Source organism: Burkholderia sp. 572, assembly GCF_040545135.1.
Lineage (GTDB): Bacteria > Pseudomonadota > Gammaproteobacteria > Burkholderiales > Burkholderiaceae > Burkholderia > Burkholderia cepacia.
The window spans coordinates 56,516-145,039 of the sequence record NZ_JBEPLH010000018.1 but is presented as its reverse complement, the minus strand read 5'-3'; the positions used below and the strand labels follow the sequence as shown (position 1 = coordinate 145,039).

Below are 88,524 nucleotides of genomic sequence, written 5' to 3'. Positions count from 1 at the left end.
TTGCCGGGGGCGGCGGCCCCTGGGGCGCCCCCCCCCCCTCTTTTTTTTACAAACCCGGCCCCCCGGCCGGGGCGGCCCCCTGCGGGCCGAAGGCACGTTCGCAAGCCCGTTATTAGCGTGAACAGCCCCTTGAACACTGCCGCGTCTCGCGCGGCAGTGTGAAGAGTGCGGATCAGGGCGAGATCATGCCCAGACGCTTCTTCAACGACTGTGGTTTGCCCTCGAAGAGCGCCGCGTAATAAACGGTGTTCGACAGCACGTTCTTCACGTAGTCGCGCGTTTCGTTGAACGGAATCGTTTCTGCGAAGATCGCGCCTTCGACCGGCTGCGTCAACACCTGGCGCCACTGGCGCGGCCGGCCCGGGCCCGCGTTGTAGCCGGCCGTGGCGAGCACCGGCGAGCTGTCGAAGTTGTTGTAGATGTCCGCCAGATACCAGGTGCCGAGCTGGATGTTGGTATCGATGTCGTGCATCTGCGTGCGCGAGATCGTGCCGAGGCCGAGCTTCTTCGCGACCATCTGCGCGGTGGCCGGCATCAGCTGCATCAGGCCGCCCGCGCCCACCGACGAACGCGCGCTCGTGATGAAGCGCGACTCCTGGCGGATCAGCCCGTACGCCCATTCGGTGTCGAGGCCCGTCGACTGCGCGTAGCGCTCGACGATGTTGCGGTACGGCGACGGGTAGCGCAGCGTGAAATCGTGCTCGGCTTTCGTGCGGTCGGCCGTGTTGACCGTGCGGTCGAGCAGGTCGACGCGCTTGCCGTACTCGGCGGCCGCGAGCAGCTGGCGATCGGTCATCCCGCGCAGCGGCCAGTTCCATTCGCGGTTGCCCTCGAGGCGCAGGTTCAGCGCGTAGAAACGCTGCGCGAGCGCGAAGCCCGGAATCTTGCCCATCGCGTCGATCTCGGCGTCGCTCACCTTCGTGCGCGGCGGGATCGTCGTGCGCTGGCCGAGCTCTTCACCGGCGAGCTGCCCGTAGAAGTTGTACTGCCCGGCGACCTGCTCGAATTCCTGGTTCGCCTGCAGCGTGTCGCCGCTCTGCTTGAGCGCGCGCGCATGCCAGTAGATCCAGGCCGGATCGTCGCGCAGCGACGGCGGCATCTGCTCGATCGACCAGCGCACCATCGGCCAGTTGCCGGCGAGCAGCGCGGCGCGCGTGCGCCATTCGTAGCCCGGGTTCGACAGCGGCGCATTCGCGGATTTCGCATACCAGACCGACGCGAGCGGCGAGCGCTTGATCGCGCCCTGGTAGCCGATCGCGCCCCACGCGATCGCCTGCTCCTGTTTGGTCAGCGAAGGCGCGACCGTCGTGAGCATGCCGGCGGCCGCGTCCGGATCGTTGCGCGCCATGCGGCCGAGCGCGATCAGCGCAAGCTGGTGCGACGTCGCGTCGGGGCCGACGCCGCGCGCGAGGTACAGCGGCGGCGCGCTCGTCGCCTGGTCGAAGCCGACCGGACGCGCGCCGAGCGCGTCGACGATCTTGCCGCCGAGCGTCGTGTAGTTCTGCTCGTACGCGAGGCGCGCCTGCTGCCATACGTCGTCGCTCGTGAACTGCTGGTTGACCGTGAGCGCGGTGATCAGGTCGACGCATGCGTCGCCGTAATTCTTCGGCTCGACGAGCAGCGCGCGTGCCGCATCGGCGACGTTCTCGCCGCGCGCCGCGCGCGATTCGAGCGCATAACACTTGACCTGCGTGTCGTCGTCGAGCACGAAGCGCTTGTATTGATCGTCGAAGTTGCGCCAGTCGTGGCGCGCGCCGAGCACGAGCAGGTAGTCGTTGCGCAGGCGGTCGGCGATCGCCTGGCCGTCGTAGCGCTGCAGGAACGACTGCACGGGCGCGTCCGGCGCATCCACGCGCGCGCGGCCCGTCGAATCGAACAGCTGCGGCTTGATCTGGAAATACTCGACGTAGGACGGTACCGGATAGTTCGGAATCATCGACGCGAGCTGCGCGGCTTTCGCGGCGTCGTTGCGGCGCGCGGCTTCACGAAGCTGCACGAAGGTCTGGTCGTCCCCGGAGACCGTATCGTCGTTCGGTGCGGCGCACGCGGCCGTGCCCGCGACGAGCGCGGTGGCCGAAAGCGTCAGCGCGACCGCGCGATATACTCGGAAAAGGCTGTTCGACATCGTTTTGAATGGAGCACGAAGTGAGCGAAAGCATAGCACGCAACCCTGTGCCGAACCCGAAGGTTGCGCTACGCAAAACGCTGTCCGGCGCGCGTCGCGACGCCGCGTCGCAACCCGCCGCGAACGCCGCGCTCGACGCGCGGCTGCGCACGCTGCTCGAGCGGCTCGCGCCGCGCACGGTCGGGTTCTACTGGCCGCTGCCGGGCGAATTCGATGCGCGCGATGCGGTGCTCGCCTGGTGCGCGGCCGGTGCCGGCCGGCGCGCCGCGCTGCCCGTGATCGGCGAGCGGCACACGCCGCTCGAGTTCCATGCATGGGACACGCACACGCCGATGCGCGAAGGCCATCACCGGATTCCGGAACCGGCGTCGGGAATCGTCGTCGTGCCCGACCTGTTGCTGATTCCCTGTGTGGGATTCGATCCGCAGCGCTACCGGCTCGGCTACGGCGGCGGCTATTACGACCGCACGCTCGCCGCGTGGCCGGGCAGCCAGCCGCCCGTGACGGTCGGCATCGCCTATGAAGCGTGCCGCGTCGACGCACTGCCGGCCGAAGCGCACGATCTCGCGCTGCGCTGGATCGTGACCGACGGCGCGCTCTACCCGGCCGCCCGATGATGCAGCGGGCGGCGCGGCGTCCGTCGTCGCACGCCCGTCAGCGCATTGCCGCGCGCCACCGCCGGCCCGACCCCGGCCCGACCGTTTACAGCGACGCCGCCGCGCGCGCGGCCGTGTCGTACAGCCCCGATGCGTTGCGCAGCAACTGCGCCGCGTCGCCGATCTGCTCGTTGGTGAGCCCGCTGTCCTTCAGCGTCTCGATCAGGCAGTGCTCGCGCACCTCGCGGTACTTCAGGCACAGGTCGCGGCCTGCGTCGGTCGCGAAGAAGAACACTTCCTTGCCGTTCTTCTCGCTCTTCACATAGCCGCGGGCGATCAGTTTTTTCAGCGCATAGGTCGCGACGTGCGTATCCTCGATATTGAGCACGAAGCAGATGTCGGCGAGCTTCTTCTTGCGTTCACGGTGGCTGACGTGATGCAGCAGCGACACCTCGACCGCCGTCATGTCCTTCGCGCCGGCCGCCGACATGCAGCGCACCATCCACCGGTTGAACGCGTTGCCTGCCATGATGAGCCCGTATTCGAGCTCCGACAGCTCCGCGCTCGAATCGGAAACGAGGTGTTCGGATGACACGATCTTGGTCGCAGGACGCTTCATGTAAAGACGGAGCAAGCCGGATGACAGGGTGTGCCGAGTGTACGCCAGAAGCCCGGACATCCGGGCTAGGCGAAAACGCTTATTGGGAAGTTGTCGATATTTTATTGACAATGTGCGCTAACATTGCCGTCCGAACCGTGCCAGTCCGATGACGCAACCCCGCATTTATCCGCTCGGCGATGCCGCCCTCGTCTGCGAGGTGCCGCCGCCCGCCACGCTCGATTGCCAGCGCCGCGTCTGGGCCGTTGCCGAGGTCGCGCGCGCGTGGCCCGACGTGGTCGACGTCGTGCCCGGCATGAACAACCTGACGATCGTGTTCGACGCGCTCGCCACGACGGCCGAATCGCTCACGCCGGCGCTGCGCGACGCGTGGGAGACGGCCGACGTCGAGCATGCGGACGGTCGCGAGGTCGAAATCCCGGTCGAGTACGGCGGCGCCGCCGGCCCCGACCTGGCGGCCGTCGCCGCCCATACCGGCCTGTCGGCCGACGAGGTCGTCGCGCGCCACGCAGCCGGCGCCTACGTCGTATTCTTCGTCGGCTTCCAGCCGGGCTTCGCGTATCTCGGCGGGCTCGATGCCGCGCTGCACACGCCGCGCCGCGCGGCGCCGCGCCTCGAGGTGCCGGCCGGCTCGGTCGGCATCGGCGGCGCGCAGACAGGCATCTACCCGGCCACGTCTCCCGGCGGCTGGCAACTGATCGGCCGCACGTCGCACGTGCTGTTCGATCCGGCGCGGCCGCAGCCGACGCTGCTGCTGCCCGGCGACCGCGTGCGCTTCACCATTGCGGGAGTCGACGCGCGATGACCCAGAGCAACGCACCGGGCACCATCGAGGTGGTGCGGGCCGGCCCGCTGTCCACCGTGCAGGATCTCGGCCGCCGCGGCACGCGCCATCTCGGCGTCGCGCAGGGCGGCGCGCTCGACAGCCTCGCGCTCGAGGTCGGCAACCGGCTGGTCGGCAACCGTCCCGACGCGGCGGCCGTCGAAATCACGATCGGCCCGGCCGCCTTCCGCTTCACGCGCGCGACCCGCATCGCGATCACCGGCACCGAGTTCGGCGCCACGCTCGACGGCCGGCGCGTATATTCGTGGTGGAGCCTGCCGGTCGAGGCCGGGCAGACGCTCGTGCTGCCGGCCGCGAAACGCGGGATGCGCGGCTACCTGTGCATCGCCGGCGGCATCGACGTGCTGCCGATGCTCGGCTCGCGCAGCACCGATCTCGCGTCGCGCTTCGGCGGCCTCGGCGGCCGCGCGCTGCGCGACGGCGATCGCCTCCCGGTCGGCGTGCTTCCGGCCGGGATGGGCTGCCTCGCGGCCGATGCGCCCGAATTCGGGGTAAAGGCGCCGGCGTGGTGCGCGTTCGCGCGCGTCGACGAGCCGCCGCGCCGCCACCGCCCCGCGCATGCGCCGTGGGCGATGCCCGTGCGCGTGCTGCCGGGCCCCGACTACGCGTCGTTCGCCGCCGATGCGCAGCAGGCGTTCTGGGACGAGGAATGGCTCGTCACGGCGAACAGCAACCGCATGGGCTATCGGCTTGCGGGCGTCGAACTCGTGCGCGAGCGGCCGGCCGAGCTGCTGTCGCATGCGGTGCTGCCCGGCACGATCCAGGTGCCGCCGAACGGCCAGCCGATCGTGCTGATGCACGACGCGCAGACCACCGGCGGCTACCCGAAGATCGGCACGGTGATCCGTGCGGACCTGTGGAAACTCGCGCAGGCGCGGCTCAACCTGCCGGTCCGCTTCGTGCGCACGACACCCGACGCCGCGCGCGCCGCCCTGGCCGCAGAACGTGCCTATCTGCGGCAGATCGACGTGGCGATCGACCTGCGCGAGGAAGCGCGCCGCCGCGCCCAGTCGCGCGCGGCATGACAATGGCGGTAGCAGTACCGAAGGCAGTAGCAGCAAGGACGGGCCACGCAATCAGTGGACGAGGAACACCATGGAAATCGATCTGAATGCCGATCTCGGCGAAGGCTGCGGTTCGGACGAGGCGCTGCTCGACCTCGTCACGTCCGCGAACATCGCATGCGGGTGGCATGCGGGCGGCGCGAACGCGATGCGCGACTGCGTGCGCTGGGCCGTGCAGAAAGGCGTGGCGATCGGCGCGCATCCGAGCTTTCACGATCCGGAGAATTTCGGCCGCAAGGAAATGCAGCTGCCGGCCGGCGACATCTACGCGGGCGTGCTGTACCAGCTCGGCGCGCTGTCGGCGATCGCGCAGGCCGAGGGCGGGCGCATCGCGCACGTGAAACCGCACGGCGCGCTGTACAACCAGGCCGCACGCGACCCGATGATCGCCGATGCTGTGGTGTCCGCGATCCGCGATTTCGATCCGTCGCTCGCGGTCTTCGGGCTCGCGAACAGCGTGTTCGTCGCCGCCGCGCGGCACGCGGGGCTCGCCGCGGTGGAGGAAGTGTTCGCCGATCGCGGCTACCGCGCGGACGGCTCGCTCGTGCCGCGCAACCAGCCCGGCGCGCTGATCGACGACGAAGACACGATGATCGCGCGCACGCTCGACATGGTGCGCAGCCGTCAGGTGCGTGCGATCGGAGGCGAGTGGGTGATGCTCAATGCGCAGACCGTCTGCCTGCACGGCGACGGGCCGCATGCGCTGGTATTCGCGAAACGGATTCGCGCCGCGCTCGAGGCGGTGGGCGTCGACGTCGTCGCGCCCGGCATGCTGCAGGCCGACGAACGCACGTGACCCGGCCGGCTGCCTGATCCGTCGCACAAAAGAAAAAAGCGCCCTCGTGGCGCTTTTCCGTTGGCGCAATCGCTGCGGCTTCGCCGTCTGTCGATTCGCCCCCCGAAACCGTCTTTCGACGGTGACCGGAAAAATCTTCCGGATTAAAAAACGTCCGCCGCGGCCCGATCACTGCATTCCCCGGTCAGACGACGGAACGTTGCTTTATCTGCAAGTCGGCCTGCATGCATGTTTTGTACGACGATGATTGGCCCCGCCGTGCATGCAGACACTCCGCGGCCGGCACGTGCTTCACGTGCCGGCAACGCTAACCCCGCGCTTATTTCTGCTACCCCGTAGAACTTATCTATTCTTTTCATTTTTTCAACTTGTGGGGTGAAGAATAGATATTGGCAGAACGGGATGTCAATCGTTTTAAACGCTATTTTCCGACGATTCAAGGGTTTTCCTTATCGATTGCCGCCCACGCGCACGCGTTTCGCCGCGGGTGCGCGAGGCCAATCAAACAGGGGAAGATCGGTGCGGGCCGTCGGGCGCGATCAGTTCGCGTCGACCCGGTATCCTTGCTGGCGCAACAATTCGAGCACGCCGCGCGGGCCGCCCAGATGCAGCGCGCCGATCGCGACGAACAGCGGCCGGTTCGGTGCGGCGATTGCCGTCATCCGTGCAACGAAGCGGCGGTTGCGCTCGTACACGATCTTGTTGTCGATCGACGCCGACAACACCTTCGAACGCGCGAGCCGTTCGCTCTTCGCGACGGCCCACGCCGAGATCGCATCGGCGTCGCCAATTCGCCACAGTCGGTGCAGCGCCTTGATGTCGTCGGCGTTCTGTGCGGGCGTCTGCACCATGTCCTGCGCGAGCATCTCGCGCTGCTCGGCGAGCGTCAGCCCGGTGAACGCGCGCATCTGTTCGGCGAGCGTCTCGAGCCCGATCACGCGGCCGCCCTTCTTCTTCAGGAACACGTTCTGCAACTGCGCCTCGGTGCCGTACTCGGTCTGCAGGCCGGCCGACAGCGAATCGTAGGTCTCGACGACGAGCGCCGCGAGCCACGGCCGCATCTTGCGGATCTCGGCGAGCGCGGCCGGGTTGCCGCGCAGGCGCGCCGCGAGCCGCTGCCACAGCGGATCCGGCAGCAGGCGCTGCAGGCACGGGTAGCGGCATACGCCGTACTTCGACACGTCGTCCTGGGATTCGAGCAGGTCGTCGGGCGACAGCTCGAGCGCGAGCGTCGGCGACGCGGCGAGCGCCGCGAGGATGCGCGGCCGGAACGGCTGCGCGCTCGGGTAATCGGACGGATCGCCCGTGTGCAGCGTGCCGAGCACGTAGAGCGTGACACGCCCCTTGGTCGCGACGTAGAACGGCATGCGCGCGGGCTGCACGCGCACCGCGCCGCTCGCGACCGTGCCGTTCGACACGGCGGGTGCGTGAAAGCCCGGCAGGCTCATGCCGGGCGGCGGGACTTGCGACGGATGGATCGGTGAGGTGGCCGGCGCGCGCCCTTCGGCGCGCGCGGATTCGACGGGAACCACGAGGCTGGCCGCCACGCACGCGCCGGCCAGCGCGGCGCCCGTGACGGTACGCACGCCCCAGCGCCGCGCGTAGCGGTACGCGCGCATCACGCGCGCGCCGCCTGCCCCCGCACGGCGCACGCCGGACGCGCGCGCCGCCAACGCTTCAGGCATTCGCCTCCCCTACCTCCTCGGCCCGATGGCAGGCCACGCGCCGGCCGTCGACCTCGCGCAGCTGCGGCTCCTCCGCACGGCAGCGCTCGACCGCATACGGGCAGCGCTGGTGGAACGCGCAGCCCGACGGCGGATTGAGCGGCGACGGCAGTTCGCCCTGCAGCTTGATCTGCACGCGGCGGTCTTCCTCGAAGATCGCCGGCGTCGCCGACATCAGCGCGCGCGTGTACGGATGGCGCGGCCGCGCGTAGATCGTCGCCTTGTCGCCGAGCTCGGCGACGCTGCCGAAGTACATCACCATCACGTCGTCCGCGACGTGCTCGACCACCGACAGGTTGTGCGAGATGAACACGTAGCTCGTCTTGAACTGCTCCTGCAGATCCATGAACAGGTTCAGGATCTGCGCCTGGATCGACACGTCGAGCGCGGACACCGGCTCGTCGGCGACGACGATGCGCGGATCGAGGATCATCGCGCGCGCGATCGCGACACGCTGGCGCTGGCCGCCCGAGAACATGTGCGGATAGCGCTTCGCGTGTTCGGGCCGCAGGCCGACCGTGCGCATGATCTGCGCGATGCGCTGCGCGCGCTCGGCGGCCGTCAGGTTCGCGTTGATCTCGAGCGGCTCGGAGAGCGTCTGCTCGACGGTCTTGCGCGGGTTCAGCGACGCGAACGGGTTCTGGAACACCATCTGCACGCGGCGGCGCAGGTCGGCGACCGTCTCGCGGTTCGCGCCGGCGACGTCCTTGCCGTCGATCGTCAGATGGCCCGCGGTGGGCGTCTCGATCATCGTGAGCTGGCGCGCGAGCGTGGATTTTCCGCAGCCCGATTCGCCGACGACGGCGAGCGTCTTGCCGCGCTTCAGCGAGAACGACACGCCGTTCAGCGCCTTCACCGTACCCTGCCCGAACATCCCGCGTTTCACCGAATAGTGTTTCGCGAGGCCGTCGGCCACCAGCACGGCTTCCTCGTCGTGCGGCGTGGCACGCGTCTGATTGACTGCATTCATCGTGCACCTCCCGTCAGGTCGAGGTTGGAAACATTGAGCGGCTTGATGCAGCGCGCACGCATCGCATCGTTGGCCGGCACCAGCGTATCGAGCGCCGGCCGCGCCTTGCGGCAATCGTCGACGACGTACTTGCAGCGCGGCGCGAACAGGCACCCGGACGGGCGATCATCGCGGCCCGGCACCATGCCCGGCAATGCGGCAAGGCGACGCGCCCCCTTATTGTGCTCGGGAATCGCGGCGAGCAGCGCTTCGGTGTACGGATGGTGCGGCGCGCGGAAGATGTCGGGCACGCGATTGGTCTCGATGACCTCGCCCGCGTACATCACCGCGACACGCTGCGCGACTTCCGACACCACGGCCAGATCGTGCGAGATCAGCACGAGCGCCATCCCGCGCTCCTTCTGCAGCTTCACGAGCAGGTCCATGATCTGCGCCTGGATCGTCACGTCGAGCGCGGTGGTCGGCTCGTCGGCGATCAGCAGCTTCGGGTTGCACGCGACGGCCATCGCGATCATCACGCGCTGGTTCATCCCGCCCGACATCTGGTGCGGGAACGACGCGATGCGGTTCTTCGCATCGGGAATGCCGACCTGGTCGAGCAGTTCGAGCGCGCGCCGGTGCAGCGCGTCGCCGCGCAGCCCTTCGTGCAGCTTCAGCACTTCCTTGATCTGGTAGCCGACGGTGTAGCTCGGGTTCAGGCTCGTCAGCGCATCCTGGAACACCATCGCGATGTCCTTGCCGACGATCTTGCGGCGCGCTTTCGGCGATGCCTTCAGCAGGTCCACGCCGTTGAACGTGACCTCGTCGGCCGTCACCTTGCCGGGTGCGTCGATCAGGCCCATCAGCGCCATCATCGTCACGCTCTTGCCCGAGCCCGATTCGCCGACGACGCCCACCACCTCGCCCGGCGCGATCGACAGGTTGATCCGGTCGACGGCGGGCAGGCCGTTGAAGTTCACCGCGAGATTGCGGATGGTCAGTAGGTTCTCGCTCATGTCATGCCATCCGCTTCAGTTTGGGATCGAGCGCGTCGCGCAGCCCGTCGCCGAGCAGGTTGATCGCGAGCACCGAAATCAGGATCGACAGGCCGGGCATCGTCACGATCCACCATGCATTGTCGATGTAGTCGCGCGCGGACGCGAGCATCGCGCCCCATTCGGCGGTCGGCGGCTGCACGCCGAGGCCGAGGAAGCCGAGCGCGGCCGCGTCGAGGATCGCCGACGAGAAGCCGAGCGTCGCCTGCACGATCAGCGGCGCCGTGCAGTTGGGCAGCACCTGCGAGAACATCAGGCGCAGCGTGCCGGCACCGGCCACGCGCGACGCCGTCACGTACTCCTTCTGCAGTTCGCCGAGCGCCGACGCACGCGTGAGACGCACATAGGCCGGCAGCGCGACGATCGCGATCGCGAACATCGTGTTGGTGAGGCCCGGGCCGATGATCGCGACGACCGCGACCGCGAGCAGCAGCGACGGCAGCGCGAGCAGCACGTCCATGATGCGCATCACGGGCGTGTCGGCCCACTTCTGGAAGAACGCGGCGACGAGCCCGAGCACGATGCCGGGGATCAGCGCGAGCACGACCGACACGAAGCCGATCCAGAACGACATCCGTGCGCCGAACATCAGGCGCGACAGGATGTCGCGGCCCGCTTCGTCGGTGCCGAGGATGAATTGCCAGTTGCCGCCCGCGAGCCATGCGGGCGGAATCTTCACGTAGTCGCGGTATTGCTCGACCGGGCTGTGCGGCGCGAGCACCGGTGCGAGCAGCGCGACCAGGATCAGCACGATCACGACGATCCCGGCGCCGACGGCGCCGCGGTTGCGCGAGAAGTTGGCCCAGAACTCGCGCAGCGCGAGCGCACGGCCGCCGGCCGGCGCGGATTCGCTCGGCAAGGTGTTTTGCAGATTGCTCATGGAATTACCTCGTGTGGCGGATGCGCGGATTCAGCACGCCGTACAGCAGGTCGACGACCAGGTTCACGACGATCACGAGCGTCGCGATCAGCAGGATGCCGCCCTGGACGACCGGATAGTCGCGACGGCCGATCGCATCGATCAGCCACTTGCCGACACCGGGCCACGAAAAGAGCGTCTCGGTCAGCACGGCGCCCGCGAGCAGCGTGCCGATCTGCAGGCCGATCACGGTGACGACCGGGATCAGCGCATTGCGCAGCGCATGCACGACGACCACGCGCGCGGGCGACAGCCCCTTCGCGCGTGCGGTGCGGATGTAGTCCTCGCGCAGCACTTCGAGCATCGACGAGCGCGTCATCCGTGCGATCACCGCGAGCGGGATCGTGCCGAGCACGATCGCGGGCAGGATCAGGTGGCTGACCGCCGACTTGAACGAGCCTTCGTCCGGCGCGAGCAGCGCGTCGATCAGCATGAAGCCCGTCGGATGGGGGAAGTCGTATTCGACGGCGATGCGCCCCGACACGGGCGTCCAGCCGAGGTATGACGAAAACACCATGATGAGGATCAGCCCCCACCAGAAGATCGGCATCGAGTAGCCGGTGAGCGCGGTGCCCATCACGCCGTGATCGACGACCGAGCCGCGCCGCAGCGCGGCGATCACGCCGGCCGGCAGGCCGACCGCGAGCGCGAACACGAGCGCGCACAGCGACAGTTCGACGGTCGCCGGGAAGCGCGCGAAGAACTCGCCCGCGACGCTCGTGTTGGTGATGATCGACGTGCCGAGGTCGCCATGCAGCGCCCGGCCGATGTAGTGGAGGTACTGCATGGGCAGCGGCTGGTCGAGCCCGAGGCGTTTCATCGCCTCCGCATGCATCGCGGGATCGACGCCGCGCTCGCCCATCATCACTTCGATGGGGTCGCCCGGTATCAGGTGAATCAGCGCAAACGCCAGGATGGTGATGCCGATGAAGGTCGGGATCACCATCCCCACGCGGCGCAACACGAATGTGAACATGATGCGTCTCGTATTTTCTTGTGGGAAATGTGCGACCGGCGACGGGAAGCTTTTGGCCTCCCGCCGCCGGATGAATTAGCCGGTCTTCGCGACAGCTTACGACAGGCGTATTACTTCACGCCAACACCGTCGAAACGGGCGTAGCCGAGCGGCTCGATACGCATGTCGACCACGTTCTTGCGCACCGGCTGGTAGACCGTCGAGTTCGCGATCGGCGAGAACGGCAGCTGTTGCGCGAAGATCTGCTGGGCCTGCGTGTAGAGCTTCGTCCGCGCGTCCTGGCCCGTCGTCGTGCGGCCCTTCTGGACCAGCTCGTCGAACGGCTTGTAGCACCAGTGCGAGAAGTTGTTGCCCTTGATCGCTTCGCAGCCGAGCAGCGTGCCGAGCCAGTTGTCCGGGTCGCCGTTGTCGCCCGTCCAGCCGATCAGCATCGTGTCCTGCTCGCCCGAGTGCGCGCGCTTGATGTATTCGCCCCACTCGTACGTGACGATCTTCGCCTTCACGCCGATCTTCGCCCAGTCGGCCTGGATCATCTCCGCCATCAGGCGGGCGTTCGGGTTGTACGCGCGCTGCACGGGCATCGCCCACAGCGTGATCTCGAAGCCGTTCGCATAACCGGCCTTCGCCAGCAGCGCCTTCGCCTTCGCGGTGTCGTACGCGGCCATCTTCAGGTTCTTGTCGTACGACCATTGGGTCGGCGGCATCGGCGCGGAAGCCGCTTGACCGGCGCCCTGGTAGACGGATTCGAGGATCGCCTTCTTGTTGATCGCCATGTCGAGCGCCTGACGCACCTCGAGCTTGTCGACCGGCTTGTGCTCGACGTTGTACGCGAGGTAGCCGAGGTTGAAGCCTGCCTGCGACGGCATGTCGACACCCGAATCGGCCTTCAGCGTCGCGATGTCGGCCGGACGCGGATAGCTCATCACCTGGCATTCGTTGCGCTTGATCTTCTGCACGCGCACGCCCGGGTCGGGCGTGATCGAGAAGATCAGCTTCGAGATCTTCACTTCGCCCTTCTTCCAGTAATCAGGATTGCCGTCGAACCGGATCGTCGCATCCTTCGTGTAGCTGCGGAAGATGAACGGGCCCGTGCCGACCGGCTTCTGGTTGATGTCGGCGGCCTTGCCGGCCTTCATCAGCTGGTCGCCGTATTCGGCCGACAGGATCGACGCGAATTCCATCGCCATGTTCTGGATGAACGGCGCATTCGGCTCGGCCAGCGTGAACTTCACGGTGTACGGATCGACCTTCTCGACCTTCGTGATCAGCTTGTCGAGGCCCATGTCGGTGAAGTACGGGAACGACACCGGGTACGCCTTGCGGAACGCCTGGTTCGGGTCGAGCATGCGCTGGAACGTGAACAGCACGTCGTCCGCGTTGAATTCGCGCGTCGGCTTGAAGAAGTCGGTCGTGTGGAACTTCACGCCGTGGCGCAGGTGGAACGTGTACACCTTGCCGTCGGGCGATACGTCCCATTTCTCGGCGAGGCCCGGCTCGACCTTCGTGCCGCCGCGCTCGAATTCGACGAGGCGGTTGTAGACGGTGAACGTGGCGGCGGTGAAATCGACGCCGGTCGTAAATTGCGCGGAATCGAAACCCGCCGGGCTGCCTTCTGAGCAGTAGACGAGCGTTTTGTTCGGAATCTGTGCGAATGCAGAACCCGCGACGCCGAGCGATGCCGCTGCCACGCCTGCAATGGCGGTAACACGCAGGGTGTGCAACAGACGGTTGTATTCCATGTTTCCTCCAGGTCTCCAGGTCGGAACCGGCCCGCCAGGGGCCGGCGTACGCGGATATTACTTGAGCTAACGATGTGGCAACAAGCTGGAGAAAAAACTCTTCTACATGACCGCGCGGGTTTGTGCCGATGTTTAGTGTGGGTAAAAAATGCGAAAACGCGCGCGAGCGACAATTTCGTTCATCTCGCGCAAGTTTCGTTCGGCAACTAAACAATTCGGGCGCGAACACGAAGGCTCGATACGCCGTTTCCGCGTGTTCCGCAGCACATCATTGCGTTTTGCGAAACGATCCGATGACCGTCTTCAAATCGTCATGTCGTCATGCGGGTGCGTCGAGATCGGCGCTGCGCGCGGGCACGAACGCGACCGCGACGATCGACAGCGCGATCCCCGCCATCACGTAGTAAGTCGGCGCGAGCGGCGTGCCCGTGACCTTGATCAGCCACGTGACGATGAACTGCCCGAAACCGCCGAACAGCATCACCGCGACGTTGTACGCGATCGACAGCCCGGTCGAGCGCACGTTGGCCGGGAACAGCTCGGCGATCATCGCGCCGAACGGCCCGTAGTAGCCCGCGAGCGTGATCGACAGCACGACCTGCACCGCGATCAGCCGCGCGATGCTCGGCGCCGCGTCGAGCCACGCGAACAGCGGATACATCAGCGCGAGCGTCAGCACCAGCGACCACAGCGACAACCCCTTGCGGCCGATGCGGTCCGACCACGCGCCCGCGACCGGCGACAGCACCATCAGCAGCAGGTTGCCGGCGATCACCGCGTAGAACGATTCCGCGTAGGGCAGCTTCAGCTGCTTCACCGCGAAGGTCGGCAGATAGCTGATCAGCACGTAGATCGTCACCGTCAGCGCGATCACCGAGCCGAGCCCGCACAGCACCTCGCGCGGGTGGCGCGTGAACACTTCGCCGAGCGTCGCGCGGCGCGCGTTCTGCTGCGCATGCAGGAACGCTTCGGAATCGGCGAGATGGCGGCGGATGTAGAAGCCGATCGGGCCGATCACGAGCCCGAGGATGAACGGCACGCGCCAGCCCCAGCTGCGCAGTGCATCGTGCGACAGCCCGCGCGTGACGGCCGCGCCGACGAGCGCGCCGATCAGCAGCGCGGCCGCCTGGCTCGCCATCTGCCAGCTGCCGTAGAAGCCGCGTTTCGAGAACGGCGCGGCCTCGATCAGCAGCGCCGTCGCGCTGCCGAATTCGCCGCCCGCGGAGAAGCCCTGCAGCAGGCGGCCCAGCACGATCAGGATCGGCCCGCCGATGCCGATCGCCGCATAGGGCGGCGCGACCGCGAGCAGGAAGATACCGCCCGTCATCAACAGGATCACGAGGGACAGCGCGGCCTTGCGGCCGGCGCGATCCGCGTACAGCCCGAACACGATGCCGCCGATCGGGCGCATGAAGAACGCGACGCCGAACGTCGCGGTCGTCAGCAGCAGCGACGAATATTCGCTGGAGGTCGGGAAGAACAGCTCGGCGATCACGACCGTCATGAAGCCGAACACCGTGAAGTCGTACCACTCGAGCGCGTTGCCGATCACGGCGGCGAACACCGCGCGGCGGTTCAGCGCACGCTCGGGCCGGATCGTTTTCGTTGAATTCGCAATCGTCGCCATGCGTGCCTCGTCCTCGTCAGTACGCCGTGTCGGGCGGCGCGGCGCGCGGGGTGCCCGCGGCGCGCTGGTTTGCAGCGAGTGTAGAAAGCGACGGAACCGTTTTCAAGCAATAAAAAACGCCCGCCATCGTTCGACGGCGGGCGTTTTGCGGTTTTCGCCACAATGCGGCATCGCACGATGCCGCACGGGCCTCAACCCATCTTCGAGAAGGCGCTGCACCAGCCCTTCGCCGACACCTGCTTGCCGGGGAAGGCGCCGCACGGGCCCGAGGCCGAGCCCTTCTTGCCCTGGTACAGCATGCAGGCCGCGCAATCCTGGCCCGCTGCGTATTTCGGGTACTTCGTCTTGTCGACCTTCGTGGCATCGGCCTTGTAGCCGAGCGCCACGGCGGTCGGATCGGTTTCCGACAGCATCGGCGCATCGGCCAGCGCTTCGCGCGACAGCGCCAGCGCGGACACGGCACCAATGCTCGTAATCAGGAAACTCCGACGGGATGTTTTCATGGGGGACTCGCTCCAACGTTATCGGTTTGAAAGCTGTTCTGGCGACAGCCGTTCGACAGAATAACGCTCAAGCGAATAAATGTGCGCGCCGAAATTCCAGAGATAAGGAATTTCACAAGGCTGCCATGTGCCCGCAACCTGGCCGACACGCACACGCGACATGCCCGCTACACGCCCGCCACATCAGCGGTAAGCCGCCATGTCGCCCACGCGCTGCGCGAGCGCGAGCGACGCGGTGAGCCCCGGCGACTCGATGCCGAACAGGTTCACGAGCCCGCGCACGCCATGCTGCGCGGCGCCCTGCACGATGAAATCGGCCGGCGGCTCGCCCGGCCCCGCGAGCTTCGGCCGGATGCCCGCGTACGCCGGCTGCAGCGCATCGTCGGGCAAGCCCGGCCAGAACGCGCGGATCGACGCGTAAAACGCGGTCGCACGCGCCGGATCGACTTCGTAGCGCAGCGAATCGCACCACTCGACATCCGGGCCGAAGCGCGCCTGCCCGCCGAGATCGAGCGTCAGGTGCACGCCGAGCCCCGCGCGATCGGGCATCGGGTAGATCAGGTGCGAGAACGGCGCGCGGCCCGACAGGCTGAAGTAATTGCCGCGTGCGAGATAGAGCGGCGGCACCCAGCGCGGGTCGAGGCCGCGCGTGCGGCGCGCCAGCGCCTGCGCGCCGAGGCCCGCGCTGTTGATCACGCACGCGGCCTCGATCTCGGCGGGCGCGTCGCCGCCCGTGCGCACGACGAAGCGCCCGCCGCGCAGCACGTCGATCGATTCGACCGGGGATTTCAGCGCGCACACGGCGCCGTCGCGCTCGGCGTCGCCGAGCAGCGCGAGCATCAGCTGGTGGCTGTCGACGATGCCGGTGGACGGCGAGAACAGCGCCTCGACGCATTCGAGCGCGGGCTCGAGCGTCTGCGCCTCGGCACGCGTGAGCGGCATCAGGTCGAGCACGCCGTTTTCGGCCGCGCGCGCGGCGATCGCCTTCAACTGCTTCACCTGCGCGGCGCTCGTGGCGACGAGCAGCTTGCCGGTGCGCCGGTGCGGCACGTGATGCGTCTCGCAGAATTCGTACAGCAGGTCGCGCCCGTGCACGCACGACGTCGCCTTCAGCGACCCGCGCGGATAGTAGAGCCCCGCATGGATCACTTCGCTGTTGCGCGAGCTCGTACCCGTGCCGATCGCATCGGCGGCCTCGAGCACGAGCGTTTCACGCCCGCGCGCGGCCAGTTCGCGCGCAATCGCAAGACCGACGACGCCCGCGCCGATCACGACACAATCCATCTGCTCCATGACGTTTCGCGCCGTTAGCGCGTCGAGGGGAGAGAAGAGAATTGTACGTCCCGGTTCTCCCGCTTGCCGAAGGTCGCGCGCCGCGTCGCGACGACACGGCGCGCGCGTGCCGCCGCCGGGCACGCGCCGCCGGTTCAGAAGCCGATCGGCCGGCGCTTCGCGGCGCCCTCGTCGGCCCGGATGTCGCGCGGCCCGATCGCGTCGCGCCCGTCGAGCCGGGCGGCGCCGAATGCGTGCAGCAGCGCGCGGCGCATCGTGCGCGGCGGTGTCGCGGCCAGCACGTCGAGCGCGTCGTCGCCCAGGGTATCCGGGAAGCGCCGCCCCCACGCATGCGACGTGCGGATCTCGTCGTAGATCGTCTGCGCGATCCGGCGCGCGCCGGCCGCATCGGGCGGCTCGATCTCGTACACGTTCATCCGGTTGAGCAGCGGCTCCGGGATCGCTTGCGCATCGTTCGCGGTCGCGATCCAGATCACGTTGCCCGCATCGATCGGCACTTCCGCGAATTCGTCGATGAACGCGCGCGCGGTGTCGTGCTCGAGCAACGCGTACAGCGCGCCGAGCGGATCGTATTGCGCATCGCTGCCGGCCTTGTCGATCTCGTCGACCGCGATCACCGGGTTCGCGTAGCTGCCGTTCACGAGCGCATCGAACACCTTGCCGGGCTTCGCGTTCTTCCATTGCGACGACGCCCCCGACAGGATCCAGCCGGCCGTCAGCGAACTCATCGGCACGTAGTGGTACGCGGTGCCGAGCAGCTGCGCGAGCGCCTTCGCGAAATGCGTCTTGCCGATGCCCGGGGGCCCGAGCAGCAGGATCGGCATCAGTTCGAGCCGGTCGTCCGTTTCGAGGCACAGCGCGATCTGCTTGCGCACGTCGTCGAGCGGCTCGGCGAAATTGGGCAATGCCTCGCCGAGCGCGTCGAACGACGGCATCCGGTTCGGCTTCACGCAAAAGCGCAGATTGCCCGTCTTGAGCATCTTCTCGTAGGTGGCGCGCAGTGCGTCGCTCGCGCTCTCGTTCAGGTCGCTCAGCGCCGTCTCGACCTGCTCGAGGTCGTACACCGTGCTGAAGGACGCCACCGCCAGTTCCTGTTTCACCATCGCCGTCGTCATACCAACCTCGCTGCCGCTTGCTGTCACACGATCATCAGACCCTTACGATTTCAGTGTAGCGATCCCGCATCCCCGCGCAAGCAAGCAGCCACGCGCGTGTGCTGCTAACACCCGCGCGCGCTGCACGCCGGCGCACCGCGGCGTATGATCGTCGGTTCACCCACCCGCCGCACCGGCCCGGCCGACGGCGCCCGCGCGGCGCGTCGGATCTCGCCCCGAAGGTATGCCGATGTCCGTCCCCACTGCTTTCCCGCGCGTCGATGCCGATGCGACCGGCGCCGTCGACGCGGCGCTCACGTCGCGCCGTGCGATCCGCGCGTTCCTGCCGACGCCCGTGCCGCGCGACACGCTCGAGGCGATCCTCGAAGCCGCGAGCCGCGCGCCGTCGGGCACCAACATCCAGCCGTGGCGCGTGTACGTCGCGACGGGCGCCACGCGCGACGCGCTCGCCGCCGCGCTCACCGCGGCCCACGACGATCCCGCGCGCGACGAGAAATACGTCGCCGAGTACGACTACTACCCGCGCGAGTGGGTGTCGCCGTATATCGACCGGCGCCGCAAGGTCGGCTGGGACCTGTACGGCCTGTTGAACATCGGCCGCGACGAGAAGGCGCGCATGCATGCGCAGCACGCGCGCAACTTCCGCTTCTTCGATGCGCCGGTCGCGCTGTTCTTTACACTCGACCGCGTGATGACCCACGGTGCATGGCTCGACTGCGGGATGTTCCTGCAAGGCGTGATGACGGCCGCACGCGCACGCGGGCTCGATACCTGCCCGCAGGCCGCGTTCGTGCCGTTTCACCGGATCATCACCGAACACCTCGGCATTCCCGCCAACGAACAGTTGGTCTGCGGCATGTCGCTCGGCCATGCGGACCCGGACGCGATCGAGAACCGCCTCGTCACCGAGCGCGCGAGCGTCGCGGAGTTCGCGCGTTTTTTCGGTTGAAAACGCATGACGCGGCCCTACCTTTCGAACAGGACCGCATCGTGCGGCGAACCTGTCGCGACGCGTCCTGTCACATCACGACCGAAATCGATCGGGCGTAAGATGTGCGTCCGTTCCCCGCTATCGCGCGTTCCCGGAGACGTTTCATGCTGAAACACGGCCTGGCCGTCCTGCTCGCGAGCATCGTGCTCGCCGCCCATGCGCAGAGCCCCGCGCCGGCCTCCGTCGCGTGGGAGATCCAGGTGGTACGCGACGGTCAGACCATCGACACGTTCCAGCAGCGCACCACCGTGGGTCAGACCCGCACCGACACCCATCGCTATCCGTCCGCCGTGCCGGTCGGCTGCGGCAATGCCGCGCGCGTCGTGCCGACCGAGCGCTCGCGCTCGGTGACGGTCGCGCCGCTCACCGTCGATGCCGGCGCGAACACCGTGTCGCTCGCGCTCGACGTGCAGGAAACGCTCGACGACGAAAACGCGACGCGCAGCGATCCGTGCGTACCCGCGTCGCCGCGGCAAATCGTCGCGAGCCACCCCGGCCTGACGGTCGGCGCCGACGCGTGGACCGACTGGACGCTCGTCGAACAGCGTCCGCACCTCGTGTACCGCGTGCGCGCGCACGTCGCGAAGGATTGAGCGTCATGTCCGCCGACGCTCTCTCCCTGCCGTTCGCCGAACCGCACGCCGCGCCCGACGAAATCACCGCGGTGAGCTGGAACCTGCACAAGGGCCGCTCGCCGCTCGGCTTCACCGCGTGGAACGCGATGCGCAACTGGATGCAGTCGACGCACGCCGACGTGTATTTCCTGCAGGAAGCGATGGCGCGCCGCATGCCGCGCCCGATGCTCGCCCCCGGCTTCGGTGCGCCGATGGACGACGCGGTCGACGACGTGTGGCACTGCCAGGCCACCGAGATCGCGCAGGCGCTCGACTGGCAGATCGCGCTCGGGCCGAACGTGTTCAAGCCGTCGTGGCGGCACGGCAACGCGATCCTGTCGCCGCATCCGCTCGACCTCGGCGGCCGCTGGGACATCTCCGCGCACCGCTTCGAGCGGCGCGGGCTGCTGGTCGCACGGGCGACGCTCGCGGGCGCGCGACCGGTCACGCTGCTGTGCGCGCACCTCGCGCTCACGCGCGCCGCGCGGCTGCGCCAGATGCACTGGATCGCGCACTGGATCGTGCGCAACGCGGGCGACGGCCCGCTGATGCTGGCCGGCGACTTCAACGACTGGCGCAACGATTCGGTCGCGCTGTTCGGCGAGATCGGGTTGTCCGAGGTCGCGACGCTGCTCGGCGAATCGGGCCGCACGTTCCCCGCGTTCTCGCCGGCGCTCGCGCTCGACAAGATGTTCGTGCGCGGACTGACGCCGCTCGAATGGCGCGCGCCGTCCGGCGAGGCCGCGTGGCTGTCGGACCACCTGCCGTACATCGCGCGCCTGCGCCTCGATCCGCAATAACGGCTAAACGGCTGCAAAACGCTCGCAACAACGACCGCGACCGCGAGTCGATCACGCCTCCGGTCGCCCCCGGCCAAAGCGCGGCCGCGCGCAGCGCGCTACATTAACGGCTTGCCCGTTCCTCCCGCGCCCGCCGCCGGGCCGCGCCGCCATGAACTACCTGCCGATCCTGCTGCAAATCGCCGCCGTCTATCTCGTCGCCGCGATCACCCCCGGCCCGAATTTCTTCATGATTTCGCAACTGTCGCTCGCGGGGCGGCGCAGCCTCGGCGCCGCGTCGGCGCTCGGCGTCGGCACCGCGTCGGTCGCCTGGGCCTCGCTCGCGATGCTCGGCCTCGCGGCCGTGCTGCACCAGGTCGAATGGCTGTACGAGGCGATCCGGATCGGCGGTGCCGTGTACCTCGTGTATTTCGGCTTCAAGCTGCTGCGCTCGGGCGTGCGCCGCGACGCGGCACCGGCCGCCGCGCCCGACGAACGCGCGCCGCTGGCCGCGCCGCACGCGCGCGACTACCTGCGCGCGTATCGCAGCGGCCTCTTCACGTGCCTGACGAACCCGAAATCGTGCGCGTTCTGGACCAGCGTGTTCGCCGCGATGCTGCCCGCGCACGTGCCGCTGTGGTTCAACGGCGCGGTGCTGGTGACGATCGGCGCGCTGTCGGCCGGCTGGTATTCGTGCGTCGCGTACCTGTTCGCGAGCCCGCGCGCGCAGCGCGGCTACCGGCGCGTGCGGCGCCCGCTCGACGCGCTGTGCGGCGTGGCGCTCGTCGGCCTCGGCGCGAAACTCGCGGCCGAGCGCTGAAAACTGAAAGCAGATTGAAATAATTCGTTGCGCCAAATCCGCGCAGCCGCGGGGGTCAAGCCCGCGATCCGCGCCAACAGGGTAAAATAACGAGTTCCTCAATCGTCTGTCATCGAGAAGGCGCGTGTCCGACGCGCCGGCCGGCCGATCCTCGATCGGGCCGTCGCACTCGGTTTTTTGCCCGTTTTTGGGCCCGTTACTCGCGTTCGCTACGCGCGTCCGTTTTCAAAGCCATGAGCAAATACGACACCGCCACCGTCCAATCCGTCCATCACTGGACCGACACGCTGTTCAGCTTCACCTGCACCCGTGAAGCGAGCCTGCGCTTCAACAACGGCGAATTCACGATGGTCGGCCTCGAAGTCGACGGCAAGCCGCTCGCGCGCGCCTACTCGATCGTCAGCCCGAACTACGAAGAGCATCTCGAATTCTTCAGCATCAAGGTGCAGAACGGCCCGCTGACGTCGCGCCTGCAGCACCTGAAGGTGGGCGACACGGTGCTGATCGGCAAGAAGCCGACGGGCACGCTGGTTGCCGACAACCTGCTGCCGGGCAAGACGCTGTGGATGCTGTCGACGGGCACGGGCCTCGCGCCGTTCATGTCGATCATCCGCGACCCGGACATCTACGAACGCTTCGACAAGGTGATCCTGACGCACACGTGCCGCCTGAAGGGCGAGCTCGCGTACATGGACTACATCAAGCACGACCTGCCGGGCCACGAGTACCTCGGCGACATCATCAAGGAAAAGCTCGTCTACTACCCGACGGTCACGCGCGAAGCGTTCGACAACGAAGGCCGGATCACCGACCTGATCGCGACGGGCAAGCTGTTCACGGATCTCGACGTCCCGCCGTTCTCGCCGGAAAACGACCGCGTGATGCTGTGCGGCAGCACCGCGATGCTGAAGGACACGACCGACCTGCTGAAGCAGGCCGGCCTCGTCGAAGGCAAGAACAGCGCGCCGGGCCACTACGTGATCGAACGCGCATTCGTGGACTGATCGATCCCCAGATTTGCGCGCCATCAAGAACCGGAGCGAAAGCTCCGGTTTTTTTTCGTCCCTACTTGGCGAATTCGTAACAAATTGGGATCATCCCATCTCAAATAGTTACATTTGGATACGTCATCGTCCGGTGCTCGGGTGTCAGTGTTTTTCCTACAACACGTTCATTCCGATTATTCACATTTACCCTTAAATGTCCGCCCGACATGACCTTTTCGGAAATTTTGAGATATTATTCGCCGCGCGTGGTTGCCGTTCGGATGAGAGTGGAAGGGTCGGATGCAAGTGTTACAAGACGTAACTTTTGTTACCTCGGCAGGGGGCGATTCTCTGGCGGCGACCGTCTTCGAAACGGCAGCCGATCCACGCAGCCAGCCGGTGTCTGAACCGCTTTCTGACAGCAGGGAGAGTCATGGATACGTCGCTTAACGCGCCTTTGGGCGCCCACGCCCCGTTCCCGTCGCAACAGCTCGTGCCGGGCTGCGCCGCGACTCCGCCCATTACCGACGCCGCGCCGAAACGCGGCGCCTCCGCCGCGCGGATCGCAGCGCTGTCTGCCCAATTGCTCGCCGCCGACGAAGCCGCTCGCCGCCACCTGGCCGGCGAGTTGCATGACGGGCTCGGCGCCGAACTCACCGCCGCGCGTTTCGCGCTCGCAAACGTTCAAACGTGGCTGCCGGCCGACGCGCCGGACGGTTGCCTGCGCGCGCTGGAGCTGGCGCAGCAGGCGCTCGACGCCGCAACCGACGCGAATCGCCGGCTGATCGACGAGCGCGACACGCCGGCGCTCGACGCGGGCGTGGTCGGCGCGTTGTCGTCGTGGGTCGACACCCATGCGGCACGCACGGGCCTGCGCACCAGCTTCGTATGCGCGGCCGATGCGCGCCTGACGCAGGTCGCCGGCGCCGGCGCACTCGCGGTGTTCCGCGTCGCGCAGGAAGCGTTGTCGAACGTCGCGAAGCACGCCCGCGCGACGTCGGTCGACGTGCGGATCGTCACCGACGGCACGCATCTGTCACTGATTGTCTCCGACGATGGTACCGGTTTCGCCCACGGCCGCCGCAGCGGCTACGGTCTCGCCGGCATGCGCGCCCGCTGCGAGGCGTTCGGCGGCAGCTTCGAGACGGTCACACCGGAAGCCGGCCACGGCACGCGCGTCACCGCGCGCTTCGCCTGGGATTCGCTGCTCGCGGTGCCCGTCACGGCCCGCCGCGCGTCGCTTTCGTGAGGTCGTCATGAGCCTGAACATCCTGCTCGTGGACGATCACGCGATCGTCCGGCAAGGGATCCGCCAGTTGCTGATCGACCGTGGCGTCGCGCGCGACGTCACCGAGGCCGAGAACGGCGGCGACGCCATGGCCGCCGTCGACAAACAGGAATTCGACGCGATCCTGCTCGACATCTCGCTGCCGGACACGAACGGCATCGAAGTGCTCAAGCGCCTCAAGCGCAAGCTGCCGCGCACGCCGGTGCTGATGTTCTCGATGTACCGCGAGGATCAGTACGCGGTACGCGCGCTGAAGGCCGGTGCCGCCGGCTACCTGTCGAAGACGGTCAACGCCGCGCAGATGATCGGCGCGATCCAGCAGGTCGCGGCCGGCCGCAAGTACGTGAGCCCCGCGATGGCCGAGGCGCTCGCCGAATACGTGTCGTTCGAGAACGAGCCGCTGCCGCACGAGAAGCTGTCCGACCGCGAATACCAGACGCTCTGCATGCTCGCGTCGGGCAAGCGGCTCACCGACATCGCGAACACGCTGTCGCTGTCCGTGAAGACGGTGAGCGTGTACCGGTCGCGGCTGCTCGAGAAGATGCGACTGTCGAACAATGCGGAACTCACGTTCTACGTGATGAGCAACCAGCTCGTCGACATGGCGCCCACGGCCGGCGCTTGATTTCCCCGCCCGGCCCGACTCACCTGACCCGACCCGGCGACGCGGCGCATGCCGCGCCGCCGCCGAGTGCCGTCCGCCGCCCCGCCTTTTGGCGCGCAAGCGCTTGTTTTATCGGACTATTTCGCGGCACACCGCTGCGCCGCAGCGAGTCTTGCGCGCCAAATCGGCTAAAATTGCGGGTTTTCACTCAGTCAGCGCTATCGCGCCCGCGCGCGCTGGCGATTCATCCGCAATGTCTCTCTTCCGCAAGAAAAACGTCGATCGCATGATCGCCGGCGCGCAGGCCGCCGGGCTCAAGAAAGCGCTCGGCGCGATCGACCTCACCTTCCTCGGCATCGGCGCGATCATCGGCACCGGCATCTTCGTGCTGACCGGTACCGGCGCCGTGCAGGCCGGCCCCGCGCTGATGCTGTCGTTCGTGATCGCCGCGATCGCATGCGGCCTCGCGGCGCTGTCGTACGCGGAATTCGCGTCGACGATCCCCGTCGCCGGCTCGATCTACACGTACTCGTACGCGACGCTCGGCGAACTCGTCGCGTGGATCATCGGCTGGGACCTGATGCTCGAATACGGCCTCGCGTCGTCGGCCGTGTCGGTCGGCTGGTCGGGCTACCTGCAGTCGCTGCTGCAGGGCTTCGGGCTGACGCTGCCCACCGTGCTGACGGCCGCGCCCGGCGCGGTGCCGGGTGTCGTCACGTGGTTCAACCTGCCCGCGTTCCTCGTGATGATCGTGATCACCACGCTGCTGTCGATCGGGATCCGCGAGTCGACCCGCATCAACAACATCATGGTGTTCATCAAGGTGTCGGTCGTGCTGCTCGTGATCGCGGTCGGCGTGTTCCATGTGACGCCCGCGAACTGGAAGCCGTTCATGCCGCACGGCTGGAACGGCGTGTTCGGCGCCGCGGCCGTGATGTTCTTCGCGTTCATCGGCTTCGACGCGGTGTCGTCGGCGGCCGAGGAAGTGAAGAATCCGAAACGCGATTTGCCGATCGGCATCATCGCGTCGCTCGCGGTGTGCGCGGTGCTGTACGTGACGGTCGCCGCGGTCGCGACCGGCATCGTGCCGTCGGCCCGGTACGCGAACATCTCGCACCCGATCTCGTACGCACTGCAGGTCGCCGGCGAGACGTGGGTGGCGGGCTTCATCGATCTCGGCGCCGTGCTCGGCATGCTGACCGTGATCCTCGTGATGAGCTACGGCCAGACGCGCGTGATCTTCGCGATGTCGCGCGACGGGCTGCTGCCGGCGACGCTGTCGCGCGTGCACCCGCGCTACGCGACGCCGTTCCTGACGACCTGGCTCGTCGGCCTGTTCTTCGGGCTGATCGCCGCGCTCGTGCCGCTCAACGTGCTCGCCGAGCTGATCAACATCGGCACGCTTGCGGCGTTCTCGATGGTGTCGATCGCGGTGCTCGTGCTGCGCCGCACGCACCCCGACCTGCCGCGCGCGTTCCGCTGCCCCGGCGTGCCGGTCGTGCCGATCCTCGCAGTCGCATCGTGCCTGTTCCTGATGCTGAACCTGCAGCCCGTCACGTGGGCCGCGTTCGGCATCTGGCTCGTGATCGGCCTCGTGATCTACTTCCTGTACTCGCGTCACCACTCGAAGCTCGCGCACGGTCGCCACGACGCGCACTGAGCGCCGCCGTGCCGCACGCGGCACGGTGCGCACCCGCGGGGCCGCCATCCGGCCCCGCCCCCTCCTCTCCTCTCCGCTCCTCTCCTCTCCTCTCCTCTCCGCTCCCTCGCCCGTCTCGCCGCCGCGTTGCGTTTCCCGCAACGATTCGCGCGGCAGTTCCCGTTTTCATCGGCTGTTTTTCGAATGCCGGTATATTCGATTCCGATCGACAAATTAATCGATGAAAAATGTAATTCAATTGAATTGAATATGAATAGAAGAAAATAATCTCGCGAACGACATTGAACTCTTTCATCCGCCAAACTAGTATTCAGGTCGGCCGGCCGCACACACCCGACCAGCCTGCGTCAGACGGGGAATTCGCCGCAGCATGAGCGCAACGCGATGCAATCGGCTTCATCGAATCGCATTTCCATCAAACAGAAATTCATTGCGTGTTCACGAACGAATTTTCAGCATCTTTTTAATTAACAACATTTAAAACCGGATAATCCGGTCGCTGGTATTGAATTGCCTCCGAGGGGAGGCATGTCGCTGCACCTGTCCGAAGTTCAACAAGAACCAGAGAGGTCTGTCATGAGCAATACATTGGTCAACGTCACGGCGAAGGTCGAAATCAGCGCGACCAACCAGACGATTGCGGGGCTCAGGGATTATCAAAGCAAGAACTGGGCGATCGGGCTGAACGGGGATACGCTCGCGCCGGATGGTTTCCTCACGTTCTTCACCGAACGCAACCTGCCGTTCAGCTACTACGTCCGCGCGCGTGGCGTCTCGGTCGGCGAGCCGAGCGCATACCAGGCGAACATCGAGACGCTGACGCAGCACATCGCCGCGATTCGCGCGTCGGAGACGAACCAGGTCCAGGCGACGATCCGCGAGCTCGAGCTGTACAAGTCGCGGAACTGGGCGATCGGCCTGAACGGCACGACGCTGCAGCCGGACAATTTCCTGCCGTTCTTCGGCACCCGCTCCGTGCCGTTCGAGTATTACGTGCGCAGCGGCGGCGTCGAGCTCGGCTCGCCGAGCGCGTATGACAACAACATCCGCAACCTGACGCAGTATCTGGGCTCGCTCTGACGCATCGCCCCGCCGGGCGGATGTGTCCGCCCGGCAACCTGCCGACGGCCCGGCACGGGCCGTCCCGCTCGCCTTCCCCGCCGCTGCGCGCTTCCCCCTCCCCGTTTTGCGCCTTCCCCCGTCCCTGCACGCTTGTCGCGGCCGGTTCATAATCGCGCCATCGAACGGCGGCCCGCATCGACGGGTGCGCCCGGCAACAGGAAGAAGATGATGGAAAGCGTCGATCTCGATGTATTGAAATCCAGCGCGCGCTGGCTCGAAGAAGGGCGCCGCGTGCTGCTCGTGACGGTCGTGAAGACCTGGGGCTCGTCGCCCCGCCCCGAAGGCGCGATGCTCGCGGTCCGAGAGGACGGGCTCGTGGTCGGCTCGGTGTCCGGCGGGTGTATCGAGGACGACCTGATCGCCCGCGTGCATGCGAGCGGCATCGCGGCCGACGCGCGCCCGGAAGCGCTCAAGTACGGCGTGACGGCCGAGGAAGCACATCGCTTCGGGCTGCCTTGCGGCGGCACGATCCAGCTCGTGCTCGAGCCGCTCACGCGCGACAGCGGGATAACCGCGCTGTGCGCGGAAGTCGAGGCCGGGCGCCTCGTCACGCGCACGATGACGCTCGCGACGGGCCGCGCATCGCTGTCACCCGCGCAGGCCGCCGACGGGCTCGCGTTCGACGGCGAGCGGCTCGTGACGATCCACGGGCCGCGCTACCGGATGCTCGTGATCGGCGCCGGCCAGTTGTCGCGCTATCTGTGCCAGATCGCGGTCGGGCTCGACTACCAGGTGACGGTATGTGATCCGCGCGAGGAATATACCGATGCGTGGGACGTGCCGGGCACGCGCGTCGTGCACACGATGCCCGACGATACGGTGCTCGAGATGAACCTCGATGCGCGTTCGGCCGTGATTGCACTGACGCACGATCCGAAGCTCGACGATCTCGCGCTGATGGAGGCGCTGAAGACGCCCGCGTTCTACGTGGGCGCGCTCGGCTCGCGGCGCAACAACGCGGCACGGCGCGAGCGGCTGCGCGAATTCGACCTGAGCGAAGCGGAACTGGCCCGGCTGCACGGGCCGGCCGGCATCTACATCGGCAGCCGGACGCCGCCGGAAATCGCGATCTCGATCCTCGCCGAGATCACCGCCGCGAAGAACCACGTGTCGCTGCCGACGATCCTGCAGGTCGAGGGCGCGAAGGCCGCGCGGGAGATCGCGGCGAACAGCGGCGCGGCGTGCGGCCTCTGATCGGCGGGCGGTCGCGCGGGATATGCGGCCGCGACGGGCTAAGCCGACGAAACTGACGACAGCGCACGCGCCGGCGCCCGGCCGGCGCGCCCGCCGGTCAGGTCAGGCCGGCGGCAAGCGCCGCGGCGACCGAACCGACCACCAGCACGACGCCGACCGTGCGGCGCTTGTTCAGCTCGGTCCACAGCAGCACGCCGGTCAGCGACAGCAGGATCAGCGAGCCCGCGATCGTGTCCATCAGCAGCACCCAGCCGAGATTCATCCCGACGCCGCGATGCAGGTTGTTCAGCGTCGTCAGGAACGTGTTGCCCGTACGCTTCACCGAAACGTAGCCGTTGCCGACCCAGTATTCGGCCTGCAGGTTCTGGTGCGGGCCGAACAGGCCGAACTGCCAGTGCTCCGGCTGCATCACGCGCTTGTCGCCCCACGCAACGGGCTGCGCGGCCTCCTTGCGCATGCGCCCCGGCTTGCCGTCGAAATTCAGCTCGTGCTGCAGCCACTTCGTCATCGCGGCGGGCGTCTTCGGCACCGGATCCGGCAGCGCGATCTGCATCTCCTCGACCTGCGGCTCGCCCGTCGAAATCTTCAGCGGCGGCGCGCGGTGGTTGAGCAGCACGCCCGTCACGCCGAACAGCAGCCCGAGCACCGCGCCCCACAGCCCGACCCAGCCATGCACCTTGCGCAGCCACTTGATGAAGGTCGCGCGGCGCGAACGCTGGCGGCGCGCGGCCAGTTCGTCGTCGCTCAGCGGGCGGGCCGCCGGGTGCAGCACGGTGACGCCCGCGCGGGCAGTACCCGTCTTGGGCGGATTGATCGTTTCGGGCGCGTTCACGCGAGAGGTTCCATTCGTTCAAAACAACGGGCGGCGCGCAAAACGTGCGCGCCGCCCGGGCAGCATGAAAATGAGAATGGATATCATTACACAAACAAACCGGCGGCTCAATCCATCCGGGAGCGTCGCGGCACGCCCGGCAAGAGCAAGAAGGCGGGCAAAGCGCGCGCGTTGCGCCACGATGCCGGCCGATAACCGGAAAATGCCGCCCGAATGACCTTGCAAGACCAGGACAGCATTTCGTAAGAAGTCGCGCGATGCCGGGCGATTCAGCGCAGCGGCGGCAGCGGAAAGCGCGGTGTGGTGTCGTCCGGCGCGGGCTCGGTGCGGTCGAGCGCGTACAGCCACGCGAGCAGATCCGCGACCGCCTGGTAGAGCTGCGGCGGAATCCGGTCGTCGAGGTCGACCTGCATCAGCAGCGACACCATCTCCGGCGCCGTATGCACGTACAAGCCCGCATCGTGCGCACGCGCGACGATCATCTCGGCGAGCACGCCGTAGCCCTTCGCGACCACGCGCGGCGCCGCATCGCCCCCCTTCGGATCGTAGACGAGCGCGGCCGCGCGCTTGCGGGACGTCATGCTCATGGCAGCGCCTCGTCGTCGCTATCCGGCGCCTGCGTCGCCGGGCCGCCGGCCGAACCGCGCGCATACGCGGCGGCCGCCGCCTGGGCTGCAAACAGATCGAAGCCGTCCGGGCCGTCGTCGACCGCGCGGATCGACAATCCTCCCACCCTTAGCCCCGACACCTCGAGCCGCTGCCGCAGCGCGGCCTCGTGCCGCGCGAGGCGGTCGGCGCCCGTCTGGTTCGCGCGCAATCGCGCGACCAGTTGCGTGCCGTTCAGCACCAGCTCCGCGTCGACCGTGCCGAGCGACGGCAACGTCAGCGTCAGGCGCGTGCGCCATGCGATGCCGTCTCCCGGGCCATCGTCGCCGCGCGGCGAGCGGCTGCCCGGATCGTCCGGCTCGATCGTCCAGTCGAGCCGCGCGCCGGGCCACGCCTCGCCCGTCCAGCGGAACTGGTCGGTCGCGAGCGCGTCGAGCTGCTGCCTGACGAGCGGCACGGTGGCCGGATGCACGGTCGCCAGCGTCTGCGCCTGGGAGTCGGACGACGCGGTGGCCAGTTGCGGGGGCGTCCCGCGCACATCAGGGCGTTCGCCGAGCAGATCGAACGTATCGGGCGGCAGCGACGCGCCGTGCCGCGCGCCCGCCGGCAAGCCTTGCGCAGGATCGCGTGTCGGTGCGCCACCCTGGGCCGGTGTACCCGGCTGCGCCGTCGCCCGCGCGGTCGCGGGCAGCGGCGGCCGCTGCGCGAGCAGTTCGTCTAGCACGTCGGTCGAGTCGTGCTGCGCGGCATCCGGGTCGACCGGCGCGAGCGCGGCCGCAAGGCGCGCCTGCGGCTCGCGCATCAACGCCGCGAGCGGGCGCTGGCCGGCCAGCCACTGCGCCAGATGGGATTCGTAGAACAGGCCGCTTTCGCTCACGGCCTGCGCGAGCGCTGCGCGCAGCGCCGCGACCGGCAGGGCTGCGGCCGCTTCGTGTGCCGCCGCAGCAGCGGAAGATGCCGCGGCGGAGGCCGGTGTGGAAGACGCAGCCGGATCGGAAGCGGCCGGCGCGCGGGCCGGCAAGGCCGTATCGGTCAGCAGCACGGTGGGATCGGCCAGCAGCGGCACGCGCCCGGCAATGGCCGGCGTCGAGTCGCCACCGGCCCGCGAGATCGCGTCGAGCACGCGCCCGACATCGGACAGTGCGGTCTGGGTAGAAGCCGGCGGCGCGGCAGGCGGACTGCCGGCAGAGGGCGTGGACGCCGTGCCGGTGCCCGGCGTGCCGACCTGCGAGGTCGCGCCGCCGCCGGCGGGCGCCGATACGGTGCCGGTCAGCAGGCTGTCGAGGCGGCTCGCCAGCAGCGCGGCCGCAACGGAGTCGATACCGGTCATGATCGGAGCCTGCTCACCTCAGCCACATCGTTGCGAATCCGGGAACGGCACGCCGGTGCCGCTCGCGGGAACTGCGCGCCTCCCGCAACGGGCTCGTGCGCCCCGCGCCCGCCCCTCCGCCTCCCGGCTTCCCGGGAAACGGGCCCTACCCGCGCGCGCGGTAGAGATCGGTCAATACCTTGGTCGAGCGCCGCGCCTCGAACAGCGCGGACAGCCGCGCGACGTCCGGGCTCGCGAGGTCGCGGATCGCGGCGTCGTCGGCCAGGATGCGGCGGATCAGGTCGAGCTTGCGGCCGAGATCCGATTCGTCGAGCACGACGCCCGGATCGGCTTCCTTCAGCCCGTCGACGAGTGCCGTGAATTCGGCCTGCAACCCCGGCAACGCGCTCCAGTCGGCGCTGCGGGCGGCGCCCAGCATCCGGCCCGACACGGCGGCGAGCGCCTCGTAACGTGCGAAGTATTCGGCCTTGCGATTCATCTCGATGCTTCCACTGCCTGTTGCGCGGCCATCCGCGCGACTTCCGGGGCGATCCCCGTCCATGCTTCCTCGAGCGTCGCGAGCAGCCCGTCGACCTCGACCAGCATCGCGTCGCTCGCCTGCGCGTTCGCTTCCAGCAGACGCCGGCCGATATACGCATACAGCGCGTCCAGCCGCTCCGCGATCTCGCCGCCCGCGTCGCGGTTCAGCGACGCCTTCAGCCCGCTCTCGACGATCCGGATCGCCTTGCCGATCGCATCGCCGCGCGCGGACACATTGCCCTGCTGCAAATGCATGCGCGCCAGCGCAACCGCCTGCCGCGCGCCCTGGTACAGCATCGCGATCAAACGGTGCGGGGAGGCGCCCATCACCCCGGTCTCGACGCCGACACGCGCGTATGCACTGGCTCCAGCGTGTCCTGGGGAAAACATGCGCTTCTCCTTGTTATGCCTTGGCTATACGGGAACCGCCGCCGTGCATCGCACGACGCGGCCTTCACCGGGGTTATCGGAAGGGATTTGAAAAGCTTTAGGCAAGCGCCGCCTGCCGCCGGGGCGCCGAAGGCGCCGGCCCGGAGGCCTTCCCTGAACGACTTTCGCCGGATGGCCGCTCACGGGTGCCCGTCGCCGGGTACCCGTCCCCGGGTGCCGCGCGCATCACACCGACATCTGCATGATGTCGTTGTAAGCGCTCACCAGCTTGTTGCGGACCTGGAGCCCGAACTGGAAGCCGATGTTGGCTTTCTGCATGTCGACCATCACGTCGTTCAGCGAGACGTTCGGCGCACCGACCTCGAACGCCTGCGCCTCGCCGAGCGCGTGCTGCTGGTCGCCGCTGATCTTGTCGAGCGACGCCTTCATCGCGCTCGCGAACGTGCCGGCCGTCGCCGCGCCCGAACCGGCCAGCGCTGCCGTCGGGCTCGCGACGCCGCCGGACGCCTGCGCGGCCATCGACTGCATCTGTTGCAACACCGAACCGATTCCGCTGACGTTCGCAGTCATGCTGTCCCCAAAACCGAGAGAAGAGACCCGGCGCACCGGGCGTTTCCGCCGGCGCCGCACCACGCGCACCATGCCGGATCGCGAAAAAGGATAGCAGCGCGCCGCGCGTCAAAGCCGAGAAAGTACGGGGGAAACCCCGCTCTTTTCAGTCGATCGGAACCGGGCCCGGGTCACGATAATCGCATCGTGTCATTGTCCGCCCGCTCGCCCGAGCGAGCTCAGTCGTCCCGCTCCGGAGAAACTCGACGCATGGATTCGCAGGCCAACTCGCTGATCAACCCAGACGCCCGCGCGGGCCTCGCCAGCCCGGCGCCCGGCGCCGCCGCGGCCGCCGCGTTGCCGGGCGCGGGTGGCGCAGGCGCGGACTTCGGGCTTGGCGGCTTCGCGGAACGCATTCCCGGCATCTCGCGGATGAAGGGCAACCCGAAGCTGCCGTTCCTGATCGCCGTCGCGTTCGCGGTCGCCGTGATCACCGCGCTCGTGCTGTGGAGCCGCGCGCCCGACTATCGCGTGCTGTACAGCAACCTGTCGGATCGCGACGGCGGCGCGATCATCGCCGCGCTCCAGCAGGCAAACGTTCCCTACAAGTTCGCCGATGCCGGCGGCGCGATCCTCGTGCCGTCGAACCAGGTACATGAAACGCGCCTGAAGCTCGCCGCGATGGGGCTGCCGAAGGGCGGCTCGGTCGGCTTCGAGCTGATGGACAACCAGAAGTTCGGCATCAGCCAGTTCGCCGAGCAGATCAACTACCAGCGCGCACTCGAAGGCGAGCTGCAGCGCACCATCGAATCGATCAACGCCGTGCGCGGCGCGCGCGTGCATCTCGCGATTCCGAAGCCGTCGGTGTTCGTGCGCGACAAGGAAGCGCCGAGCGCGTCGGTGTTCGTCGACCTCTATCCGGGCCGCGTGCTCGACGAGGGCCAGGTGCAGGCGATCACGCGGATGGTGTCGTCCGGCGTGCCCGACATGCCCGCGAAGAACGTGACGATCGTCGACCAGGACGGCAACCTGCTGACCCAGACCGCCTCGGCATCCGGCCTCGACGCGAGCCAGCTCAAGTACGTGCAGCAGGTCGAGCACAACACGCAGAAGCGCATCGACGCGATCCTCGCGCCGATCTTCGGCACGGGCAACGCGCGCTCGCAGGTCAGCGCGGACCTCGATTTCTCGAAGGTCGAGCAGACGTCGGAAAGCTACGGCCCGAACGGCAATCCGCAGCAATCCGCGATCCGCAGCCAGCAGACCAGCAGCGCGACCGAGCTCGCGCAGGGCGGCGCGTCGGGCGTGCCGGGCGCGTTGTCGAACACGCCGCCGCAGCCGGCGTCCGCGCCGATCGTCGCCGGCAACGGCCAGAACGCGCCGCAGACGACGCCCGTGAGCGACCGCAAGGACCAGACGACCAACTACGAGCTCGACAAGACGATCCGTCACCTCGAGCAGCCGATGGGCAGCGTGAAGCGGCTGTCGGTCGCGGTCGTCGTCAACTATCAGCCGGTCGCCGACGCGAAGGGCCACGTGACGATGCAGCCGCTGCCGCCGGCGAAGCTCGCGCAGGTCGAGCAGCTCGTGAAGGACGCGATGGGCTACGACGCGAAGCGCGGCGACTCGGTGAACGTCGTGAACAGCGCGTTCTCGACCGCGAGCGACCCGTACGCCGACCTGCCGTGGTGGCGCCAGCCCGACATGATCGCGATGGCGAAGGAAGCCGCGAAGTGGCTCGGCATCGCGGCGGCCGCGGCGGCGCTCTACTTCATGTTCGTGCGCCCGGCGATGCGCCGCGCGTTCCCGCCGCCCGAGCCGGTCGCGCCGGCGCTCGCCGCGCCGGAAGATCCGGTCGCGCTCGACGGCCTGCCGGCGCCGGAGAAGGCCGAAGAACCCGACGCGCTGCTGCTCGGTTTCGAAAGCGAAAAGAACCGTTACGAACGCAACCTCGACTACGCGCGCTCGATCGCCCGCCAGGATCCGAAGATCGTCGCCACCGTCGTGAAGAACTGGGTGTCCGATGAACGCTGAAGGCTTGACCAAGAGCGCGCTGCTGCTGATGTCGATCGGCGAGGAAGAGGCCGCGCAGGTATTCAAGTTCCTCGCGCCGCGCGAGGTCCAGAAGATCGGCGCCGCGATGGCCGCGCTGAAGAACGTCACGCGCGAGCAGGTCGAGGACGTGCTGCAGGAATTCGCGAAGGAAGCGGAGCAGCACACCGCGCTGTCGCTCGATTCGAGCGACTACATCCGCTCGGTGCTGACCAAGGCGCTCGGCGAGGACAAGGCCGGCGTGCTGATCGACCGCATCCTGCAGGGCAGCGACACGAGCGGCATCGAGGGCCTGAAGTGGATGGACTCGGGCGCGGTGGCCGAACTGATCAAGAACGAGCATCCGCAGATCATCGCGACGATCCTCGTGCACCTCGACCGCGACCAGGCATCCGAGATCGCGTCGTGCTTCACCGAACGCCTGCGTAACGACGTGATGCTGCGGATCGCGACGCTCGACGGCATCCAGCCGGCCGCGCTGCGCGAACTCGACGACGTGCTGACGGGCCTGCTGTCCGGCAGCGACAACCTGAAGCGCAGCCCGATGGGCGGCATCCGCACCGCGGCCGAGATCCTGAACTTCATGACGAGCGTGCATGAGGAAGGCGTGCTCGAAAGCGTGCGCCAGTACGACGCGGATCTCGCGCAGAAGATCGTCGACCAGATGTTCGTGTTCGAGAACCTGCTCGACCTCGAGGACCGCGCGATCCAGATGGTGCTCAAGGAAGTCGAGTCGGAAACGCTGATCATCGCGCTGAAGGGCGCGCCGCCCGCGCTGCGCCAGAAGTTCCTCGCGAACATGTCGCAGCGCGCGGCCGAACTGCTCGCCGAGGATCTCGACGCGCGCGGCCCGGTACGCGTGTCCGAAGTCGAGACGCAGCAGCGCCGCATCCTGCAGATCGTGCGCAACCTGGCCGAGAGCGGCGCGATCGCGATCGGCGGCAAGGCGGAAGACGCGTATGTCTGATTCGGCGAGCGATCGCGCGGGCACCCTCACCGCCTACCAGCGGTGGGAGATGGCGTCGTTCGACCCGCCGCCGCCCCCGCCGCCGCCCGACGACGCGGCAGCGGCCGCCGCCGCGCTCGCCGAGGACCTGCAGCGCGTGCGCGACGCCGCGCACGCCGAAGGCCATGCGGCCGGCCATGTCGAAGGCCAGGCGCTCGGCTACCAGGCCGGTTTCGAGCAGGGCCGCGCACAGGGGTTCGAAGCCGGCCAGGCCGACGCGCGCGAACAGGCCGCGCAGCTCGCGGCGCTCGCCGCGTCGTTCCGCGAGGCCGTGTCGAGCGTCGAGCACGATCTGGCCGCCGACATCGCGCAGCTCGCGCTCGACATCGCGCAACAGGTCGTGCGCCAGCACGTGAAGCACGACCCCGCCGCGCTCGTCGCGGCCGTGCGCGACGTGCTCGCGGCCGAACCCGCGCTGTCCGGCGCGCCACATCTCGCGGTGAATCCGGCCGACCTGCCCGTCGTCGAAGCCTATCTGCAGGACGATCTCGATACGCTCGGCTGGAACGTGCGCACCGACGCGTCGATCGAGCGCGGCGGCTGCCGCGCGCACGCCGCGACCGGCGAGGTCGACGCGACGCTGCCCACGCGCTGGCAGCGCGTCGCCGCCGCGATCGGCAAGGTGAGCACGTGGTGACGCGGCCGCCCGAAGCGCTCGCGCACGACGGCCTGACGCCGCTCGAACGCGAGCTCGCGCTCGCGTCGTTCGGCCCCGACGCCGCACACGACACGCATGACGCACACCCGCACGGCGCCGCCGCAGCGGCCGACGCCTCCGGCGCCACGCCGCCCGCCGGGCACGCGCCGCGCGCGCCGCACAACCCGCATCTCGCGCACTGGCGCACGCACCTGAACGGCCTCGCCGCGCGCAGCCACCGCGCGCTGCCGCTGCGCCCGTGCGGACGCCTGACGCGCGCGGCCGGCCTCGTGCTCGAGGCGATCGGGCTGCGCCTGTCGGTCGGCGCCGAATGCACGATCGAACTCCCGCCCGGCAGCACGCTGCCGCACGCGGAAGCGGAAGTCGTCGGCTTCGCCGGCGACCGCCTGTTCCTGATGCCGACCACCGACGTCGCCGGCGTGCTGCCCGGTGCGCGCGTCTGGCCTCGCGAAACCGCGCCGGTGGCCGATCCGCTCGCGGGCGCGAAGCGTCTGCCGGTCGGCTGGGAGATGCTCGGGCGCGTCGTCGACGCGTCGGGCCGCCCGCTCGACGGCCTCGGCCCGCTCGCGTCGAAGGTCGACGCGCCGCTGTCGGCGCCGTCGATCAACCCGCTCGAGCGCGAACCGATCCACCACGTGCTCGACGTCGGCGTGCGTGCGATCAACGCGCTGCTCACCGTCGGCCGCGGCCAGCGGATGGGCCTGTTCGCCGGCTCCGGCGTCGGCAAGTCGGTGCTGCTCGGCACGATGGCGCGCTACACGAGCGCGGAAGTGATCGTGATCGGGCTGATCGGCGAACGCGGCCGCGAAGTGAAGGAGTTCATCGAACAGATCCTCGGCGAGGACGGGCTCGCACGCTCGGTCGTCGTCGCGGCGCCGGCCGACGTCTCGCCGCTGCTGCGGATGCAGGGCGCGGCCTATGCGACGTCGCTCGCCGAGTATTTCCGCGACCAGGGCAAGCACGTGCTGCTGCTGATGGATTCGCTGACGCGCTACGCGATGGCGCAGCGCGAGATCGCGCTCGCGATCGGCGAGCCGCCCGCGACCAAGGGTTACCCGCCGTCGGTATTCGCGAAGCTGCCGGCGCTCGTCGAGCGCACCGGCAACGGGCCGGAGGGCGGCGGCTCGATCACCGCGTTCTACACGGTGCTGACCGAAGGCGACGACCAGCAGGACCCGATCGCCGATTCGGCGCGCGCGATCCTCGACGGCCACGTCGTGCTGTCGCGTGCGCTTGCCGAGGCCGGCCACTATCCGGCGATCGACATCGAGGCGTCGATCAGCCGCGCGATGACCGCGCTGATCGACGAAACGCATCTCGACCACGTCCGGCAGTTCAAGCAGATGCTGTCGCGCTACCAGCGCAATCGCGACCTGATCGCGGTCGGCGCGTACGCGCCCGGCCGCGACGCGCAGCTCGACCGCGCGATCGCGCTTTATCCGCGCATCGAGGCGTTCCTGCAGCAGGGCTTTCGCGAATGCGCGCCGTTCGCGTCGAGCCTCGCCGGGCTCGATGCACTGTTCGACGCTTACGGAGGCTGATCCCGATGGCTCACGGCTTTCCCCTTCAGTTGCTGCTCGACCGCGCGCAGGACGACCTCGACTCGGCCGCGAAGCAGCTCGGCACCGCGCAGCGCGACCGCACCGCGGCCGCCGAGCAACTCGACGCGCTGCTGCGCTACCGCGACGAATACCACGCGCGCTTTTCGCAATCCGCCCAGCACGGGATGCCGGCCGGCAACTGGCGCAATTTCCAGGCGTTCATCGACACGCTCGACGCCGCGATCGCGCAGCAGCGCAGCGTGCTGGCCGCGGCCGAAGTCCGCATCGACGAAGCACGCCCGAACTGGCAACAGAAGAAACGCACCGTCGGCTCATATGAAATCCTGCAGGCGCGCGGCGTCGCGCAGGAAGCGAAGCGCGAAGCCCGGCGCGAGCAGCGCGATGCCGACGAACACGCCGCGAAGATCCTGCGCATGCGGGCCGACGCGGCCCGTTCGTCGTAACCGACCACCGCATTCGAACGAGAGAACGTCATGCCTCCCCTGCCCCTGCTCGGCGCGCTGCTCGACACCGCCGGCACCGCACTCCAGGCCGCCCGCGGCTCGGGTTCGTCCGGCGCCGCCGCCGGCAACGATGCCGCGACCGCCGTGCCGTTCGCGCAGACGCTGAAGCAAAGCGTCGTCACGCGTCGCGATTCGTCGAATGCCGGCGCGCCGGATGCTTCGACGAAACAGGCTTCGTCGAAGCCGGCCGCCGGCACGAAGCCGTCCGCGACCGATGACGACGACGCGACCGACGATACGACCACGAACGCCGCCGCCAACCCCGACGCCGCCGCGCTCGCGGCCGCCGCTGCCGTGCAGGCGCAACTGCAGGCGCGCATGGACAACGCAGCGCCGGTCGATCCGGCTGCTGCCGCCGCCGCTGCACAAAAGGCGGCCGTGTCCGGCCAGCCCGATGCCACGGCCACGCTGGCGGATCACGCGGCCACGGACGCCGCCGCGGCCGCCCAGCCGGCCGCGCCCGCGTCGGGCCGCGATGCGCTGCAGACCGCGCTCGACAGGCTGACGGGCGGCTCGGGCGCGATCGCGATACCCGCGGCCGGCGCGACCGCGTCGGCACCGGCATCGACCGGCGCCACCGCATCGCTGACCCCGAAGGTCCCGACCTTCGACCGCACCCTCGCCGACGCGAAGGGGGCGCTCGCGCCCCAGCAAACGCCGACGCAGGCCACCGCGCAAGCGCTGCAGGCCAACGCGAATGCGCAGTCGGGCGAGCAGCACGCGCTCGCGGCAGCCGGCGACGCGACGGATCCGGCCGCCAGCGCGACGCTCGCGGCCGGCGCAACGGCGGCGGCCGCGACGCAGGCGAACCTGCAGTTGTCGCCGGCCGCGGGAGCGATCGCCGCGGCGAACGCGCACGTGCTCGCCCCGCACGTCGGCACCCCGGACTGGACGGACGCGCTGAGCCAGAAGGTCGTGTTCCTGTCGAATGCGCACCAGCAGAGCGCCGAGCTGACCCTCAACCCGCCCGATCTCGGGCCGCTGCAGGTCGTGCTGCGCGTCGCGGACAATCACGCGCACGCGCTGTTCGTGTCGCAGCACGCGCAGGTGCGCGACGCGGTCGAAGCCGCGCTGCCGAAGCTGCGCGAAGCGATGGAATCGGGCGGGCTCGGCCTGGGCAGCGCGACCGTCAGCGACGGCGGCTTCGCTTCGCAGCAGCAGAACCCGCAATCGTCCTTCGCCGGCGGGCAGTCGTCGCGGCGCGGGAGCGGCGGATCGTCAGCCGTCGATGCACCGGTCGACGCTGCGCAATCCGCACCGGTCGCCGCGAGCGTGAGCCGCGCCGGCCTCGTCGATACGTTTGCCTGAGCATGACTGCCCGCGTGCGCGCGCCGTTCAGCGGCCGTGCACCGCGGCAGCCGCCTCGCCGCGCGACACGCCGCCCTTGCGCGCCGCGACGATGAAGTCCGCCGCGCGTTCGCCGATCATCACCGACGGCGCATTCGTGTTCCCGCCGACCAGCGTCGGCATCACCGACGCATCCACCACGCGCAATCCTTCGACGCCGCGCACGCGCAGTTGCGGATCGACGACCGCGTGCGCGTCCGACCCCATCCGGCAGGTGCCGACCGGGTGGTAGATCGTGTCGGCATGCTCGACGATCGTCTTGCGCAGCTCCGCTTCGCTCTGGTCCGCCCGCGTGTACAGCTCGCGCCCGCCCTGCGACGCGAGCGGCGCCTGCGACAGGATCCTGCGCATCGCCTGCGTGCCCCGCACGAGCAGGTCGAGATCGCGCGAATCGCTGAAGAAGCGCGGATCGATCAGCGGTGCGTCACGCGCATCGCCGGTCGCGAGCGTCACCGTGCCGCGGCTGAACGGCCGCAGCGCGCACACGTGCAGCGAATAGCCGAAGCCCCAGTGCATCTTGCGGTTGTGGTCGTCCACGAGCGCCGTGCAGAAATGCAGTTGCAGGTCGGGGCGCTCGAGCGACGGATCGCTCTTGATGAAGCCGCCGGCCTCCGCGACGTTGCTCGTCATCATCCCGGTGCGGCTCGAGAAATAGCGCGCGAGCGCGGGCGTCATCTTCGCGATCCCGCGCAGGCACACGCCGACCAGTTCCGACGAATTCACGCGCGTGTTGATGATGAAGTCGATATGGTCGATCAGGTTCGTGCCGACGTCCGGCGCATCCTGCACGACGGCGATCCCGTGTCGGCGCAGTTGCTCGGCTGGGCCGATTCCCGAGCACATCAGCAGTTGCGGCGAATTGAACGCGCCGGCCGACAGGATCACTTCCGCGCGCGCGTCGAGCGTCTCGACGCGCCCGTTGCGCGCGACCGCGACGCCGGCCGCGCGCTTGCCGTCGAACGTGACGCGCAGCACCGTCGCATCGGTGATCACGTGCAGGTTCGGCCGGTTGCGGCCGTAGATGTACGCACGCGCGACGCTGCAGCGCGAGCCGTCGCGGTGCGTGACCTGATAGAAGCCGACGCCTTCCTGCGTCGCGCCGTTGAAGTCGTCATTCAGCGGATAGCCGGCCGCATGCGCGGCCTGGATGAATCGTTCGGAGAACGGATTGCGAAAGCGCAGATCCGACACCGACAGCGGGCCGTCCGCGCCGTGCCACGCATCGGCGCCGCGTTCGTTGCCTTCCGCGCGCCGGAAATACGGCAGCACTTCCTGCCAGCCCCAGCCCGTCGCGCCGAGTTGCGCCCATTCGTCGTAGTCGCCCGGGTGGCCGCGCGTGTAGATCATCGCGTTGATCGCGCTCGAGCCGCCCATCCCGCGCCCGCGCGGCTGGTAGCCGCGCCGCCCGCCGAGGCCCGGCTGCGGCACCGTCTCGTAGCCGTAGTTCGTGCCGAGCTTGAACGGTACCAGCGCCGCGATGCCGACCGGCATGTTGACCAGCAGGTTGCGTTCCGTATGCGAACCGGCCTCGATCAGCGCGATCGTCGCATCGGGGCAGGCATCGGCGAGACGGCCTGCCAGGCTCGACCCGCCCGACCCGCCGCCGACGATGATGTAGTCGTATTGCATGTCACGTCTCCGTCGTCTCATGGAAGGCGCCCGGCGCCGCCGCGCGACCGCGTCCTTGTAGTGTTCGGGCATTGTAGGAATCGCCACCGTGCGCGCGGCGCGCGGATTCAAGAGCGATTCCTCTAAACGCTCGCGTGAACTAAATTTAAGATGTCTCGATTCGCTTTGCGCGACGCGCCGGCCACGAGAAGCCGATCCGTCGCGAAACGGGAGAGACGACGATGCAGCGCCAGGTTCTGCAGGCCGCGTGCCGACCGGGTTGTCCGGATGCGATGCGCGCAGCCCGCATTTCATTTCAAACGGCTGCCCGCGCGGAGGTGCCCCGCGTCATGCGCGCAGTCGATCGAAATCGAACGGCACGCGTCGTCGCCGACCGTTTGGACGGTTTGTCGCCACGGCGGCACGATGCGCCGCGGCATGGTTGGACGGCCCCGTCGCGCCACCCCGCTTCGGTGCGCAGGCGGGCAGTCGCGCCGCGGCGTCGCGCGCCCGGCAACGGTTGCATCGCACTGCATGCCCACGCGCCGCAACACGGTTTCCGGATGCACACACCGTCGCGTGGATGCGACGCCCGCTGCACGCTTGAATCGGTTTTCGAGCACACGTCGCATCCGGCCCCGCGCCGCGCGACACGCACCACCCCGATCCGCGTCGCCGCGCTCGCCGAGCGTGCGCATGCGGCGTGACGGCCGGCCGACCAGCCAGGCCCAACTGGAGGAGACGACATGAAGAACGACCTGCCCGAACTGGCCCCGCAAGCGCTGCCGTCGGTCGATGCACTGACGTCGCTGCTGCGCGACCAGCGCGCGGCCTACCTGCGCGCACCGTACCCGGCATGGGAAACGCGCGTGCAGCACTTGCGCGCGCTGCGCACGATGCTGATCGATCACGCGGACGCACTCGCCGAAGCGATCAGCGCCGATTTCGGTCATCGCGCGAAGCAGGAAGTGCTGCTGTCGGAAATCTGGATGGCGAAGGAAGAGATCGACGACGCGCTCAAGCACGGCAAGCGCTGGATGAAACCGATCCGCAAGCCGATGAACAAGTGGCTGCGCCCGGCGCGCGCGAAGGTGATTCCGCAGCCCCTCGGCGTGGTCGGCATCGTCGTACCGTGGAACTACCCGGTGCTGCTCGCGGCCGGCCCGCTGATCTGCGCGCTCGCGGCCGGCAACCGCGCGATCATCAAGATGTCCGAACTGACGCCGCGCACGTCGGCGCTGTTCGAGCAGCTCATTGCGAAGACCTTCACGCGCGACCACGTCGCGGTCGTGAACGGCGACGCTGAAGTGGGCGCCGCGTTCAGCGGCTTGCCGTTCGATCATCTGCTGTTCACCGGCTCGACGCACGTCGGCCGCCACGTGATGCGCGCGGCCGCCGACAACCTCACGCCCGTCACGCTCGAACTCGGCGGCAAGTCGCCGGCCATCGTCGGGCCGAACGCGCGCTTCGATGCGGCCGTCGACGCAATCGTCGCGGGCAAGACGCTGAACGCGGGCCAGACCTGCATCGCGCCCGACTACGTGCTGCTGCCGCGCGGGATGGAGGCCGCGTTCATCGAGCGCGCGCGGGCACGGTTCGCGAAGATGTACCCCGACCTGTCGACCAACGGCGACTACACGACGATCGTGTCGCCGCGCCACTACGCCCGGCTGCAGCAGCTCGCCAGCGACGCGCAGGCGGCCGGCGCGCAGCTGCATCCGCTGTCCGACGCGCAATCCGATCCTGCATCGCGCCGCTTCGTGCCGTGCGCGGTCACGCAGGTGCCGGCCGCGTCGCAGCTGATGCAGGAGGAAATCTTCGGGCCGCTGCTGCCGCTCGTGCCGTACGAGCGGCTCGACGAAGCGATCGCATACGTGAATGCGCGCCCGCGTCCGCTTGCGCTCTACCTGTTCGACGAGGACGGCGGCACGATCGACCGCGTGATGCGCGAAACGGTCTCGGGCGGCGTGTCGATCAACGAAACGCTGATGCACATCGCGTGCGGCAGCCTGCCGTTCGGCGGTGTCGGTGCGAGCGGCATGGGCGCATATCACGGCTACGACGGCTTCGTGACGTTCTCGAAGATGAAGCCGGTACTCACCCAGGCGCGCCTGAACACGCGCAACCTGCTCGCGCCGCCGTACGGCAAGCGCTTCGCCGCGCTGATCAAGCTGATGCTGAAGTTCTGAACGGAAGGGATCGAACGGGCCGCGCGCATCGCGCCGCGGCCCGCACCGGCAGGCCGCGCGGCGCCGGTGCCGCACGCGCCGTCATACGGGCCAGAGCGGCCCTTCCTGCATCGCGCCGATCTGCTCGCGCAACTCGAGCACGCGTGCTTCCCAGTAGCGGTGCGTGTTGAACCACGGGAACGCGGCGGGGAAGGCGGGATCGTCCCAGCGTCGCGCGAGCCATGCCGCGTAGTGGATCAGCCGCAGCGTGCGCAGCGCTTCGACGAGATGCAACTCGCGCGGCTCGAATTCGCAGAAATCCTCGTAGCCGGCCAGCAGGTCCGCGAGCGCACGCGACGCGCCTTCGCGATCGCCCGGCAACAACAGCCACAGATCCTGGATCGCGGGCGCCATCCGGCTGTCGTCGAAGTCGACGAAGTGCGGGCCGGCATCGGTCCACAGCACGTTGCTCGGATGACAGTCGCCGTGCGTGCGCAGCAGGCGTATCTCGCCCGCCCGCTCGAACGCGGCCTCGACGCCTTCGAGCGCGAGCGTCACGGCGGTCTCATACGCGGGCCGCACATCGTCCGGAATGAAATCGTGCGCGAGCAGGTAGTCGCGCGGCTCGTAGCCGAACGTACTGATATCGAGCACGGGACGCGCGGCATACGGCTGCGTCGCGCCGACCGCATGGATCCGGCCGATGAAGCGGCCGAGCCATTCGAGCGTGTCGCTGCGGTCGAGGTCAGGCGCGCGTCCGCCGCGCCGCTCGAAGATCGAGAAGCGGAAACCGTCGAACGCGTGCAGCGTGCGGCCGTCGAATGTGCGCGCGGGCACCGCCGGAATCTCGCGCGCGGCGAGCTCGGCGACGAACGCATGCTCTTCGAGGATCGCTTCGTCCGACCAGCGGGCCGGACGGTAGAACTTCGCGACGACCGGCGGGCCGTCTTCGATGCCCACCTGATATACGCGGTTTTCGTAGCTGTTGAGCGCGAGCAGGCGCCCGTCGGTGCGCAGGCCGGCCGGCATCAGCACGCTGTCGAGCGCGTCGAGCACGCACTCGGGCGTGAGTCCGGCGAACGGCGGGCCGGCGGGAGAAGCGGGAGCGGAAGTGACGTCTTTCATGCCCCGCATTGTGCCGCCAGCCGGGCCGAAAGACGAGCGCCCGGTGCGGCGTTATGCGCTCAGTGAAGCGCCGCGCCGGCCGGCAGCACGGATTCGCCGGTGTCGATCAGGTCCTCGAGAAAGAACGGCTCGGTGTTGAGTTCCTTCGACTCGCCCGGTACGCCCGCGTACCAGGTCACCATGGCCATGTCGCCCAGGATGCGCTGGACGATGCCGCGTGCGCCCTTCGGCACAGCGATATGGGTAGTGCAGACAATCGACCCGACATGCATGATGGTTCCCCACTCTTGACTCTTGAAACCCGGCTCGATGGCGAGCCGGCAAATGCACGATCCGCGCGCTCTCGTCGGAGCGTTGCGCGTAATCCCATTGTTCACGGTTTATCGAAGCGCGAAAAGAAGAAGAAGCAGGCGAAGTGCCGCGAATTCGTCGAATGTCTCCAATCAACCACTGCGCCGGACAGGCGCTTGCCCGCCCGGTTACCCCCATCATACCCTGTCGAATGTGACTGCCCGCCGAATCCGCGTCGGCACCGCGACGCGCCCGTGACGCACGCCGCGCGCGCATCGCGGGCCCGGTGCCGCATCACCGGGAAATTTCGCGCGACCGCCGTGGCCGCACGACGTCGCACCGTCATCGCCTTCCCCGTACCTCGAACGCAACCGGCACGACGACGGTTGCGCACGCGCCGCCCGCATCACCGCGTGATTCACCACACGCCGCGCTGCGTCATGCAATGCCACCGACAGTGGTTGCGTCCGATGTCGGCCTTGCGGTACCTTTGATGCTTCATTCGCGTTCCAGCGCATTCCGATCCGATGCATCCGCTCACGTCCGCCCTTGCAAAATCCCGGCCGCAGTTCGACTCGCGGCCGCAGGCGTGCGCGCATCCGTCGGTTCTTCCTCCTCCTGTCGCACCGCCGCTCGTCGGCGCCGCGCCGCCCCCTCCGGCGGCACGCGCCGGCTGACCAGCCGGCTTCCGTTTCGTCTTCCATTCGCCCGCAGGCTTGCATTCGTGCGCCGTGACGCACGGCTCGCTGCTGCGCGCGCGGATGGAACGTTCCGATCCGTTCGACAGGTGGATTCACATGGTTTCGTTCAAACGCGCGCTCGCCGCGCATGGCGCGACGTCGCTCTTCGTGCTGCTGTGGAGCAGCGGCGCGATCTTCGCAGAACTCGGTCTGCGTCACGCATCCGCGTTCGTCTTTCTCACCGCACGTTTCGCCCTTGCATCGCTCGTGCTGCTCGGACTGGCCTTCGTGCGCAAACGCTGGCTGCCGCCGCGCGGCGAACGGCGCATGGCCGCGCTGACCGGCTTGCTGATGATGGGCGGCTATTCGATCTTCTACCTGCTCGCGCTCGAACGCGGGATCGCGCCGGGTGTGCTCGCCACGATCCTCGGCGTGCAGCCGATCCTCACGCTCGCGCTCGTCGAGCGACGCTGGCAGCCCATGCGCATCGCGGGACTCGCGCTGTCGCTCGCCGGCCTCGCGCTCGTCGTGTGCCGCGGCGTGGGCGACGGCGGCCTGTCGCTCGCGGGCATCGCGTGCGCGCTCACCGCGCTCGTCGCACTGACCGCCGGCTCGCTGCTGCAAAAGCGCGCACGGGCGGCGCCCGCCGACGTGCTGCCGTTGCAGAATGCGATCGGCCTCGCGCTGTGCGTGGCGATCGTGCCGTTCCGGCCGGTGTCGTTCGACATGAGCTGGGCGTTCGTGATCCCGCTGCTGTGGCTCGGCGTCGTGATTTCGGTGATCGCGCAACTGCTGTTCTACCGGTTGATGCAGCGCGGCGATCTCGTCAACGTGACGAGCCTGTTCTATCTCGTGCCCGTCGTCACCACGCTGATGGATGCCGTGTGGCTCGGCAACCGGCCCGAGCCGCTCGCGCTCGCCGGCATGGGCGCGATCATCGCGGGGCTCGCGCTCGTATTCCGCGCGCCGGCCGGCCGCGTGCGACCCGACCGCGCATGAGCGGGCGTGCCGCCGCGCCTGCGGGTGCGGCGGCACGCAGCGGACACATGCGATGAATCCGCAGAAATCGAAAGGCACGAGAAAGATGTGCGCAAGGCGTTCGTCTGACTTGCGGGAAAAATGCGTGATACGCCGGGCATTCCGCTGATTTTTAATGGTTCGGATAGCGAAAAGCGCTGCCGGTTGCCTATACTCGAATTGACCGGCCCGCTCGCAATCGGGTCGCGACCAACACCAGAAACACCCGGCATGGAGCCGGAGCAAACGCTGAAGTGCCGACTCCGGCCGAGATCCCACAGGGATGGGGCCGGAGTAAGCGCTAAAGCGCTAACTCCGGCCGACACTGGAGACACGCATGACAACCTACTTCACGATCGGCGACTTCATCCTGTTGATTCCGATGGCGCTGGCCGGAGCGCTATTTCTCGGCGCGGTGCCGTGCGCAACCGAATTCCGCCACAACCTGCTACGCGTGCTGGGCGTCATCCTCGGCGTCGGCGTCGCGGTATTGCTCGTCGAAGGCCTGCCTGCGCTGATCTAGCGGCGCACCACCCGTGCGTGCCGTGCATCGCTGCACCGCAGCGATGCGACAGGCCGCACGCGAGCCATTGATACGGCACGCGATGTTTCGCATGCCGTATCGACCGCCGGTCAGATCGCCTGATCGGTGGACGGCTTTTCCCACAGATTGATGCCGCCTTCCGTCGCGTAACGGTCGATCTCCGCGAGTTCCTCCGCCGAGAATTCGAGGTGCTTCAGCGCACCGACGTTTTCACGCACCTGCTCCGCACGGCTCGCGCCGATCAGCGCGGACGTCACGCGGCCGTTGCGCAGCACCCATGCGAGCGCCATCTGTGCAAGGCTCTGCCCGCGCCGCTCGGCGATCGCGTTGAGCTTGCGCACGTGCTCGAGGTTGTCCGCGCTCAGATGATCCTGCTTCAGCGAGCCGCCGCCCGGCTTGTTCACGCGCGCGTCGGCCGGCACGCCGTTCAGGTACTTCGACGTGAGCAACCCCTGCGCGAGCGGCGTGAACGCGATACTGCCCGTGCCGATCTCGTCGAGCGTGCCGAGCAGCTCGGTTTCGACCCAGCGATTCAGCAGGTTGTACGACGGCTGATGGATCAGCAGCGGCACCTTGTACTGCGCGAGCAGTTCGGCCATCTCGCGCGTCTTCGCCGCCGAATACGACGAAATGCCGATATAGAGCGCCTTGCCCTGCTGCACGGCCGACGCGAGCGCGCCCGCCGTTTCCTCGAGCGGCGTGTGCGCGTCGAAGCGGTGCGAATAGAAGATGTCGACGTAGTCGAGCCCCATCCGCTGCAGGCTCTGGTCGAGGCTCGCGAGCACGTACTTGCGCGACCCGCCGCCGCTGCCGTACGGCCCCGGCCACATGTCCCAGCCGGCCTTCGTCGAGATCAGCAACTCGTCGCGATACGGCCGGAAATCCTCCTTCAGCAGCCGGCCGAAGTTGGTTTCGGCACTGCCGTACGGCGGCCCGTAGTTGTTCGCGAGATCGAAGTGGTTGATGCCGAGGTCGAACGCGGTACGCAGGATTTCGCGCTGCGTCGAGATCGGCGTCGAGTCGCCGAAGTTGTGCCACAGGCCGAGCGACAGCGCGGGCAGTTTGAGCCCGGATTTGCCACAGGTGCGGTATTGCATGTCGGCATAACGTTCGGAAGCTGCTTCGTAGGCCATGAGTCTGTTCCGTCAGGACATCGGAGGAAGGGACGCGCGCCGGCCGCGCCGATGGCGCGACGGCGGCGAAGGAGTCATACGACGACTATGGTAGCGAAAGCGGCCGGATCGCGCACGGCGGCACGGCGATGGACGCGGCCGCGGGCGTCGCCTACACTGCGGCGTCTCGAATCACCGTTTCAGCGAGGTTGGTATGTCCCGGGTCATCTCGGTTGCACTGCTCGTCGGCGGCGTCGTGCTGCTGTATTTCGGCGGCCAGTCGTTCCATTCGATCAACGACAACGTGTCGCGCTTCTTCACCGGTTCGCCCGCGACGAAGACGATCCTGCTGATCGCGGGCGGCGCCGTCGCATCGTTCATCGGCCTGATCGGCCTCGCGATGCCGGGCAACAAGCGCTGATCGCGCAGCCGCGCGATGCACACGCGGCCCGCGTCGTGCGACCGCGCCGCGCCAAGCGAAACGGGCGGCCAGGCCGCCCGTTGCTTCATCCGCCGGCGATGCACCGCATCGCGTGACCGCGGTGGTGTCACCGCCCGTCCGGTTCGAACCTAGAACTGCACTTCCGGCTTCGATGCCGAGCGCGTGCCGGGCAGCGGCCGGTTGCTCGCGCCGTGATAGGTGTACACGAGCGAGAACTTCACCTGATCGGAACGGTTCTGTCCGGCCGAATGCAGCGTATTGCTGTGGAAGAACACCACGTCGCCCGTCTGCAGCGACGGGCACGTGGCCGCATCGATCATCTTCCGGTTCGCCGGCAGGTCGCTGCGGAAGAACTTCGCATCGTCGAACGCTTCAGGCCCGAATTCGGCCGTATGCGACCCCGGCACGAGCCACAGTGCGCCGTTCTCGTTCGTTTCCGGCCCGAGCGCAAGCCACACCGACACCATGTCCGGGCGCTCGAACGACCAGTAGCGGAAATCGCGATGCCAGCCGGTCAGGCTGCCGTACGCGGGATGCTTCGTCATCATGCAGTTGTGATGCGCGCGCGACAGCACGGGTTCTTCGCCGAAATACTCGCACATCCACGCACCGATTTCGGGTGCGATCGCGCGCTCGGCGAACGCCGGATCGCGTGAATACGCATCGAGCAGCCGCCGCACCGTATGCCCGCCCGGCGCATGCTTGGACTCGGGCGCGCCCGGGTAGCGCAGATCCGCCTCGAACTCGATCGGCTCGGCCGCCTCCCGCAACTGGCGCTCCGCGATCTGCCTGAGCGCCGCGCACTGCGCTTCGCCGACGAGGCCACGCGCGACGACAAAGCCGCGCTCGCGCAATTCCGCGACTTGCGCGCGGATCGATTCCGACTGCAATGGAGACGACATGGGATGCCAGACGTTTATTGTGTGAATGTGACGATTGTAAATCGGCGCCGGATGCCGCGAACAGCACCATTGTCGTGCGCAGGGGCATGCCAATCGCGGATTTGATCCGGCTCAAGGGAACTGTTCGTCGCGGCACCTGCCTCACCGACAGGCGGTATGCGGCACACGCCTTGCGGCACAAGGGTTTATCGCGACTTTTGCCCGTCATGAATCCCCTGTAGCCTGTCGCGGCCTGTCAATTCTGGCGGGCGCGGCGCGCAGCGAGTTTCAGTAAGATCCGTTGCGTCATCCGAGGCCGTTCATACCAGTGCGCTCTCCAGGGCGCCATCCATACAAGCGAAGCATCGTTCACATGCCATTCCGTCTGACTTCCCGTCTCAGCCGCGCTGCGAAGCGCGTCGTGCCGACCGCTCCTGCCCGCTCGCTGCGCCATCACCGCGCACGCACGCAGGCGCTGGCCGAGCGCACGCCCGCCCACAGCCGGCTGGATGGTATCCGTGCGTGGTTCCACGCATTTTTCTCGATGATGAGTGCGCAGGCCTTCTCGCGCCGCGCCGGCCTGCGCTCGCTGCTGCAGAAACCGTCGTCGCTGCGCGCGCTCGCGCTGCGCCGCACGCTCGGGCCGCAACGCCGCGTCAACCGTCCGCGCCGCCTCGCGGCCAGCAACGGCTGGTTCGGGTTCGGCGCGCGCTGAGCGCACGCCGGCGGGCACCGCGCGCGACGATCGCCGTCGCGCCGTTTGTCCGGTTGCCTGTTTGTCCGATTGCCCCGACGATCGGATCCCATAAAAAAACCCCGGCTAGCCGGGGTTTTTCATTTCAGGCGAACGACGCTTACGCGACGCGTGCCGTCGGCTCGACGCCGGCCGCTTCGGCCAGTGCGAGCGCCTTGTCGGTCGCTTCCCACGAGAATTCCGGCTCTTCGCGGCCGAAGTGGCCGTAAGCAGCCGTCTTCTCGTAGATCGGGCGCAGCAGGTCGAGCATCTTGATGATGCCCTTCGGACGCAGGTCGAAATGCTCGCGCACGAGCTTCGTGATCACCGCATCCGACACGCGGCCCGTGCCGAACGTGTTGACCATCACCGAGGTCGGCTCGGCGACGCCGATCGCGTACGACACCTGGATCAGCGCGCGCGACGCGAGGCCGGCGGCGACGATGTTCTTCGCGACGTAGCGGCCTGCGTACGCAGCCGAACGGTCGACCTTCGACGGATCCTTGCCCGAGAACGCGCCGCCGCCGTGCGGTGCGGCACCGCCGTACGTGTCGACGATGATCTTGCGGCCGGTCAGGCCGCAATCGCCCTGCGGGCCGCCGATCACGAACCTGCCGGTCGGGTTCACCAGGAACTTGATGTCGCCCTTGATCAGGTCGGCCGGCAGCGTCGGCTTGATGATTTCCTCGATCACGGCTTCGCGCAGCGCGGGCAGTTCGATGTCCGGTGCGTGCTGCGTCGACAGCACGACGGTGTCGATCGAATGCGGCTTGCCGTCGACGTAGCGGACGGTGACCTGCGACTTCGCGTCCGGGCGCAGCCATTGCAGGCGGCCGTCGCGGCGCAGGCTGGCCTGGCGCTCGACGAGACGGTGCGACAGGTAGATCGGCAGCGGCATCAGTTCCGGCGTTTCATCGCACGCGTAACCGAACATCAGGCCCTGGTCGCCCGCGCCCTGATCGAGGTTGTCGTCGTGTGCACGATCGACGCCCTGGGCGATATCCGGCGACTGCTTGTCGTACGCGACGAGCACCGCGCAACCCTTGTAGTCGATGCCGTAGTCGGTGTTGTCGTAGCCGATGCGCTTGATCGTGTCGCGCGCGATCTGGATGTAGTCGATGTTGGCCGTCGTGGTGATTTCACCGGCCAGGACGACGAGACCCGTGTTGCACAGCGTTTCCGCCGCGACGCGGGAATACTTGTCTTGCTCGAGGATGGCGTCGAGGATCGCGTCCGAGATTTGGTCCGCGACCTTGTCCGGATGGCCTTCGGAGACGGATTCGGACGTGAAGAGATAATCGTTTGCCACTTTTTCAGGCTCCTGTGTGGTTACGGTTGGTTTCACGTAGCCAGCTTCGTTGGGCCTGAAGCGGCGACGCTTTAGCGGATTACCAGGACCGGGCAGCGCGTATGACGCCAACCGGCTTCGCCCCGCAAGTTGTCAGTTAACTCGGCGAAGCCCGTATTATAGCGGCTTTCCTGAATTGTCACAGAGCGCCGCCCGTGCTGCATCTTCCGCTGTCTCACCTACCTGTTCGCAACGCGCCGGCCAGCCGGTTCCACGGAGGTTTCGCATGCTAGGTCGTCTAGGCACGCACCTCGCCATTGGCTTGCTGAAACTGCTCGCCCTGTTGCCGTACGGCCTGACCGCACGGTTCGGCGATGGTCTCGGCTGGCTGCTCTACAAGATCCCCAGCCGGCGAAAACGCATCGTACACACCAATCTGAAACTCTGCTTCCCGGATTGGAGCGACGCACGCCGCGAGGAAGTGGCAGGCCAGCATTTCCGCCATGCGATCCGCAGCTACGTCGAGCGCAGCGTGCAGTGGTTCGGCTCGGAGAAAAAGCTCGCGAAGCTGATCCAGGTCGACAGCGCGGTCGACCTCGACGATCCGGACCTGCCGCCGACGCTGTTCCTCGGCCTGCATTTCGTCGGCATCGAAGCCGGCTCGATCTGGCTGAACCGTTCGCTCCACCGCCGCTGCGGGTCGCTCTACCAGCCGTTCTCGAACGCCGTGCTCGAGGAAGAGGCGAAGAAAGCGCGCGGGCGTTTCGACGCCGAGATGGTCGGCCGTGCGGACAGCGCGCGCGTCGTGCTGCGCTGGCTGCGCGACCGCAAGCCGGTGATGCTCGGCGCCGACATGGATTACGGGCTTCGCAATTCGACGTTCGTCCCGTTTTTCGGCGTGCCCGCGTGCACGCTGACGGCGGTCGGCCGGCTCGCGAAGACGGGCCGCGCGCAGGTCGTGCCGTTCATCGGCGAAGTGCTGCCGAACTACAAGGGTTATCGCCTGAAGGTATTCAAGCCGTGGGATCAGTACCCGACGGGCGACGACGATCTCGACGCGCGGCGGATGAACGAATTCCTCGAGGAACAGATCCCGCTGATGCCCGAGCAATACTATTGGGTCCACAAGCGCTTCAAGACGCGCCCGGCCGGCGAGCCGAGCCTGTACTAACCCTGCCGGAAGACGTTCGCAGGCGGGCCGTCATGTACGCGCCTGCGCCCTCGCCACCTTCGGCGCGCCCTTCGCGCGCGCCCGCCACAGATCGTGGGCCGACTGCTGCGCGAGCCACGGATCGGCCCGCCCCCCGTTTTCCTCGCCGAGCCACGCTTCGAGGCGCAGCGCCATTTCCGGCGAGATGCCGGCATGGCCGTGCAGGATTCGCGACAGTGCGGCACGCGTCACGCCCAGCTGCGACGCGGCCTCGGTGACGGTCAGGCCAAGCGCCGGCAGCACGTCGTCGCGCAGCGTTTCGCCCGAATGGGGCGGATTGATGATGCGGTTCATGGCTTGAATGAGCTCGCTGGAGGTTGACAGGGCGTATGGCGAAACAATACGAATCTCCGGGTGGCCTCATCAATTGAACGAGTACGAAAACGCCCGGAACGCCCGCGCAGGACGCCCCTGTCGGCTGCATGTATCATTTGCGGTTGAGATCAGCACGACGAACGAGGCCGCCCGGCATGGCGCGGCGTCGCGCGAGCCGTGCTGACCGCCTTGTTCGCCATGGAAATCCGGACCCAGTGAAACTCTCGTTCACCAAGATGCACGGCGCGGGCAACGACTTCGTCGTGCTCGACGGCTATTCGCGCGCATTGCCGCCGCTCACCGAAGCGCAGGTGCGCGCGCTCGCCAACCGCCACTTCGGCATCGGCGCCGATCAGTTGCTGCTCGTCGAAAAACCGACCGTCGACGGCGTCGATTTCAAGTACCGGATCTTCAATTGCGACGGCGGCGAGGTCGAACACTGCGGCAACGGCGCGCGCTGCTTCGTGAAGTTCGTCAGCGACCGCGGCCTGACCGACAAGCGCAGCGTGCGCGTGCAGGTCATGAAGGGCCTGATCACGCTGACGATGCAGGACAACGGCGAAGTCGTCGTCGACATGGGTGCGCCCGTGTTCGCGCCGGCGCAGGTGCCGTTCGATGCGGCAGGCCTCGACGGCCGCACCGAGGGCCGCGACACGTTGTGGCCGCTCGACGTCGGCGGCGCGACGCGCTGGATCTCGACGGTGTCGATGGGCAACCCGCACGCGGTGCAGATCGTCGACGACGCCGAAGCGTATCCGGTGCTCGAGGAAGGCCCGCTGATCGAGCACCACGCGCGCTTCCCGGAGCGCGTGAACGCCGGCTTCATGCAGATCGTGTCGCGCAGCGAAGTGCGGCTGCGCGTGTACGAACGCGCGGCGGGCGAGACGCTCGCGTGCGGCACCGGCGCGTGCGCGGCGGTCGCGGCCGGCATCCGGCGCGGCCTGCTCGATTCGCCCGTGACCGTGCACACGCACGGCGGCACGCTGACGATCAGCTGGGACGGCGCACGCGACGAAGCTGCCGCGCTGATGATGGCCGGGCCCGCCACGACCGTGTTCGAAGGCGAGATCGACCTGCCTGCCTGACCCTGCAACGTCCTTGATAACTGAACGCTCCAGCCACATGAACGATCGCGAAGTCGCCGACTACCTGCTCGCCAATCCCGAATTCTTCGCGCAGCACGCCGAACTGCTCGCGACGATCCGCCTCGCGAACCCGCACGGCAAGGCCGCGATCTCGCTGCAGGAGCGGCAGATGGAGATGTTGCGCGACAAGAACAAGCATCTCGAGCGCCGGCTCGCCGAACTCGTGCGCTACGGCCACGAGAACGACAGCCTGTCCGCGAAGTTCAGCCGCTGGACCGCCCGCGTGATCGCGGAACGCGATCCGTACGCGCTGCCGCGCACGATCGCCGACGGCATCGCCGACGTATTCGACGTGCCGCAGACGGCACTGCGCGTGTGGGACGTCGCCGACACCTATTCGCAGGCCGACTTCGCGCGCCAGGTCGGCGAGGAAGTGCGCCTGTTCACGAACGGCCTGTCGACGCCGTACTGCGGTGCGAACACGGGCTTCGAGGCCGCGCAGTGGCTCGCGCCCGCGGTCGCCGCCCCGGCCGCGAATGCGGCGGAAGGCGCGGACGCCGCGCCGCCGGCCGGCGACGGCTCGGCCGCTTCGGTCGCACTGCTCGCGCTGCGCGCGCCGCTCGCCGGCACCGATGCGCCCGCGTTCGGCCTGCTCGTACTGGGTTCGCCCGACCCGCGCCGCTTCCACGACGGGATGGCCACCGACTTCCTCGCGCAGATCGCAACGCTCGCGAGCGCCGCGCTCACGCGCCTGCTGCCGCACTGAGCCTGCCGCACGCGATGACAGACGATCCGGTCGCCGCCTACCTGTCGAACCTGAAGCACGTCAGGCAGCTGTCGGAGCACACGCTGCGCGCCTACACGCACGAACTCGACGAACTGAAGAAGCTTGCGGCCGGCCGGCCGCTCGAAGTGCTGACGGCCGCCGACATGCGCGGCGCGGTCGCGCGCGCGCATGCGGGCGGGCTGTCCGCACGGTCGATCGCGCACCGGCTGTCCGCGTGGCGCGCGTTCTACCGCTGGCTCGCGCAGCGCATCGACATGCCCGCGAACCCGGTCGCCGCGGTGCGCGCGCCGAAACGCCCGAAGACCTTGCCGAAGGCGCTGTCGGTCGACGACGCATCGGCCCTGATGGACGCACCGCTCGCCGGCACGACCGAAAGCATCCGCGATCACGCGATCCTCGAGCTGTTCTACTCGTCGGGGCTGCGCCTCGCGGAGCTGATCGGGCTCGACGTCATGTACACGCAGGCCGACGGCTACCGCTCGGCCGGCTGGCTCGATCTCGCCGAAGCCGAAGTCACCGTGCGCGGCAAGGGCAACAAGGAGCGCAAGGTGCCGGTCGGCCGCAAGGCAATCGATGCGCTGAACGCATGGCTCGCGGTGCGCGGCGAATTCGTGAAGCACGATCCGCATCCGCTGTTCGTGTCCGTGCGCGGCAACCGGATGTCGCCGGGCGTCGTGCGCGAGCGCGTGAAGCGCGCGGCGCTCGCCGCGGGCATCCCCGCCAACGTCCATCCGCACGTGCTGCGCCACTCGTTCGCGACGCACGTGCTGCAGTCGAGCGGCGACCTGCGCGCGGTGCAGGAACTGCTCGGCCACGCGAGCGTGTCCGCGACGCAGGTCTATACGTCGCTCGACTTCCAGCATCTCGCGAAGATTTACGACAGCGCGCATCCGCGCGCGAAGAAGCGCGACTGACGCGCGTCCCGTGTTACCCGCCGCGCGCGGCGACCGGCCACGGTCGGCTTCGCGCACGGCCCATTTCGATCTCATCATGCAAACCGTCACCCTCAAGCCATCCAAGGACAAATCGCTGCTGCGCCGCCATCCGTGGATCTACGCCAATGCGATCGACCGCGTCGACGGCAAGCCCGCGCCCGGCGCGACCGTGATCGTGCGCGCGCACGACGGCCGCTTCCTCGCGCGCGGCGCGTACAGCCCGCAGTCGCAGATCCGCGTGCGCGTGTGGAGCTTCGACGAGAACGAGCCGATCGACCACGCGTTCTTCAAGCGCCGCGTGCAGCGCGCCGTTGCGCACCGCACGACGATGGTGTCGGGCACGGGCGCGGTGCGGCTCGTGTTCGGCGAAGCCGACGGGCTGCCGGGGCTGATCGTCGACTATTACGTCGCGGACACTGCCGAAGCCGGCGCGGCGCCGCGCGGCCAGCTCGTCTGCCAGTTCATGGCCGCGGGCGTCGAAGCATGGAAGGACGCGATCGTGAAGGCGCTCGTCGGCGCGACCGGCTGCCCGAACGTGTACGAGCGCTCGGACGTGTCGATCCGCGACAAGGAAGGGCTCGAGCAGACGACCGGCGTGCTGGCCGGCGACGCGCCACCCGCGACGCTGATCTCGAACGAAAACGGCGTGCGCTATCACGTCGACGTGCCGAACGGCCACAAGACGGGCTTCTACGTCGACCAGCGCGACAACCGCGCGCTGGTTGCGCAGTACGCGGCTGACCGCGACGTGCTGAACTGCTTCTGCTACACCGGCGGCTTCTCGCTCGCGGCGCTCAAGGGCGGCGCGAAGCGTGTCGTGTCGATCGACTCGTCGGGCGATGCGCTCGCGCTCGCGCAGCAGAACGTCGTCGCCAACGGTTTCGACGCCGAACGCGCGACCTGGCTCGACGCCGACGCGTTCAAGACGCTGCGCCGCCTCGTCGACGAAGGCGAGCGTTTCGACCTGATCGTGCTCGATCCGCCGAAGTTCGCGCCGACCCGCGACAGCGTCGATCGCGCGGCGCGCGCGTACAAGGACATCAACCTGAGCGGCTTCAAGCTGCTGCGTCCGGGCGGCCTGCTGTTCACGTACTCGTGCTCGGGTGCGATCGACATGGACCTGTTCCAGAAGATCGTCGCGGGCGCGGCTGCCGACGCGAAGGTCGACGCGCGCATCCTGAAGCGGCTCGGCGCGGGCGTCGATCACCCGCTGCTCGCGGCATTCCCGGAAGGCGAATATCTGAAGGGCCTGCTGTTGCAAATCGTCTGATCGCCCCGATCTACGCGCGTAACCTTCCGCCGGCCGCGGCCTCGCGCCCGGCGGATTCGCATTCCCGCCTGTCGTTCGGACGACGGGCGGGGGCTTGACAGGTATGTTTCAATGGATGGTTGTGCGCCCCGGCTGCCAGCGCGAGCGGGCGCAACGCACATCCTGGTTTTGACCCCGATTCACGAACCACAGGCGATTGACATGGCCACTCCCGTCACCATCCTCACCGGCTTCCTCGGCAGCGGCAAGACGACGCTGCTCAAGCGCATCCTGAACGAACAGCACGGCATGAAGATCGCCGTGATCGAGAACGAGTTCGGCGAAGAGAACATCGACAACGAAATCCTCGTGCAGGATTCGAACGAGCAGATCATCCAGATGAGCAACGGCTGCATCTGCTGCACGATCCGCGGCGACCTCGCACGCGCGCTCGGCGACCTGGCCGCGAAGAAGCGCGAAGGCAAGCTCGACTTCGACCGCATCGTGATCGAAACCACCGGCCTTGCGAACCCGGGCCCCGTCGCGCAGACCTTCTTCATCGACAGCGAAATCGCCGACGATTTCCTGCTCGACGCGGTCATCACGCTGGTCGACGCGAAGCACGCGAACGCGCAGCTCGACGAGCACGAAGTCGTGCAGCGCCAGGTCGGCTTCGCCGACCGGCTGTTCATCACGAAGTCGGACCTGGTCGACGACCAGACCGTGGCCGGCCTGAAGCACCGCCTGATGCACATGAACCCGAAGGCCGCGATCAAGGTCGTGAACTTCGGCGAAGCCGACATCAAGGAAATCTTCGACCTGCGCGGCTTCAACCTGAACGCGAAGCTCGAGATCGACCCCGACTTCCTCGCCGAGGACGATCACGCGCATCATCACCACGATCACGACCATGATCACGATCACGCCAATTGCGACCACGATCACGGTCAATGCGCGCACGATCACGACCACGGCCACCACCATCACCACCACGCGCACCACGACGACAAGATCAAGTCGTTCGTGTATCGCAACGACCGCCCGTTCGACCCGAACAAGCTGGAAGACTTCCTCGGCGGCATCCTGCAGATCTACGGCGAGCGGATGCTGCGCTACAAGGGCGTGCTGTACATGAAGGGCGTCGACCGCAAGGTCGTGTTCCAGGGCGTGCATCAGATGATGGGCAGCGACCTCGCCGCGAAGTGGCTGCCGATCGAGAAGAAGACGAACAAGATGGTGTTCATCGGCGTCGATCTGCCGCAGGACCTGATCACCGACGGCCTCGACGCCTGTCTCGCCTGACGCGCGCGGGCAACCGCCGCACACGCCGCCGCGCGGCCGCCCCGCGGGCGGCTGCGGCGGCCGCGGGGCGCCCGTTTCGGGCAGGGTTTCGCCGTCATCGCTTTTTCGCGATTTGCGCGTTATATTTTCTAGATATTGGCGCAGCCGACGGGGATCGACCCGATACGGCGCCCGCTTGCGATTCAGTTACAATACGTGCCCGCTGGAGTACGGCAACAAACAGGCCCGGTTCTTGCTGAACCAGTTTTCCGGGCATCGCAACCGCGCCGGATCGCCAATCCGCCTCCCGGCCGCGGCCGATGCGATGTGCCGCGCAGCACACCGGTTCGCAGCGCGCGCAACTCCGCGCCAGGCCTATCCTGGTATTTGAGAACCGGTTTTCCAGAGGCTTTCGGCCCCGCGGCGGCAAATCGCAAATGATTGCAAGCGCGGTTGCGGGTAATCCCAAAGTGCAGGCAATATCTCTCGATTTGCCGCACATTGAAGAAGCAAGCAGATGACGAAGAAACTCTTGACCGAAGCCGAAATCCTGAAGATGAGCGACAAGGATTACATGAATGAGGATCAGCTCGCCTTCTTCAAAAATCGGCTCGAACAGTTGCAGGCGGACATCCTCAAGAATGCAGGCCAGACGACCGAGAACCTGCGCGAGACGGTGATCGTCCCCGATCCCGCCGATCGCGCGACGATCGAGGAAGAGCACGCGCTCGAGCTGCGCACGCGCGATCGCGAACGCAAGCTCCTCAAGAAGGTTCAGCAGTCGCTCGCCCGCATCGATTCCGGCGATTACGGCTGGTGCGAGGAAACCGGCGAGCCGATCGGCATTCCGCGGCTGCTCGCCCGTCCGACCGCCACGCTGTCGCTCGAGGCGCAGGAGCGCCGCGAGTTGCGCCAGAAGCTGTTCGGCGACTGATCGAGCGGCGTTCCGCTCAGACACGCTGCTTCCCGAAAGCGCGCGGCCTGCCGCGCGCTTTTTGTTTTTCCGGCACCGGCTCGCGGTTGGCCGGTTTTCCGATTTGCCTCCCGCCTCTTGATATCCCCGCGCCCGCCCTAAAATGAAACGGACGCGCGCCGGGCCGCTTCCCGGCGCACTGCGAGTTACGCGGCGGCGCCTCGCGCCGCCCGACTCTTCCCCGTTTTTCTCAAGGAACGCAGATGGAGCAATTTCACGGCACGACCATCGTTTCGGTCCGGCGCGGCGACAAGGTCGCGCTCGGCGGCGACGGCCAGGTAACCCTCGGCAACATCGTCATGAAGGGTGGCGCGCGGAAAGTGCGGCGGATCTACAACAACCAGGTGCTGGTCGGATTCGCGGGCGGCACCGCCGATGCGTTCTCGCTGCTCGACCGCTTCGAGGCGAAGCTCGAGAAACACCAGGGCAACCTGACCCGCGCGGCCGTCGAGCTCGCGAAGGACTGGCGCACCGACCGGATGCTGCGCCGCCTCGAGGCGATGCTGATCACGGCCGATGCCACCACCACGCTCGTGATCACCGGCAACGGCGACGTGCTCGACCCGGAAGAGGGCATCTGCGCGATCGGCTCGGGCGGTGCGTATGCGCAGGCCGCGGCCCGCGCGCTCGCGGAGAACACCGAGCTGTCCCCGCGCGAGATCGTCGAGAAGTCGCTGAAGATTGCCGGCGACATGTGCATCTACACGAACCACAACCGCATCATCGAAACGATCGAGTAAGGACCGCACCATGAGCACCATGACCCCTGCCGAGATCGTCTCGGAACTCGACAAGCACATCATCGGCCAGGCCAAGGCGAAGAAGGCCGTCGCGGTCGCGCTGCGCAACCGCTGGCGCCGTCAGCAGGTCGCCGACCCGCTGCGCCAGGAAATCACGCCGAAGAACATCCTGATGATCGGGCCGACGGGCGTCGGCAAGACCGAAATCGCACGCCGCCTCGCGAAGCTCGCCGACGCGCCGTTCATCAAGATCGAAGCGACCAAGTTCACCGAGGTCGGCTACGTCGGCCGCGACGTCGACAGCATCGTGCGCGACCTGATCGAGATCTCGGTCAAGCAGACGCGCGAATCCGAGATGCGCAAGGTGCGCAGCAAGGCCACCGACCAGGCGGAAGACCGCATCCTCGACATCCTGCTGCCGCAGCCGCGCGCGGTGGGCTTCGGCGGCAATGCCGACCACGCGAACGACGACAACAACGCGACGCGCCAGACCTTCCGCAAGCGCCTGCGCGAAGGCCAGCTCGACGACAAGGAAGTCGAGCTCGACCTCGAGCAGCCGTCGGCCGGCATGGACATCATGGCGCCGCCGGGGATGGAAGAGATGACCGAGCAGATCCGCTCGATGTTCTCGAACCTCGGCAGCGGCAAGAAGCAGCGTCGCAAGGTGAAGATCAAGGAAGCGCTGAAGCTGCTGACCGACGAGGAAGCGGCGAAGATGCTGAACGACGAGGAAGTGAAGACGAAGGCCGTGCAGAACGTCGAGCAGAACGGCATCGTGTTCCTCGACGAGATCGACAAGATCACGTCGCGCAACAACGAAGGCAGCGGCGGCGAAGTGTCGCGCCAGGGCGTGCAGCGCGACCTGCTGCCGCTCGTCGAGGGCACGACGGTCAACACGAAGTACGGGATGGTGAAGACCGATCACATCCTGTTCATCGCGAGCGGCGCGTTCCACCTCGCGAAACCGAGCGACCTGATTCCCGAACTGCAGGGCCGCTTCCCGATCCGCGTCGAGCTCGACTCGCTGTCGGTGGAAGACTTCGAGGCGATCCTCGATGCGACCGACGCGAGCCTCGTCAAGCAGTACCAGGCGCTGCTCGCGACCGAGGACGTGCAGCTCGAATTTGCCCGGGACGGCATCCGCCGCCTCGCGGAGATCGCGTATGCGGTCAACGAGAAGACCGAGAACATCGGTGCGCGCCGGCTGTACACGGTGATCGAGAAACTGCTTGAGGAAGTGTCGTTCTCGGCCGGCAACCATGCCGGCGAGCGCGTGACGATCGACGCGAAGTATGTCGACCGCGCGCTGGGCGAAGTGTCGCAGGACGAAGACCTGTCGCGCTACGTGCTGTAACGCGCGCGGCGTCCGACGAAAAACGGGTGGCCCCTTGCGGGGTCGCCCGTTTTTTCATGGTCAGGCGATGCGGCGCCCGTGCCTGCCCCTGGAATGCGGCTGATGGCAAGCGCGCTGGTGCGTCCCTATAATCTGGACTCCTCCGGCCAAGTACCGACGCATTCGTCACCGCCTTCGAATGACCATCTACCCGTCCGTCGCCGGCCGAATCGTGCCGGCCTTGCTCGCGCTCACGCGCGCCGACATCCTGTCGCTCCTGCGCCGGATCAGGCGGGATTCGCTGCGGCGCTACAACGTCGCGTTTGTACTCGCGTGGCTGGGCACGCTGGCGGGCATCGCATTCGCCAGCGTGGCGATCAGCATCGGCATCCAGTTCGTCGCGCGTGGCGTATCGGCAACGCCGTGGCCGCTGGCCAGCGCCATCGTCGTCGGCGGATGCGCGCCGCTGCTCGCCAACGTCTTCGACTCGGCGCTGCTCACGCTCCTGCTGAAACGCGAGATCGTCGCCTGCCTGTCGCGAGTCCCGGGCGCACCCGGCTGACGCGCCGGGCGCAAGTACCCGCTTACTGCCGCACCGGCTTCTTCGCGAGCTTGCGCTGCAGCGTGCGGCGGTGCATGTTCAGCGCGCGCGCCGTCGCCGAGATGTTGTTGTTGTTCTCGGCCAGCACGCGCTGGATGTGCTCCCATTCGAGCCGGTCGACCGACAGCACGACCGGATTCTCGAGCGCTTCGTCGGCCTGCACTTCGGTTGCGTTGGTCTGCAGCGCGGCCAGGATCGACTCGACGTTCGCGGGTTTCGCGAGATAGTTGTCGGCGCCTTCCTTCACCGCCTGCACGGCGGTCGCGATGCTCGCGTAGCCGGTCAGCACCAGGATTCGCGCATCGGGCTGCAGGTCGCACAGCGGCGCGATCAGGCTCAGGCCCGAATCCTCGCCGAGATGCAGGTCGACGGTGATGAACTGGAACTTGCCGCCCGCGGCAAGCCGCAGCGCCGCCTCCTTGTCGTGCGCCTGCTGGACCGCGTAACCGCGGCGCTCGAGGCCGCGCGCGAGCGTGCCCGCGAACACCTCGTTGTCGTCGATCACCAGGAAATTGTTCTCGCTCATGTGGTTTCTCCGTCTACGTGTTGGTTGAGGCGGCCGGCGCCGCGACGCGCACCGCCGGCAGGCGCAGCACGGCCCGCGTGCCGCGTGCGGCGGATGTGCCGGCCGTGCGGCTGTCCGGCGTGCCGGTTGTCCGTTCGGACGCGCGCTGGCCCGCACGCTGTCCCGAGCCGGTCGCGGCGTGACCATTCGCCGCCCCGCCGGCCCGCCCGTTGCCGCCCGCCGCGCGCGGCACGACATCGGACAGTTCGATCTCGCCGCCGAGCCGCGCGGCCGCGCTGAACGCGAGATACAGGCCGACCCCGTGCCCGCCCTGCGTGCTGTCGACCGGCATCGCGCCGAGCGACTCGCGCAGCGCGGCCGGAATGCCGGGCCCGTCGTCGCACACCTCGAATTCGATCTCGTCGGCCGCGCCGGCGTGCGCGACCTTCGCGGCCAGCGTCACGCGCTGCGGGCTCGCGCGCGCGGCGTTGTCGAGCAGGATCGTCAGGATCTGGCCGGCCGCGACCGTGTCGTCGAGCGCGACGCCCGCCGGGCGCGCACCGAGCAGTTCGAACTGCACGTGCGGATGCCGCAGGCGCCAGTGCTCGACGAACGTGTCGAGCCAGTCGTCCACCGGCTGGCGGCTCGCGGGTGCGCTCGCGCGGCTGCGCAGGCGCGCGAGCGCCGACGTGCAGAGCGTCATCTGCTCCTCGAGCACCTTCAGGTCGGCTTCGTAGCGGGCCAGCCCCGGATCGGCGCGCGCCGCGTCGCGCAGTTCCTCGGCAAGCATCGCGATCGTCGACAGCGGCGTGCCCATCTCGTGCGCGACGGTGGCGGCCTGCACGCCGAGCGCGACCGCCCGCTCGTCGCGCAGCAGGTGCGCCTGCGCTTCGCCGAGCGCCGCGTCGCGCTGGCGCAGCGCGTTCGACATGCGCGCGACGAACCACGCGATCAGCCCGACGCTGACCATGAAGTTCGCCCACATCCCGGTACGGTAGTAGTCGAACAGGTTGGCCGGGTTATCCATGTTGAGCGGCACCGAGTCGAAGCCGAGCGCCGCGTAGCACGCGACCGCGAACGCCGCGAGCCAGATCATCAGGTGCCACGGCAGCACGGCCGCCGCGATCGCGAGCGAAGGCAGGTACAGCGACACGAACGGGTTGGTCGTGCCGCCCGACAGGAACAGCAGCGCGGACAACGCGCCGAGGTCGACCCACAGCTGGCCGAGCAGCTCGAAATTGGTCTCGGGCCGCGCGCGCAGCACGCGCACCCAGGTCAGTGCGTTGAAAACGATTTCGAGCGCGATGACCATCAGCATCGCCGGCAACGGCAGATGCACGCCGAAATAGGTCTGCACGACGCCGATCGTCACGAGTTGGCCGATGATCGCGAGATTGCGGAGCCAGAACAGGTGACTGAGGTTGACGCGCCCGGTGGTGGTGATTCGTTGCATCCGGGCAGTTTACCCGTTTAGCGGGCAGCGCCTCTAGCGGGGCCGGATCGGAACGCGGTGAACGGGATGCGCTGCGTGCTCGGCCGGTGCCGTCAGCCGGCCGCGCCGGCCATCCGCTGCGCGATCTCGTCGGCCAGGCATTCGGGGCACCGGCAGCGCGCGCCGGCAGCCGGCGGCGTACTGCCGGGCAAGACCGGCATCGACGCGCACCAGCATTCGAACGGTTGCGAGCGGGCGCCGCAGTCGAAGCTGCGCCCGCAGTGCGGGCAACGCGCGCGGCGCGGGGCGGAACGGGCGTCGGCGGCGGGATCGGTCATGGCGGAAACGCGGAAGCGGGCGTGAAACCGCCCTACGCGACAAGCATAGCGCGGCGAACGGATTTTGCACGCCGTCCATCCGGCCGACGACCGTCGTAAACGCTCGCGAGCCACCTCGGCGCCGCTACCCGCGCACCGTTGCGCACACCGCCGCCCGAATGGCCGCCCGCATCGCGCCGCGCCATAGCCGGCGGGCCGCCGCGCGCTGTACCCGAGCCGCGCCGCACGTGTTCCGGCCCGTCCAAAAACCCGATGCTGCGCTGCGCCACTCCTGTACAATTCGCCGTGTTTCAACCGTTCCCAGCCAGAGCCGCCGCCATGTCCGAGCCCATCGACCTCTCGCAGATCGCCCCCACGCTGAAAGCAGAAATCCTCGCCGAGGCGCTGCCGTATATCCGCCGTTACCACGGGAAAACCGTGGTCATCAAATACGGCGGCAACGCGATGACGGAAGAGCGGCTCAAGCAAGGCTTCGCGCGCGACGTGATCCTGCTGAAACTGGTCGGCATCAACCCGGTGATCGTCCACGGCGGCGGTCCGCAGATCGATCACGCGCTGAAGAAGATCGGCAAGGCCGGCACCTTCATCCAGGGCATGCGCGTCACCGACGAAGAGACGATGGAAGTCGTCGAATGGGTGCTGGGCGGCGAAGTGCAGCAGGACATCGTGATGCTGATCAACCACTTCGGCGGCCACGCGGTGGGCCTGACGGGCAAGGACGGCGGCCTGATCCACGCACGCAAGCTGCTGATGCCGGACCGCGACAACCCGGGCCAGTACATCGACATCGGCCAGGTCGGCGAAGTCGAGGCGATCAACCCGGCGGTCGTGAAGGCGCTGCAGGACGACGCGTTCATCCCGGTGATCTCGCCGATCGGCTTCGGCGAGGACGGCCTCTCGTACAACATCAATGCCGATCTGGTCGCGGGCAAGCTCGCCACGGTGCTGAACGCCGAGAAGCTGCTGATGATGACCAACATCCCCGGCGTGATGGACAAGGACGGCAACCTGCTGACCGACCTGTCCGCGCGCGAGATCGACGCGCTGTTCGAGGACGGCACGATCTCGGGCGGCATGCTGCCGAAGATCTCGTCGGCGCTCGACGCGGCGAAGAGCGGCGTGAAGTCGGTGCACATCGTCGACGGCCGGATCGAACATTCGGTGCTGCTGGAAATCCTGACCGAGCAGCCGTTCGGCACGATGATCCGCTCGCATTGAGCGCGCGCCGCAAACCCTCCAGCCCCGACCTGCCGGCGTCGCTGCGGCGCCGGCGCATCTCGCGCAGCCGGCCGCGTGCCGGCGCGCCCGTCTGGCTGTTCGATCTCGACAACACGCTGCACCACGCATCGCACGCGATCTTTCCCGAGATCAACCGTGCGATGACGCAATACATCATCGATGCGCTCAACGTCGAGCGCGCCGAAGCCGACCGCTTGCGCACCGGCTACACGCAGCGCTACGGCGCCGCGCTCCTCGGTCTCACGCGCCATCACCCGATCGATCCGCACGACTTCCTGCGCGCGGTTCACACATTTTCCGATCTCCCCGCTATGGTGCGCGCCGAGCGCGGCCTCGCGCACATCATCGCCGCGCTGCCGGGCCGCAAGTTCGTGCTGACCAACGCGCCGGAGAACTATGCGCGCGCGGTGCTGCGCGAGTTGCGCATCGAGCGGCTGTTCGAACGCGTGATCGCGATCGAGCACATGCGCGACCGCCGCACGTGGCGCGCGAAGCCTGACCACATGATGCTGCGCCGAACGCTGCGCGCCGTGCATGCGCGCCTGTCCGACGCGATCCTCGTCGAGGACACGCGCGGCCACCTGAAGCGCTACAAGCGTCTCGGCATCGGCACAGTCTGGATTACCGGCCATCTTCCCGGCCACCTGCCGGGTACCGGCCGCCCGCACTATGTCGACCAGCGGATTCGTTCGTTAAAATCGCTTCGACTGGGCACTCGATCGGGGCGACAGAAATGCAGCCGACTCACCCGCAGGACCAAGCCGTAACGGACGATCAGGCATCACCCGCCCGCACCCGTACGCGCCCGAAGCCGGGCGAGCGCCGCGTGCACATCCTGCAGACGCTCGCGACGATGCTCGAGGCGCCGAAGCGCGAGAAGATCACGACGGCCGCGCTCGCGGCCCGGCTCGACGTGTCGGAAGCGGCGCTGTACCGCCATTTCCCGAGCAAGGCGAAGATGTACGAAGGGCTGATCGAGTTCATCGAGCAGTCGCTGTTCGGCCTCGTCAACCAGATCGTCGCGAAGGAGCCGAACGGCGTGCTGCAGGCCCGCACGATCGCACTGACGATGCTCAATTTCGCAGCGAAGAATCCGGGGATGACGCGCGTGCTGACCGGCGAGGCACTGGTCGGTGAGGACGAGCGGTTGACCGAGCGCGTGAACCAACTCCTCGATCGCATCGAGGCAACCGTCAAGCAGTGCCTGCGGGTCGCGCGCACGGAGGCGAATGCACCGCCGGACGGCACGGCACCGTTCGCACTGCCGGCCGACTACGATCCGGCCGCGCGGGCGAGCCTGCTCGTCAGCTACGTGATCGGCAGGTGGCACCGCTTTGCGAAGGGCGGGTTCCAGAAGCCGCCCGGCGAGCAGGCCGACGCGCATTTGCGGCTGATCCTGCAGTAGCGCCGCGCCGGCCCCTGCCCGGCAACGCACACCGGTTTCGCGCATTCGACGACGGACGGTGCGGCCGCTCCGCCGCGTCGGCTCGCACCTTCCCGCCTGCTTCTGCCGGCGGCGAATGCCGCACGCGAATTCGAACTTGTCCAATTTCATATCGCCGCCTCACGAGTTAAATTTGTCTCGTTATAGACAAATTCAGGTGAGATGGTGAATCGCAGATTTCGACATTCCCGGATGAGGGTAGCCCGACGCTTCGCCCATTCGGCATTGCTTGCGGGGGCGGTAGTGCCATGGCCGTCGGCCGCGCAAGTGACCAACGGCGGGCCGCAACACGCGGACGGTGTCGTGCTTGAAATCGCGCCGGGCGAATATTCGACGACGCGATTGGGCGAGGCCGTGCTTTCCGCCGTCAATGGCGGCACGCTGGTGACGACCGGCAAGACGCGCGTGTTCACCACCGCCAATCTCGCGGCGGGCGCGACTGCGCTAGGCACCGGCTCGAGCGTCAGGCTGAGCGATACGGAAATCCGCACCCGTGGCGACTCCAGTGCCGGCATCGACCTCCGGTACGGCGGCAGCGCGACCGCAGAACGCATCTCGATCGATACCGACGGCGACTATGCGCACGGCGCGTCCGTCGACAGCGCCGGCGGCCGGCTCCGCATCGCCGACAGCGTCATCGTCACGCGCGGCAAGGAAGCGTATGGCATTTCGGTGAACTACGTTCCAGGCGGCGTCATCGACATCGCCGACACGCTGATTCGCACCAGCGGCCTGTTTGCCTATGGCATGGCCATCAGCTACGAGGGCGTCCGTGCGACGTTGAATCGCTCGGATATCCGGACGGACGGCGACTACGCGTCGGCGCTGTACCTGCCCGGTGCATCGGCTGTCTCGTTCGCCGACAGCCACCTCGAAACCAGCGGTGATTACGCTCTCGGCGTGGACACCCGCGAAGGGCGCGTCGAACTCGCGCGCACACAAGTCGTCACGCACGGCCGCAGCGCACACGGGCTGTATGCGTCGAAGGAATATACCGCCACACCGACCATCGACGCGATCGATACGCAGGTGGCCACCACCGGCGCCCGTTCGATCGGCGTACTGGCCCGGCTCGGCGGCCGGGTCACGATGACACGCAGCGGCATCGTCACGACCGGCGAGCGCGCCCGCGGTGCGATGTCCGCCGGCGCGGGGTCGGTTGTGTCGCTCGCCGACGCAACCGTCGAGACGCGCGGCAACGAGGCCGCAGCGCTCTATGCAAGCGCCGGCGGCAGCATCGACCTGCTGCGCACCGACGCCCGCGCGACCGGCGACGCCGCGCCTGCCGCAAGCGTCCACGGCGGCAGGCTGACGGCGGACGGCGGTTCGCTCTTCAGCGAACGGCATGCGGCCATCGACGCGTCCGACGCCGACATCACGCTGCACAACGGCACCCGCGCCGCCAGCGGCACCGGCACGCTGCTGTCGGTCCGTGCCCAATCAGGCGCGCCCGTGCGCCTGACGCTCGACACCGGCGCGCAAGCGACGGGCGACATCGTGAACCAGCCGACCGACGACGGCAGCCCGACATCCGCCGTGACCGATGTCGCGCTGTCCGGCGCGTCCGTCTGGACCGGCGCAACGGACGCGGTGCGCACGCTGTCGCTCGACACGGGCAGCCGCTGGACCGTCACCGCCGATTCGTCGACCGGCTCCATCGCATTGAACGACTCGACGATCGCATTCGCCGCGCCGGACACCGGCACACCGCCCGCGCCGCGCACACTCGTCGTCAACGGCGACTACGCGGCCCGCAATGGCCGGCTCGTCATCCATACGATGCTGCAGGACGACGCGTCGCCCACCGACCGGCTCGTGATCGACGGCGGTCATGCGTCGGGCAACACGGAAATCGTCGTGAAGCGCACGGGCGGCAACGGCGCGCAGACGACACTCGGCATCCCGATCGTCGAGACACGTCACGGCGGGACGACCGACGCGTCGGCATTCGCGCTCGACGCCGCATCGGACGGCTACCGGAACGGCTTCGGCACGCTGTCGGCGGGCGGTTACGACTACATGCTCAAGCGCGGCGGCACCGGCGGCCACGAGGAGAACTGGTACCTCGTCTCGGCCGCCAAACCCGCGCCGCCGGCACCCGCGCCCGACCCCACCGATCCCGACCCGCCCGTCAGTCCGGAAACCGTCCCGCCGGTCCCGCCGCGCGCTGCCGCGCCCGAACCCGATGCGTACCTGGCCAACGCCGATGCGGCCGCGACAATGGCGATCCATACGCTGCATCAGCGCGAGGACCGTTCGCTGCGCGAGGCTCCCGGCGCGACGCCTTCGCTCGACGGCGCCGTCTGGCTGCGCGCCGAAGGCCAGTTCACGTCGATGTCGGGCGGCAACCGCAGCGTGTCGGGCAACGGCCGCCTGATCCACGCGGGCGCCGACCTGTTCCGTTTCGACGACGGCCGCGGCGGCCGCTTCCGGGTCGGCGCAATGGGTATGTACGGCAGCCAGACGAGCTGGTCGACCCGCCCGCTATGGAATGCGGTCCAACAGCGCATGGCGAATGCCACCGCGCGCGGCAGCGTCGCGGGTTACAACGTCGGGCTGTACGGCACCTGGTACGGCAATCGCGACATCCTGTCCGGGCCCTACGTCGATGCGTGGTTCATGTACGGTGCGTACGCGAACAGCGTCGGCGGCAGCCTCGCCGGCGACTCGTACCGCTCGCGCACCGTGACGGGATCGGTCGAAACCGGCTATTCGATCCGCTTCTACGAGCGCGGCGATACGCGGTTCTTCGTTGAACCCGAGGCGCAACTCGTCGTGTCGGACTATCGCGCGGCGGCGCACGATGCACCGGGCGGCCGCCTCGACGGGCAAGGCTCGACCGACGTGCTGACCCGTCTCGGCGTGCGCGTGCACGGCGTAACCGCGATGCCGTCCGGGCGCGAGCTGCGGCCGTTCATCGAGGCGAACTGGTGGCACGGCCCCGGATCGCGGTCGCTGACGCTCGACCGCAACGCGTTCTCGTTCAGCGTGCCGCGGGATCGCGCGGCGTTCCGGGTCGGCGCGACGGGGCAATTGTCGAAGCGCTTCGTGATATCGGCCGGCTTAGGGCTGGAGGCGAACCTGTCCGACTATGCGGTCGTCAAGGGCGAGTTGGCGGCGAAGTACCGCTGGTGACGTCGCACGGCCGGCGCCTCCTGCTCCATGCGGAAGGGCCGGCCGGTCTCCTGCACGTCCGCGGGGCCGATCCGACGCCTCCCCGAGCGCCCCCGAATCCGCCCTCCGCAATTTCCGCTATACTTTGCCGACCTGCCGCCTCCTTGGCGGCAGGTCGGAAGCGCGCCGATTTGCTGACTCGATTGCGGGCGCGCGAACCGGCCGGGGCCTTGATTTGTCTTTGTCCCGGCGGTTCACTACAAATGCGGCTAAAGAGGTCGTCAGCCGCGCATCTCCGACTCCGCGCATCGCCGACACCATTTAGCTGCCCAGTCATAAGGCGGAACGAATGGAATCGATCGGCATCGTCGCTCCACAGACCATGCACTTCGCCGAACCGCTGCGCTTGCAAAGCGGCAGCGCGCTCGGCAACTATCAGCTCGTCGTCGAGACGTACGGTGAACTCAACGCCGCGCGCTCGAACGCGGTGCTCGTCTGCCACGCGCTCAACGCGTCGCATCACGTCGCCGGCGTCTACGCGGACGACCCGCGCAGCACCGGCTGGTGGGACAACATGGTCGGCCCCGGCAAGCCGCTCGACACCAACCGCTTCTTCGTGATCGGCGTGAACAACCTCGGCTCGTGTTTCGGCTCGACCGGCCCGATGAGCATCGATCCGTCGTCCGGCAAGCCGTACGGCGCGCGCTTTCCGGTCGTCACCGTCGAGGACTGGGTGCACGCGCAGGCGCGCGTCGCCGACGCGTTCGGCATCGAGCGCTTCGCCGCCGTGATGGGCGGCAGCCTCGGCGGGATGCAGGCGCTCGCGTGGAGCCTGATGTATCCGGAGCGCGTCGCGCACTGCATCGACATCGCGTCGACGCCGAAGCTGTCCGCGCAGAACATCGCGTTCAACGAAGTCGCGCGCTCGGCGATCCTGTCCGATCCCGACTTCCACGGCGGCGACTACTACGCGCACGGCGTGAAGCCGAAGCGCGGCCTGCGCGTCGCGCGGATGATCGGCCACATCACCTATCTCTCCGACGACGACATGGCCGAGAAATTCGGCCGTGCGCTGCGCCGTGCCGACGGCGCGCTCGACGCGTACAACTTCAGCTTCGACGTCGAGTTCGAGGTCGAGTCGTACCTGCGCTACCAGGGCGACAAGTTCGCCGACTACTTCGACGCGAACACCTACCTGCTGATCACGCGCGCGCTCGACTATTTCGATCCGGCGAAGGCGTTCGACGGCAACCTGACGGCCGCGCTCGCGCGCACGCAGGCGAAATACCTGATCGCGAGCTTCTCGACCGACTGGCGCTTCGCGCCCGCGCGTTCGCGCGAGATCGTGAAAGCGCTGCTCGACAACAAGCGCACGGTCAGCTACGCGGAGATCGACGCGCCGCACGGCCACGACGCGTTCCTGCTCGACGACGCGCGTTATCACAACCTGCTCCGCGCGTATTACGAACGAATCGCCATCGAGGTGGGGGCATGAACCAGCAAGCACTGAATTCCCTGTCCGCGCGCGCGGACTTCCGCACGATCGCCCGCTGGGTCGAGCCGCGCTCGACCGTGCTCGACCTCGGCTGCGGCGACGGCTCGCTGCTCGCGCTGCTGATGGAGGAGCTGGACGTCACCGGCTACGGGATCGAACTGAACGACGCGGGCGTGCTCGCGAGCGCGAAGAACGGCATCAACGTGATCCAGCAGAACCTCGAGGACGGCCTGCGCCTGTTCGAGGATCACAGCTTCGACATCGCGATCCTGTCGCAAACCCTGCAGACGATCCACCAGACGGCCGCGATCCTGCGCGAGACGGCGCGCGTCGGCCGCGAGTGCATCGTGTCGTTCCCGAACTTCGGCTACTGGTCGCACCGGCTGTCGGTGCTGCACGGCCGGATGCCCGTGTCGAAATCGCTGCCGTACCAGTGGCACAACACGCCGAACGTCCGGGTGCTGACGATCAAGGATTTCGAGGCGCTCGCACCGGAAGTCGGCGTCACGATCCTCGACCGCGTCGTGCTGCACGAAGGCCAGCCGATTCGATGGGGAGCGAACTGGCGTGGTAGTCTTGCTGTCTACCGCGTCAAGCGCAGCTGAGCCGGGGGGCCGTTGACGAACGCCGGGCCCGGCCCGCGCCGCTCCCCCCGCCGCGCGCTGCCGCCGCAATCAGTCAACGCTACCCAGTTCCAGTCCATGTCGAAAACGCCACACGAGGCGCCCGCACTCACCGCTCACGAGGATCACCCCGGCTGGCGAGCCTATCTGAACACGCACATGCTGATCTGCGTGTTCCTGGGCTTCACGTCGGGCCTGCCCCTGTTCACGCTCGTCTACCTCGTGCAGGCATGGCTGCGCTCCGAGGGCGTGAACCTGAAGGAAATCGGCCTGTTCGCGCTGATCCAGTTCCCGTATACGTGGAAGTTCCTGTGGGCGCCGCTGATGGACCGCTACCTCCCGCGCCTGCCCGGCTGGCGGCCGGGCCGCCGGCGCGGCTGGATGCTGCTCACGCAGGTGCTGGTCGCGGGCGCGATCGCCGCGCTCGGCTTCGTGTCGCCGCGCGATTCGATCTGGACGGTTGCCGCGCTCACGACGCTCGTCGCGTTCTTCGGCGCGAGCTCGGACATCGTGATCGACGCGTATCGCCGCGAGCTGCTGCGCGACACCGAGCAGGGCCTCGGCAACGCGGTGCACGTGAACGCGTACAAGCTCGCCGCGCTGATCCCCGGCTCGCTGGCGCTGATCCTGTCCGACCACATGCCGTGGGACGTCGTGTTCGCGATCACCGGCGCGTTCATGCTGCCGGGCATCCTGATGACGCTCGTCGTGCGCGAGCCAGAAGTGGTCGGCGCACCGCCGCGCAACCTGCGCGACGCGATCGTGCTGCCGTTCCGCGAATTCATCCAGCGCGACGGCTGGACCGGCGCGCTGCTCGTCATCGCGTTCATCTTCCTGTTCAAGATCGGCGACACGATGGCCACCACGCTGTCGACGTCGTTCTTCCTCGACATCGGCTTCACGCGCACCGAGATCGGCATCGTCGCGAAAACCACCGCGCTCGTCGCGAGCGTCGCCGGCGGCATCATCGGCGGCGTCTGGCTCGTGAAGATCGGCATCGGCCGCGGGCTGTGGGTCTTCGGCGCGCTGCAGATGGTGTCGACGCTCGGCTTCGCGTGGCTCGCGCAGGTCGGCCCCGGCTCGCCGGTGCTCGCGGCGCTCTACGACTTCACGGTCGCGGCCAGCCATGCGCTCGCGTCGTTCCTGTCGATCTTCGGCTTCGAGGTCACGCCGCATCTGAGCCCGATGACCGTCGCGCTCGCGATCGTCTACGGCTTCGAAACCTTCACGACCGGCCTGACGATGGCTGCATTCGTCGCGTACATCGCGAGCACGACCGACCCGCGCTATACGGCCACGCAGTTCGCGCTGTTCACGAGCCTCGCATCGGTGCCGCGCACGCTCGCATCGGCCGCGAGCGGCTTCATCGTCGCGAAGATCGGCTGGTTCGACTATTTCATCGTGTGCACCGCGCTCGCGATTCCCGGCATGCTGCTGCTGTTCAGGATCGCGCCGTGGAACGGCGCCGCACGCAACGGCGAGGCGAGCCGTGCGCAGTGACCGCCTGCACCGCCTCGCGCGCGTTGCGGCTTCGTTGAGCGTCGGTGCCGCGGCACTCGCCGCCGGGTTCGCCGCCCATGCGTCCGACACCGGCGCGACCGCTGCAACCGCCGCGGGCTCCGCGCCGGCCGCCGCACCGGCTTCACCGCCGGCAACGTCGACTTCCGCCGCCCCCGCTCAGCCGGCCACCGCCGAACCCGCGCAGCCGACCGGCGCCGCCGCGTCGACGAAGGCTTATACGCCGACACCGCAGCAGGTTCGCTACGGCAATGCGATCGCATTCCGCACGCTGATCCCGTCGCCGCTGCTCGAGCAGCTCACCGCGAGCGAATACGCGCAGATCGTGCAGGCGGCCGCCGACAGCAACCGCCTGCTGCCGGCAAACCAGCCGCGCGTGAAGCGCCTGCGCGCGATCGTCACGAAGCTCGCGCCGTATTCGGTGAAGTGGAACGATCGCGTGAAGAACTGGGCGTGGGACGTGAACGTGATCCGCTCGCGCGACATCCGCCTGACCTGCCTGCCGGGCGGCAAGGTGCTCGTGTACGGCGGCCTGCTCGAGCGCCTCCGGCTGAACGACGACGAGCTCGGCGTGCTGGCCGCGCACGGCATCGCGCACGCGCTGCGCGAACATGCGCGCAGCAACTTCAGCGCGGCATCGCAAACTTCGCTGCGTGCCGCCGCGCTGCCGCCGCTGTTCGGCGTCGGCGATCCGCTGCCGCAGGCGCTGAACCTCGGCGAGCGCCTGCAATCGCTCCACTACGACCCGACCGACGAGACCGAAGCCGACGTGATCGGCGGCGACATCGCCGCCCGCGCGGGCTTCGATCCGCGCGCGGCGATCACGCTGTGGGACAAGCTCGCGGCCGCGACGCGCGCGAACAAGGCCACGGGCTTCATCTACACGCACCCGTACAGCACCGCGCGGCGCCAGGATCTGCTGAACCGGCTGCCGGACCTGATGCCGCTGTACGCGAAGGCGATCGGCAAGCGGGTCGACTCACTGCCCGACTACGCGGGCATCAGCGCGCAGCGGCGCAAGGTCGTGCGGCGCGGCGCCACCGGCTGACGCCGGGCGCTACGCGTCCGTATCGGCCACGACCGGGCGAATCCCGATTTCACGCATCCAGCGCACTTCGTCACCGGGGCTGCGGCCGAACAGCCGCTTGAACTCGCGGCTGAACTGCGACGCGCTCGCATAACCGACACGCGCGGCCGCCGTACCGGCGCCGACGCCGTCCTGCACCATCATCAGCCGCGCCTGGTGCAGGCGCGCGGCCTTCACATACTGCATCGGCGACGTCGCCGTCACGTGCTTGAAGTGCGCGTGGAACACCGCGAGGCTCATCCCGGCCTCGCGCGCCAGGGTCTCGACATCGAGGTCGGCCCTCAGCTCCGCATGGATGCGCCGCAACGCCTTCGCGATGCGGCCGAAGTGATGCTGCTGCACGAGCGCCGCGCGGATCGCGTCGCCCTGCGCGCCCGTCAGCACGCGATACGCGATCTCGCGCATGATCGCGGGGCCCAGCACGCGCGTGTCGTGCGGCGAAGCCAGCGCTTCGAGCAGCCGCACGACCGCATCGGCCAGCGGCGCGTCGAGCGGCGTCGAATAGACGCCGAGCGGTTCGCTCGCGGCCGCGCCGAGCGTCTCGTCGAGCAGGATCGCGAGTTCGGCGATCACCGCGAGATCGACGCGGATCGAGATCGCGAGAAACGGCTCCTCCGCGCTCGCGAAGGTCTCGCATTCGAACGGCAGCGGCACCGACAGCACCAGGTATTGCTGCGCGTCGTACACGAACGAGCGGTCGCCGAGATAACCGAGCTTGCGCCCCTGGCACACGACGATGATGCTCGGCTCGTACAGCACGGGCATGCGCGGCCCCGGACGGCTCACGCGAATCAAACGCACGCCGTCGAGCGCCGCCAGCGTGTCGCCCTCGTTCGGCGCGAGGCGCGTGTGCAGCTCGACCATGCGGCGCTGCACGCGGTCGCCCGTGTCGGCGAAAAGGGGCTCGAAGCTCATCTGCGTCATCCTGTCCGGCAAGAGAATCTGGCTCGCAATGTAGCATCTTGAATGCGTTTTGGCGGCCGTTTGCACGCAGTTCGAGAGGAATAGGCAAATCTTCCAGACCTTCGTGTATTTCATCGCGGCGCCGTGCTCCTTACGATGACGTCCTGCCTCGCCGCATCGCCATAGGGTGCGACGGCAGTTCGTTTCGCCGGATGTTTTCCCGGCCAAGGAGCCCCCTGCATGAGCACCACCTACGCTTACGCGGCAACCGATTCGCAGTCGCCGCTCGCCCCGTTCGAATTCCAGCGTCGCGCGCTGCGCGACCTCGACGTCCAGATCGACGTCCTCTACTGCGGCGTCTGCCACTCGGACCTGCACCAGGCGCGCAACGAATGGCGCAACACGATCTACCCGGTCGTGCCGGGCCATGAAATCGTCGGCCGCGTGACCGCGACCGGCCCGCAGGTATCGCGCTTCAAGGTCGGCGAGCTGGTCGGCGTCGGCTGTCTCGTCGATTCGTGCCGCACCTGCCCGAGCTGCGCCGACGGGCTCGAGCAGTATTGCGAGAACGGCTTCGTCGGCACCTACAACGGCCAGGACCGCGTGACGGGCGACGTCACCTACGGCGGCTACTCGACGCAGCTCGTCGTCGATGAGGCGTTCGTGCTGCGCGTGCCCGAGACGCTCGACCCGGCCGGCGCCGCGCCGCTCCTGTGCGCGGGGATCACGACCTACTCGCCGCTGCGGCAGTGGAACGTCGGCCCCGGCAAGAAAGTCGGCATCGTCGGGCTCGGCGGCCTCGGCCACATGGGCGTGAAGCTGGCGCGCGCGATGGGCGCGCACGTCGTGCTGTTCACGACGTCGCCGTCGAAGATCGAGGACGGCAAGCGCGTCGGCGCGCACGAAGTCGTGATCTCGAAGGACGAAGCGCAGATGAACGCGCACCTGAACAGCTTCGACTTCATCCTGAACACGGTCGCCGCGCAGCACGACCTGAACCCGTTCCTGCACCTGCTGAAGCGCGACGGCACGATGACGCTCGTCGGCGCGCCGGAGCACGACCATCCGTCGCCGCAGGTGTTCAACCTGATCTTCAAGCGCCGCCGCCTCGCGGGCTCGCTGATCGGCGGGATCGCGGAAACGCAGGAAATGCTCGACTTCTGCGCGGAGCACGGGATCACGTCGGATATCGAGACGATTCCGATGCAGCAGATCAACGCCGCTTACGAGCGGATGCTGAAGAGCGACGTGAAGTACCGGTTCGTGATCGACATGGCATCGATCAAGCAGTAAGCGCCACCGCCGGGCGGCCCGCACGATCGCCGCCCCAAATGAAACGGGCCGCATGTTCGACATGCGGCCCGTTCTGCATCCGGCGACCGGCGGGTTCGGGCGCTACGCGCGCGGCGCGGCGCCGGCAATCACTTCTTGTAGTCGTAGTCCACCGTCAGCGGCGCGTGGTCGCTGAACTTGATGTCCTTGAAGATCGACGTGCTTTTCGCGGTGCCGGCGACGCCCGGCGTCGCGATCTGGTAATCGATCCGCCACCCGACGTTCTTCGCATACGCCTGGCCGCGGTTGCTCCACCACGTGTACTGCTCGGCGCGCGGGTCGAGCGTGCGGAACACGTCGACGTAGCCGACATCGTCGAACAGCTTCGTGAGCCACTCGCGCTCTTCCGGCAGGCAGCCCGAGTTCTTCTGGTTGCTCTTCCAGTTCTTGATGTCGATTTCCTTGTGGACGATGTTCACGTCGCCGCACAGGATCACCTCGCGCTTCTTCTTGAGCTGGGCAAGGTGCGGCATGAACTCGTCCATGAAGCGGTACTTCGCCTGCTGGCGTTCCTCGCCGCTCGAGCCGGACGGCACGTACACCGACACGACCGACAGCTTGCCGTAGCGCGCCTCGACATAACGACCCTCGGCATCGAATTCGCTGCTGCCGAAGCCGATGATCACGTCGTCGGGCTCGCGGCGGCTGTACACGCCCGCGCCGCTGTAGCCCTTTTTTTCGGCGTGGTGAAAATAGCTCTTGAAGCCGTGCGGCTCGACGAATTCGGCCGGCAGGTCGTCGGCCGAGACCTTGATTTCCTGCACGCACACGCAATCGGCGTTCTGTTCGCCGAGCCATTCGAAGAAGCCCTTCTTCGCGGCGGAGCGGATGCCGTTCAGGTTGGCGGTAATCACTCGCATCATGTCGGATTCCGTTCAGTTCGATGTTTTACAGGGTGGCAGCTTAACGGATCTTCACGCCTTCGAGCTCGGGCTTCGGCGGCGGGAATTCCAGCTTCATGTCGGTCATCGTGCGCAGCAGCAGCTCGGCGATCATCACGTTGCGGTGCGTCTTCGAGTTGGCCGGGATCACGTACCACGGCGCATGCTCGGCGGACGTCGCGGCGAGCGCGTCGCGGTACGCGGACTGGTACGCGTCCCAGTGCTTGCGCGCGTCGAGATCGGAGATGTCGAACTTCCAGTGCTTGGTCGGATCGTCGATGCGCGCCTGCAGCCGCTCGCGCTGCTCGTCCTTCGAGATGTGCAGGAAACACTTGATGATCGTCGTGCCGTTCTCGACCAGCATCGTCTCGAAATCGCGGATCTGCCGGTAGCGGCGCTCGCATTCCTTCGCGTCGATCAGGTCGAGCACGCGCGGCACGAGCACGTCTTCATAGTGGCTGCGGTTGAAGATCGCGAGCTCGCCCGCGGCCGCCACCTGCGCATGCACGCGCCACAGGAAGTCGTGCGCGGCCTCGATCGGCGTCGGCGCCTTGAACGACACGACGCGCAGGCCGAGCGGATCGACCTCGCGGAACACCGCGCGCACGGTGCCGTCCTTGCCGCTGGTGTCCATCCCCTGCAGCACGAGCAGCACGCGCTTCTTCTGCTGCGTGTGCAGGCGCTCCTGCTGCACGTCGAGTTCGGTCGACACGACCGACAGCCGTTCGCGGTCGTCATCCTTCGAGCCGGACGAAAACGGCTTTGCGGCCGGGTCGAACGCATCGAGCTTGAATGCGGCGGCTTCCTTCTCGCGCGTGAAATAAGGCACGCGGAAATCGTCGAGCGACGGTTGTTTCGCCATTCGTTCCTCCGTTGGACGGTGTGACGCATACGATAACGCATCCGCCAAACGCAACGGGCCGCCCCGAACTGGTTCGGGGCGGCCCGTCGTCAAGCGCGGTTCAGGCGCGCGCTCATGCTCAGCCGAGCTTCTTCTTCAGCAGTTCGTTGACCTGCTGCGGATTGGCCTTGCCCTTGGTCGCCTTCATCGCCTGGCCGATCAGCGCGTTGAACGCCTTTTCCTTGCCCGCGCGGAATTCCTCGACCGACTTCGCGTTCGCCGCGAGCACCTCGTCGATGATCGCTTCCAGCGCGCCGGTGTCGGAGATCTGCTTCAGGCCCTTCGCGTCGATGATGCGGTCGGCCGCACCTTCGTCGTCCGGCTTCTCGTCCCAGATCGTCGCGAAGATTTCCTTCGCGATCTTGTTCGAGATCGTGCCGTCGGCGATGCGCTGCAGCAGCAGCGCGAGCTGCGCGGCCGACACGGGGATCGCGTCGATCTCGATGCCGTCGCGGTTCAGCTGCGACGACACGTCGCCCATCAGCCAGTTCGCGGCGATCTTCGCGTTCGCGGCGCCCGCCTTCGCGACCACCGACTCGAAATACGCGGCCATCGCCTTGCTCGACGTCAGCACGCCCGCGTCGTACGCGGACACGCCGTACTGCTCGGCGAAGCGCTGCTGCATCGCGGCCGGCAGCTCGGGCATCCCGGACTGCACGCGATCGATCCAGTCCTGGCCGATCACGAGCGGCATCAGGTCGGGGTCGGGGAAGTAGCGGTAGTCGTGCGCGTCTTCCTTGCTGCGCATCGAGCGCGTCTCGCGCTTGTCCGGATCGTAGAGGCGCGTTTCCTGCACGACTTCGCCGCCGTCCTCGATCAGCTCGATCTGGCGACGCACTTCGTAGTTGATCGCTTCCTCGAGGAACCGGAACGAGTTCAGGTTCTTGATTTCCGCGCGCGTGCCGAACTTCTCCTGGCCGACCGGTCGCACCGACACGTTCGCGTCGCAGCGGAACGAGCCTTCCTGCATGTTGCCGTCGCAGATGCCGAGCCACACGACGAGCCCGTGCAGCGCCTTCGCATACGCCACGGCCTCGGCCGCGCTGCGCATTTCCGGCTCGGTGACGATCTCGAGCAGCGGCGTGCCTGCGCGGTTCAGGTCGATCCCGGTCATCCCGGCGAAGTCTTCATGCAGCGACTTGCCCGCATCTTCCTCGAGGTGCGCGCGGGTCAGGTTGACCGTCTTCTCGTACGCTTCCTTGCCGGCCTTTTCGTTGGCGGGCACCTGGATCGTGATCTGGCCGCCCTGCACGACCGGAATCTCGTACTGGCTGATCTGATAGCCCTTCGGCAGATCGGGGTAGAAATAATTCTTGCGCGCGAAGATGCTGCGCGGCGCGATGGTCGAGCCGATCGCGAGGCCGAAGCGGATCGCCCGCTCGACCGCACCGCGGTTCAGCACCGGCAGCACGCCCGGCAGCGCCAGGTCGACCGGGCACGCCTGCGTGTTCGGCTCGGCGCCGAACTGCGTCGACGCGCCCGAGAAAATCTTCGAGACGGTCGACAGTTGCGCGTGCGTCTCGAGACCGATAACGACTTCCCATTGAGTAGCCATGTGCTTACACCCCTGCCGGAACTTGCTTGTGCCAGTCGGTCGCGCGCTGGAACGCGTCGGCGACCTGCAGCATCCGGGCTTCGTTGAAATAGTTGCCGATGATCTGCAGGCCGACCGGGCGCTTCGCGTTCGCGCCCGCGCCGAAGCCGCACGGCACGCTCATGCCGGGCAGGCCCGCGAGGCTCACCGACAGCGTGTAGATATCCGCGAGATACATCTGCACCGGATCGTCGCCCTTCGAACCGAGATCCCATGCGACCGTCGGCGAGGCCGGGCCCATGATCACGTCGCAGGTCTTGAACGCTTCCTGGAAATCGTTCGCGATGATGCGGCGGATCTTCTGCGCCTGCAGGTAGTACGCGTCGTAGTAGCCGTGCGACAGCACGTACGTGCCGACCAGGATCCGGCGCTTCACCTCGGGGCCGAAGCCTTCCGCGCGCGACTTCTTGTACATGTCGAGCAGGTCGCCGTATTGCGCGGCGCGGTGGCCGAAACGCACGCCGTCGAAACGCGACAGGTTCGACGATGCCTCGGCCGGCGCGATCACGTAATACACGGGGATCGACAGCTCCGTCTTCGGCAGCGACACGGGCACGAGCGTCGCGCCGAGCGCTTCATACTGCTTCAGTGCCGCGTCGATCGTCGCGCGTACGTCGTCGGCCAGGCCGTCGCCGAAATACTCGTTCGGCAAGCCGATGCGCAGGCCCGCGAGCGGCTTGCCCGCATCGTTGCCGGCCGCCCACGGCTGGCCGAGGTGGCGCGTGAAGTCTTCATCGTCGCGATCGAGGCTCGTCGAGTCGCGCTCGTCGAAGCCGGCCATCGCGTTCAGCAGCAGCGCGCAGTCGGACGCGCTCTGCGCCATCGGGCCGCCCTGGTCGAGCGACGACGCGAACGCGATCATCCCGTAGCGCGACACGCGGCCGTAGGTCGGCTTGATGCCTGTCACGCCCGCGAACGACGCGGGCTGGCGGATCGAGCCGCCGGTGTCGGTGCCGGTTGCCGCCGGCGCGAGGCGCGCGGCGACGGCGGCCGAGCTGCCGCCCGAGCTGCCGCCCGGCACGGCGTTCGTGTCCCACGGGTTCTTCACCGCGCCGAACGCCGAGTTCTCGTTCGACGAGCCCATCGCGAACTCGTCCATGTTGGTCTTGCCGAGCGTGACCATGCCGGCCGCCTGCAGGCGGGCGACGACGGTCGCGTCGAACGGGCTCGCGTAGTTCGCGAGCATCTTCGAGCCTGCGGTCGAGTGCCAGCCGCGCGTGACGAACACATCCTTGTGCGCGATCGGCAGGCCGGTGAGCGCGCCGCCCGCGCCGCGCGCGAGCTCCGCGTCGGCAGCTTTCGCCTGCGCGAGGGTCAGGTCGGCATCGACGTGGACGAACGCGTTCAGGTCGCGCGCGGCGTCGATCCGTTTCAGGTAGAGCTGCGCGAGCTCGACGGCCGAGCATTCCTTGGCGGCGAGCGCGGCGCGCAGTTCGGTCAGGCTTTTTGCGTGCATTGAGTGGTTTTCCTGGGAATTCTGGGTGGCGCGCGGCGCTGGCCGGCGCGCTTGTCGTCGAATGCTTACTCGATCACCTTCGGCACGAGATAGAGGCCGTCCTGGACGGCCGGCGCCGGACGCTGGTTGTCGTCGCGATTGACGACTTCCGTCACGGCGTCGTCGCGCAGGCGCTGCGCGACTTCCTGGATCTGTTCGATCGGGTGGGCGAGCGGCGCGATGCCGGCGGTGTCGACCGCCTGCATCTGCTCGACGAGGCCGAAGAGATCATTGAGCTGGCCGAGCATGTGCTCGGCGTCGGCGTCGGCCATTTCAAGTCGCGCCAGGTGCGCGATGCGTTTCACATCGGTCAGGGTCAGGGCCATGCGATCACCGGAAAAACAAGACTGCGCAATGCATCGAAAGCAGCACTGCGGCGGGGGGTTGGAGGGTGCGATCCCACCCTCAAAAATCGGGGCCGAAGCGGCAAAAATACCGCCCGTTTCGATTCAAATACCGTGAAATTATAAGGTATCATTACGCGTTCGACCCAAACCCGGCAGCCTTTTCCCGCACCGTTTCGCCCCGCTTCGGCAAGCCGTGCGTGCTTCGTGCGATCCCCGGTAGACATCACTCGCAGCTTCGTGCGCCGCGGCGGCCGCTTCCGCCACGCTTCCCGAGGCTGTTATTTTTTCCGCTGCCGCCCTCAGCGCTCGCTATGCAGGGCCGGCCCAGAGCGAAACAGGATTCTGAATGTTCGGTTTTTTGCGCAGCTACTTCTCCAACGATCTCGCGATCGACCTCGGCACCGCAAACACCCTGATCTACATGCGCGGCAAGGGCATCGTGCTCGATGAGCCGTCCGTCGTGTCGATCCGCCAGGAAGGCGGCCCCAACGGCAAGAAGACGATCCAGGCAGTCGGCAAGGAAGCCAAGCAGATGCTCGGCAAGGTACCGGGCAACATCGAGGCGATCCGCCCGATGAAGGACGGCGTGATCGCCGACTTCACCGTCACCGAGCAGATGATCAAGCAGTTCATCAAGACGGCCCACGAGTCGCGCATGTTCTCGCCGTCGCCGCGCATCATCATCTGCGTGCCGTGCGGCTCGACCCAGGTCGAGCGCCGCGCGATCAAGGAAGCCGCGCACGGCGCCGGCGCATCGCAGGTCTACCTGATCGAGGAGCCGATGGCGGCCGCGATCGGCGCAGGCCTGCCGGTGTCGGAAGCCACCGGCTCGATGGTCGTCGACATCGGCGGCGGCACGACCGAAGTCGGCGTGATCTCGCTCGGCGGCATCGTCTATAAAGGCTCGGTGCGCGTCGGCGGCGACAAGTTCGACGAAGCGATCGTCAACTACATCCGCCGCAACTACGGGATGCTGATCGGCGAGCAGACCGCCGAGGCGATCAAGAAGGAAATCGGCTCCGCGTTCCCGGGCTCCGAAGTCAAGGAAATGGAAGTGAAGGGCCGCAACCTGTCGGAAGGCATTCCGCGCAGCTTCACGATCTCCAGCAACGAAATCCTCGAAGCGCTGACCGATCCGCTGAACCAGATCGTGTCGTCGGTGAAGATCGCGCTCGAACAGACGCCGCCGGAACTCGGCGCCGACATCGCCGAACGCGGGATGATGCTGACGGGTGGCGGCGCGCTGCTGCGCGACCTCGATCGCCTGCTCGCGGAAGAAACCGGCCTGCCGGTGCTCGTCGCGGAAGATCCGCTCACCTGCGTCGTGCGCGGTTCGGGCATGGCGCTCGAGCGCATGGACAAGCTGGGCAGCATCTTCTCGTACGAGTGATCGTCTAGGCAGTCTTCCTGACATGACGCACCCGCGGCGTGGCCGGCTCGCTCATTCAGAACGAACCGCCGCGCCGTTTGCGCGTCTGAGCTTCATTTAACCGATCATTCGCGCCCGGCGCCGACCATGGAATACAGTCCGCCGCCCCTCTTCAAGCAAGGCCCGCCCGCGCTCGCGCGGCTCATCTTTTTCGTCGCCGTCGCGATCGCACTGCTGGTGTCGGACGCGCGCTTCAACACGCTCGAAATCGTCCGCGGCGTGCTCGGCACCGTGCTCTATCCGCTGCAGCGCGCCGCGCTCGTGCCGCGCGACCTGTTCATGGGCGCGGCCGACATCGCCGTCACCGGCGCGTCGCTGCGCCACGACAACGACGATCTCCGCAAGCGCAACCTGCAGCTGTCCACGCAGGCCAACCAGGCCGCCGTGCTCGCGCAGGAGAACGCGCACCTGCGCGCCGTGCTCGAGCTGCGCCAGCACATCGCGACGCAATCGACGCCGGCCGAGATCCAGTACGACACGAGCGATCCGTTCACGCAGAAGATCGTGATCGGCCAGGGTTCGCAGCAGGGCATCCAGAACGGCGCGCCCGTCGTCAGCGAGAACGGCGTGGTCGGCCAGGTCACGCGCGTGTTCCCGCTGCAGTCCGAAGTCACGCTGGTCACCGACCGCGATCTCGCGATTCCCGTGCAGGTGCTGCGCACCGGCCTGCGCAGCGTGATCTACGGCACGCCGAAGGGCGATTCGCTCGACCTGCGCTTCGTGCCGACGAGCGCGGATCTCGTCGTCGGCGACGAGCTCGTCACGAGCGGCCTCGACGGCGTCTATCCGCCCGGCCTGCCGGTCGCGAAGGTCGTACGCGTCGACAAGCTCGCCGATACCGCATTCGCGCGCGTGACCTGCGCGCCGATCGCCGCCGTGCGCGGCGCGCGCCAGATGCTCGTGCTGCATTACCAGAACGACATCCCGCCGCGCCCGGCCGAGCCCGATCCGGCCGCCGACAAGAACGCGAAGGGCAAGAAAGGCGCGAAAGCCGCCGCGAAAGGCGAGAAGGCCGACGCCGGCGCGAAGCCGGCCGCCGCGGCCCAGCCCGGCGCCAAGCCGGCGCCTGCCGCGCCTGCGCCTGCGGCCAAGCCCGCCGCCGCGCCCGCGAAGCCCGCGGCCGGGCAACCAGGAGCCCAGCGATGAATCGCCCGCAATACATCCTGCAGCCGGTCAATCCGTACTTCATCGTCTTCAGCCTCGCCGCCGCGTTCCTGCTGAACCTGATGCCGTGGGGCCGCCTGCCCGGCGTGCCCGACTTCGTCGCGCTCGTGCTGCTGTTCTGGAACATCCATCAGCCGCGCAAGGTCGGGATGGGCGTCGCGTTCGCGCTCGGCATCCTGATGGACGTGCATGACGCGGGGCTGCTCGGCGAGCATGCGCTCGCCTATACGCTGCTGTCGTACGGCGCGATCACGATCCACCGTCGCGTGCTGTGGATGCCGATCGGCGTGCAGGTGCTGTACGTCACGCCGCTGCTGGTCGTCGCGCAGCTCGTTCCGTTCGTGATCCGCCTCGTGATGGGCGCCGCGTTCCCGGGCTGGCGCTACCTGGTCGACGGCTTCGTCGAGGCCGCGCTGTGGCCGATCGCGAGCCACCTGCTGCTGATGCCGCAACGCCGCCCGGTCGATCCGGACGATACGCGCCCCATCTGAACCCTGGGCCTGCCTTGACTACCCGCCGCCTCCACGCCCGCCGCGCGCCGCGCTCCGGGGCGGCCCCTCGCCCGCAGCCGCATCGTGCGCGGGCCAGATCGATCGTAACCGCATGACCGAATTCAACGACACCCAACAGCAGCTCTCGAAGTTCCGCCTGCGCGTCGCGGCGGCGGGCGTGTTCGTGTTCGTCTGCTTCGGGCTGCTCGCGAGCCGCTTTTTCTACCTGCAGTTGATGCAGCACGGCAAATACGCGCTGCAGGCCGAGGAGAACCGCATCTCGGTCGCGCCGATCGTGCCGAACCGCGGGATCATCACCGACCGCAACGGCGTGATCCTCGCGAAGAACTATTCGGCGTACACGCTCGAGATCACGCCGTCGAAGCTCGACGACACGCTCGAGAACACGATCGACAAGCTGTCCGAGATCATCCCGATCGACGCGCGCGACCGCCGCCGCTTCAAGAAGCTGCAGGAAGACTCGAAGAACTTCGAGAGCCTGCCGATCCGCACCCGGCTCACCGACGAGGAAGTCGCGCGCTTCACCGCGCAGCGCTTCCGCTTTCCCGGCGTCGACGTGCGCGCGCGGCTGTTCCGCCAATATCCGCTCGGCACGACGGCCGCGCACGTGATCGGCTACATCGGCCGGATCTCGAAGCGCGACCAGGATCGCATCGACGCGATGAGCGACGACAACGACAGCGACCAGGAAAACTACGATCCGCGCCGCGACGCGAACAACTACAAGGGCACCGACTACATCGGCAAGATCGGCGTCGAGCAGAGCTACGAAACCGAGCTGCACGGGCTGACGGGCTTCGAGGAAGTCGAGGTGACGGCCGGCGGCCGGCCGGTGCGCACGCTGTCGCGCACGCAGGCGACGCCCGGCAACAACCTCGTGCTGTCGCTCGACATCGGGCTGCAGCAGGTCGCCGAGCAGGCGTTCGCCGGCAAGCGCGGCGCGCTGGTCGCGATCGAGCCGAAGACGGGCGACGTGCTCGCGTTCGTGTCGTCGCCGAGTTTCGACCCGAACTCGTTCGTCGACGGCATCGACCAGCAGACCTGGGACGAGCTGAACAACTCGACCGACAAGCCGCTGCTGAACCGCCCGCTGCACGGCACCTACCCGCCCGGCTCGACGTACAAGCCGTTCATGGCGCTCGCCGGCCTGACGCTCGGCAAGCGCACGCCGGGCTGGGGCTTCCAGGATCCCGGCTACTTCACGTTCGGCGGCCACACGTTCCGCAACGACGTGCGCTCGGGCCAGGGCTGGGTCGACATGAACAAGGCGATCATGGTGTCGAACGACACCTACTTCTACATGCTCGCGCGCGACCTCGGCGTGAACGCGATCGCGAACTTCATGAAGCCGTTCGGCTTCGGCCAGATCACCGGGATCGACATCCAGGGCGAGGCGCGCGGGATCCTGCCGTCGACCGACTGGAAGAAGAAGGCGTTCAAGAAGGCCGCGCAGCAGAAGTGGTTCGACGGCGAAACGATCAGCCTCGGGATCGGCCAGGGCTACAACTCGTTCACGATCCTGCAGCTCGCGCACGCGACCGCGACGCTCGCGAACAACGGCGTCGTGATGAAGCCTCACCTGGTGAAGGAAATCGAGGACCCGATCACGCGCGGGCGCCGCCTGACCGTGCCGAAGGAAAGCGAAGTGATCCCGCTCAAGCAGGCCGACATCGACGTCGTGAAGCGCGGGATGGAGAACGTGATCGAGAACCCGTCCGGCACCGCGTACAAGGTGTTCCGCGGCGCGCCGTACCTCGCCGCCGGCAAGACCGGCACCGCGCAGGTGTTCTCGCTGCAAGGCTCCAACTACAAGGGCCACCTGCTCGCCGAGCACCTGCGCGACCACGCGCTGTTCATCGCGTACGCACCGGTCGACCATCCGCAGATCGCCGTCGCGCTGGTCGTCGAGAACGGCGGCTGGGGGGCGCAGGCCGCGGGCCCGATCGCGCGCCGCGTGCTCGACTTCTATCTCGTCGACCGCCAGAACCCGCAGAACGAGGCCGCGGCCGTGGCTGCCGCGGCGTCGGCGACCGAACCCGTCAACGCGCCGGTGATCGGCGACGCGAACCGGCCCGCCGCCGTCGCGGCCGGCTTCACGGCGCTGCCGCAGCCGGTCGTGCCGAGCGCGGCCAGTGCGGCGGAAGCGGCATCGGCCGCCGCGGCCTCCGAAGCGTCGGCCGCCGGCGCAAGCGCCGCCCCGCCGGCGAGCGCCGGTGCCGATGCGCCGAGGGCCGCGAGCCTGCCGCCGATCCGGCGCCCGCACCGGCCGCGCCGGCCCGCCAGTGACGCGCAGCCGCTCGTCGCCACGCCGCGCGACGACAACCACCGTGCGACGGCCTCCGCGAAGGCGGCGGACGCCGGCACCGCTCATTAACGGAGAAAGGCATGCAATTCGACAAGCGCGCCTGGCTCGACAAGATCAAGCAGATGTTCGCGGGCTTCGACCGCCCGCTCGCCCTCATCGTGTTCCTGCTGCTGTGCGTCGGCATCGTCACGCTGTACAGCGCGGCGATCGACATGCCGGGCCGCGTCGAGGACCAGTTGCGCAACATCCTGCTGACGTTCGTGCTGATGTGGGTGATCGCCAACATCCCGCCCACGACGCTGATGCGCTTCGCGGTCCCGCTCTACACGTTCGGGGTCACGCTATTGGTCGCGGTCGCGCTGTTCGGGATGACCAAGAAAGGCGCGAAGCGCTGGCTGAACGTCGGCGTCGTGATCCAGCCGTCGGAGATCCTCAAGATCGCGACCCCCCTGATGCTCGCGTGGTACTACCAGCGCCGCGAAGGCGGGCTGCGCTGGTACGACTTCATCGCCGCGTTCGGGATCCTGATGGTGCCGGTCGGGCTGATCGCCAAGCAGCCCGACCTCGGCACGGGCCTGCTCGTGTTCGCGGCCGGCTTCTTCGTGATCTACCTCGCCGGCCTGTCGTTCAAGCTGATCGTGCCGGTGCTCGTCGCGGGCGTGATCGCGGTCGGCTCGATCGCCGTGTTCGAAGATCGCATCTGCCAGCCCGAAGTGCAGTGGCCGCTGATGCACGACTACCAGAAGCACCGCGTGTGCACGCTGCTCGACCCGACTTCCGACCCGCTCGGCAAGGGCTTCCACACGATCCAGGCCGTGATCGCGATCGGCTCGGGCGGCGTGCTCGGAAAGGGCTACCTGAAAGGCACGCAGGCGCACCTCGAGTTCATTCCGGAGAAGCACACCGACTTCATCTTCGCGGTGTTCTCCGAGGAATGGGGGCTCGTCGGCGGGCTCGTGCTGCTGACGCTTTACATGGCGCTGATCGCACGCGGGCTCTATATCGCCGCGCAGGGCGCGACGCTGTTCGGCCGCCTGCTCGCGGGCTCGCTCACGCTCGCGTTCTTCGTCTATGCGTTCGTCAACATCGGGATGGTGAGCGGCGTGCTGCCG

General features: G+C 67.9%; 85 protein-coding genes (1 of these 85 running past the window's edge). 50 read left to right on the top strand and 35 right to left on the bottom strand.

Going from position 1 to position 88,524, the window contains the following annotated elements; genetic code table 11:
• Nucleotides 1-172: 172 nt before the first annotated feature.
• Nucleotides 173-2,125, bottom strand: a complete 1,953-nt coding sequence (locus ABIC51_RS29730; protein ID WP_027788910.1) for a lytic transglycosylase domain-containing protein — start codon at nt 2,123-2,125, stop codon at nt 173-175.
• A gap of 8 nt (nt 2,126-2,133) precedes the next feature.
• Here ABIC51_RS29730 and ABIC51_RS29725 point away from each other — a divergent pair, with 8 nt between their 5' ends.
• Entirely contained in the window at nt 2,134-2,742 is a 609-nt protein-coding gene (locus tag ABIC51_RS29725) for a 5-formyltetrahydrofolate cyclo-ligase (protein ID WP_175900807.1), read from the top strand.
• Nucleotides 2,743-2,827: 85 nt separating this feature from the next.
• On the opposite strand, the gene ABIC51_RS29720 is transcribed toward ABIC51_RS29725, so the two are convergent.
• Complete coding sequence (locus tag ABIC51_RS29720; protein WP_027788908.1) at nt 2,828-3,340, bottom strand: winged helix DNA-binding protein; 513 nt, start codon at nt 3,338-3,340, stop codon at nt 2,828-2,830.
• 148 nt (nt 3,341-3,488) lie between these two features.
• Between ABIC51_RS29720 and pxpB the strand changes: the two genes are divergently transcribed.
• The 3 genes from pxpB to pxpA all read left to right on the top strand — a co-directional run bounded on the left by pxpB (nt 3,489) and on the right by pxpA (nt 6,044).
• Nucleotides 3,489-4,145 carry a 5-oxoprolinase subunit PxpB gene (pxpB, locus tag ABIC51_RS29715; protein WP_059700422.1) on the top strand — a complete coding sequence of 219 codons (657 nt, stop codon included), beginning with the start codon at nt 3,489-3,491 and terminating at the stop codon, nt 4,143-4,145.
• A complete protein-coding gene (locus tag ABIC51_RS29710) occupies nt 4,142-5,209 on the top strand; it encodes a 5-oxoprolinase subunit C family protein (protein WP_060082922.1) in 1,068 nt (355 codons plus the stop codon). The genes pxpB and ABIC51_RS29710 overlap by 4 nt, the downstream gene beginning before the upstream one ends.
• A 70-nt stretch (nt 5,210-5,279) precedes the next feature.
• Nucleotides 5,280-6,044, top strand: coding sequence for a 5-oxoprolinase subunit PxpA (gene pxpA, locus ABIC51_RS29705; RefSeq protein ID WP_027788905.1), 765 nt, complete (start codon nt 5,280-5,282; stop codon nt 6,042-6,044).
• A gap of 143 nt (nt 6,045-6,187) precedes the next feature.
• Here the strand turns inward: pxpA and ABIC51_RS29700 are convergent, their stop codons facing one another.
• The 11 genes from ABIC51_RS29700 to ABIC51_RS29650 all read right to left on the bottom strand — a co-directional run bounded on the left by ABIC51_RS29700 (nt 6,188) and on the right by ABIC51_RS29650 (nt 17,944).
• Nucleotides 6,188-6,484 (bottom strand): hypothetical protein, encoded by a 297-nt coding sequence (locus ABIC51_RS29700; protein ID WP_124534604.1) that lies wholly within the window; start codon nt 6,482-6,484, stop codon nt 6,188-6,190.
• Nucleotides 6,485-6,583: 99 nt separating this feature from the next.
• Entirely contained in the window at nt 6,584-7,729 is a 1,146-nt protein-coding gene (locus tag ABIC51_RS29695; RefSeq protein ID WP_049096980.1) for a TraB/GumN family protein, read from the bottom strand.
• Nucleotides 7,722-8,738, bottom strand: a complete 1,017-nt coding sequence (locus tag ABIC51_RS29690; RefSeq protein WP_021163770.1) for a peptide ABC transporter ATP-binding protein — start codon at nt 8,736-8,738, stop codon at nt 7,722-7,724. Before ABIC51_RS29690 ends, ABIC51_RS29695 begins: the two co-directional genes overlap by 8 nt.
• Nucleotides 8,735-9,733 (bottom strand): ABC transporter ATP-binding protein, encoded by a 999-nt coding sequence (locus ABIC51_RS29685; protein WP_021163769.1) that lies wholly within the window; start codon nt 9,731-9,733, stop codon nt 8,735-8,737. The genes ABIC51_RS29690 and ABIC51_RS29685 overlap by 4 nt, the downstream gene beginning before the upstream one ends.
• Before the next feature lies 1 nt (nt 9,734).
• On the bottom strand, nt 9,735-10,652 hold the full coding sequence (locus ABIC51_RS29680; RefSeq protein WP_027788903.1) for an ABC transporter permease subunit: 918 nt from the start codon (nt 10,650-10,652) through the stop codon (nt 9,735-9,737).
• A 4-nt stretch (nt 10,653-10,656) separates the two neighbouring features.
• Nucleotides 10,657-11,667 carry an ABC transporter permease subunit gene (locus tag ABIC51_RS29675; protein WP_011353491.1) on the bottom strand — a complete coding sequence of 337 codons (1,011 nt, stop codon included), beginning with the start codon at nt 11,665-11,667 and terminating at the stop codon, nt 10,657-10,659.
• Nucleotides 11,668-11,777: 110 nt separating this feature from the next.
• Nucleotides 11,778-13,406, bottom strand: coding sequence for an ABC transporter substrate-binding protein (locus tag ABIC51_RS29670; RefSeq protein WP_059700427.1), 1,629 nt, complete (start codon nt 13,404-13,406; stop codon nt 11,778-11,780).
• A 319-nt stretch (nt 13,407-13,725) separates the two neighbouring features.
• On the bottom strand, nt 13,726-15,033 hold the full coding sequence (locus ABIC51_RS29665) for an MFS transporter (RefSeq protein ID WP_021163766.1): 1,308 nt from the start codon (nt 15,031-15,033) through the stop codon (nt 13,726-13,728).
• A 191-nt stretch (nt 15,034-15,224) separates the two neighbouring features.
• The gene (locus tag ABIC51_RS29660) at nt 15,225-15,536 is read right to left on the bottom strand and encodes a high-potential iron-sulfur protein (RefSeq protein WP_021163765.1); all 312 of its coding nucleotides are present in this window, start codon (nt 15,534-15,536) and stop codon (nt 15,225-15,227) included.
• A gap of 183 nt (nt 15,537-15,719) precedes the next feature.
• On the bottom strand, nt 15,720-16,829 hold the full coding sequence (locus tag ABIC51_RS29655) for an NAD(P)/FAD-dependent oxidoreductase (protein ID WP_059700429.1): 1,110 nt from the start codon (nt 16,827-16,829) through the stop codon (nt 15,720-15,722).
• Nucleotides 16,830-16,963: 134 nt separating this feature from the next.
• The gene (locus tag ABIC51_RS29650) at nt 16,964-17,944 is read right to left on the bottom strand and encodes an AAA family ATPase (RefSeq protein ID WP_027788900.1); all 981 of its coding nucleotides are present in this window, start codon (nt 17,942-17,944) and stop codon (nt 16,964-16,966) included.
• A gap of 229 nt (nt 17,945-18,173) precedes the next feature.
• Here ABIC51_RS29650 and ABIC51_RS29645 point away from each other — a divergent pair, with 229 nt between their 5' ends.
• The 10 genes from ABIC51_RS29645 to ABIC51_RS29600 all read left to right on the top strand — a co-directional run bounded on the left by ABIC51_RS29645 (nt 18,174) and on the right by ABIC51_RS29600 (nt 28,002).
• Nucleotides 18,174-18,893 (top strand): nitroreductase, encoded by a 720-nt coding sequence (locus ABIC51_RS29645; RefSeq protein ID WP_027788899.1) that lies wholly within the window; start codon nt 18,174-18,176, stop codon nt 18,891-18,893.
• A 146-nt stretch (nt 18,894-19,039) separates the two neighbouring features.
• A complete protein-coding gene (locus tag ABIC51_RS29640; RefSeq protein WP_027788898.1) occupies nt 19,040-19,528 on the top strand; it encodes a hypothetical protein in 489 nt (162 codons plus the stop codon).
• A gap of 5 nt (nt 19,529-19,533) precedes the next feature.
• On the top strand, nt 19,534-20,349 hold the full coding sequence (locus ABIC51_RS29635; protein WP_021163082.1) for an endonuclease/exonuclease/phosphatase family protein: 816 nt from the start codon (nt 19,534-19,536) through the stop codon (nt 20,347-20,349).
• 151 nt (nt 20,350-20,500) lie between these two features.
• On the top strand, nt 20,501-21,148 hold the full coding sequence (locus ABIC51_RS29630) for a LysE family translocator (RefSeq protein WP_060174240.1): 648 nt from the start codon (nt 20,501-20,503) through the stop codon (nt 21,146-21,148).
• 233 nt (nt 21,149-21,381) lie between these two features.
• Nucleotides 21,382-22,152 (top strand): ferredoxin--NADP reductase, encoded by a 771-nt coding sequence (locus ABIC51_RS29625; protein ID WP_027788896.1) that lies wholly within the window; start codon nt 21,382-21,384, stop codon nt 22,150-22,152.
• Nucleotides 22,153-22,567: 415 nt separating this feature from the next.
• On the top strand, nt 22,568-23,383 hold the full coding sequence (gene rqpS, locus ABIC51_RS29620) for a quorum system sensor histidine kinase RqpS (RefSeq protein ID WP_226160999.1): 816 nt from the start codon (nt 22,568-22,570) through the stop codon (nt 23,381-23,383).
• A gap of 7 nt (nt 23,384-23,390) precedes the next feature.
• The gene (rqpR, locus tag ABIC51_RS29615; protein ID WP_021157028.1) at nt 23,391-24,047 is read left to right on the top strand and encodes a response regulator transcription factor RqpR; all 657 of its coding nucleotides are present in this window, start codon (nt 23,391-23,393) and stop codon (nt 24,045-24,047) included.
• A gap of 232 nt (nt 24,048-24,279) precedes the next feature.
• Nucleotides 24,280-25,686, top strand: a complete 1,407-nt coding sequence (bcaP, locus tag ABIC51_RS29610) for a branched-chain amino acid transporter BcaP (RefSeq protein WP_027788894.1) — start codon at nt 24,280-24,282, stop codon at nt 25,684-25,686.
• Nucleotides 25,687-26,262: 576 nt separating this feature from the next.
• Nucleotides 26,263-26,766 carry a hypothetical protein gene (locus ABIC51_RS29605; RefSeq protein WP_027788893.1) on the top strand — a complete coding sequence of 168 codons (504 nt, stop codon included), beginning with the start codon at nt 26,263-26,265 and terminating at the stop codon, nt 26,764-26,766.
• A gap of 210 nt (nt 26,767-26,976) precedes the next feature.
• The gene (locus ABIC51_RS29600; RefSeq protein ID WP_027788892.1) at nt 26,977-28,002 is read left to right on the top strand and encodes an XdhC family protein; all 1,026 of its coding nucleotides are present in this window, start codon (nt 26,977-26,979) and stop codon (nt 28,000-28,002) included.
• Between the two features lie 97 nt (nt 28,003-28,099).
• Here the strand turns inward: ABIC51_RS29600 and ABIC51_RS29595 are convergent, their stop codons facing one another.
• The 6 genes from ABIC51_RS29595 to fliE all read right to left on the bottom strand — a co-directional run bounded on the left by ABIC51_RS29595 (nt 28,100) and on the right by fliE (nt 32,249).
• Nucleotides 28,100-28,834, bottom strand: coding sequence for a PepSY-associated TM helix domain-containing protein (locus ABIC51_RS29595; protein ID WP_059688321.1), 735 nt, complete (start codon nt 28,832-28,834; stop codon nt 28,100-28,102).
• 269 nt (nt 28,835-29,103) lie between these two features.
• Nucleotides 29,104-29,421, bottom strand: a complete 318-nt coding sequence (locus ABIC51_RS29590) for an EscU/YscU/HrcU family type III secretion system export apparatus switch protein (protein ID WP_021157023.1) — start codon at nt 29,419-29,421, stop codon at nt 29,104-29,106.
• Nucleotides 29,418-30,770: a flagellar hook-length control protein FliK gene (gene fliK, locus ABIC51_RS29585; protein WP_175900814.1), complete on the bottom strand. Its 1,353-nt coding sequence runs from the start codon at nt 30,768-30,770 to the stop codon at nt 29,418-29,420. The genes ABIC51_RS29590 and fliK overlap by 4 nt, the downstream gene beginning before the upstream one ends.
• 145 nt (nt 30,771-30,915) lie before the next feature.
• A complete protein-coding gene (locus ABIC51_RS29580) occupies nt 30,916-31,248 on the bottom strand; it encodes a flagellar protein FliT (RefSeq protein ID WP_059523069.1) in 333 nt (110 codons plus the stop codon).
• Nucleotides 31,245-31,679 (bottom strand): flagellar export chaperone FliS, encoded by a 435-nt coding sequence (gene fliS, locus ABIC51_RS29575; protein ID WP_021164034.1) that lies wholly within the window; start codon nt 31,677-31,679, stop codon nt 31,245-31,247. The genes ABIC51_RS29580 and fliS overlap by 4 nt, the downstream gene beginning before the upstream one ends.
• A 225-nt stretch (nt 31,680-31,904) precedes the next feature.
• On the bottom strand, nt 31,905-32,249 hold the full coding sequence (gene fliE / locus ABIC51_RS29570; protein ID WP_021164033.1) for a flagellar hook-basal body complex protein FliE: 345 nt from the start codon (nt 32,247-32,249) through the stop codon (nt 31,905-31,907).
• Nucleotides 32,250-32,498: 249 nt separating this feature from the next.
• On the opposite strand from fliE, the gene fliF reads away from it, so the two are divergent.
• From fliF to ABIC51_RS29540, 6 genes are read left to right on the top strand one after another with little or no spacing between them, the layout of a single operon-like run.
• Nucleotides 32,499-34,262, top strand: coding sequence for a flagellar basal-body MS-ring/collar protein FliF (gene fliF / locus ABIC51_RS29565; protein WP_059700441.1), 1,764 nt, complete (start codon nt 32,499-32,501; stop codon nt 34,260-34,262).
• Nucleotides 34,252-35,247, top strand: a complete 996-nt coding sequence (gene fliG, locus ABIC51_RS29560; RefSeq protein WP_027788887.1) for a flagellar motor switch protein FliG — start codon at nt 34,252-34,254, stop codon at nt 35,245-35,247. The genes fliF and fliG overlap by 11 nt, the downstream gene beginning before the upstream one ends.
• Nucleotides 35,240-35,923, top strand: a complete 684-nt coding sequence (gene fliH, locus ABIC51_RS29555; RefSeq protein WP_049117285.1) for a flagellar assembly protein FliH — start codon at nt 35,240-35,242, stop codon at nt 35,921-35,923. Before fliG ends, fliH begins: the two co-directional genes overlap by 8 nt.
• Nucleotides 35,917-37,485, top strand: a complete 1,569-nt coding sequence (gene fliI / locus ABIC51_RS29550) for a flagellar protein export ATPase FliI (protein WP_027788886.1) — start codon at nt 35,917-35,919, stop codon at nt 37,483-37,485. Before fliH ends, fliI begins: the two co-directional genes overlap by 7 nt.
• Before the next feature lie 5 nt (nt 37,486-37,490).
• Nucleotides 37,491-37,949: a flagellar export protein FliJ gene (fliJ, locus tag ABIC51_RS29545; RefSeq protein WP_021163734.1), complete on the top strand. Its 459-nt coding sequence runs from the start codon at nt 37,491-37,493 to the stop codon at nt 37,947-37,949.
• A gap of 30 nt (nt 37,950-37,979) precedes the next feature.
• A complete protein-coding gene (locus tag ABIC51_RS29540) occupies nt 37,980-39,317 on the top strand; it encodes a flagellar hook-length control protein FliK (RefSeq protein ID WP_226230836.1) in 1,338 nt (445 codons plus the stop codon).
• Between the two features lie 27 nt (nt 39,318-39,344).
• On the opposite strand, the gene ABIC51_RS29535 is transcribed toward ABIC51_RS29540, so the two are convergent.
• Complete coding sequence (locus ABIC51_RS29535; RefSeq protein WP_354006735.1) at nt 39,345-40,985, bottom strand: GMC family oxidoreductase; 1,641 nt, start codon at nt 40,983-40,985, stop codon at nt 39,345-39,347.
• 221 nt (nt 40,986-41,206) lie between these two features.
• On the opposite strand from ABIC51_RS29535, the gene ABIC51_RS29530 reads away from it, so the two are divergent.
• Nucleotides 41,207-41,671 carry a hypothetical protein gene (locus tag ABIC51_RS29530; protein ID WP_186468218.1) on the top strand — a complete coding sequence of 155 codons (465 nt, stop codon included), beginning with the start codon at nt 41,207-41,209 and terminating at the stop codon, nt 41,669-41,671.
• Nucleotides 41,672-41,710: 39 nt separating this feature from the next.
• A complete protein-coding gene (locus ABIC51_RS29525) occupies nt 41,711-43,153 on the top strand; it encodes a coniferyl aldehyde dehydrogenase (protein ID WP_059700449.1) in 1,443 nt (480 codons plus the stop codon).
• 81 nt (nt 43,154-43,234) lie between these two features.
• Here the strand turns inward: ABIC51_RS29525 and ABIC51_RS29520 are convergent, their stop codons facing one another.
• Both ABIC51_RS29520 and ABIC51_RS29515 read right to left on the bottom strand, forming a co-directional pair.
• Entirely contained in the window at nt 43,235-44,257 is a 1,023-nt protein-coding gene (locus ABIC51_RS29520; RefSeq protein ID WP_374709001.1) for a serine/threonine protein kinase, read from the bottom strand.
• Nucleotides 44,258-44,316: 59 nt separating this feature from the next.
• A complete protein-coding gene (locus ABIC51_RS29515; RefSeq protein ID WP_004198969.1) occupies nt 44,317-44,529 on the bottom strand; it encodes a hypothetical protein in 213 nt (70 codons plus the stop codon).
• Between the two features lie 816 nt (nt 44,530-45,345).
• On the opposite strand from ABIC51_RS29515, the gene ABIC51_RS29510 reads away from it, so the two are divergent.
• A complete protein-coding gene (locus ABIC51_RS29510) occupies nt 45,346-46,227 on the top strand; it encodes a DMT family transporter (RefSeq protein WP_354006734.1) in 882 nt (293 codons plus the stop codon).
• A gap of 355 nt (nt 46,228-46,582) precedes the next feature.
• The gene (locus ABIC51_RS29505) at nt 46,583-46,768 is read left to right on the top strand and encodes a hypothetical protein (protein ID WP_011353526.1); all 186 of its coding nucleotides are present in this window, start codon (nt 46,583-46,585) and stop codon (nt 46,766-46,768) included.
• A 110-nt stretch (nt 46,769-46,878) separates the two neighbouring features.
• Here ABIC51_RS29505 and mgrA read toward each other — a convergent pair whose 3' ends face one another.
• A complete protein-coding gene (gene mgrA / locus ABIC51_RS29500) occupies nt 46,879-47,922 on the bottom strand; it encodes an L-glyceraldehyde 3-phosphate reductase (protein WP_021163510.1) in 1,044 nt (347 codons plus the stop codon).
• Nucleotides 47,923-48,115: 193 nt separating this feature from the next.
• On the opposite strand from mgrA, the gene ABIC51_RS29495 reads away from it, so the two are divergent.
• Nucleotides 48,116-48,322 (top strand): DUF3185 family protein, encoded by a 207-nt coding sequence (locus tag ABIC51_RS29495; RefSeq protein ID WP_021163509.1) that lies wholly within the window; start codon nt 48,116-48,118, stop codon nt 48,320-48,322.
• A 149-nt stretch (nt 48,323-48,471) separates the two neighbouring features.
• On the opposite strand, the gene ABIC51_RS29490 is transcribed toward ABIC51_RS29495, so the two are convergent.
• On the bottom strand, nt 48,472-49,245 hold the full coding sequence (locus ABIC51_RS29490) for a phytanoyl-CoA dioxygenase family protein (protein ID WP_175864990.1): 774 nt from the start codon (nt 49,243-49,245) through the stop codon (nt 48,472-48,474).
• 352 nt (nt 49,246-49,597) lie between these two features.
• On the opposite strand from ABIC51_RS29490, the gene ABIC51_RS29485 reads away from it, so the two are divergent.
• Nucleotides 49,598-49,939, top strand: coding sequence for a hypothetical protein (locus tag ABIC51_RS29485; protein WP_021163507.1), 342 nt, complete (start codon nt 49,598-49,600; stop codon nt 49,937-49,939).
• Nucleotides 49,940-50,078: 139 nt separating this feature from the next.
• Here ABIC51_RS29485 and metK read toward each other — a convergent pair whose 3' ends face one another.
• Complete coding sequence (metK, locus tag ABIC51_RS29480; protein WP_011353531.1) at nt 50,079-51,266, bottom strand: methionine adenosyltransferase; 1,188 nt, start codon at nt 51,264-51,266, stop codon at nt 50,079-50,081.
• A 265-nt stretch (nt 51,267-51,531) separates the two neighbouring features.
• Here metK and lpxL point away from each other — a divergent pair, with 265 nt between their 5' ends.
• Complete coding sequence (gene lpxL, locus ABIC51_RS29475; protein WP_027788878.1) at nt 51,532-52,416, top strand: lauroyl acyltransferase LpxL; 885 nt, start codon at nt 51,532-51,534, stop codon at nt 52,414-52,416.
• A 30-nt stretch (nt 52,417-52,446) separates the two neighbouring features.
• On the opposite strand, the gene ABIC51_RS29470 is transcribed toward lpxL, so the two are convergent.
• A complete protein-coding gene (locus tag ABIC51_RS29470) occupies nt 52,447-52,749 on the bottom strand; it encodes a HigA family addiction module antitoxin (RefSeq protein ID WP_027788877.1) in 303 nt (100 codons plus the stop codon).
• A 236-nt stretch (nt 52,750-52,985) separates the two neighbouring features.
• On the opposite strand from ABIC51_RS29470, the gene dapF reads away from it, so the two are divergent.
• From dapF to ABIC51_RS29425, 9 genes are all read left to right on the top strand, one after another.
• Nucleotides 52,986-53,855 (top strand): diaminopimelate epimerase, encoded by an 870-nt coding sequence (gene dapF / locus ABIC51_RS29465; protein WP_027788876.1) that lies wholly within the window; start codon nt 52,986-52,988, stop codon nt 53,853-53,855.
• Nucleotides 53,856-53,892: 37 nt separating this feature from the next.
• Nucleotides 53,893-54,621: a DUF484 family protein gene (locus ABIC51_RS29460; protein WP_027788875.1), complete on the top strand. Its 729-nt coding sequence runs from the start codon at nt 53,893-53,895 to the stop codon at nt 54,619-54,621.
• 14 nt (nt 54,622-54,635) lie between these two features.
• The gene (gene xerC, locus ABIC51_RS29455; protein ID WP_027788874.1) at nt 54,636-55,556 is read left to right on the top strand and encodes a tyrosine recombinase XerC; all 921 of its coding nucleotides are present in this window, start codon (nt 54,636-54,638) and stop codon (nt 55,554-55,556) included.
• Between the two features lie 76 nt (nt 55,557-55,632).
• Nucleotides 55,633-56,847 carry a class I SAM-dependent rRNA methyltransferase gene (locus tag ABIC51_RS29450; protein ID WP_027788873.1) on the top strand — a complete coding sequence of 405 codons (1,215 nt, stop codon included), beginning with the start codon at nt 55,633-55,635 and terminating at the stop codon, nt 56,845-56,847.
• A gap of 201 nt (nt 56,848-57,048) precedes the next feature.
• Nucleotides 57,049-58,128 (top strand): CobW family GTP-binding protein, encoded by a 1,080-nt coding sequence (locus tag ABIC51_RS29445; protein ID WP_021156274.1) that lies wholly within the window; start codon nt 57,049-57,051, stop codon nt 58,126-58,128.
• A gap of 496 nt (nt 58,129-58,624) precedes the next feature.
• Nucleotides 58,625-59,041 carry an RNA polymerase-binding protein DksA gene (gene dksA / locus ABIC51_RS29440; RefSeq protein WP_006477498.1) on the top strand — a complete coding sequence of 139 codons (417 nt, stop codon included), beginning with the start codon at nt 58,625-58,627 and terminating at the stop codon, nt 59,039-59,041.
• 242 nt (nt 59,042-59,283) lie between these two features.
• Nucleotides 59,284-59,820 (top strand): ATP-dependent protease subunit HslV, encoded by a 537-nt coding sequence (gene hslV, locus ABIC51_RS29435; protein ID WP_021156275.1) that lies wholly within the window; start codon nt 59,284-59,286, stop codon nt 59,818-59,820.
• Nucleotides 59,821-59,830: 10 nt separating this feature from the next.
• The gene (hslU, locus tag ABIC51_RS29430) at nt 59,831-61,174 is read left to right on the top strand and encodes an ATP-dependent protease ATPase subunit HslU (protein ID WP_027788872.1); all 1,344 of its coding nucleotides are present in this window, start codon (nt 59,831-59,833) and stop codon (nt 61,172-61,174) included.
• A gap of 211 nt (nt 61,175-61,385) precedes the next feature.
• Nucleotides 61,386-61,715, top strand: a complete 330-nt coding sequence (locus tag ABIC51_RS29425; protein WP_226153339.1) for a hypothetical protein — start codon at nt 61,386-61,388, stop codon at nt 61,713-61,715.
• 22 nt (nt 61,716-61,737) lie between these two features.
• Here ABIC51_RS29425 and ABIC51_RS29420 read toward each other — a convergent pair whose 3' ends face one another.
• From ABIC51_RS29420 to ABIC51_RS29410, 3 genes are all read right to left on the bottom strand, one after another.
• Nucleotides 61,738-62,280 (bottom strand): response regulator transcription factor, encoded by a 543-nt coding sequence (locus ABIC51_RS29420; protein WP_021156278.1) that lies wholly within the window; start codon nt 62,278-62,280, stop codon nt 61,738-61,740.
• Nucleotides 62,281-62,293: 13 nt separating this feature from the next.
• Nucleotides 62,294-63,712: an ATP-binding protein gene (locus ABIC51_RS29415; protein WP_060358489.1), complete on the bottom strand. Its 1,419-nt coding sequence runs from the start codon at nt 63,710-63,712 to the stop codon at nt 62,294-62,296.
• A 92-nt stretch (nt 63,713-63,804) separates the two neighbouring features.
• The gene (locus ABIC51_RS29410) at nt 63,805-64,029 is read right to left on the bottom strand and encodes a cysteine-rich CWC family protein (protein WP_060358490.1); all 225 of its coding nucleotides are present in this window, start codon (nt 64,027-64,029) and stop codon (nt 63,805-63,807) included.
• Between the two features lie 318 nt (nt 64,030-64,347).
• Between ABIC51_RS29410 and argB the strand changes: the two genes are divergently transcribed.
• The 8 genes from argB to ABIC51_RS29370 all read left to right on the top strand — a co-directional run bounded on the left by argB (nt 64,348) and on the right by ABIC51_RS29370 (nt 74,510).
• Entirely contained in the window at nt 64,348-65,247 is a 900-nt protein-coding gene (argB, locus tag ABIC51_RS29405) for an acetylglutamate kinase (RefSeq protein WP_006490510.1), read from the top strand.
• Nucleotides 65,244-66,035, top strand: coding sequence for a pyrimidine 5'-nucleotidase (locus ABIC51_RS29400; RefSeq protein WP_027788868.1), 792 nt, complete (start codon nt 65,244-65,246; stop codon nt 66,033-66,035). Before argB ends, ABIC51_RS29400 begins: the two co-directional genes overlap by 4 nt.
• Complete coding sequence (gene slmA, locus ABIC51_RS29395) at nt 66,002-66,673, top strand: nucleoid occlusion factor SlmA (protein WP_354006733.1); 672 nt, start codon at nt 66,002-66,004, stop codon at nt 66,671-66,673. The genes ABIC51_RS29400 and slmA overlap by 34 nt, the downstream gene beginning before the upstream one ends.
• Before the next feature lie 231 nt (nt 66,674-66,904).
• Complete coding sequence (locus ABIC51_RS29390; protein WP_354006732.1) at nt 66,905-69,847, top strand: autotransporter family protein; 2,943 nt, start codon at nt 66,905-66,907, stop codon at nt 69,845-69,847.
• 328 nt (nt 69,848-70,175) lie between these two features.
• The gene (metX, locus tag ABIC51_RS29385) at nt 70,176-71,321 is read left to right on the top strand and encodes a homoserine O-succinyltransferase MetX (protein ID WP_027788865.1); all 1,146 of its coding nucleotides are present in this window, start codon (nt 70,176-70,178) and stop codon (nt 71,319-71,321) included.
• Complete coding sequence (gene metW / locus ABIC51_RS29380; protein ID WP_021156285.1) at nt 71,318-71,926, top strand: methionine biosynthesis protein MetW; 609 nt, start codon at nt 71,318-71,320, stop codon at nt 71,924-71,926. The genes metX and metW overlap by 4 nt, the downstream gene beginning before the upstream one ends.
• 96 nt (nt 71,927-72,022) lie before the next feature.
• A complete protein-coding gene (locus ABIC51_RS29375) occupies nt 72,023-73,444 on the top strand; it encodes an AmpG family muropeptide MFS transporter (RefSeq protein ID WP_027788864.1) in 1,422 nt (473 codons plus the stop codon).
• Nucleotides 73,434-74,510: a M48 family metallopeptidase gene (locus tag ABIC51_RS29370; protein ID WP_354006731.1), complete on the top strand. Its 1,077-nt coding sequence runs from the start codon at nt 73,434-73,436 to the stop codon at nt 74,508-74,510. The genes ABIC51_RS29375 and ABIC51_RS29370 overlap by 11 nt, the downstream gene beginning before the upstream one ends.
• Nucleotides 74,511-74,519: 9 nt before the next feature.
• Here the strand turns inward: ABIC51_RS29370 and ABIC51_RS29365 are convergent, their stop codons facing one another.
• Nucleotides 74,520-75,464: an AraC family transcriptional regulator gene (locus ABIC51_RS29365; RefSeq protein ID WP_060174263.1), complete on the bottom strand. Its 945-nt coding sequence runs from the start codon at nt 75,462-75,464 to the stop codon at nt 74,520-74,522.
• Between the two features lie 228 nt (nt 75,465-75,692).
• On the opposite strand from ABIC51_RS29365, the gene ABIC51_RS29360 reads away from it, so the two are divergent.
• A complete protein-coding gene (locus ABIC51_RS29360; RefSeq protein ID WP_027788861.1) occupies nt 75,693-76,745 on the top strand; it encodes an NAD(P)-dependent alcohol dehydrogenase in 1,053 nt (350 codons plus the stop codon).
• Nucleotides 76,746-76,873: 128 nt separating this feature from the next.
• On the opposite strand, the gene ABIC51_RS29355 is transcribed toward ABIC51_RS29360, so the two are convergent.
• The 5 genes from ABIC51_RS29355 to gatC all read right to left on the bottom strand — a co-directional run bounded on the left by ABIC51_RS29355 (nt 76,874) and on the right by gatC (nt 81,981).
• The gene (locus ABIC51_RS29355) at nt 76,874-77,647 is read right to left on the bottom strand and encodes an exodeoxyribonuclease III (protein ID WP_021158564.1); all 774 of its coding nucleotides are present in this window, start codon (nt 77,645-77,647) and stop codon (nt 76,874-76,876) included.
• 40 nt (nt 77,648-77,687) lie between these two features.
• Nucleotides 77,688-78,527 (bottom strand): polyphosphate kinase 2 family protein, encoded by an 840-nt coding sequence (locus ABIC51_RS29350; protein WP_027788860.1) that lies wholly within the window; start codon nt 78,525-78,527, stop codon nt 77,688-77,690.
• A gap of 118 nt (nt 78,528-78,645) precedes the next feature.
• Nucleotides 78,646-80,121, bottom strand: a complete 1,476-nt coding sequence (gene gatB, locus ABIC51_RS29345) for an Asp-tRNA(Asn)/Glu-tRNA(Gln) amidotransferase subunit GatB (RefSeq protein WP_060358496.1) — start codon at nt 80,119-80,121, stop codon at nt 78,646-78,648.
• Nucleotides 80,122-80,125: 4 nt separating this feature from the next.
• Nucleotides 80,126-81,616: an Asp-tRNA(Asn)/Glu-tRNA(Gln) amidotransferase subunit GatA gene (gatA, locus tag ABIC51_RS29340; RefSeq protein ID WP_027788859.1), complete on the bottom strand. Its 1,491-nt coding sequence runs from the start codon at nt 81,614-81,616 to the stop codon at nt 80,126-80,128.
• Between the two features lie 65 nt (nt 81,617-81,681).
• The gene (gene gatC, locus ABIC51_RS29335) at nt 81,682-81,981 is read right to left on the bottom strand and encodes an Asp-tRNA(Asn)/Glu-tRNA(Gln) amidotransferase subunit GatC (RefSeq protein ID WP_027788858.1); all 300 of its coding nucleotides are present in this window, start codon (nt 81,979-81,981) and stop codon (nt 81,682-81,684) included.
• A 367-nt stretch (nt 81,982-82,348) separates the two neighbouring features.
• Here gatC and ABIC51_RS29330 point away from each other — a divergent pair, with 367 nt between their 5' ends.
• The 5 genes from ABIC51_RS29330 to rodA all read left to right on the top strand — a co-directional run.
• A complete protein-coding gene (locus ABIC51_RS29330) occupies nt 82,349-83,392 on the top strand; it encodes a rod shape-determining protein (RefSeq protein WP_004189550.1) in 1,044 nt (347 codons plus the stop codon).
• Nucleotides 83,393-83,518: 126 nt separating this feature from the next.
• On the top strand, nt 83,519-84,577 hold the full coding sequence (mreC, locus tag ABIC51_RS29325; protein WP_027788857.1) for a rod shape-determining protein MreC: 1,059 nt from the start codon (nt 83,519-83,521) through the stop codon (nt 84,575-84,577).
• Complete coding sequence (gene mreD / locus ABIC51_RS29320) at nt 84,574-85,086, top strand: rod shape-determining protein MreD (RefSeq protein WP_009687274.1); 513 nt, start codon at nt 84,574-84,576, stop codon at nt 85,084-85,086. The genes mreC and mreD overlap by 4 nt, the downstream gene beginning before the upstream one ends.
• A 112-nt stretch (nt 85,087-85,198) precedes the next feature.
• The gene (gene mrdA / locus ABIC51_RS29315) at nt 85,199-87,481 is read left to right on the top strand and encodes a penicillin-binding protein 2 (protein WP_059700478.1); all 2,283 of its coding nucleotides are present in this window, start codon (nt 85,199-85,201) and stop codon (nt 87,479-87,481) included.
• An 11-nt stretch (nt 87,482-87,492) separates the two neighbouring features.
• Nucleotides 87,493-88,524, top strand: partial view of a rod shape-determining protein RodA gene (rodA, locus tag ABIC51_RS29310; protein ID WP_027788855.1) — the 5' portion only. It continues 117 nt past the right edge of the window; 1,032 of the gene's 1,149 nt are visible here — the first part of the coding sequence; the start codon lies at nt 87,493-87,495; the stop codon falls past the right edge of the window.

Excerpts from the sequence above, each read along its gene's own strand:
- ABIC51_RS29730 (WP_027788910.1), bottom strand. The coding sequence starts at position 2,125 with ATGTCGAACAGCCTTTTCCGAGTATATCGCGCGGTCGCGCTGACGCTT.
- ABIC51_RS29725 (WP_175900807.1), top strand. The coding sequence starts at position 2,134 with ATGGAGCACGAAGTGAGCGAAAGCATAGCACGCAACCCTGTGCCGAAC.
- ABIC51_RS29720 (WP_027788908.1), bottom strand. The coding sequence starts at position 3,340 with ATGAAGCGTCCTGCGACCAAGATCGTGTCATCCGAACACCTCGTTTCC.
- pxpB (WP_059700422.1), top strand. The coding sequence starts at position 3,489 with ATGACGCAACCCCGCATTTATCCGCTCGGCGATGCCGCCCTCGTCTGC.
- ABIC51_RS29710 (WP_060082922.1), top strand. The coding sequence starts at position 4,142 with ATGACCCAGAGCAACGCACCGGGCACCATCGAGGTGGTGCGGGCCGGC.
- pxpA (WP_027788905.1), top strand. The coding sequence starts at position 5,280 with ATGGAAATCGATCTGAATGCCGATCTCGGCGAAGGCTGCGGTTCGGAC.
- ABIC51_RS29695 (WP_049096980.1), bottom strand. The coding sequence starts at position 7,729 with ATGCCTGAAGCGTTGGCGGCGCGCGCGTCCGGCGTGCGCCGTGCGGGG.
- ABIC51_RS29690 (WP_021163770.1), bottom strand. The coding sequence starts at position 8,738 with ATGAATGCAGTCAATCAGACGCGTGCCACGCCGCACGACGAGGAAGCC.
- ABIC51_RS29685 (WP_021163769.1), bottom strand. The coding sequence starts at position 9,733 with ATGAGCGAGAACCTACTGACCATCCGCAATCTCGCGGTGAACTTCAAC.
- ABIC51_RS29680 (WP_027788903.1), bottom strand. The coding sequence starts at position 10,652 with ATGAGCAATCTGCAAAACACCTTGCCGAGCGAATCCGCGCCGGCCGGC.
- ABIC51_RS29675 (WP_011353491.1), bottom strand. The coding sequence starts at position 11,667 with ATGTTCACATTCGTGTTGCGCCGCGTGGGGATGGTGATCCCGACCTTC.
- ABIC51_RS29670 (WP_059700427.1), bottom strand. The coding sequence starts at position 13,406 with ATGGAATACAACCGTCTGTTGCACACCCTGCGTGTTACCGCCATTGCA.
- ABIC51_RS29665 (WP_021163766.1), bottom strand. The coding sequence starts at position 15,033 with ATGGCGACGATTGCGAATTCAACGAAAACGATCCGGCCCGAGCGTGCG.
- ABIC51_RS29660 (WP_021163765.1), bottom strand. The coding sequence starts at position 15,536 with ATGAAAACATCCCGTCGGAGTTTCCTGATTACGAGCATTGGTGCCGTG.
- ABIC51_RS29655 (WP_059700429.1), bottom strand. The coding sequence starts at position 16,829 with ATGGAGCAGATGGATTGTGTCGTGATCGGCGCGGGCGTCGTCGGTCTT.
- ABIC51_RS29650 (WP_027788900.1), bottom strand. The coding sequence starts at position 17,944 with ATGACGACGGCGATGGTGAAACAGGAACTGGCGGTGGCGTCCTTCAGC.
- ABIC51_RS29645 (WP_027788899.1), top strand. The coding sequence starts at position 18,174 with ATGTCCGTCCCCACTGCTTTCCCGCGCGTCGATGCCGATGCGACCGGC.
- ABIC51_RS29640 (WP_027788898.1), top strand. The coding sequence starts at position 19,040 with ATGCTGAAACACGGCCTGGCCGTCCTGCTCGCGAGCATCGTGCTCGCC.
- ABIC51_RS29635 (WP_021163082.1), top strand. The coding sequence starts at position 19,534 with ATGTCCGCCGACGCTCTCTCCCTGCCGTTCGCCGAACCGCACGCCGCG.
- ABIC51_RS29630 (WP_060174240.1), top strand. The coding sequence starts at position 20,501 with ATGAACTACCTGCCGATCCTGCTGCAAATCGCCGCCGTCTATCTCGTC.
- ABIC51_RS29625 (WP_027788896.1), top strand. The coding sequence starts at position 21,382 with ATGAGCAAATACGACACCGCCACCGTCCAATCCGTCCATCACTGGACC.
- rqpS (WP_226160999.1), top strand. The coding sequence starts at position 22,568 with ATGGATACGTCGCTTAACGCGCCTTTGGGCGCCCACGCCCCGTTCCCG.
- rqpR (WP_021157028.1), top strand. The coding sequence starts at position 23,391 with ATGAGCCTGAACATCCTGCTCGTGGACGATCACGCGATCGTCCGGCAA.
- bcaP (WP_027788894.1), top strand. The coding sequence starts at position 24,280 with ATGTCTCTCTTCCGCAAGAAAAACGTCGATCGCATGATCGCCGGCGCG.
- ABIC51_RS29605 (WP_027788893.1), top strand. The coding sequence starts at position 26,263 with ATGAGCAATACATTGGTCAACGTCACGGCGAAGGTCGAAATCAGCGCG.
- ABIC51_RS29600 (WP_027788892.1), top strand. The coding sequence starts at position 26,977 with ATGGAAAGCGTCGATCTCGATGTATTGAAATCCAGCGCGCGCTGGCTC.
- ABIC51_RS29590 (WP_021157023.1), bottom strand. The coding sequence starts at position 29,421 with ATGAGCATGACGTCCCGCAAGCGCGCGGCCGCGCTCGTCTACGATCCG.
- fliK (WP_175900814.1), bottom strand. The coding sequence starts at position 30,770 with ATGACCGGTATCGACTCCGTTGCGGCCGCGCTGCTGGCGAGCCGCCTC.
- ABIC51_RS29580 (WP_059523069.1), bottom strand. The coding sequence starts at position 31,248 with ATGAATCGCAAGGCCGAATACTTCGCACGTTACGAGGCGCTCGCCGCC.
- fliS (WP_021164034.1), bottom strand. The coding sequence starts at position 31,679 with ATGTTTTCCCCAGGACACGCTGGAGCCAGTGCATACGCGCGTGTCGGC.
- fliE (WP_021164033.1), bottom strand. The coding sequence starts at position 32,249 with ATGACTGCGAACGTCAGCGGAATCGGTTCGGTGTTGCAACAGATGCAG.
- fliF (WP_059700441.1), top strand. The coding sequence starts at position 32,499 with ATGGATTCGCAGGCCAACTCGCTGATCAACCCAGACGCCCGCGCGGGC.
- fliG (WP_027788887.1), top strand. The coding sequence starts at position 34,252 with ATGAACGCTGAAGGCTTGACCAAGAGCGCGCTGCTGCTGATGTCGATC.
- fliH (WP_049117285.1), top strand. The coding sequence starts at position 35,240 with ATGTCTGATTCGGCGAGCGATCGCGCGGGCACCCTCACCGCCTACCAG.
- fliJ (WP_021163734.1), top strand. The coding sequence starts at position 37,491 with ATGGCTCACGGCTTTCCCCTTCAGTTGCTGCTCGACCGCGCGCAGGAC.
- ABIC51_RS29540 (WP_226230836.1), top strand. The coding sequence starts at position 37,980 with ATGCCTCCCCTGCCCCTGCTCGGCGCGCTGCTCGACACCGCCGGCACC.
- ABIC51_RS29535 (WP_354006735.1), bottom strand. The coding sequence starts at position 40,985 with ATGCAATACGACTACATCATCGTCGGCGGCGGGTCGGGCGGGTCGAGC.
- ABIC51_RS29530 (WP_186468218.1), top strand. The coding sequence starts at position 41,207 with ATGCAGCGCCAGGTTCTGCAGGCCGCGTGCCGACCGGGTTGTCCGGAT.
- ABIC51_RS29525 (WP_059700449.1), top strand. The coding sequence starts at position 41,711 with ATGAAGAACGACCTGCCCGAACTGGCCCCGCAAGCGCTGCCGTCGGTC.
- ABIC51_RS29520 (WP_374709001.1), bottom strand. The coding sequence starts at position 44,257 with ATGAAAGACGTCACTTCCGCTCCCGCTTCTCCCGCCGGCCCGCCGTTC.
- ABIC51_RS29515 (WP_004198969.1), bottom strand. The coding sequence starts at position 44,529 with ATGCATGTCGGGTCGATTGTCTGCACTACCCATATCGCTGTGCCGAAG.
- ABIC51_RS29510 (WP_354006734.1), top strand. The coding sequence starts at position 45,346 with ATGGTTTCGTTCAAACGCGCGCTCGCCGCGCATGGCGCGACGTCGCTC.
- ABIC51_RS29505 (WP_011353526.1), top strand. The coding sequence starts at position 46,583 with ATGACAACCTACTTCACGATCGGCGACTTCATCCTGTTGATTCCGATG.
- mgrA (WP_021163510.1), bottom strand. The coding sequence starts at position 47,922 with ATGGCCTACGAAGCAGCTTCCGAACGTTATGCCGACATGCAATACCGC.
- ABIC51_RS29495 (WP_021163509.1), top strand. The coding sequence starts at position 48,116 with ATGTCCCGGGTCATCTCGGTTGCACTGCTCGTCGGCGGCGTCGTGCTG.
- ABIC51_RS29490 (WP_175864990.1), bottom strand. The coding sequence starts at position 49,245 with ATGTCGTCTCCATTGCAGTCGGAATCGATCCGCGCGCAAGTCGCGGAA.
- ABIC51_RS29485 (WP_021163507.1), top strand. The coding sequence starts at position 49,598 with ATGCCATTCCGTCTGACTTCCCGTCTCAGCCGCGCTGCGAAGCGCGTC.
- lpxL (WP_027788878.1), top strand. The coding sequence starts at position 51,532 with ATGCTAGGTCGTCTAGGCACGCACCTCGCCATTGGCTTGCTGAAACTG.
- ABIC51_RS29470 (WP_027788877.1), bottom strand. The coding sequence starts at position 52,749 with ATGAACCGCATCATCAATCCGCCCCATTCGGGCGAAACGCTGCGCGAC.
- ABIC51_RS29460 (WP_027788875.1), top strand. The coding sequence starts at position 53,893 with ATGAACGATCGCGAAGTCGCCGACTACCTGCTCGCCAATCCCGAATTC.
- xerC (WP_027788874.1), top strand. The coding sequence starts at position 54,636 with ATGACAGACGATCCGGTCGCCGCCTACCTGTCGAACCTGAAGCACGTC.
- ABIC51_RS29450 (WP_027788873.1), top strand. The coding sequence starts at position 55,633 with ATGCAAACCGTCACCCTCAAGCCATCCAAGGACAAATCGCTGCTGCGC.
- ABIC51_RS29445 (WP_021156274.1), top strand. The coding sequence starts at position 57,049 with ATGGCCACTCCCGTCACCATCCTCACCGGCTTCCTCGGCAGCGGCAAG.
- dksA (WP_006477498.1), top strand. The coding sequence starts at position 58,625 with ATGACGAAGAAACTCTTGACCGAAGCCGAAATCCTGAAGATGAGCGAC.
- hslV (WP_021156275.1), top strand. The coding sequence starts at position 59,284 with ATGGAGCAATTTCACGGCACGACCATCGTTTCGGTCCGGCGCGGCGAC.
- hslU (WP_027788872.1), top strand. The coding sequence starts at position 59,831 with ATGAGCACCATGACCCCTGCCGAGATCGTCTCGGAACTCGACAAGCAC.
- ABIC51_RS29420 (WP_021156278.1), bottom strand. The coding sequence starts at position 62,280 with ATGAGCGAGAACAATTTCCTGGTGATCGACGACAACGAGGTGTTCGCG.
- ABIC51_RS29415 (WP_060358489.1), bottom strand. The coding sequence starts at position 63,712 with ATGCAACGAATCACCACCACCGGGCGCGTCAACCTCAGTCACCTGTTC.
- ABIC51_RS29410 (WP_060358490.1), bottom strand. The coding sequence starts at position 64,029 with ATGACCGATCCCGCCGCCGACGCCCGTTCCGCCCCGCGCCGCGCGCGT.
- argB (WP_006490510.1), top strand. The coding sequence starts at position 64,348 with ATGTCCGAGCCCATCGACCTCTCGCAGATCGCCCCCACGCTGAAAGCA.
- slmA (WP_354006733.1), top strand. The coding sequence starts at position 66,002 with ATGCAGCCGACTCACCCGCAGGACCAAGCCGTAACGGACGATCAGGCA.
- ABIC51_RS29390 (WP_354006732.1), top strand. The coding sequence starts at position 66,905 with ATGAGGGTAGCCCGACGCTTCGCCCATTCGGCATTGCTTGCGGGGGCG.
- metX (WP_027788865.1), top strand. The coding sequence starts at position 70,176 with ATGGAATCGATCGGCATCGTCGCTCCACAGACCATGCACTTCGCCGAA.
- metW (WP_021156285.1), top strand. The coding sequence starts at position 71,318 with ATGAACCAGCAAGCACTGAATTCCCTGTCCGCGCGCGCGGACTTCCGC.
- ABIC51_RS29375 (WP_027788864.1), top strand. The coding sequence starts at position 72,023 with ATGTCGAAAACGCCACACGAGGCGCCCGCACTCACCGCTCACGAGGAT.
- ABIC51_RS29365 (WP_060174263.1), bottom strand. The coding sequence starts at position 75,464 with ATGAGCTTCGAGCCCCTTTTCGCCGACACGGGCGACCGCGTGCAGCGC.
- ABIC51_RS29360 (WP_027788861.1), top strand. The coding sequence starts at position 75,693 with ATGAGCACCACCTACGCTTACGCGGCAACCGATTCGCAGTCGCCGCTC.
- ABIC51_RS29355 (WP_021158564.1), bottom strand. The coding sequence starts at position 77,647 with ATGATGCGAGTGATTACCGCCAACCTGAACGGCATCCGCTCCGCCGCG.
- ABIC51_RS29350 (WP_027788860.1), bottom strand. The coding sequence starts at position 78,527 with ATGGCGAAACAACCGTCGCTCGACGATTTCCGCGTGCCTTATTTCACG.
- gatB (WP_060358496.1), bottom strand. The coding sequence starts at position 80,121 with ATGGCTACTCAATGGGAAGTCGTTATCGGTCTCGAGACGCACGCGCAA.
- gatA (WP_027788859.1), bottom strand. The coding sequence starts at position 81,616 with ATGCACGCAAAAAGCCTGACCGAACTGCGCGCCGCGCTCGCCGCCAAG.
- gatC (WP_027788858.1), bottom strand. The coding sequence starts at position 81,981 with ATGGCCCTGACCCTGACCGATGTGAAACGCATCGCGCACCTGGCGCGA.
- ABIC51_RS29330 (WP_004189550.1), top strand. The coding sequence starts at position 82,349 with ATGTTCGGTTTTTTGCGCAGCTACTTCTCCAACGATCTCGCGATCGAC.
- mreC (WP_027788857.1), top strand. The coding sequence starts at position 83,519 with ATGGAATACAGTCCGCCGCCCCTCTTCAAGCAAGGCCCGCCCGCGCTC.
- mreD (WP_009687274.1), top strand. The coding sequence starts at position 84,574 with ATGAATCGCCCGCAATACATCCTGCAGCCGGTCAATCCGTACTTCATC.
- mrdA (WP_059700478.1), top strand. The coding sequence starts at position 85,199 with ATGACCGAATTCAACGACACCCAACAGCAGCTCTCGAAGTTCCGCCTG.